108 protein-coding genes and 1 pseudogene (2 of these 109 only partly in view) are annotated in these 114,482 nt (G+C 66.9%); 60 read left to right on the forward strand and 49 right to left on the reverse strand.

The window, feature by feature from the left end:
• Both G6N16_RS13290 and G6N16_RS13295 read left to right on the forward strand, forming a co-directional pair.
• Window positions 1–780: the 3' portion of a sulfotransferase family protein gene (locus G6N16_RS13290; protein ID WP_083032812.1), read on the forward strand. Its footprint begins 366 nt before the window's first position; 780 of the gene's 1,146 nt are visible here — the last part of the coding sequence; its start codon lies beyond the left edge, outside the window; it ends in the stop codon at window positions 778–780.
• Window positions 764–1,441, forward strand: coding sequence for a TetR/AcrR family transcriptional regulator (locus G6N16_RS13295; protein ID WP_083032813.1), 678 nt, complete (start codon window positions 764–766; stop codon window positions 1,439–1,441). The genes G6N16_RS13290 and G6N16_RS13295 overlap by 17 nt, the downstream gene beginning before the upstream one ends.
• A gap of 75 nt (window positions 1,442–1,516) precedes the next feature.
• Here the strand turns inward: G6N16_RS13295 and G6N16_RS13300 are convergent, their stop codons facing one another.
• The 4 genes from G6N16_RS13300 to G6N16_RS13315 are packed head-to-tail and all read right to left on the reverse strand — an operon-like array spanning window position 1,517 to window position 6,360.
• On the reverse strand, window positions 1,517–2,632 hold the full coding sequence (locus G6N16_RS13300) for an acyl-CoA dehydrogenase family protein (protein ID WP_083032815.1): 1,116 nt from the start codon (window positions 2,630–2,632) through the stop codon (window positions 1,517–1,519).
• Between the two features lie 17 nt (window positions 2,633–2,649).
• The gene (locus G6N16_RS13305) at window positions 2,650–3,828 is read right to left on the reverse strand and encodes an acyl-CoA dehydrogenase family protein (RefSeq protein ID WP_083032816.1); all 1,179 of its coding nucleotides are present in this window, start codon (window positions 3,826–3,828) and stop codon (window positions 2,650–2,652) included.
• Between the two features lie 50 nt (window positions 3,829–3,878).
• Window positions 3,879–5,252 (reverse strand): lipocalin-like domain-containing protein, encoded by a 1,374-nt coding sequence (locus G6N16_RS13310; protein WP_083032818.1) that lies wholly within the window; start codon window positions 5,250–5,252, stop codon window positions 3,879–3,881.
• A gap of 16 nt (window positions 5,253–5,268) precedes the next feature.
• Window positions 5,269–6,360, reverse strand: a complete 1,092-nt coding sequence (locus tag G6N16_RS13315; RefSeq protein WP_083032819.1) for a Zn-dependent alcohol dehydrogenase — start codon at window positions 6,358–6,360, stop codon at window positions 5,269–5,271.
• Between the two features lie 268 nt (window positions 6,361–6,628).
• Between G6N16_RS13315 and G6N16_RS13320 the strand changes: the two genes are divergently transcribed.
• Window positions 6,629–7,828 (forward strand): cytochrome P450, encoded by a 1,200-nt coding sequence (locus tag G6N16_RS13320; protein WP_083032821.1) that lies wholly within the window; start codon window positions 6,629–6,631, stop codon window positions 7,826–7,828.
• 7 nt (window positions 7,829–7,835) lie between these two features.
• Here G6N16_RS13320 and G6N16_RS13325 read toward each other — a convergent pair whose 3' ends face one another.
• The gene (locus G6N16_RS13325; RefSeq protein WP_234805978.1) at window positions 7,836–8,570 is read right to left on the reverse strand and encodes a TetR family transcriptional regulator; all 735 of its coding nucleotides are present in this window, start codon (window positions 8,568–8,570) and stop codon (window positions 7,836–7,838) included.
• Window positions 8,571–8,757: 187 nt separating this feature from the next.
• On the opposite strand from G6N16_RS13325, the gene G6N16_RS13330 reads away from it, so the two are divergent.
• Both G6N16_RS13330 and G6N16_RS13335 read left to right on the forward strand, forming a co-directional pair.
• On the forward strand, window positions 8,758–9,579 hold the full coding sequence (locus G6N16_RS13330) for an enoyl-CoA hydratase-related protein (RefSeq protein ID WP_083032824.1): 822 nt from the start codon (window positions 8,758–8,760) through the stop codon (window positions 9,577–9,579).
• The gene (locus G6N16_RS13335) at window positions 9,576–11,054 is read left to right on the forward strand and encodes a TLP1 C-terminal extension domain-containing protein (protein ID WP_234805979.1); all 1,479 of its coding nucleotides are present in this window, start codon (window positions 9,576–9,578) and stop codon (window positions 11,052–11,054) included. Before G6N16_RS13330 ends, G6N16_RS13335 begins: the two co-directional genes overlap by 4 nt.
• Before the next feature lie 39 nt (window positions 11,055–11,093).
• Here G6N16_RS13335 and G6N16_RS13340 read toward each other — a convergent pair whose 3' ends face one another.
• Window positions 11,094–11,882 carry a hypothetical protein gene (locus G6N16_RS13340; RefSeq protein WP_083032827.1) on the reverse strand — a complete coding sequence of 263 codons (789 nt, stop codon included), beginning with the start codon at window positions 11,880–11,882 and terminating at the stop codon, window positions 11,094–11,096.
• Window positions 11,879–12,946 (reverse strand): phosphotransferase family protein, encoded by a 1,068-nt coding sequence (locus G6N16_RS13345; RefSeq protein ID WP_083032828.1) that lies wholly within the window; start codon window positions 12,944–12,946, stop codon window positions 11,879–11,881. Before G6N16_RS13345 ends, G6N16_RS13340 begins: the two co-directional genes overlap by 4 nt.
• A gap of 106 nt (window positions 12,947–13,052) precedes the next feature.
• On the opposite strand from G6N16_RS13345, the gene G6N16_RS13350 reads away from it, so the two are divergent.
• Window positions 13,053–13,895: an alpha/beta fold hydrolase gene (locus G6N16_RS13350; RefSeq protein WP_083032830.1), complete on the forward strand. Its 843-nt coding sequence runs from the start codon at window positions 13,053–13,055 to the stop codon at window positions 13,893–13,895.
• 20 nt (window positions 13,896–13,915) lie between these two features.
• Here the strand turns inward: G6N16_RS13350 and G6N16_RS13355 are convergent, their stop codons facing one another.
• Window positions 13,916–14,467, reverse strand: coding sequence for a TetR/AcrR family transcriptional regulator (locus tag G6N16_RS13355; RefSeq protein WP_083032847.1), 552 nt, complete (start codon window positions 14,465–14,467; stop codon window positions 13,916–13,918).
• Between the two features lie 168 nt (window positions 14,468–14,635).
• Here G6N16_RS13355 and G6N16_RS13360 point away from each other — a divergent pair, with 168 nt between their 5' ends.
• The 3 genes from G6N16_RS13360 (at window position 14,636) to G6N16_RS13370 (ending at window position 17,275) form a co-directional block, all read left to right on the forward strand.
• The gene (locus G6N16_RS13360; RefSeq protein ID WP_083032831.1) at window positions 14,636–15,595 is read left to right on the forward strand and encodes a metal-dependent hydrolase; all 960 of its coding nucleotides are present in this window, start codon (window positions 14,636–14,638) and stop codon (window positions 15,593–15,595) included.
• A 70-nt stretch (window positions 15,596–15,665) separates the two neighbouring features.
• Window positions 15,666–16,832: an Rv3169 family protein gene (locus G6N16_RS13365; protein WP_083032833.1), complete on the forward strand. Its 1,167-nt coding sequence runs from the start codon at window positions 15,666–15,668 to the stop codon at window positions 16,830–16,832.
• A complete protein-coding gene (locus tag G6N16_RS13370) occupies window positions 16,829–17,275 on the forward strand; it encodes a VOC family protein (RefSeq protein WP_083032834.1) in 447 nt (148 codons plus the stop codon). Before G6N16_RS13365 ends, G6N16_RS13370 begins: the two co-directional genes overlap by 4 nt.
• 18 nt (window positions 17,276–17,293) lie before the next feature.
• Here the strand turns inward: G6N16_RS13370 and G6N16_RS13375 are convergent, their stop codons facing one another.
• From G6N16_RS13375 to G6N16_RS13385, 3 genes are read right to left on the reverse strand one after another with little or no spacing between them, the layout of a single operon-like run.
• On the reverse strand, window positions 17,294–18,781 hold the full coding sequence (locus tag G6N16_RS13375) for a class I adenylate-forming enzyme family protein (protein WP_083032836.1): 1,488 nt from the start codon (window positions 18,779–18,781) through the stop codon (window positions 17,294–17,296).
• Between the two features lies 1 nt (window position 18,782).
• Window positions 18,783–19,520, reverse strand: a complete 738-nt coding sequence (locus G6N16_RS13380) for an SDR family oxidoreductase (protein WP_083032837.1) — start codon at window positions 19,518–19,520, stop codon at window positions 18,783–18,785.
• A 16-nt stretch (window positions 19,521–19,536) separates the two neighbouring features.
• Window positions 19,537–20,355 (reverse strand): FadR/GntR family transcriptional regulator, encoded by an 819-nt coding sequence (locus G6N16_RS13385; protein WP_083032849.1) that lies wholly within the window; start codon window positions 20,353–20,355, stop codon window positions 19,537–19,539.
• A 92-nt stretch (window positions 20,356–20,447) separates the two neighbouring features.
• Here G6N16_RS13385 and G6N16_RS13390 point away from each other — a divergent pair, with 92 nt between their 5' ends.
• Together G6N16_RS13390 and G6N16_RS13395 are read left to right on the forward strand one after the other, a co-directional pair.
• On the forward strand, window positions 20,448–21,413 hold the full coding sequence (locus G6N16_RS13390) for a Rieske 2Fe-2S domain-containing protein (protein ID WP_083032839.1): 966 nt from the start codon (window positions 20,448–20,450) through the stop codon (window positions 21,411–21,413).
• Window positions 21,413–22,882 carry an aldehyde dehydrogenase gene (locus tag G6N16_RS13395; protein ID WP_083032840.1) on the forward strand — a complete coding sequence of 490 codons (1,470 nt, stop codon included), beginning with the start codon at window positions 21,413–21,415 and terminating at the stop codon, window positions 22,880–22,882. The genes G6N16_RS13390 and G6N16_RS13395 overlap by 1 nt, the downstream gene beginning before the upstream one ends.
• On the opposite strand, the gene G6N16_RS13400 is transcribed toward G6N16_RS13395, so the two are convergent.
• From G6N16_RS13400 to G6N16_RS13410, 3 genes are all read right to left on the reverse strand, one after another.
• A complete protein-coding gene (locus G6N16_RS13400; RefSeq protein WP_163787880.1) occupies window positions 22,870–23,745 on the reverse strand; it encodes an amidohydrolase family protein in 876 nt (291 codons plus the stop codon). The genes G6N16_RS13395 and G6N16_RS13400 overlap by 13 nt on opposite strands.
• Window positions 23,746–23,815: 70 nt before the next feature.
• Entirely contained in the window at window positions 23,816–25,405 is a 1,590-nt protein-coding gene (locus G6N16_RS13405) for an SDR family NAD(P)-dependent oxidoreductase (RefSeq protein WP_133052982.1), read from the reverse strand.
• The gene (locus tag G6N16_RS13410) at window positions 25,402–27,186 is read right to left on the reverse strand and encodes a flavin-containing monooxygenase (protein WP_163787881.1); all 1,785 of its coding nucleotides are present in this window, start codon (window positions 27,184–27,186) and stop codon (window positions 25,402–25,404) included. The genes G6N16_RS13405 and G6N16_RS13410 overlap by 4 nt, the downstream gene beginning before the upstream one ends.
• A gap of 201 nt (window positions 27,187–27,387) precedes the next feature.
• On the opposite strand from G6N16_RS13410, the gene G6N16_RS13415 reads away from it, so the two are divergent.
• A complete protein-coding gene (locus G6N16_RS13415; protein ID WP_083032119.1) occupies window positions 27,388–28,605 on the forward strand; it encodes a cytochrome P450 in 1,218 nt (405 codons plus the stop codon).
• A 16-nt stretch (window positions 28,606–28,621) separates the two neighbouring features.
• Here G6N16_RS13415 and G6N16_RS13420 read toward each other — a convergent pair whose 3' ends face one another.
• On the reverse strand, window positions 28,622–29,995 hold the full coding sequence (locus G6N16_RS13420) for an MFS transporter (protein WP_083032121.1): 1,374 nt from the start codon (window positions 29,993–29,995) through the stop codon (window positions 28,622–28,624).
• A gap of 73 nt (window positions 29,996–30,068) precedes the next feature.
• On the opposite strand from G6N16_RS13420, the gene G6N16_RS13425 reads away from it, so the two are divergent.
• The 16 genes from G6N16_RS13425 (at window position 30,069) to G6N16_RS13500 (ending at window position 51,294) form a co-directional block, all read left to right on the forward strand.
• On the forward strand, window positions 30,069–30,899 hold the full coding sequence (locus G6N16_RS13425) for a lysophospholipid acyltransferase family protein (RefSeq protein ID WP_083032122.1): 831 nt from the start codon (window positions 30,069–30,071) through the stop codon (window positions 30,897–30,899).
• Window positions 30,900–30,993: 94 nt separating this feature from the next.
• Window positions 30,994–31,497, forward strand: coding sequence for a macro domain-containing protein (locus tag G6N16_RS13430; protein ID WP_083032124.1), 504 nt, complete (start codon window positions 30,994–30,996; stop codon window positions 31,495–31,497).
• 44 nt (window positions 31,498–31,541) lie between these two features.
• Complete coding sequence (locus G6N16_RS13435) at window positions 31,542–31,931, forward strand: hypothetical protein (RefSeq protein WP_083032125.1); 390 nt, start codon at window positions 31,542–31,544, stop codon at window positions 31,929–31,931.
• Window positions 31,932–32,864: 933 nt separating this feature from the next.
• A complete protein-coding gene (locus G6N16_RS13440; protein WP_083032127.1) occupies window positions 32,865–33,644 on the forward strand; it encodes a hypothetical protein in 780 nt (259 codons plus the stop codon).
• Window positions 33,631–34,785, forward strand: a complete 1,155-nt coding sequence (locus G6N16_RS13445; protein WP_197913105.1) for an XRE family transcriptional regulator — start codon at window positions 33,631–33,633, stop codon at window positions 34,783–34,785. The genes G6N16_RS13440 and G6N16_RS13445 overlap by 14 nt, the downstream gene beginning before the upstream one ends.
• A gap of 43 nt (window positions 34,786–34,828) precedes the next feature.
• The gene (locus tag G6N16_RS13450) at window positions 34,829–35,971 is read left to right on the forward strand and encodes an SIR2 family NAD-dependent protein deacylase (RefSeq protein ID WP_133052967.1); all 1,143 of its coding nucleotides are present in this window, start codon (window positions 34,829–34,831) and stop codon (window positions 35,969–35,971) included.
• Window positions 35,964–37,835 carry an ATP-binding protein gene (locus G6N16_RS13455; RefSeq protein ID WP_083032130.1) on the forward strand — a complete coding sequence of 624 codons (1,872 nt, stop codon included), beginning with the start codon at window positions 35,964–35,966 and terminating at the stop codon, window positions 37,833–37,835. Before G6N16_RS13450 ends, G6N16_RS13455 begins: the two co-directional genes overlap by 8 nt.
• 4 nt (window positions 37,836–37,839) lie before the next feature.
• Window positions 37,840–38,049, forward strand: coding sequence for a KTSC domain-containing protein (locus G6N16_RS13460; protein ID WP_083032131.1), 210 nt, complete (start codon window positions 37,840–37,842; stop codon window positions 38,047–38,049).
• Between the two features lie 224 nt (window positions 38,050–38,273).
• Window positions 38,274–38,855: a DUF488 domain-containing protein gene (locus G6N16_RS13465; protein ID WP_234805928.1), complete on the forward strand. Its 582-nt coding sequence runs from the start codon at window positions 38,274–38,276 to the stop codon at window positions 38,853–38,855.
• Between the two features lie 492 nt (window positions 38,856–39,347).
• Entirely contained in the window at window positions 39,348–40,457 is a 1,110-nt protein-coding gene (locus G6N16_RS13470) for a tyrosine-type recombinase/integrase (protein ID WP_083032133.1), read from the forward strand.
• Entirely contained in the window at window positions 40,454–40,789 is a 336-nt protein-coding gene (locus G6N16_RS13475; protein WP_083032134.1) for a helix-turn-helix domain-containing protein, read from the forward strand. The genes G6N16_RS13470 and G6N16_RS13475 overlap by 4 nt, the downstream gene beginning before the upstream one ends.
• Window positions 40,790–42,337: 1,548 nt before the next feature.
• Window positions 42,338–44,188, forward strand: a complete 1,851-nt coding sequence (locus tag G6N16_RS13480; protein WP_163787882.1) for an AAA family ATPase — start codon at window positions 42,338–42,340, stop codon at window positions 44,186–44,188.
• Window positions 44,178–45,077 carry a sensor histidine kinase gene (locus G6N16_RS13485; RefSeq protein ID WP_083032137.1) on the forward strand — a complete coding sequence of 300 codons (900 nt, stop codon included), beginning with the start codon at window positions 44,178–44,180 and terminating at the stop codon, window positions 45,075–45,077. Before G6N16_RS13480 ends, G6N16_RS13485 begins: the two co-directional genes overlap by 11 nt.
• On the forward strand, window positions 45,074–46,477 hold the full coding sequence (locus G6N16_RS13490) for a phosphotransferase (protein WP_083032139.1): 1,404 nt from the start codon (window positions 45,074–45,076) through the stop codon (window positions 46,475–46,477). Before G6N16_RS13485 ends, G6N16_RS13490 begins: the two co-directional genes overlap by 4 nt.
• A 64-nt stretch (window positions 46,478–46,541) precedes the next feature.
• Complete coding sequence (locus G6N16_RS13495; protein ID WP_133052968.1) at window positions 46,542–50,414, forward strand: P-loop domain-containing protein; 3,873 nt, start codon at window positions 46,542–46,544, stop codon at window positions 50,412–50,414.
• A gap of 328 nt (window positions 50,415–50,742) precedes the next feature.
• Window positions 50,743–51,294: a YaeQ family protein gene (locus G6N16_RS13500; RefSeq protein WP_083032145.1), complete on the forward strand. Its 552-nt coding sequence runs from the start codon at window positions 50,743–50,745 to the stop codon at window positions 51,292–51,294.
• Between the two features lie 116 nt (window positions 51,295–51,410).
• Here the strand turns inward: G6N16_RS13500 and G6N16_RS13505 are convergent, their stop codons facing one another.
• A complete protein-coding gene (locus tag G6N16_RS13505; RefSeq protein WP_234805929.1) occupies window positions 51,411–51,863 on the reverse strand; it encodes a type II toxin-antitoxin system VapC family toxin in 453 nt (150 codons plus the stop codon).
• Window positions 51,860–52,123, reverse strand: coding sequence for a hypothetical protein (locus tag G6N16_RS13510; protein ID WP_133052969.1), 264 nt, complete (start codon window positions 52,121–52,123; stop codon window positions 51,860–51,862). Before G6N16_RS13510 ends, G6N16_RS13505 begins: the two co-directional genes overlap by 4 nt.
• A 136-nt stretch (window positions 52,124–52,259) precedes the next feature.
• Between G6N16_RS13510 and G6N16_RS13515 the strand changes: the two genes are divergently transcribed.
• The gene (locus tag G6N16_RS13515) at window positions 52,260–53,945 is read left to right on the forward strand and encodes a GMC family oxidoreductase (protein WP_083032149.1); all 1,686 of its coding nucleotides are present in this window, start codon (window positions 52,260–52,262) and stop codon (window positions 53,943–53,945) included.
• Window positions 53,946–53,949: 4 nt separating this feature from the next.
• Here G6N16_RS13515 and G6N16_RS13520 read toward each other — a convergent pair whose 3' ends face one another.
• A complete protein-coding gene (locus tag G6N16_RS13520) occupies window positions 53,950–54,456 on the reverse strand; it encodes an SRPBCC family protein (protein ID WP_083032150.1) in 507 nt (168 codons plus the stop codon).
• An 85-nt stretch (window positions 54,457–54,541) separates the two neighbouring features.
• Here G6N16_RS13520 and G6N16_RS13525 point away from each other — a divergent pair, with 85 nt between their 5' ends.
• Window positions 54,542–54,772 (forward strand): antitoxin, encoded by a 231-nt coding sequence (locus G6N16_RS13525; protein WP_083032152.1) that lies wholly within the window; start codon window positions 54,542–54,544, stop codon window positions 54,770–54,772.
• Window positions 54,759–55,106 (forward strand): type II toxin-antitoxin system PemK/MazF family toxin, encoded by a 348-nt coding sequence (locus G6N16_RS13530; RefSeq protein ID WP_083032173.1) that lies wholly within the window; start codon window positions 54,759–54,761, stop codon window positions 55,104–55,106. Before G6N16_RS13525 ends, G6N16_RS13530 begins: the two co-directional genes overlap by 14 nt.
• Before the next feature lie 5 nt (window positions 55,107–55,111).
• On the opposite strand, the gene G6N16_RS13535 is transcribed toward G6N16_RS13530, so the two are convergent.
• Window positions 55,112–55,540, reverse strand: a complete 429-nt coding sequence (locus G6N16_RS13535) for a cellulose-binding domain-containing protein (protein WP_083032172.1) — start codon at window positions 55,538–55,540, stop codon at window positions 55,112–55,114.
• A gap of 140 nt (window positions 55,541–55,680) precedes the next feature.
• Window positions 55,681–56,313: an LGFP repeat-containing protein gene (locus G6N16_RS13540; RefSeq protein WP_083032154.1), complete on the reverse strand. Its 633-nt coding sequence runs from the start codon at window positions 56,311–56,313 to the stop codon at window positions 55,681–55,683.
• Window positions 56,314–56,529: 216 nt separating this feature from the next.
• Here G6N16_RS13540 and G6N16_RS13545 point away from each other — a divergent pair, with 216 nt between their 5' ends.
• The gene (locus tag G6N16_RS13545; RefSeq protein WP_083032155.1) at window positions 56,530–57,459 is read left to right on the forward strand and encodes an alpha/beta hydrolase; all 930 of its coding nucleotides are present in this window, start codon (window positions 56,530–56,532) and stop codon (window positions 57,457–57,459) included.
• Here G6N16_RS13545 and G6N16_RS13550 read toward each other — a convergent pair.
• A complete protein-coding gene (locus tag G6N16_RS13550) occupies window positions 57,416–58,246 on the reverse strand; it encodes a DUF6498-containing protein (protein ID WP_220096807.1) in 831 nt (276 codons plus the stop codon). The genes G6N16_RS13545 and G6N16_RS13550 overlap by 44 nt on opposite strands.
• A gap of 10 nt (window positions 58,247–58,256) precedes the next feature.
• Complete coding sequence (locus G6N16_RS13555) at window positions 58,257–58,427, reverse strand: hypothetical protein (protein ID WP_163787883.1); 171 nt, start codon at window positions 58,425–58,427, stop codon at window positions 58,257–58,259.
• Between the two features lie 104 nt (window positions 58,428–58,531).
• Between G6N16_RS13555 and G6N16_RS13560 the strand changes: the two genes are divergently transcribed.
• The 4 genes from G6N16_RS13560 to G6N16_RS13575 are packed head-to-tail and all read left to right on the forward strand — an operon-like array spanning window position 58,532 to window position 60,606.
• A complete protein-coding gene (locus G6N16_RS13560; RefSeq protein WP_083032157.1) occupies window positions 58,532–59,137 on the forward strand; it encodes a class I SAM-dependent methyltransferase in 606 nt (201 codons plus the stop codon).
• A 43-nt stretch (window positions 59,138–59,180) separates the two neighbouring features.
• A complete protein-coding gene (locus tag G6N16_RS13565; protein WP_407663648.1) occupies window positions 59,181–59,810 on the forward strand; it encodes an FKBP-type peptidyl-prolyl cis-trans isomerase in 630 nt (209 codons plus the stop codon).
• A 20-nt stretch (window positions 59,811–59,830) separates the two neighbouring features.
• The gene (locus tag G6N16_RS13570; RefSeq protein ID WP_083032160.1) at window positions 59,831–60,298 is read left to right on the forward strand and encodes a guanyl-specific ribonuclease; all 468 of its coding nucleotides are present in this window, start codon (window positions 59,831–59,833) and stop codon (window positions 60,296–60,298) included.
• Between the two features lie 2 nt (window positions 60,299–60,300).
• Complete coding sequence (locus G6N16_RS13575; RefSeq protein ID WP_083032161.1) at window positions 60,301–60,606, forward strand: barstar family protein; 306 nt, start codon at window positions 60,301–60,303, stop codon at window positions 60,604–60,606.
• Window positions 60,607–60,618: 12 nt separating this feature from the next.
• Here the strand turns inward: G6N16_RS13575 and G6N16_RS13580 are convergent, their stop codons facing one another.
• From G6N16_RS13580 to G6N16_RS13590, 3 genes and pseudogenes are all read right to left on the reverse strand, one after another.
• Window positions 60,619–60,858, reverse strand: coding sequence for a hypothetical protein (locus G6N16_RS13580; protein ID WP_083032163.1), 240 nt, complete (start codon window positions 60,856–60,858; stop codon window positions 60,619–60,621).
• Window positions 60,859–61,075: 217 nt separating this feature from the next.
• A pseudogene (locus G6N16_RS13585) lies at window positions 61,076–61,579 on the reverse strand (hypothetical protein); the annotation flags it as partial.
• A 39-nt stretch (window positions 61,580–61,618) separates the two neighbouring features.
• Window positions 61,619–62,026: a hypothetical protein gene (locus G6N16_RS13590; protein WP_083032164.1), complete on the reverse strand. Its 408-nt coding sequence runs from the start codon at window positions 62,024–62,026 to the stop codon at window positions 61,619–61,621.
• Between the two features lie 80 nt (window positions 62,027–62,106).
• On the opposite strand from G6N16_RS13590, the gene mgtE reads away from it, so the two are divergent.
• Both mgtE and G6N16_RS13600 read left to right on the forward strand, forming a co-directional pair.
• On the forward strand, window positions 62,107–63,489 hold the full coding sequence (gene mgtE, locus G6N16_RS13595) for a magnesium transporter (protein ID WP_083032166.1): 1,383 nt from the start codon (window positions 62,107–62,109) through the stop codon (window positions 63,487–63,489).
• A gap of 35 nt (window positions 63,490–63,524) precedes the next feature.
• The gene (locus G6N16_RS13600) at window positions 63,525–65,075 is read left to right on the forward strand and encodes a class I adenylate-forming enzyme family protein (protein ID WP_083032167.1); all 1,551 of its coding nucleotides are present in this window, start codon (window positions 63,525–63,527) and stop codon (window positions 65,073–65,075) included.
• Between the two features lie 8 nt (window positions 65,076–65,083).
• On the opposite strand, the gene G6N16_RS13605 is transcribed toward G6N16_RS13600, so the two are convergent.
• From G6N16_RS13605 to tpx, 3 genes are all read right to left on the reverse strand, one after another.
• The gene (locus tag G6N16_RS13605) at window positions 65,084–65,863 is read right to left on the reverse strand and encodes a hypothetical protein (RefSeq protein WP_163787884.1); all 780 of its coding nucleotides are present in this window, start codon (window positions 65,861–65,863) and stop codon (window positions 65,084–65,086) included.
• A 114-nt stretch (window positions 65,864–65,977) separates the two neighbouring features.
• Window positions 65,978–66,589: an NlpC/P60 family peptidoglycan-binding protein RipD gene (gene ripD / locus G6N16_RS13610; RefSeq protein ID WP_083033780.1), complete on the reverse strand. Its 612-nt coding sequence runs from the start codon at window positions 66,587–66,589 to the stop codon at window positions 65,978–65,980.
• A gap of 285 nt (window positions 66,590–66,874) precedes the next feature.
• Window positions 66,875–67,366 (reverse strand): thiol peroxidase, encoded by a 492-nt coding sequence (gene tpx, locus G6N16_RS13615; RefSeq protein WP_083033782.1) that lies wholly within the window; start codon window positions 67,364–67,366, stop codon window positions 66,875–66,877.
• Between the two features lie 172 nt (window positions 67,367–67,538).
• On the opposite strand from tpx, the gene G6N16_RS13620 reads away from it, so the two are divergent.
• Window positions 67,539–68,174, forward strand: a complete 636-nt coding sequence (locus G6N16_RS13620; protein ID WP_083033784.1) for a cutinase family protein — start codon at window positions 67,539–67,541, stop codon at window positions 68,172–68,174.
• A 26-nt stretch (window positions 68,175–68,200) separates the two neighbouring features.
• Here the strand turns inward: G6N16_RS13620 and G6N16_RS13625 are convergent, their stop codons facing one another.
• Entirely contained in the window at window positions 68,201–69,136 is a 936-nt protein-coding gene (locus G6N16_RS13625; protein WP_110810986.1) for an enolase C-terminal domain-like protein, read from the reverse strand.
• Between the two features lie 193 nt (window positions 69,137–69,329).
• Here G6N16_RS13625 and G6N16_RS13630 point away from each other — a divergent pair, with 193 nt between their 5' ends.
• A complete protein-coding gene (locus G6N16_RS13630; RefSeq protein ID WP_407663650.1) occupies window positions 69,330–69,791 on the forward strand; it encodes a Fur family transcriptional regulator in 462 nt (153 codons plus the stop codon).
• A gap of 90 nt (window positions 69,792–69,881) precedes the next feature.
• A complete protein-coding gene (katG, locus tag G6N16_RS13635; protein WP_110810987.1) occupies window positions 69,882–72,029 on the forward strand; it encodes a catalase/peroxidase HPI in 2,148 nt (715 codons plus the stop codon).
• 81 nt (window positions 72,030–72,110) lie between these two features.
• On the opposite strand, the gene G6N16_RS13640 is transcribed toward katG, so the two are convergent.
• A complete protein-coding gene (locus G6N16_RS13640; protein WP_163787885.1) occupies window positions 72,111–73,928 on the reverse strand; it encodes an AMP-binding protein in 1,818 nt (605 codons plus the stop codon).
• A 210-nt stretch (window positions 73,929–74,138) separates the two neighbouring features.
• Here G6N16_RS13640 and G6N16_RS13645 point away from each other — a divergent pair, with 210 nt between their 5' ends.
• Window positions 74,139–74,564, forward strand: coding sequence for an STAS domain-containing protein (locus G6N16_RS13645; protein WP_163787886.1), 426 nt, complete (start codon window positions 74,139–74,141; stop codon window positions 74,562–74,564).
• Window positions 74,565–74,579: 15 nt separating this feature from the next.
• Here G6N16_RS13645 and G6N16_RS13650 read toward each other — a convergent pair whose 3' ends face one another.
• Both G6N16_RS13650 and G6N16_RS13655 read right to left on the reverse strand, forming a co-directional pair.
• Window positions 74,580–75,428, reverse strand: coding sequence for a serine hydrolase (locus tag G6N16_RS13650; RefSeq protein ID WP_235674071.1), 849 nt, complete (start codon window positions 75,426–75,428; stop codon window positions 74,580–74,582).
• Window positions 75,429–75,835: 407 nt separating this feature from the next.
• The gene (locus G6N16_RS13655; RefSeq protein ID WP_163787887.1) at window positions 75,836–76,048 is read right to left on the reverse strand and encodes a hypothetical protein; all 213 of its coding nucleotides are present in this window, start codon (window positions 76,046–76,048) and stop codon (window positions 75,836–75,838) included.
• Window positions 76,049–76,077: 29 nt separating this feature from the next.
• On the opposite strand from G6N16_RS13655, the gene G6N16_RS13660 reads away from it, so the two are divergent.
• Window positions 76,078–76,413, forward strand: a complete 336-nt coding sequence (locus G6N16_RS13660) for a DUF732 domain-containing protein (RefSeq protein ID WP_083028934.1) — start codon at window positions 76,078–76,080, stop codon at window positions 76,411–76,413.
• 13 nt (window positions 76,414–76,426) lie between these two features.
• Window positions 76,427–76,897, forward strand: coding sequence for a DUF5078 domain-containing protein (locus tag G6N16_RS13665; RefSeq protein WP_110810684.1), 471 nt, complete (start codon window positions 76,427–76,429; stop codon window positions 76,895–76,897).
• 71 nt (window positions 76,898–76,968) lie between these two features.
• Here the strand turns inward: G6N16_RS13665 and G6N16_RS13670 are convergent, their stop codons facing one another.
• Together G6N16_RS13670 and G6N16_RS13675 are read right to left on the reverse strand one after the other, a co-directional pair.
• The gene (locus G6N16_RS13670; protein ID WP_083028936.1) at window positions 76,969–79,875 is read right to left on the reverse strand and encodes an MMPL/RND family transporter; all 2,907 of its coding nucleotides are present in this window, start codon (window positions 79,873–79,875) and stop codon (window positions 76,969–76,971) included.
• Window positions 79,872–80,300 (reverse strand): MmpS family transport accessory protein, encoded by a 429-nt coding sequence (locus tag G6N16_RS13675; protein WP_083028937.1) that lies wholly within the window; start codon window positions 80,298–80,300, stop codon window positions 79,872–79,874. The genes G6N16_RS13670 and G6N16_RS13675 overlap by 4 nt, the downstream gene beginning before the upstream one ends.
• Before the next feature lie 189 nt (window positions 80,301–80,489).
• Here G6N16_RS13675 and yaaA point away from each other — a divergent pair, with 189 nt between their 5' ends.
• Window positions 80,490–81,230, forward strand: coding sequence for a peroxide stress protein YaaA (yaaA, locus tag G6N16_RS13680; protein ID WP_083028938.1), 741 nt, complete (start codon window positions 80,490–80,492; stop codon window positions 81,228–81,230).
• Here yaaA and G6N16_RS13685 read toward each other — a convergent pair.
• Window positions 81,224–82,489: an amidohydrolase family protein gene (locus G6N16_RS13685; protein WP_083028939.1), complete on the reverse strand. Its 1,266-nt coding sequence runs from the start codon at window positions 82,487–82,489 to the stop codon at window positions 81,224–81,226. The two genes, yaaA and G6N16_RS13685, sit on opposite strands and share 7 nt — an antisense overlap.
• A gap of 48 nt (window positions 82,490–82,537) precedes the next feature.
• On the opposite strand from G6N16_RS13685, the gene G6N16_RS13690 reads away from it, so the two are divergent.
• Entirely contained in the window at window positions 82,538–83,374 is an 837-nt protein-coding gene (locus tag G6N16_RS13690) for an AraC family transcriptional regulator (RefSeq protein WP_083028940.1), read from the forward strand.
• Window position 83,375: 1 nt separating this feature from the next.
• Here G6N16_RS13690 and G6N16_RS13695 read toward each other — a convergent pair whose 3' ends face one another.
• Window positions 83,376–83,921, reverse strand: coding sequence for a hypothetical protein (locus tag G6N16_RS13695; RefSeq protein ID WP_133052851.1), 546 nt, complete (start codon window positions 83,919–83,921; stop codon window positions 83,376–83,378).
• A 100-nt stretch (window positions 83,922–84,021) separates the two neighbouring features.
• On the opposite strand from G6N16_RS13695, the gene G6N16_RS13700 reads away from it, so the two are divergent.
• From G6N16_RS13700 to G6N16_RS13710, 3 genes are all read left to right on the forward strand, one after another.
• The gene (locus G6N16_RS13700) at window positions 84,022–84,927 is read left to right on the forward strand and encodes an alpha/beta fold hydrolase (protein WP_083028942.1); all 906 of its coding nucleotides are present in this window, start codon (window positions 84,022–84,024) and stop codon (window positions 84,925–84,927) included.
• Between the two features lie 135 nt (window positions 84,928–85,062).
• A complete protein-coding gene (locus G6N16_RS13705; protein WP_083028943.1) occupies window positions 85,063–85,491 on the forward strand; it encodes a Zn-ribbon domain-containing OB-fold protein in 429 nt (142 codons plus the stop codon).
• A 13-nt stretch (window positions 85,492–85,504) separates the two neighbouring features.
• The gene (locus tag G6N16_RS13710) at window positions 85,505–86,650 is read left to right on the forward strand and encodes a thiolase family protein (protein ID WP_083028944.1); all 1,146 of its coding nucleotides are present in this window, start codon (window positions 85,505–85,507) and stop codon (window positions 86,648–86,650) included.
• Between the two features lie 8 nt (window positions 86,651–86,658).
• On the opposite strand, the gene G6N16_RS13715 is transcribed toward G6N16_RS13710, so the two are convergent.
• From G6N16_RS13715 to G6N16_RS13725, 3 genes are read right to left on the reverse strand one after another with little or no spacing between them, the layout of a single operon-like run.
• Window positions 86,659–87,948, reverse strand: coding sequence for a competence/damage-inducible protein A (locus tag G6N16_RS13715; RefSeq protein ID WP_083028945.1), 1,290 nt, complete (start codon window positions 87,946–87,948; stop codon window positions 86,659–86,661).
• A gap of 46 nt (window positions 87,949–87,994) precedes the next feature.
• Window positions 87,995–88,660 (reverse strand): GNAT family N-acetyltransferase, encoded by a 666-nt coding sequence (locus tag G6N16_RS13720; protein WP_083028946.1) that lies wholly within the window; start codon window positions 88,658–88,660, stop codon window positions 87,995–87,997.
• Window positions 88,661–88,682: 22 nt separating this feature from the next.
• Complete coding sequence (locus G6N16_RS13725; RefSeq protein WP_235674072.1) at window positions 88,683–91,424, reverse strand: glycoside hydrolase family 2 protein; 2,742 nt, start codon at window positions 91,422–91,424, stop codon at window positions 88,683–88,685.
• A gap of 210 nt (window positions 91,425–91,634) precedes the next feature.
• On the opposite strand from G6N16_RS13725, the gene G6N16_RS13730 reads away from it, so the two are divergent.
• Entirely contained in the window at window positions 91,635–92,759 is a 1,125-nt protein-coding gene (locus tag G6N16_RS13730; protein ID WP_083028948.1) for a nitronate monooxygenase, read from the forward strand.
• A gap of 118 nt (window positions 92,760–92,877) precedes the next feature.
• Window positions 92,878–93,435: a hypothetical protein gene (locus tag G6N16_RS13735; RefSeq protein ID WP_133052852.1), complete on the forward strand. Its 558-nt coding sequence runs from the start codon at window positions 92,878–92,880 to the stop codon at window positions 93,433–93,435.
• A 39-nt stretch (window positions 93,436–93,474) separates the two neighbouring features.
• Here the strand turns inward: G6N16_RS13735 and G6N16_RS13740 are convergent, their stop codons facing one another.
• Entirely contained in the window at window positions 93,475–93,987 is a 513-nt protein-coding gene (locus G6N16_RS13740) for a hypothetical protein (RefSeq protein ID WP_083028950.1), read from the reverse strand.
• An 80-nt stretch (window positions 93,988–94,067) separates the two neighbouring features.
• Here G6N16_RS13740 and G6N16_RS13745 point away from each other — a divergent pair, with 80 nt between their 5' ends.
• Window positions 94,068–95,303, forward strand: a complete 1,236-nt coding sequence (locus G6N16_RS13745) for a cytochrome P450 (protein ID WP_083029069.1) — start codon at window positions 94,068–94,070, stop codon at window positions 95,301–95,303.
• A gap of 1 nt (window position 95,304) precedes the next feature.
• Here the strand turns inward: G6N16_RS13745 and G6N16_RS13750 are convergent, their stop codons facing one another.
• Both G6N16_RS13750 and fdxA read right to left on the reverse strand, forming a co-directional pair.
• Window positions 95,305–95,913, reverse strand: coding sequence for a DUF7157 domain-containing protein (locus G6N16_RS13750; RefSeq protein WP_110810685.1), 609 nt, complete (start codon window positions 95,911–95,913; stop codon window positions 95,305–95,307).
• A 127-nt stretch (window positions 95,914–96,040) separates the two neighbouring features.
• Window positions 96,041–96,385, reverse strand: coding sequence for a ferredoxin (gene fdxA, locus G6N16_RS13755; protein ID WP_083029070.1), 345 nt, complete (start codon window positions 96,383–96,385; stop codon window positions 96,041–96,043).
• 209 nt (window positions 96,386–96,594) lie between these two features.
• On the opposite strand from fdxA, the gene G6N16_RS13760 reads away from it, so the two are divergent.
• Complete coding sequence (locus G6N16_RS13760; RefSeq protein WP_083028953.1) at window positions 96,595–97,026, forward strand: transglycosylase family protein; 432 nt, start codon at window positions 96,595–96,597, stop codon at window positions 97,024–97,026.
• A 13-nt stretch (window positions 97,027–97,039) separates the two neighbouring features.
• Here G6N16_RS13760 and G6N16_RS13765 read toward each other — a convergent pair whose 3' ends face one another.
• Window positions 97,040–97,933: an acyl-CoA thioesterase gene (locus G6N16_RS13765; RefSeq protein WP_083029071.1), complete on the reverse strand. Its 894-nt coding sequence runs from the start codon at window positions 97,931–97,933 to the stop codon at window positions 97,040–97,042.
• A 209-nt stretch (window positions 97,934–98,142) separates the two neighbouring features.
• Between G6N16_RS13765 and G6N16_RS13770 the strand changes: the two genes are divergently transcribed.
• Genes G6N16_RS13770 through G6N16_RS13780 form a run of 3 tightly spaced genes read left to right on the forward strand, consistent with a single transcriptional unit; the run spans window position 98,143 to window position 102,191 of the window.
• A complete protein-coding gene (locus G6N16_RS13770; protein WP_083028954.1) occupies window positions 98,143–99,930 on the forward strand; it encodes an N-acyl-D-amino-acid deacylase family protein in 1,788 nt (595 codons plus the stop codon).
• Window positions 99,920–100,372, forward strand: a complete 453-nt coding sequence (locus G6N16_RS13775) for a nuclear transport factor 2 family protein (RefSeq protein WP_083028955.1) — start codon at window positions 99,920–99,922, stop codon at window positions 100,370–100,372. The genes G6N16_RS13770 and G6N16_RS13775 overlap by 11 nt, the downstream gene beginning before the upstream one ends.
• 49 nt (window positions 100,373–100,421) lie before the next feature.
• Complete coding sequence (locus G6N16_RS13780; RefSeq protein ID WP_083028956.1) at window positions 100,422–102,191, forward strand: N-acyl-D-amino-acid deacylase family protein; 1,770 nt, start codon at window positions 100,422–100,424, stop codon at window positions 102,189–102,191.
• 34 nt (window positions 102,192–102,225) lie between these two features.
• On the opposite strand, the gene bfr is transcribed toward G6N16_RS13780, so the two are convergent.
• Window positions 102,226–102,705: a bacterioferritin gene (gene bfr, locus G6N16_RS13785; protein ID WP_083029072.1), complete on the reverse strand. Its 480-nt coding sequence runs from the start codon at window positions 102,703–102,705 to the stop codon at window positions 102,226–102,228.
• A gap of 257 nt (window positions 102,706–102,962) precedes the next feature.
• Here bfr and G6N16_RS13790 point away from each other — a divergent pair, with 257 nt between their 5' ends.
• Window positions 102,963–103,175, forward strand: a complete 213-nt coding sequence (locus G6N16_RS13790) for a (2Fe-2S)-binding protein (protein ID WP_083028957.1) — start codon at window positions 102,963–102,965, stop codon at window positions 103,173–103,175.
• On the opposite strand, the gene G6N16_RS13795 is transcribed toward G6N16_RS13790, so the two are convergent.
• Together G6N16_RS13795 and G6N16_RS13800 are read right to left on the reverse strand one after the other, a co-directional pair.
• Window positions 103,172–103,924, reverse strand: coding sequence for an enoyl-CoA hydratase/isomerase family protein (locus G6N16_RS13795; RefSeq protein WP_083028958.1), 753 nt, complete (start codon window positions 103,922–103,924; stop codon window positions 103,172–103,174). The two genes, G6N16_RS13790 and G6N16_RS13795, sit on opposite strands and share 4 nt — an antisense overlap.
• A gap of 74 nt (window positions 103,925–103,998) precedes the next feature.
• Entirely contained in the window at window positions 103,999–104,397 is a 399-nt protein-coding gene (locus G6N16_RS13800; protein ID WP_083028959.1) for a hypothetical protein, read from the reverse strand.
• Window positions 104,398–104,730: 333 nt separating this feature from the next.
• Between G6N16_RS13800 and G6N16_RS13805 the strand changes: the two genes are divergently transcribed.
• Complete coding sequence (locus tag G6N16_RS13805; RefSeq protein WP_083028960.1) at window positions 104,731–107,457, forward strand: helix-turn-helix transcriptional regulator; 2,727 nt, start codon at window positions 104,731–104,733, stop codon at window positions 107,455–107,457.
• 99 nt (window positions 107,458–107,556) lie between these two features.
• Window positions 107,557–109,500, forward strand: coding sequence for an FUSC family protein (locus tag G6N16_RS13810; RefSeq protein ID WP_083028961.1), 1,944 nt, complete (start codon window positions 107,557–107,559; stop codon window positions 109,498–109,500).
• 71 nt (window positions 109,501–109,571) lie between these two features.
• Here G6N16_RS13810 and G6N16_RS13815 read toward each other — a convergent pair whose 3' ends face one another.
• Complete coding sequence (locus G6N16_RS13815; RefSeq protein WP_083028962.1) at window positions 109,572–110,564, reverse strand: ABC transporter ATP-binding protein; 993 nt, start codon at window positions 110,562–110,564, stop codon at window positions 109,572–109,574.
• A gap of 2 nt (window positions 110,565–110,566) precedes the next feature.
• The gene (locus G6N16_RS13820; RefSeq protein WP_083028963.1) at window positions 110,567–111,616 is read right to left on the reverse strand and encodes an ABC transporter permease; all 1,050 of its coding nucleotides are present in this window, start codon (window positions 111,614–111,616) and stop codon (window positions 110,567–110,569) included.
• A 111-nt stretch (window positions 111,617–111,727) separates the two neighbouring features.
• Between G6N16_RS13820 and G6N16_RS13825 the strand changes: the two genes are divergently transcribed.
• Window positions 111,728–113,044 carry an alpha-amylase family protein gene (locus G6N16_RS13825; protein ID WP_083028964.1) on the forward strand — a complete coding sequence of 439 codons (1,317 nt, stop codon included), beginning with the start codon at window positions 111,728–111,730 and terminating at the stop codon, window positions 113,042–113,044.
• Between the two features lie 10 nt (window positions 113,045–113,054).
• Here G6N16_RS13825 and G6N16_RS13830 read toward each other — a convergent pair whose 3' ends face one another.
• Window positions 113,055–114,482: the 3' portion of a Rossmann-fold NAD(P)-binding domain-containing protein gene (locus G6N16_RS13830; RefSeq protein WP_083028965.1), read on the reverse strand. Its footprint extends 375 nt past the window's final position; 1,428 of the gene's 1,803 nt are visible here — the last part of the coding sequence; the start codon falls outside the window, past its right edge — the gene reads right to left on this strand; the stop codon is at window positions 113,055–113,057.

The following is a 114,482-nucleotide window of genomic DNA, read 5'->3' on the forward strand; positions in this document are numbered from 1 at the left end:
GAGGCCGAGACGCAGCACTGTGATCCGCGGATCGCCGATGCCGAGACCGGCCTCGCCATGCTCAACGACATGTTCCCGCTGATGAAGTCGTTGTACAACTCGGAGGCCACCGCCGCCACCGAGTGCCAGGACCTGATGGGAATGAGCTTCCGCACCTTCCACTTCGACGGTGCAGTGCGCGCGCCGAGCTATCTGGCCTGGCTCATGGACTGCGACATGGGGGAGACCTACGCGTATCACGCCCGGGTACTCAAACTCCTGCAATGGCACTGTAAGCCGAGTCTGTGGCATCTGAAGACACCTGTGCACGTGTTCGCACTCGACGCCCTCGTCGAGACCTATCCGAACGCCAGATTCATGTGGAGCCACCGCGATCCGGCGAAGGTGATGGGTTCGGTCTGCAGTCTCATCAAGTACGTGCGCAGCTGGAGCAGCGACCGCGACGACGCCCACGAACTAGGTGCCGAGCAGCTGGCCAGCTGGGTCGAGGGGATCCGGCGGGCAATGGACTTCCGTAGGCGGGTCGGAGACGAGCGATTCGCCGACGTGTCGTTCGCCGAACTGCAGTCGTCGCCGGTCAGCACCCTGGAACGGGCCTACCGCCAGCTGGGTCTGGAGTTCACCGAGACCAGCCGGCGCACCGCGGGGGACTGGGCACAGTCGCACCGGCCCGGTTCGCGAGGCGCGCACGACTACGACCTCGCCGACTACGGCCTGACACCGGAACAGGTACGGGCGAGCTTCGCCGAGTACCTTGCGACCTATGACGCAACCGGGTGATTCGGCTGGTGTCGGCGGGCCGGTGCGCCGCCGGCGGGAGAAACTCGCCCCCGACCCGGCCATTCGGCACCAGCTCGTCGCCGCCGGTGCCGAGCTGGTGCGCGAGAACGGCGTCCGGGGTCTGTCCGTCGCCGGGGTTCTCGAGCGCTGCGGCCTCGGGACCCGCGCCTTCTACCGGCATTTCGAAGGCAAGGACGCGCTGTTGGCGGCGGTATTCCTGGATGCCGCGCAGGCCGAGACGCGCCGTCTGCGCCGCCGCATGCGGGCCGCGCCAAGCGCCGCCGATGCCGTCGTCGCCTGGATCGACGGCCGGCTGGACCTGGCGTTCGACGCGACGGTGAAATCCGATCTGCGCCAGCTGTCCGAGGAGGCGCAATCGTTGATGATCAGTTCCCCGGCACTGGTGCAGGAGGCCTTTGGGGAAATGCTCACGCCACTGGTCGAACAGCTCCAACGCGGCCTCGACGACGGACTGTTCGACGGCATCGATCCCGCCACGGATGCGCAGCTGATCCAGGGCGCGGTATGGGCCTGCACCGAACGCCAGTGGGTCGCCGGTGACGCCACGCACTCCGATATCCGTGCCGCCGTGCTGCGGTCGACACTGCGCGGGCTCGGCGTGGCACCGCAAACCATCGCCGGAGTGCTCGCACAGAACTGAGCCACCCACCCACGCCGAACGTGGGCCGGAATCAACCGGGGGTGCCAGTAGGCCCCACTCTCGGCGGGAAGAAACCTAAGCCCCCGGGTAGGTGCTGCCGAGGCGGGCCAGCTGCGCGGTCGCCGCGCCCAGGGCAAGCTCGTTGTGCTTGGCCCACAGGAAATACCGGAACAGCGGATAGCTGGTGTCGATGCCGATGCCGCCGTGCACCTGCTGCGCCGTCGCGGCCACCCGCATGCCGGCCTCGGCGGCCCAGAACTTGGCGATCAGCGCGGCACGGCCGGCGGGCCGGGCTTCGTCGACCAGCCACGCGGCGTGCCATGTCGTCCACCGGATGGCCTCCACGTCGATGAACGCGTCCGCCATCCGCTGCTGAACCGCCTGGAAACTACCGATGGGCCGTCCGAACTGCTCCCGTTCTCCGGTGTAGGCCGCGGCGATCCGGAGCGCTCGCTCGGTAACGCCGATTTGCATCGCGCACAGGCCCACCAGGGCGCGATCGGTCATCTCGCCCAGAGTGGTTACGCCGTCGGGCAGGGGGATGCGGTCGGCCTCGGCGACCCCGACGCCCACCAACGTGAGGTCGCCGCAGGGTTGGCCGCTGCTGGTTTCCACCTCGGTGATGCTCACCCCGGGGGATTGCGTGTCGACGACGAACAGGGCGACCTCGGCGTCGTCGGTGACCGCCGGTATCACCACGGCGTCGGCGAGTTGGGCTGCGGGCACCAGGTCCTTGGCGCCGTCGAGGCGCCAACCGCTGCCGTCGCGGCGGGCTGCGGTCTTCGGCACCGCGACGTCGGAGCGGCCGGGTTCGGTGAGACCGGCGGTCAGTATCCGGCTTCCGTTCACCACGTCGCTCAGATGCCGAGCCTGCTGATCGGGTGATCCGAATCGGGCGATGTTGTCGGCGCCGAGCAGCAGCGTCGCATACGCCGGCACCGGAGCGACGCTTGCGCCCACCTCGGCGAGCAACAGGCAGAGCTCCAGAAAGCCCCGGCCGCTGCCGCCGACGGCCTCCGGCAGGGCGATGCCCAACAGGTCGGCGTCGGCGAGGCGCCGCCACAGCTGCGCGTCGTGTCGGGTTCCGGTTGCCTCGATCTCGGTGAGGCGGTCCGGGGCGGCCCATCGCTCGAACAGGGTCCGGGCAACCTGGGCGAGTGCCCGCTGATCCTCGGAGAAGGTGAAGTCCACGGTGTCGTCCCTCCGGGTCAGGCCTGGGTCGGGCGGGGTTCGCGGGGCATGCCCAGCCCGGCCATGGCGATGATGGTGCGCTGGATCTCGTTGGCGCCGCCACCGAAGGTGTTGAGCACCGCGGTCCGCACCGCCGACTCGAGCGCGCCGCGCAGCGGGGCCTGGTGTCCGGAACGGCAACCGCTGCGATCCAGGATCTCGATGAGTTCACCCGCGACGCGCTGGGTAAGCTCGGTGCCGAAAACCTTTGCCGCCGAGGCCTCACCCATTTCCAGGGCGCCCTTGGACATCGCGGCGTTGATCCGCAGGTTCACCAACCGGTAGGCGGCGACCTGGGCCTCGACCCGGGCCAGCGCCAGCTGCACCCACGGCTTGTCGATCACCCGCTCGTCGTCGACGACGGTCTCGGTCGCCCACCGCAGGGTCTTCTCGAACAACGGCTCCAGCGCACCGAGGGTGCCTAGGGCGGCGCGTTCGAAGTTCAGCTGCGTGGTGATCAGCTTCCAGCCCTGGTTCTGGGCGCCGACCAGTGCGCTGGCCGGGATCCGGACGTCGTCGTAGAAGGTGTAATACGTCGAGATTCCGGGCATGGTGTGCAGCGGTTGACAGGAGAATCCCGGCGCCGAGGTCGGCACGATGAACAGTGAGATCCCCTTGTGCCGCTTGGCCTCCGGATCGGTCCGGGCAGCCAGCCAGATGTAATCGGCGTTGCCGGCGCCGCTGGTGAACATCTTCTGGCCGTTGATCACGTACTCGTCGCCGTCGCGGACCGCGGTGGTCTGCAGCGCGGCGAGGTCGCTGCCCGCCGACGGCTCGGAGTAGCCGATGGCGAACTCCACGGTGCCGGCCAGGATGGCGGGCAGGAACGTCTGTTTCTGTTCCTCGGTGCCGAACTGCATGAGGGTGGGCCCGACGGTGTTCAGCGTCACCAACGGGATCGGGGCGTTCACCCGTTTGGCCTCTTCGAAGAAGATGTGCTGCTCGATCGCGGAGAATCCCTGCCCGCCATATTCTTTCGGCCATCCGACGCCGAGCAGTCCGGCGGTGGCCAGTGCGCGCACGCACTCCTTGATCGCCGGGCTGCCCTCGCCGCGGCGGCTGATCGCGGCAGACCGCTCCGGTGTCATGACGGCTTCCAGATCGGCCCGGATCGATGCCCTCAGCTGCTCCTGCTCAGGGGTGTAGTCCAGATGCACAACTCACCTTCTTCGGGTCGGGATGATCGCGTGGGGGCGTGGCCGCCGACTCATCGCAGGTCGGCACGCACGGCGTGCGCCAGGGCGTCGAGGATCTCCAGCGTCTCGGCGCCGTCGGGACGGTCGGCCAGCAGCGGTCGTAGCCGATCCAGCTGACTCAGGGTTGCCTCGTTGTCACGCCGGGCAATTCGAGCGCGGGTGTCCTCCAGTGCCGCGGCCAGAGCGGGGGAGTCGGCGGCATCGAGCGCGAGTTGGGTTTCGAGCACCTGCAGCAGTTCCCAGTCGCGGTACATGGCATTGGTCGCCTCCGACAGCGACACTCCGGTGACAGGTCGCCCACCCATGGAGCCGACCCAGCGGTACGGGCCCTCCTGGTACTCGATCGGCAAAGCGTGTGCCGCTGCGGGTACCAGTGGCTCGCCGACGAGTTCGAGGTCGAGTGCGGCCGACCGCAGGACCTGTCGCTCGGGCAGGTACCGGGGCTTCGAGGGTGGACGCATCAGGCTGCGCACCTCGTCGGGCCAGCGCACGTAGCTGCACGTGGTGACCTGGAGATCCTCGACGCAGTCGACGGTGCCGTCGGGGTGCACCGCGGTGATCCCGGTGAACGGCACCTCTGCGTTGCCGGCGCGGCGGTCGAACTGTCGCCACACGCTGAGGTCGACGCCGTTGTCCAGGCCGATGGTGTGCCATTCGTGCGCCTGGCCGCGGGGATCGCCGCCGGTGCCACCGCCGCCGGCGTAGTTGGGAAACCACTGCCGGTCGATATGTCCGCCGGTTCCACTGACGTCTTCGGACGTCTCACCCCAGCGCAGGGTTCCGGTCATCGCCACACCGGTCTGGAAATAGGAGTAGGTGTCGTCCTGCATGCAGGCCACGATCCGGCCCCGGTGAACCGCGCCGCCGACCGGTACCGGGGCCCGCGTCGTCCTCAGCTGCAGCTGCAGTTCCATTGCCGCGCCGGTGCTGTCGCAGCCGAGGGCGCAGAAGTCATAGCTGAACGGGACGAGTTGGCCGCCGTCGTCCCGGCGGGTGGTCCAGGTCGACGTCCCGGCGCTGCTCTCATAGCGCAGGTCGAGGTGCCCGTCGGCGCTGGTCAGTTTCTGGATCGAGCCCGGCGTCATGTTCTTCGGCGGCATGTCGTAGTCGGTGAACGTGCCGTAACTGCCATGGTCGATGTCGAACAGGGCGAAGGTGTGGAAGTCGGCGACGATATCGCCGCCCGGGCGGTTCCGGTTGTAGATCGCGATGAAGGCGAACCTGCGCCCGGTGGAGGTGCCCGCCAGATGCCCGGCCAGATACCAGGTGTCGGATTGATAGCCGGGATGGGTTCCCTCGGCGGCGGGGAACTCGAGTTCGGGATCGCCGGGGACCAGCCGGTAGGGATAGTGTCGCCAGTCGGCGTGGGTCGAGGATTGCGTCATCGCGTGTGGCCCGGTGTCATCCGTTGACGATGACCGAGCGGATACCGGAGCCCGAGCGCAGGTCGTCGAACGCGACGTTGACATCGTCGAGCGGGATGCGTTCGCTGATCAGTTTGTCCAGCGGCAGCCGACCGGTGCGCCAGAGGTTCAGCAACATGGGAAAGTCCCGGTTGGGAACGATCGACCCGTACTGGCACCCCACCAGGGTCTTGGCGTGCATGTAGAGGTCGTAGGCCGACAGTGACACCATCGCGTCTGGCGCGGCCGCGCCGACGATGCACGTGGTGCCGCCGCGCCGGGTTGCCTTGACGGCGAATTCGATGGTGGCCGGGCGGCCGACGGCTTCGAAGACGAAGTCGGCGCCGCGGCTCCCGGTGGCAGAACGGATCGCTGCGATGGCGTCGTCGTCACCCGGGTCGACGGCATGGGTGGCGCCGAGGTCGATCGCGGCTGCCCGGCGGGACTCGACCGGGTCGATCGCGATGATCTCGGCGGCACCGCGCACCTTGGCGGCCATCAGCGCGGCCAGCCCGACGCCACCGAGCCCGATGACGGCCACCGAACTGCCGTGCTCGACGGGCGCTGTGTTCAGCGCGGCCCCGGCACCGGTGGACACCCCGCAGCCGATCAGCGAGGCGATCTCCAACGGGATGTCGGGATCGATCGGGACCACCGCACGGGCCAGGCAGTTGGTGGCCGTGGCGAAGCTCGACACCCCCATGGAGGTGAACAATGCCGCGCCGGCCGAGTCGGTGGCGTACGGCATCGTGTAGACGTCGCGAATCGCATTGCGACACAGGTGGACTTCACCCTGTCGGCAGAACCAGCAGTTGCCGCAGGCGGCCACCCAGGCGATCACCACGTGATCACCCGGCTTGACGTGGTGTACCTCGGACCCGACGGCCTCGATGACGCCCGCTCCTTCGTGACCGAGCACGCATGGCGTGCCGACGGGCAGCCCGCCGGTCGCCTGGGAGAGGTCGGAGTGGCAGACCCCGCTGGCCGCGATCCGTACCCGGACCTGGTCGGGCGCCAGGGGAGCCAGGGTGATCTCTTCGATCCGCAGCGGCTCGTCCACCGCCCGCAGAATGGCTGCCCGCTCAGTCATCGGTCACCTCGAACCTTCCACGGAGAAAATGCTGTCAGAACCGGCCGCAGGACGAGGTGATGTTGGGCGGTGAATCTGAGCCAACACCATCGATGCGCCGATCGGTCCGGGAATCGGCAGGGCCGAACATTCCCCTTTTCCAAATCAACCGTATGTCTTACCGTAATGTTGTGTCAACGGCTGCGGCCGGTTGACGCACGGTCTGAGATCGAGACTCCGGTGGGCGACACCGAACCTCGTTCTACCGGTCACCACCAGGAGGAATACGTTGACCACCTCGAAAGTCTCGTTCGACCCGTTCTCGGATGATTTCTTCAACGCCCCGTTCGCGACGTACCGCCGGATGCGCGATGAGGCGCCGGTCTACTACAACGAGATCTACGACTTCTATGCGCTGACCCGACACGAGGACGTCACCGAGGCGCTCAAGGATCACCAGACCTACTCGTCGTCGCGCGGCATCGATCTGGCGATGGTGCAGTCCGGCCAGCCGGTACCGCCGCTGATCATCATGATGGACCCGCCCGCACACCGCCGGATGCGCAGCCTGGTCAACAAGGTGTTCACCCCGCGGGCCATCGAACGCCAGCGGCAGACCGTCATCGACACCATCGACCACTACCTGGATGCCGCCGACCCGGAGCACTTCGACGTCGTCCAGGACTTCTCGGCACTGTTTCCCGTCGAAGTCATCACCGAGATGCTCGGTGTGCCGAAAGAGCAGCGCCAGGACGTGCGGTTGCTGCTCGACAAGCAGCTGGCCCGGGAGTACGGCAACATCGAGATGCCCGAGGAGGGCATCCAGGCCGGTATCCAGACCGGGCTGATGTACTACAACATCATCCAGGAACACCGCGCCCATCCTCAGGACGACATGATCAGCGACCTGATCGACGTCGAGATAGAGCGCGACGGCGAGATGACCAAGCTCGACGACATCGAGATCACCGGGTTCGCCTCATTGCTCGGCGGTGCCGGCGCGGAGACGGTGACCAAACTGGTCGGCAACGCCGTGGTCACCTTCGCCGATTATCCCGAGCAGTGGCAGGAGCTGATCGAGGACCGCAGCAAGATCCCGGCGGCTGTCGAGGAACTGCTTCGCTGGGAGGCCCCGGCGCAGTACCTGGTCCGGTACAGCATGAGAGACATCGAGCTGCACGGAACCACGATTCCGGCCGGCAAGCCGGTGCTGTTGTGTCTGGGCTCGGCGAATCGGGACGAGCGCGCATTCACCGCGGCCGACAGCTTCGACATCGACCGGGATCGCGCCGAGGCGCAGAACGTCGGCCTCGGATACGGCATCCACAGCTGCCTGGGCGCTGCGCTGGCCCGGATGGAATGCGCGATCGCGCTGGACAAGCTGCTCGACTGGATGCCCCGCTACGAACTGGTGCGCTCCGGTCTCAAGCGCGTCGCGATGACCAACGTGGTCGGCTGGTACAACGTTCCGGTCCGGGTACTGCGCTGAGCGAAGGCTACTTCCGGTTCGCCGGGCGCTTCCGGGACGGTTTGGCCAGCAGGGTCTCCGCGCGGGTGATGATCGCCTCCAGGGTGAACTCGAATTCCAGGTCGAGAATCGAATGTCCCTGGTATTCCAACTCGTACAGATGCGGGTGCGCGGCGGTCACGCCGGTGGGCCGCCTAGCGTCGGCGTAACGCCCGGTGTTGTTCTGGTGCTCGATCATCGCGGTGCCGCGACTGTGCGCCGACAACGCGAGGTAAACGGTGAGTGCGTCACCGGGTTTGAAACCCGCGTCGACCATCACCGCGATGACGGCCTCCAGGTTGTCCACCGAGGTTTGAGTGGCTTCCTGGCTGAGTTCGCCGGTGCGCATCAGGATGAGCTCGCAGAGCACCGGGTTCTCCGCGAAGACCAGCTTCATCTTGCGGAAGTGGTTGCGCAGCGCATCCTGCCAGCTGCCACCGTCGCTGAACGGGTTGGTGAAATGGTATTGGCGGGTGGCGCGTTCGGTCATCGCATCCAGCAGCTGTTCCTTTTTCCGGAAGTGCCAGTAGATGCTGGTGACGGGGACGTCGAGGTGCTTGGCCAGCACCGGCATACTCAACCCGGCGATGGACACCTCGTCGGCGAGTTCGAATGCACCGGTGATGACTTCCTCGAGGTCCAGCGAACCGCGGGGCCGGCGTTTCGGCTTCGGGCGCACCTCCGGCGACGATGTGGACCGCACCGAGGTGCCCGTACCGGCCATCATTCCTCCGCGGTGTCCGCACCATATCGGCGCTGCCAATGACTCACTGGCCCGAATGATACATGCCCTTCCCGAATGCAACCGTATGTCTTACCGTAACCTGATTACGTAGTACCCCGATTGTGCGGCGCAGCGGAGTTCCCGCGGCGCAGCGAATGTCATCGAGACCGGCAAGGACGGACCACAGATGCCCGTGCACTACGAACTCGGCGCGCGACCCGACGCCGAACACGTCGTACTCATCACCCTGGACCGTCCCGAAGCCAGGAACGCCTGCGATCTGGAACATTTTCACCAGTTGGCGCAGGCCTGGAAACGGTTCGGCGACGACGACGACGCCTGGGTGGCCATCTTCACCGGCGTCGGGCGGTCCTACATGTCCGGCGCCGATCTGAAGACCTACGTCCCCGAGATCACCGCCCTGGCCAAGGAACTCAAGGACGGGACCGTCACCTCGGTGAAGGGCTACTCGCTGTCCGACGGGACCGACGCCGTGCTGCGCGGCAGCAAGATCTACAAGCCGATCATCGCTGCGATCAACGGTCCGTGCGTCGCCGGGGGCATGGAGATGCTCGGTGGGGTGGACATCCGGATCGCCGCCGAGCATGCGACTTTCGGCGTACTGGAACCCGCGCGCGGCCTGTTCGCCGGCGGCGGGACCACGGTCCGGCTGCCGCGCCAGATTCCGTTTGCCCACGCGATGGAGTTCCTGCTGTGTGCGGACCTCATCGATGCGCCCCAGGCGCATGCCATGGGACTGCTCAACGCCGTGGTTCCGGAAGGCGACCTGCTCGACACCGCCTTCGCGTACGCCCGGCGCATCACCCGCAACGCCCCCCTGGCGGTTCAAGCCACCAAGCGCAGCGTGCTGGAGGGACTCAAGGTCGATATGCGTGAGGCCTATCGCAACGAGGCCCGGATCTCCCGCGAGGTGTTCGCCACCGAGGACGCCAAGGAAGGGCCGCGGGCATTCGCCGAGAAGCGCGAGCCGCGCTGGTCGGGCTCATGACAACCGCTATGGAGGATGCACGCCAGCTCTGCGTGATCGGGGCCGCCCAGCACACCGACCGTGACGGCGACGCGCCGGAACCGCTGATCAGCTGGGAACGACGGGCACACGAGGCCGCCGCCGGCCTGGAGTCGGTTCTGCCGCAGATCGATTCACTGCAGGTGGTGTACTGCCACAGCTGGCCCTACGACGATCCGACCGGCCGGCTGGCAACCGCCCTGGGTGCTCAACCGCGGCACCAGGTGTACTCCGGGATCGGTGGCACCACCCCGCAGGAGCTGGTCAACGCCACCGCCGAGTCGATGCTCCGCGGCGAGCTGGAGCTGGCTCTGATCTGCAGCGCGGAGGGACTCGCCACGCTGCGCAACGCCAAGCGCGACGGCCGCCGGTTGCCGTGGAGTCACCGCAAATCCTCACCATTCCCCTGGGACCCTCCGCACCAGTCTGAACTCGCCCACAATGTGCTGCAGGCCTGGGAGACGTTCCCGCTCTGGGACACCGCCCGGCGGGCGCGACTGGGTGCCTCGCTGACCGCCGACGCGGCCGAGGCTGCGACGATGATGGCGGCGATGAGCCAGGTGGCCGCCAGCAATCCACACGCCTGGCGACGCACGGCCTACGACGCCGCCGCGGTGGGCGCACCGACCGCCGACAACAGGTATGTCGGCTGGCCGTACACCAAGCGGGAAGTGGCGGTCATGGACGTCGACATGTCGGCCGCCCTGCTGCTGGCGACGCGCGAGAAGGCCGACGCTCTCGGCGTTCCCGAGGATCGACGGCTTTACCTGCGCGGCTGGGCCTACGCCGAGGACCCGGCGAGCATCGCCGAGCGCGACGACATGTCCCGGTCGGCGGCGATGGCGGTGGCCGGCCGTCGGGCACTGGCCAATGCCGGTGTCGGGCTGGATGATCTCGGTGCGTTCGACCTCTACTCGTGCTTCCCGTCATCGGTTCGGCTGGAGTGCGATGCGCTCGGTCTCGCGCTCGACGACCCCCGCGGACTCACCATCACCGGCGGCCTGCCGTTCGCCGGGGGACCGGCCAGCGCCTATCTGATGCACGTCATCGCAACGGCTTTCGACCGATTGTCCACGGCCTCCGGTGACGTGCTGGTGACCGGCGTGGGCATGCATCTGGCAAAGCATGTCGCCGCCGTCTGGTCGGGGAGACCCGGCTGCGCAACTCTCCCGGCTCCCGGCGAGGCGCAGGCGCTGCAGGCCGAGGTGGAGGCGCAGCAGCCCCGGCGTCACGTACTGACGACCTGGAGTGGGCCCGCGTCGGTCTGCGCCTACACCGTGGCGCACGGACGCGACGGTGCACCGGTGCAAGGCCTGCTGGTGCTCGATACCGCGCAGGGCCGGGCGCTGGCCCGGGTGCACGATGCCGACCTGCTGGCCGAGGCTGAGTCGACCGAGCTGGTGGACCGGGACGTGGTGGTCACCACCGACGGGGAGCGCAACGTTGCACGCTGGTAGTTCGGCCAGTCTGGTGGTTCGGCCACGCCGGTAGTCCGACTACGCGTCGGCGGAGCGTACCTCGCGGGCCAGCGAGATGATCGCGCTGTTGAAGCGCTGAGCGCTGTCGATCTCGTCCGCGATGACTCCGAGCAGGCAAGCCAGGGTGTTCTCCAGGTTCTCGAACACCGGATGCTCGATGTCGCCGAGCCGGTCGACGGCATCGAGCAGATCGTGCAGGTGGCAGGTCAGCAGATAGAGCGGGTCCCCGGCGATGCTGGTCGGGTCGATCTGCAGGGTGCCGTATCGGCCGAGCAATGCGTTGGAATCGAGAAAATCCGGGTCCGGCAGCGCAATCCGGTGAAGCAGCAGCCAATCGGCGGTGGCGGCGTTGGTCCGCCGGATCCGCTCGAGCAGCGCCTCGGCCTCGACGCGTGCCGGATATGCCGGATGGCCGGCACACTCGGAGCCGAGCTCGTCGGACCCGAAAAGCGCTGCGCCGTCGAGAGCTTCCAGAAGCGCGGGCAGCTCGACCAGTCGTCGGATCCGGCCACCGGTGAGCACGTAGTCGGCGAGCAGCCAGCGCAGATCGTCCAACCGGACGAAGGCCACCTCGGCGACCTCCGATTCATAGGGCTCCAGTGCCTGCATCCCGTACAGGTGGTCCGCCAGCGTCGCCAGCTCACGCACTTCGCGGTGGATCAGCGACGGCCAGTCGACGGCTTCGACCGACGCGCCGCCGACGGCGCACTCTGCTCGACGCCGCGGTTGCGGGACCGGCGGTGCGGTCTGTGGGGCGCGGTCCCGCCGGATCTGCGCGGCCAGCACCGCCGCGGCGAACGCGCTCACGCCGGTGATCCTTCGCGAATCGTCGCCGTCGCCCAGGACGGCAGGATCGGCGCCCGCAGGAAACCGTGGTCGGTCTGGCCGAGGTTGCGCAGCAACACCTGCGTCCGCAGGATGCAGCACGCCATCCGGACCATCGAGAACATCTCGTAGAAGTCCAGGCCGATCAGTTTGCGTCCCAACAAGTCCTGGTAGCGGCCGATCACCTGCTCTCGGCTGTCGAAGCCGGGCAGCTCCGGGTCCGCACGCACACCCTGGACCTCCATCGTCTGCCGGCGCGTGGCCAGCCACCAGCCGAAGTCGGCTTCGGCGGGACAGATGCACGCCTGCTCCCAGTCGATGGCCGCCATGATGACACCGGCGTCGTCGCAGATGGTGTTGGAAAGGCGCGCATCGCCCCAGCTGAGCGCCAGCGGTGTTTCCTCGGGCGGTTGGTGCCGGTCCAACCAGGAGAAGGCGTCGACCATCAGCTCGGGAACGTCGTTGTCGGTGGCCCAGCTGAGGTACTCCCGCCACCAGGCCAGTTCCCCCCGGACGCCGGGACCTTCGGGCCGGACCAGCCACGAGGCCTGTTGGATCGGTACCCGCTGAATGGCGATGAGCAGGTCCAGGAATGAATCGTGCAGCCGCCGTTGCACTTCCGGTCCGGCATCGTGCAGCCAGCCCCGGGTCGCGTAGCTGGTGTCCGACGGGGTGTGACCGATGATGCGGGGCATCACCATGAACGGCGAACCGATCCATGCCAGGTCCGGCTCGTAGTAGACCGGGGAAGGGGTGGCGATCCCGTGCCGGTGCAGCAGTTCCTGGGTTCGGGTCTGCCCCTCCAGGTCGTAGTGCTCGAACATCCCGCCGCCGGCCGGGGGAATCCGGATGACGTATTGCTGTGCGTCGCCGGGGGATTGTTCGGTGACGGTGAACGCCAGCGTCTCGCTGGACCAGCCGGCCGCGCGATTGGCCACCGAGAGCTCGGACACCTGCACGCCGGCGCCGAGGCGGTGCTGCGCCCACCCCTGCAGCCGTTCACGGGCATCGGCGAAATCGCGCCGGGTAAGGGTGATACCAGCCATACGCCACACTGTTACACAGAAGGTAGTCCATGTAAAGCAATTTCTGCTGACGCACAGCGGGTCAGATGTAACATGCGATGACCGGAACCGGCACCGAGGAGAACACGTGACAGCGACTGCGGACCAACCGACGTTCGGCGAGATCGAGGACCGGTCGCTGCCGCTGGCGGTGCTGGTACACGGGTTCCCGGATACCCCGCACACCTGGCGCCACCTCGGCCCCCAACTCGCCGCGGCCGGCTACCGGGTGGTCGCACCGTGGCTGCCCGGCTACCGGACGGCGGGGCAGCGCCCGATCACCGTCGGCAGCTACGTCCGCCACATCCTCGACGTCCGCACCCAATACCACGGTGACGAGCGGACCCTGCTCGTCGGACACGACTGGGGAGCCAACGCCGGCTACGGCGCCGTCGCTCTGGAGCCCGACGGGTTCGACAGGTTCGTCGCGCTGGCGGTGCCACCGGTGGCGGCCCTCGGCGGCGGCATCCTCAGCTACCGGCAACTGAAGCGTTCGTTCTACGTGTACTTCATCCAACGGGTCGGGCTGGCCGAAGCCGTACTGCTGGGCGACGGCTTCTGGGAGTCCCTGTGGGCGGACTGGTCACCGGGTTACGACCCGACCGGTGACCTCGCGGAACTGCGCCGCCACGTCACCGTCGACACGATCGCGAGCGTCGTCAATCCCTACCGGGCCTCGTTCGACCCCGCGTTCGCCGATCCCGCCGTCGAGTCCGAGGCTCTCGCGGCCGTCGGACTGCCGCCGGTTCCGACCCTCTACCTGCACGGACAGCGGGACGGCGCAATCGGTGCGGACCTGCTCGGCGACGTCGGCCAGTTCCTGCCGGCGCCCGGGTCGGGCTTCGAGATCCTCGACGGCGTCGGGCACTTCCTGCATCTGGAAGAGCCGCAGACGGTGTGGGAGCGGATCGGCGGTTGGCTGGCCGGCTGACTAACCGGGCCTGCTGCGACCTAGCCGGCGACGCTGCGGGGCAGCCGCCCGCGGCGCGGGTCGAGGCCCGCGGCGAGCCGAAGTTCGGCCAGGAACTCCTCGGGCGTGCCGCCGGCCACGAGGTAGTGGCAGACCGCGATCCGGACCACCGCCGATGCCGCGACGTCGGCGTGCTCCCCGGTGATCACCTGCCGGATCCGATCCCGGATCACCGGCAGCGACCGGCGCATGTGGTCCAGGACGTGGTCGGGCTCGATGTCGACGACCGACCGGGCCGAGTGCGCATCCTGGAAGTCGACGATGAAACGCAGCGCGGCATCCAGGCGGTCGGCGCCTCGCAGTCCGGCCACCGCCGCCGCGATGCCGGCGTCGAAATTGTCCTGCTCGTACACCGAGAATGCGTCCAGCAGACCCTGCCGGGAGCCGAAATAGCGATAGAGGGTGGGCCGTGAGACGCCCGCTACTGCGGCGACGTCGGACAGCTGCAGATTCTTGTGGCCGCTTCGGGACAGCACCACGTGGGTGGCGTCGAGTATCCGCCGCCGGATCGACGGCCCCGCTTCCACAGTCATCGCCTCGGCACCGTCCATCCTTTACATAGAGCACTCATCATGTCACACTGATCCCCGCCAGGTGGTGCGCTCGGTCGCATCAGTGGAGATACGTAGGGACCGTACCCGGTAACAGGGTGGCGACACCAGCCTGGGAGCTCCGCCCGTGCGGCCGGCAGGAGGGTGGCGATGACAGACCTGGTTATCCGCAAGATCCCGTGGGAATTCGACGAGCACGTCCCGTTCCTGTGGCAACCGGAGAATCCGAACTTCGGAATCTTCTGCAACGCCTTCACCTTCATCGCGGTGCCGTTCGAGAAATACATCATCAACGCGCTCCGCCAGGTGCAGGACAGCCTGGCCGAGGATCCCGAGGTCGCCGCCGAAGCCGAGGCGTTCCTGCGCCAGGAGGCGCAGCACGCGGCGGCGCACCGCAAACACATGCTGGCACTGATCCGCCGGTATCCGGACCTCGAGGACGCCTACCAGATCGCGGTGCAGTCCTACGACGACCTGATCGACCGCTATCCGGTCGAATACCACGCCGCCTACATCGCGAACCTCGAAGCCACCTTCACCCCGCTGTTCAAGGTGTTCCTGGACAACCGCGACACCCTGTTCGCCGGCGGCGACCGCCGGGTGGCGTCGTTGATGGTGTGGCACTTCGTCGAGGAAGTCGAACACCGAAGCTCGGGACTGCTGCTCTATCAACATCTGGTCGCGGATCCGTGGTACCGGGTCAAGCACATCAAGGCGACCTTCGATCACGTCAGCGCGGTGATGGCCGACATCGCCCGGGCATTCGACCGGATCGTGCCGTTCGAGGACCGGGGCGCCTCAGCCGAGCAGCTGATGTCACCGGCCCTGCTGGTCAACGAGTTCAAGTTCCGGGTTCCCGGCGGCCGGCGACGCCGCGCCCGCCAGGCCGGTGCGCCGACGTTGTTCAGCTCCGTGCCCACCGGCGACCTCGCCAAAATGGCCTGGCGCCTGGCGCTTTCCCAGACACCCAACCACGACCCGGCCGATCAGCCCCTGCCGGACTGGGCCGACACATGGATGCGCGAATACGACCGGGGCACCGACATGACGGTCTTCTACGGCACCGACACGTCCTCCAGCCCCGACATGTCCTCCGGATCCGAGCCGTAACCCACCGGGCGGCCAACCGCCACCACCTCATCCCCGAACCGGCCGCAGAGCCACGAAGGAGCCCAATCGCATGCTGTCGACGAACTACGGCGACCTCGTCCCCGAAGACGAGTTGCTGACCCATCAGATTGTCGACACCTTCGCCACGGTCGGGCAGTCCGATCCGTCCTGGACCGAGAAGATCTGGAGCATGGCCCACGCCCGGGACAATTCCCTGCAGATCGTCCTCGGCGTCGGCAAGTACACCAACCGGGGCGTCTTCGACGGCGCGGCCGGGGTGTGCCGGGGCACCGAGCAGTGGACGGTGCGCGCCGGGCGGCGACTCGCGTCCGATCCGTCGGGGACCGACGTCGGTCCCATCCACTATCGGGTCGTCGAACCACTGAAATCGGTGCGACTGACCCTGGATCGCAACGACGAATCACCGATCGCCTTCGACGTGGTGCTGGAGGGCGACTTCCCGCCCGCGCTGGAGGATCCCTGGCCGGACCGTAGCCCGGACAACTTCCGGGTGACGCACAACGTGTTGCGCTACCACCAGGTCGGGGTGGCTTCGGGCTGGGTGGAGATCGACGGTGAGCGCACCGAATTCGGCCGAGACGACTGGATCTCGATCCGCGACCACTCCTGGGGGTTGCGCCCAGGCGTCGGCAAACCGATCCCCGGACTGCCGCGGCGGGGACGCCACCGCATCGACCAGATGTTCATGACCTGGTCGCCGATGACGCTGACCCGCCCGGACGGCTCGAAGTACTCGCTGTTCCTGTTCGTGCAGGACGAGCGCGGTGAGGGCTACTCCCAAATGCGTTGCCAGGCCGAACAACAGAACGACGACGGGACCTCGTTCCGGTTCCGCTCCGCCGAGCAGGAGTTCCACTTCGACGACGGGAATCGACGGTTCACCCACGGCACCCTCACCCTGGTCGAGCCGGACGGCACCCGGCGGCCCATCACGGTGACCGCCGCGGGCCCCACCGGATACCATCTCGGGCCGGCCGGCTACTACGGCTGGAACGACTGGGTGTACGGCGAATGGGTCGGGGAGCTGCGGGTGGAGGGCAACCACGTCACCGACTGCGACAAGCCCGAGGTCGCCCGCAAGGTCCACCAGTTGCGGGACCTGTTGGTGCGCGTCGAGGATCCCGTCGGCGGCGGGGTCGGGCTCGGCGACCTGGAAACCTTCGCCCTGGGTGAGTTCCCGGAATTCGGTCTCACGGCAAAGAATTCGTTCCTGTGACCAAACTTCACCACGCCGGAATCTGTGTCCGGGACATGGCGGTGTCGCTGCGGTTCTACTGCGACGGCATCGGGCTGGCGGTACTGGCCGACAAGGTGCTGCCCGTCGACCTGGCCCCGCTGCTGGGGGTACCTACCCGCGCGGTTCGCACGGTCTTCCTGGGGGAGCCGGGGCAGACGGACTCCGGCATCGTGGAGCTGCTCGACCTCGGTGAGCCGGAATCCGTTGCGGGCGCGGCTCAGGCCGGCCTGCCGGCGCGCGGGGTGTTTCTGCTTTCGGTGCAGGTCGACGTGGACGCGGTGTTGAGCCGGCTGAACGATCTCGGACTGGGTGGACAGCCGCGCACCATGCCGACCCCGGGCGGCTACGCCGCCACCGTCGTCGACCCCGACGGCGTGATGGTCGAACTGCTGCCCCACGGTGAGCTTGCCGTCATGAAATAGCACCTCTCGGTGGGTGATTCAGCCGCCGCGCGCCTCGACCATCGCCGAGCGGTTGACCTTGGTGGCGGCGGTCCGGGTGATCTCCGCGACGATCTCGACGGTCTTGGGCACCTTGTAGCCGGCGAGACGGTCCTTGGCGAATCGGATCACCGACTCCTCGGTCGGTGGCGTCGCCTGATCGCGCGGCTGGATGACGGCGTGCACCCGGCGGCCCCACCGCGGATCGGCGAGGCCGATCACCACCACGTCGGAGACCTCGGGGTGATCGATGAGAGCGGCTTCCACCTCGGCGGGAAAAACGTTGGCACCGCCGGTGACGATCATGTCGGTGCGCCGATCGGCGATGTAGAGGTAGCCGTCGTCGTCGAGGTATCCTAGGTCCCCGGCCGAGGCGAACCCGTCGGCGGTCCGCGGCAGCGGCGGCGCGCCGCCGATGTAGCGGTACTGGTCGTTCATCGGTGCGCGCAGGTAGATCTCGCCCAGCACGCCGGGGCCGACGAGCTGCCCGGCGTCGTCGACGATACGGATCTCGGTGTCGCGGAAGCCCCGTCCGACACTGCCGGGATGCTCCAGCCATTCGTCTCCGCGCAGCGCGGTGAGGCCGAGGTTCTCGGTCATGCCGTAGGCCATCACCACGCGTTCCGGACCCAGCAGGCTGAACCACCGGCGCAGCAGATTCTGCGGCATGACCGCGGCGCCCTGCAGGATCCAGTCGATGCTCGACAGGTCGCGATCGGCGACACCGGGAACGTCGGCGATACGGGCCAGCATGGTCGGCGTCGCGGTGAAGGTGGTGATTCGGTGGCGTTCGATCACGTCGAGAACCACTGCGGCGTCAAACTTTTCCAGCACCACCAGCTGGTCGCCGCCCAGCAGATAGTTCAGCGTGTTGAACCCGTTGGTGTGGTACATCGGGGCGGGAACCAGGATCTTCTGTGGGCCGTCGAACGCCGCCCAGTTCGCGATGAAGGGGGTGGCGTGCTCGGGGGTCCACACCGCTGGTGCGGTGTTGAGGATGATCTTGGGCAGTCCGGTCGATCCGGAACTGCAGATACCGTTGACGGCGGTCGCGAGGGCGTCGGGCAGGGCGCTGTCATCGGCGGCCAGCGCCAGCGCGCCCAGCGCCGCGAGGTTCGCCGGACTGATCTCCAGTGCCGGTTCGATAACCTCCAGGAGCCGCTGGTGTTCCCAGTCGGGCAGGTCCCAGCGCATCGGTATCGGTGTGGCACCGATCTTCCACGCCGCCAGGGCGGCGACGACCAGCTCCACCGAGTTCGGGATGGAGAGGGCGACCAGCTCGCCCTGGCCCACGGGTGCGTCGCGCAGGGTTCGCGCCCACCGGTTCGCGGCGGCTTCCAACTCCGCCCAGGTCATGGTGGTCTCCGCACCGTCGAGCGCGACGACGGTCAATGCGGGCCCGTCCGGGTCGGCCGATGCCAAGTCGGTGAGCCGGCGCCCGTAGGGGATCCCGGCGGTGGTGGCAGAAGGCGGTTGCGGTCGGGTCATGTCAGCTCCGCGCGGCTCGCCGCTGAGCCTCCGGCGGTACCACCGGTGGCCGGGCCGTCGGCCCGCGGGTGAGGGCACCGAGCCGAATCTCGGGCACATCCACCGAACCGGGTACCGAATCCAGCCAGAGCACCGCCTCGGCGACGTCGTCGGTGGTGATCGCATACATCTCGAACGGCACGTCGGTGAGCATCTCGGTCTCCACGGGGCCGGGCGTGACGATGTTGACGTTGATCCCGTCCCGGTCGACCTCCAGGGCCAGGGCGCGCGCGAACCCGTTCATGCCGGCCTTGGTCGCCGTGTACGCGGTGCGCCCGGGCATCGGCTCGTGCGCCGCGGACGAGGAGATGAAGATGAATCGCGACCCGGCAACCATTTTCGGCAGCGCCGCTGCGGTGACCACGAAGCACGAATCCAGGTTCGCCGCCATGATGGTCCGCCACTGCTCGAAGGTCTGCTTGCGCGCATAGGTGCCGCCGAGCACACCGGCGGCGTGCACCAGGAGCCCGACGGTGGGTAGTTCGGCCAGTGCCGCGGCAAATCCGGCGGGTTCGGAGGCGTCGGCGACCACCCAGCGGGCGCCGATCTGTTCGGCGGCCTCGCGCAACGGGCCTTCCCGTCGGGCGGTGAGCACCACGTCGTACCCGTGCTCGGCGAGGCGGCGGCCGCAGGCCTTGCCGATACCACCGCTGCCGCCGGTGACCAGCGCGACCCGGGCCCCGGATGCCGGTGTGATCATCTGTCCTCCGTCGTGATCAGGGCACACGCCAGTCTCCGAGCTGCGCCGCGGCGGAAGCCGAGGTTGCGACGATCCGCTCGGCCGAGTCGGCGGAGAACGCCCGGGTCTGGGCGTCGGCGAGGTGCCGGGAGGCGATCCGCCGCGCCAGTTCGGGATCGCCGAGCTCGATCGCGTCGGTCAGCGCGCTGTGCGTTTTCAACACGGCCCGGCGCTCGCCGGCCGAGGGGTAGCCCACCTCGGCGGTGTCGCGCACCCGGTGCTGTTCGTGGCTGCTCCACAGGGCTTCCAGGCTGCCGACCACCGCAGCGATGGTCGCATTGCCGCATTCGCCCACCAGGGCGCGGTGGAACTGCCGGCCGAGCTCGCCGAACCGGGAGCCGTCGTCGAGTTCGGCGCCCATCGCGGCGTTGATCCGCTGCAGTTCCGGCACGATCGTGGTGATCCGGTCCGCGCGCTGCGCCGCCAGCGCCGCGCAGGTCGATTCCAGTTCCCGGACCGCGGTGGACAGATCGCCCAGCGGAACGTGCTGGCTCTGCAACACCAGCCCCAGCATGTAGGCCGCACTGGTCTTGGTGGGCAGGTGCACCACCGCGCCGCCTTGGTTGCCGCGCCGTACCGAGATCAACCCCTCGGTCTGCAGGATGCGCAGCGCCTCGCGCAGCGAGACCAGGCTGACGTTGAATCGCTCGACCAGAACCTGCTGCGGCGGCAGCAGATCGCCGTCGGCCAGGTCGCCGTCGACGATCTGCCGGCGCAGTTCGTCGGCCACCATCTCGGCGATGCGCGGCGACGTCAGGCGACGACGCGCTTCCCGGCTCACCCCAACTGTTGTCATCGCGACATCCATCCTGACGGTTCCGCTAAATCCCTATCTTTACTAAGATAACCATCATAGACTCTGCGCCAAGCACATTGAAAGGTGGTGCAATGCCGGAACTGGAGCGGCGCTTTCCCTTCGCGAGTTATCCCAAGGGATGGTTCCAGGTCGGCTACAGCCGTGACGTGGCCGTCGGGGAGGTCATCTCACTGCACTACTTCGGCACCCGGCTGATCTGCTACCGCGGAGAGTCCGGAACCGCTCACGTCCTCGACGCCTATTGCCCGCACCTCGGTGCCGACATCGCCGTCGGCGGTACCGTGCGCGAGGACTGCGTGGTCTGCCCGTTTCACGGGTGGAGGTTCAACGCGGCCGGCGCCAACGTCGAGATCCCTTACGCCAAGAGCCCCAACCGGGTGGCCCGGCTGCGGGCCTGGCCCACCGAGGAACGCGCCGGGATCATCTTCGTCTGGCATTGCCCCGACGGTGGCGCGCCCGAATGGGAACTCCCGAAGATCCCCGAGGCCACCGACGCCGCGTTCAGCTTCTACGCCCCGGACGAGGCCCGATGGGTGTTCCGCTCCCACCCCCAGGAGGTCTTCGAGAACACGGTGGACATCGCGCATTTCGCGACGGTGCACGGCGTCTCGGCCTTCGGCAACCTCGACGTCGAATCCGACGGTCACCGGTTTCACGCCGTCGCCGAGGTCAACTTCGAAACGCCGCGCGGGCCGGTGGCCGGTGCGGTGGATTCCGAGCTTTTCGGGATGGGGATCGACGTGGTCCGGCACCGGGGCCTGGGCAGATCGTGCACGATTCTCACGGTGACCCCGATCGACGGTGAGTTGGTCGAGGCCCGCTACACCTTCTTCGTCTCCCTCGATCCGGAAACCGGGGAGAAGACCCGGATGGGCATGGGGTTCGCGCGGGACTTCTGCAAACAGATCGAGCAGGACATTCCCATCTGGGAGGCGAAGATCTACCGGACGCGGCCGGCGCTGGCGCCCGGGGAGTCGGCGATCGGCACGTTCCGCAACTGGGCCGAACTGTCCTATACCGAATCCGGGGTGCTGTGATGACCATCCGCTCCTACGACCAGGTATTCATCGGCGGGTCCTGGCAGGACAGCAGCGGTGGACGCATCGAGGTGATCTCGCCGCATACCGAGGAGGTCATCGCCCACGCCGCCGCCGGTTCCGAGCATGACGTCGATCTCGCGGTCGGGGCCGCGCGCACGGCGTTCGACGAGGGGCCGTGGCCGCGGCTGTCGCTGGAGGAACGCATCGCCGCGGTCGAGCGGCTCGCGGCGCTCTACGGCGCGAACATCGACCCGATGGCCGATCTGATCACCGCGGAGATGGGTTCACCGGCCAGTTTCAGCCGGCTCGGCCAGGCGGCCGGGGCGGCGACCATGATACAGCTGGCCGTGCAGAACGCCCGGACGTTCCCGTGGGTGCAACGCCGCCCCGGCCTGTTCGGCGAGGTACATCTGCGCCGCCAGCCCGTCGGCACCGTGGGCATCATCATCCCGTGGAATGTGCCGCAGAACCTGTTGATGCCCAAGCTCATTCCCGCGCTCATCGCCGGATGCACCGTCGTGGTCAAACCCGCACCCGAGACCCCGCTGGACACCCTGTGGGTGGCCGAGATGATCGAGCAGGTCGGTCTGCCCGAGGGTGTGGTGTCGGTGGTGCCGGGTGGACGTGAGGTGGGGGAGGCGCTCGTGCGCCACCCGGGTATCGACAAGATCGCCTTCACCGGCAGCTCGGCCTCCGGCCGGCACATCGCCTCGGTGTGCGGGGAGCAGCTCAAGCGCTACAGCCTCGAACTCGGCGGCAAATCGGCCGCCATCGTTCTCGACGACGCGCACATCGGAAAGACCGTGTCCGGGCTGAAGATGGCCAGCCTGATGAACAACGGCCAGGCGTGCGTCGCACAGACCCGCCTCCTGGTCAGTGAACGCCGGCACGACGAGTTCGTCGACGCGCTGGCGGACATGATGGCGGATCTGGTGATCGGGGATCCCGCGGACCCGGCCACCGACATCGGACCGCTGGTGTCGCAGCGTCAGCAGCAGAGGGTGCAGAACTACATCCGCACCGGCAGTGCCGAGGGCGCGAAAATCGTTCTGGGTGGCGATGATTCACCGCGGGATCGCGGCTGGTACGTCCGGCCCACCCTGTTCGTCGACGCGACCAACGACATGACCATCGCGCGCCAGGAGATCTTCGGCCCGGTGCTCACCGTCATCAAGTACCGCGACGAACAGGACGCGGTGCGCATCGCCAACGACAGCGACTACGGGCTGGCCGGCTCGGTGTGGACCAAGGACGTGGCGCACGGCCTGGAAATCTCCGGGCAGATCCGCACCGGCACCTACGGGATCAACATGTACATGCTCGACATCTCCAGCCCGTTCGGCGGATTCAAGCAATCCGGCATCGGTCGGGAGTTCGCCGAGGAGGGCCTGGCCGAGTACACCGAACTGCAGACCGTGGTCAGCGCCGGCCGACTGCCCGCGCTGGGCGAGGATCAGCAGCGGTAGACCCGCATCGCGTTGGCGGCGAACAGCTTGTCGCGTGCGGTGTCGTCGAGGCCGGCGGTGATGGCCGAGTAGCAGCCGAAGAGCTCGTCGAGGGACCCGTGGATCCCGTCCACCGGGAAATTGCTCGCGAACATGGCGCGGTCGACGCCGAAGCAGTCGATGGCGTGCTCCACCCACGGCGCCAGCACGCCGGGGTCCATGGTGCCCAGCGGTCCGGCCAACCCGGAGATCTTGCAGACCACGTTGTCACCGAGGTCACCGAGCGCGCGGAGGCCCTCGGCCCACAGCGCACGCTCCTGTTCGGATCGGTCGCGGGGCCACCCGGTGTGCTCCAGGACCACGAGCGGGGCCGCGACGTTCTCCAGCGCCCGCGCGCTGGCCAGCAGCAGATCGGGATGGATCATCAGCTCGACCACCAGATCCCGCTCGGCCAGTGCGGTGAGCATCTCGGTCCCGGGCAACGGTCCTTCCGCGCCCCCCATCGGGCGCACGCCGCGGAACCGGGTGGCGGTCAGCTGGCGATCGAGGGCGGCCACCTGTTCGGCCACCGAGTCCGCCGGCGGCAGGCCGCCGATGATCGCCGCGGGCTGGCCGTCGGCGTCGGCCCGCCGGTCGAGCTCCAGGGTCTCCTCGACCGAGTGCTCGCCGGTGGCGGCGGCGACGTTGACCAGCTTCTCCACGTTCCACCCGGTCGACTCCGCGAAGTAGGTGGCGGCGTCGAATCGCCGGCACATCGTGGACACGTCACCCATGTCGAGCTCCTGGCGACCCGAGAGATAGGGGTACCAGTCGACGCGGGCCGGATCCCACAGGTGTACGTGCGCATCGACGATGCGCTTGGGTCGCGAGTCCGTGGACGTCACCGTCGCCTCCTGGTCTTCATCGCCATCCCTGTTCGCCCGTCGTCTCGGTTCGCCCGTTGTCCCCGTGTGTTCACCGGGGCTGGGTGATCTCGCCCAGCGCGTCGTCGAACCAGCCGGGCAGCGCCGGGCCGCCGAAGCTGATACTGCCGATCGGGCGGGGGTGGCTGCGGATGCCGAACCATCCGGCGCCCGCTGCGAGTTCGGCACCGGAGAGTTTGTCGGCGTCCGGGCTGCACACCAGATGCGCGACGAACTCGGCGGGTCCGCAACGGAATTCGGCGGGATCGGCCTCGACGGCGACGGCGAACGCCAGCACCGAACCACCGGTCGCGGGACGCCCCGCGCGGGCAAGTTGGGCACTCGCCTGGGCGCGGCTACGGCCCCCGGCGGTGGTGGCATTGGTGACGGTCACCAGCCGGATCGGGTGCCCGGCGCCCCGTGTGAGCTCCGCCACCGCCCGCGGCCACCGCGCATCGGCCAGCACCCGCTCGACGATGCCGTCGTGTTCGGCCAGGATCCGTTCCCACTGCGCACCGTGATCGGCGGCGGGGGTGCCCGTCGGTGCGATCACCACCGCGTCGAGGTCGGTGATCTCCGCCAGTTCTGACGGACCCGCGATCGGGTGGCAGGTCACTCCCCGCTCGGCAAGGGCCTGCGACAGCGCCGCCGCGACCTCGGAGTCGTCGGCCACCAACGCGCACGAACGTATCGAGGTCGCAGCGGGTTCGCCCGGTTCGACGTGGTCGAACAGCGCACCGAAGCGGGCGTTGCTGCCGCCTCCGCTGACCTGATTCGCCTCGGCGGGCACCAGGGCGGTCGTCGTCGCGGCTTTGAGCAGGGGAGCGGGAACGTCGTCGCCACGCACGACTTCGATCAGGCGGGGTTCGTCGATCACGGCGACCTCGGATCCGCCGGCGAAGATGACGCGACCGCGGCAGGCGGTGAATTCCTCTGCCACCAGGTGGGCGCCGAGCGGGCCGAGGTGCTCGGGTTCGGGCATCGCGGCGAGCGACAGGCCGCCGGTGGCGCGCGGATTGGCCGCCTGTGCGCGGCTGAGCGCCTCGGTCACCATGCGGGTCGCGGCGATCGGGGAGACCGCGTTGACCACGACGCCCTCGGGTGCGTGGCGCCCGAGCTGCCAGGTGAGGGCCGCGACCGCGCGTTTGGCGCAGCCGTAGGCGCCGGCATCGGCGGCGCGCCAACCGGATCCGGAGGTGACGCCGAGAATGTGCCCGCGGCCGGCGGCGGCCATCAGCGGTAGCGCGGCACCGAGAATGTTGCGATAGCCGTCCAGGTGCACCGAGAGCACATCGCGCCAGTCGGCGTCGCTGCCGGTGGCGAACCCGGTGGGCCGGCTGATCCCGGCGACATTGACGACCGCGTCCAGGGCACCGAATTCATCGGCCAGTGCAGTGAACAGCGCCCGGATCCCGGTCTCGTCGGTCACCGAGAGGGCGGATGCTCGCGCGTGGCCACCGGCGGCCACGATCCGGTCCGCGGTGGTCTCGGCGGGTGCCGGGAGCGCGGTGGATCCGTCGACGGACAGAAGGGGATCGACGGTGACCACGAAAGCGCCGGTGCGGGATATGGATTGGGCGATCGCGGCGCCGATTCCTGCGCCACCGCCGGTGACGACGACGACGCGCTGCCGCGCACTCACCTCAGGTCCAGGCCGTCGAATTCACCTGCGGCGAGCCAGCCTTCGAGCAGATCCCGGTAGGCGAAGAAGTCGCCGAACCGCGGGCCGTAGTTGGTGTCTCGCGCTCGGATCCCGCCCGGGTCGCCCTCGTTGTTCAGCCGCGACGGCGTGCACGCTGACATCACGGCGCTCGCATCGCGGTGGGTGTCGACGATCTGCTGGATCCAGTCGGCCTCGGCGTCGGCGTTGACGTCGAAGACCCGGATGCCGCGCTGCTCCAGCAGTGCCACGGCACCCGCGACGAATTCGGCGCCGACCTCGGCCAGCTGGGTGTAGTTGACGGTGACGACGGCCTGCTGGCCGGGTGCCGGCAGCACGAACATGTTCGGGAAGCCGTGGCTCATCATGCCGTAGAGGGTGGCGGAGCCGTCTGCCCACTTCTGTTCCAGGGTGATGCCGCCGCGGCCGACGATCTCGTGGCCGATTCGGCGGGGCAGGGGTGTGACCTCGGCTTCGAACCCGGTGCCGTACACGATGCCGTCGACGTCGTACTGCTGTCCGTCGACGACCGGGCCCCGGTCGGTGATCCGGTCGATGCCGGCGGGGGAGTCGACCAGGGTGACGTTGTCGCGGTTGTAGGCGTCGAAGTACTCGTCGTGGAAGCACGGCCGCTTGCACATGTACCGGTAGTACGGCTTGAGCATCGCGGCGACGTCTGGTTTGTGCACCAGCTCGTCGATGCGCCGGCGGTGTTCCTCCATGATCGCGAAGTCGACTTCTTCTGCGTTGCGGATGAACTCGTCGATGGTCATGCCCTCGCGCCGCTGCGGGTTCTGGATGAGCGCATAGTGGTGCGTCCAGCCGTCGTCGGTGAGGTCCACCTCCACCGGGCGGCCCAGCATGATCGACTGAAAGTTGTCCATCCGCGCCTTCTGCCAGCCGGGCGCCAGATTCTCGGCGAAGGACGGATCGGTGGGCCGGTTGCCGCGGACGCCGATCGCCGACGGAGTGCGCTGGAAGACGTAGACGTGCTTGGCGGCCTCGGCGAGCCCGGGCAGGCACTGCAGCCCGCTGGCTCCGGTGCCGACCAGCGCCACCGACTGGTCGGCCAGACCGGTGAGCGGCTGCCCCGGTGCGCCTCCGGTCTTGCTGTAGTCCCAGCGGGCGGTGTGGAACGCCCATCCGTCGAAATCGTCCATGCCCGGGATGTCGGGCAGCTTCACCAGGTTGAGGATGCCCACCGCCAGCACGTAGTAGCGGCAGGAGATCTCATCGCCTCGGTCGGTGTGTACGGTCCATCGGCCCGCGTCCTCGTCCCAGACCGTCCGGGTGACGCGGGTGTGGAACAGCGCGTCGCGCTCCAGGTCGAAGCGCTCGGCGACCGCCTGAAGGTGGAGCCGGATCTCCTCACCGTAGGCGTAGCGGCGGCTGGGGATGTAGTCGAGCTCCTCGAGCAGCGGCAGGTACTGGTAGCTCTCGATGTCGCACATGACCCCGGGGTAGCGATTCCAGTACCAGGTGCCGCCGACACCGCCGGCGGTATCGATGATCCTGATCCGCTCGATGCCCGCCTTGCGCAGGTGAGCGCCGGTGAGCAGGCCTGCGATCCCGCCGCCGAGGATGACCACCTCGGGATCGTCGGTGATGGGCGCACGCGCGAGGTACGGGGTGAAGGGGTCGGCGAGGTAGTCGGTCGCCCCGGTGTCGGCGCGCATATCACGCAGGGCCGCGCGTTGGGGAACGAGCCGCTTGTCTCGTTCTTCCCGGTACTTCGCGTGTACGACGTCGGGGTCGAAGGCCATGGGACTCCTTTTCGCCGGTGATCCGGGGCTATTCTACTAACTATATAAAGATTGCAGAACAGTCATCGGTCATTGGGTCCGTCAATTTCCGCCCGCGTCCACCTCGGGCCGGGTTTTACTGACTATGGTCAGTGAATATGTGCTCGCGGCCCACGTGGTCGCCCATCGAAGCCCTCTACATGAGTAAGGATCGGCCTGCCGGTGCCCAAGTCGCTCGAAGAACACGCCGACAACTGGGATCTTCGCCACGAGGATTTCAACGACAACGACCGGCTGTATGCCGTCTACGAGGTCATGCGGGAGCGCTCGCCCTTCGCCCAGACCGACACCCCATTCCTGAGCGCCCTACCGGGTGGATCGTGGGTCGCCGTGGGATATGACGAGTGCTACAAGATCCTCCAGGACTGGGAACACTTCTCCAGCAACCCGACTCCCGAGGGGGCCGAGCAACTCGCCGGCGATCTGGTGATCACCCTCGACCCGCCGCGGCAGCAGAAGTTCCGCAAGGTGCTCAACCCGTACTTCTCGCCGGCCCGGATGAAGGCGCTGCGGCCGCACATCGAGACCGAAACCGACCTACTGATCGACGCATTCGTCGAATCGGGATCCGGAGACCTGGCCCACGTTGCCTGGCGCCAGCCCGGAATCGTGTTCTTCAAGTACGTCCTGGGCATGCCCATCGACGATGTCCCGCTGTGTGTGGGGTTGACCGACACCGCGCTCAACGGTGCGACCGAGGAGGAACGGATGGGGGCCTGGGGAGGCCTCTATCAGCATCTGCACGACGCGGTCACCGCCCGCACCCAGGAGCCGCCGCGCGACGACATGATCGACGTGCTGATCAACGCCGAGATCGACGGTGAGAGACTGCCGTTCAACGACGTTGTCGCCAACGCGATGTTGCTGGTGCAGGCCGGGCTGGAGACCACCGCCAGCGCGATGTCGGTGGCCTTCCACTATCTCGCCACGCATCCCGGCGAGCGGGACCGCCTGATCCGGGAACCGGAGATCATTCCGCGGGCGGTGGAGGAGTTCATCCGGTTCGGCGGGTCCATCCACGGCATCCCGCGCACGGTGGTCGGCGAGGTCGAGGTCGGCGGCCAGGCGTTCTGCCCCGGGGAATCCGTTCAGGTCAACTATGCCGCCGCCAACCGGGACCCGGCCGAGTTCCCCGAACCGAATCGCTGCATCCTGGACCGTCAGGCCAACCGCCACCTGGGTTTCGGCGCGGGAGTGCACCGTTGCCTGGGATCCAATTTGGCCCGCCTGGAGTTTCAGGTCGGGGTCGAGCAGGTCCTCTCGAGACTGCCGGACTTCACCCTGGCGCCCGACGAGACCCCGGAGTTCCACGGCAACTCGGTGACCCGCGCGTTCCGATACCTCCCGGTGGTCTTCACCCCGGGACCGCGCTCGGCGTAAGACGCCCGCGCGCCTGCTACGGCGGGGTAGCGGCCCACGGTGTGCGTTCAGGATCCGGCCCGATGAACGAGGCGCCCAGACCGACGAGCGCCATCGCGGCCGCCACCCAGAACACCGTCGGCAGCGTGGCGACGTCCAGCGCCACCGCCACCCATGCCGAGCCAGCTGCCGAACCGGTGAATCTCACCAGGTTGAACAGGCCCAGGCCGGTGCCCTGCTGACCGGCCGGTGACTTCGTCGCGCCGCTTGCCGCCGGAGTCTGCACCAGCCCGACCCCGACGCCCACCGACGCCAGCACCACCAGCAACAGCGGCGTCGAGACGGTGGGCCGGCCCAGCAGCACCGCCAGCGACACCTCGGCGAGGACCAGCACGATCAACCCGGTGCGCAGCACCCGGCGCGGGCGCAGCCGGTCCATGTAGCGGCCGACGGGCGGGCCGAGCAGCACCATGACGGCCGGCACCGCGAACAGCGTCAGCCCGGCCGTCGACTGGGAGGCGCCTTCGGCAACCAGGTACAGCGGTATCGCGACCAGCGTGGTGCCGAGGGCGAACATCTGGGTGAAAGCCGCCAGTGTGCTGCGCAGGAAACGTGATTCGGCGGCCAGTCGTAGGTCGATGAACGGCTCGGCGACCCGCAGGCTGTGCGCCACGAACCAGGCCAGACCGAGGGTGCCGACCACCAGCGACGCCATCGCGCCCGGGGTTGGGTTGGCGATCTGTGCCAGCCCGGACACCAGCGCCGCCGACCCGAGGGTCAGCGTCGCCGCGCCGATCACATCGAGCCGTTTCCGGATTCCGGGTGAGGCGGGGATGTAACGCAGCGTGCCGATGAGACCGATCGCGGCGACCGGGATCAACGGTGCGAACACCCAGCGCCAGCCCCAGCCGTCGGCGACCAGGCCGCCCATCGTCGGGCCGATGGCCTGGCCCAGGCCGTTGACCGACGCCCACGCGCCGATCGCGCGGCTGCGTTTCTCTCCGGTGAACAGCCACTGGATCAGCCCCATGACCACCGGTGCAAACGGGGCGGCCGCCACCCCGCCGAGGGTGCGCCAGATGATCAGCACCCCCAGTGAACCCGCGGTGGCCGCGCCCAGCGCACAGATCATCGTGGCGATCAGCGCCACGATGTAGACGCGGCGACGGCCGAACCGGTCGCCGACCCAGCCGGCCAGTGGCATCGACGCGGCGAACGCCAGCAGGAATCCGACGACGACGAAGACGCCGTCGGTCAGCGGGGCGTCGAACTCGGCGAGGATGGAACTCAACGGCACGTTGACGACGTTGTTGCCGACCGTGCCGACCAGGGTGCCGGCCAGTAACGCCGCCAGGGCGAGCGGGGTGCCGGCCGGCGTCACCGCGGAACCGGTGCTGATGTCGGCTGACATCCGGCGAGGCTATAGCAACCTGAGAGTTTGTCGCAGATTCCCGACCGGTGCGCGGGTCGCACGCCGATACTCGATGCACAGCCATCGAGGAGGACACGTGAGCGCAGACGACGCCGACTTCGAGGAGATCGCCAAATGGGATCCGGGCTTCATCGAGGGCTTCTACAACCTGATCGCACCGGTGGTCCGGAGCTACTTCCGGTCGGAGGTGCGCGGACTGGAATCGATTCCGTCGACCGGCGGAGCGCTGGTGGTGTCCAATCATTCCGGCGGGAATCTGACCCCGGATCCGCTCATCCTGCAGCCCGCCTTCTACCGACACTTCGGGTATGACCGGCCGCTGTACCTCTTGGCGCACTACGGCGTCTTCTACACGCCGCTGCGCGACTACATCAAGAGGCTCGGTGCCATCCACGCCAGCCGGCCAAATGCGCGCGAAGTGTTGAACTCCGGTGCCGTGGTGCTGGTTTTTCCCGGCGGTGACTATGACGCCTACCGGCCGACGTTCTCGCAGAACGTCATCGACTTCGAGGGCCGGGTGGGTTATGTCAGGACCGCGATCGAAACCGGGGTGCCGATCGTGCCCACCGTGTCCATCGGCGGCCAGGAGACGCAGCTGTTCGCCGCCCGTAACAGCTGGCTCGCGAAACGCTTAGGGCTGCACCGCATTCGGATGGATATCCTGCCGGTGAGCTTCGGGATCCCGTTCGGCATGAGCATGGTCTTTCCGGCGAACATTCCGCTGCCGTCGAAGATCGTGTTCCAGGTCCTCGACCCGATCCACGTCACCGATCGATTCGGTAAAGACCCCGACGTCCACGAGGTGGATGCACACGTGCGCTCGGTCATGCAGACCGCGCTCGACGGCCTCGCCCGCGAGCGCCGCTTTCCCGTGCTGGGGTGACATGTCGGCAGCGGCGCCGCGGCCCGAGTGGACGCCGAGCAACTGGTGTCGGGTTCACCCGGTTGATCGGCGTCCTCGTCGCATACTGGGCAGCATGCCTGTTATCACCGCCGTGCATGGGGACGTCACCGAGCAGTCCGTCGACGCGATCGTCAACGCCGCCAACAATGCCATGCGCGGGGGCGGCGGAGTGGACGGCGCCATCCACCGCGGCGGCGGTCCCGCAATCCTGCGCGACTGCGTTGATAGATTCCCCGACGGACTGGCCACCGGTGACGCCGGTTGGACGACGGCGGGGGATCTGCCGGCACGGTGGGTGATCCACACCGTCGGTCCGAACTACACCGCCGGCCAGCGGGATCGGTCGCTACTGGTGTCGTGCTATCGCCGCGTCTTGGAGGTGGCCGACGAACTCGGTGCGAAATCCATTGCGGTTCCGCTGATCAGCGCCGGCATCTACGGTTGGCCGCGCCACGACGCCATCGCGGTCGCACTCGAAACCCTCGGCTCTGCCGACACCGGCGTTGAGGAGGCTCGTGTGGTCGCGTTCGACGCCGAGACGCACGGGCACGTTCTCGCCCAACTGGGCGCGAAATAATTGGCGTCGGAATCCCGCTCTGGGTGAACCTAGGCTCAACTCTCATGGGTGACTACGCGCAAACGCTGTGCGATGTGGATGTCACCGACGCCGAAGCGGACGAGCTCAAGCATCGCCTCCTGACGTGGCTGGTCGACAAGCGGGTCATCCGCCCGGAGCTCACCGACTGCGGGATGAGCAGCGCGGGTGGCCATGCTCCCGGGGAGAACTACGGCTACGCGATCTATGGGCGGGAGGACGCGACGTTGGACCCACCGCGGCTGTGGGCCAATGGGATGGAGATCGACACCGGGCGGCGGGTCTATTGGGGGCGGGACCTGGAGAGAAGCCGGCGGGACGGAAATCGTCACAGTGAGAAAATGATCGAATGGGGCCCTTGGGCTTTGCGTCGGGGAGGGTGTTCGTACTCCGCGCGTCGGACGTTGTCTCGCTAGGTTTTCCAATTGCGGATCCGTTCGCCGGGTGACACGCAGCGCCGCCCGATGGCCAAGCGTCGACCCGATCGGCGACTAGCCACGGCGATCGCCGAACAGAGCTCGACCAAGATATTTCGTCACAGTGACGTATCCGCCACGTTCAACCGATGCGGGCGACAGGGGAGGGCCGGCGCGGCTCGGCCGGTGTCGGGCGTTCCAAGCCATACCGCGGCGGGCAACGGAACGCCGCGTGACCGCCAACAGGCACTGGGCCCGAACGCCGGCGGTCATCAATCAGATGCACATAAGGGCAGCGAAGTTCTCCGGGTCGGCGCGACAGAGGGGCAACGAAAAGCGGGACTGTCCGATCCGGGACATCTTGAGAGTGCGAGGGAGGGCTGACCAGCTCACTCTCAATTGATTGCGGAACGGCCCAGCCGGATGTGTCCGGCGAAGGCCTGACAGTGGCGGATAGTTTCCAGGGGAGCATGACAGTGCCGGATCGCGCTATCTCGTCCGGGCCCAACTGCGGGATTGACATCATCGCCGGCCGCAGAGTCCTCCCACTCGATTGCCCGACCTCGGTTGAGGTGAAGCCTGGCGGGCGGCCGGTGCGCCGGTGGCATCGCAAGCGCTACTGGCCAGCATGGGGTGGCATCTGTAAGGCGCTGAAGTCGAACGAGTTGCGTTTGACGCATAGCATGACGCCGATGTCGTCGATGCCGTTCTCGAACTACGACCGTCTCGATGGCGACATCCGCAGTCATCTACAGCTGAGCGCCCAGATCTCCCCGCGACGGCAGACCGCGGACGACATTTCGAGTCGCCTCACTGTTGACGGTCGAGATGCGCGCGAGACACGACACTCGCGAAAGCGAAAATGATCGATCTGCGTCATTAACTAAAGTTTGAATGTTAGGTTTAGGGCGTCGCCTAGCGTAAGGATCGTCTATGAACGAGCTGCCCGAACCCTCACGGTGGTTCACGGATCACTTCGGCGAGCACAGCCAGAACGTGATACTCGCCCTCGCGAAGGCTGGTCGCACAGCTCATGAGCGCGCCCTCGACGCCAAAGCCGGAAGTCAACTCACCTCGAACGAGGCCTATGGGGCGTTTTGGGTGATCTTGCCGGAGGAGGTTGCAGCACACTTGGCGTTCCTGCCCGGGCGCGAGGTCATACGGCCCACCGGCAGCCGTTATGACCTCGTCGTCTTCGATGGCACTCTGGTGTTCCCTGCGAAGTGCGGTCGAGGATCGTCGGGGGCTGATCGGATCAAGTTGGGACACTCAGACTTCCGCCGTCGAGTCTTCTCGCTCGAAAGCGGAACTGACTCCGGCGTGCAGGAGCACCTGGAGTTCGACTACTGCTTGGCCGGCGACTTAAATGCCGCGGTCAAGGACGGTTCCTTCGCCTCGGCCACTCAAGTAGCGCTGGTGGCCTACGACGTGTCCGCCCGCGGCGGTCTTCAGCATGTCTATGCAGGTGAGGCAACTCTTGATTCGTCCGGGCTTGTTACGTGGCACTACCGCGAGGAACTGCAGCTACACCTTCTCGATGGTGAGGGAGTCGCGCTGACAGGCCTCAACGAGGCAGCCGGGCGATTTGATGACGCGCCGCTTCCCGATAGCGACCTGACCTTGCGCGCACCCGGCGAGCCGTCGACCCAGGATGCCGACGCCGAAACTGCAGCTAGCACGGGAACTGAAGGTGCTGTGGATGACCTTCAGTGACAGGGGTCAGCAGTCGGCGTCCATCAGTGATCACGACATCGCCAAAACATTCGACGGTGACCGCTTGCGGCAAGCTCGGCAGCTCGCGCTGCGTACGAAGCAAAGTCTTTCAGAACCACTAGGCGTATCTGCCGCCGCCGTCGGGCAATACGAGTCCGGTGCCACCCCACCCAGAGCTGACCTAATACCGATCCTTGCGCGCGAGCTTGATGTTCCTCGTGAGTTCTTCGCAGCGGGCCGGCCGCTCGCTCGACTAGAAGCCGCAGATGCGTTCTTCCGAAGCCTTCGCGCGACGACGGCAAAGCAACGAGCCAAGGCCATTTCCTACACCGAACAACTATGGGAACTGATGCATGCCGTTGAGAAACATGTTCGACTACCCCCAGTCAACCTTCCTGGTTTCGGCGGCGGTGAAATTGAACCTGGCGCGTTCCCCAGCGACCCGGTGGCGGCAGCAAGAGCGTTGCGAAAAGCATGGCGGCTGGGCACGGAACCGATCGCGCATCTCGTACGCACTATCGAGAACCAGGGCATCGTTACTGTACTGGTGCCTTTCGCCGAGAACGAGGTCGCGCGCATCGATGCCTTCTCCACTCTGTCGCTGTCGCGACCGATCATCGTCCTGTCACCCGACCGCGCAAACGACATCTATCGGCACCGATTTACCGCTGCGCACGAGCTCGGTCATCTCGTCTTGCACGGAGAACTCGCTGGTGGAGATCCTGCACTAGAGAGGGAAGCGGATCGATTCGCCGCCGAGTTCCTAACTCCCAGCTTGGTCATCCATGACCTTCTCCCTCGACGGATCGACTTCCGCAAGTTGAACCGCCTGAGCGAACAGTGGGGCGTATCAATCAAGTCACTGATCTACAGGTGCAGAGAGGTCGGTCTACTGTCTGACGCCACAGCTCGCCGAGCGTACATCCGCCTCAACTACCTCTCGGAGCAGGGCGTGATCGCAACCCAGCCCGTGTATCAGTTCCCGGGCGAGGTACCTGCCCTTCTTCGCCGGGCCGTCGAACTGGCAGAGGTGAACGGCGTCACCATTACCTCATTAGCTCAAGAGCTTGCCTGGAAACCATCGCAGGTTCGTCGCATGCTCGGCGACGCAGACGAACGTCCGGCTCTCCGCTTGATTTAGCCAGCACTCCCGTCCACCAATCCCGAATTCGGAGACTCAAATCTTGACCAAAACTCACCCGCTAGCGCAACAAGTCGACTACCTGCGAGCAGCCCTTGAACAAGAGAAGAAACCTATCGGGATACTTCTTGGTGCGGGCGCTCCGATGTCGATTCGGATAGGCGAACAACCTCTCGTTCCTGGACTGGAAGCGCTTACAGCCTTTGTGCTCAGCGATGTGAGCGAGGATTACCGCACCGCTATAGAAGCTCTCGTCAGCCACCTCGACGAGAGTGAGCGCAGAAACCTCGAAGCGATCCTCAATTACGTCCGCGCAATCGCGACCCTGCCTGGAGCACTGCCCGTTCGAGGAATCGAGAAGGCCACGTTAGAAGCCCTCGACTCCGCAATATGCCGAGTAGTAAGAGAGCGTGTCAACGTTGACTTGCCGCAGAACGATAATCCGTACTTATCTCTGGCTCTATGGATCCGCGCTGTCCGAAGGCTGACGCCGACTCAGGTGTTCACAACCAACTATGACCTGTTGATGGAGCAAGCATTTGAACGTCACAGGGTCGCCTACTTCGATGGGTTCATGGGCTCGCATGAACCCATCTTCGATCTTGAAGCGATCGAAGAAGACGACTTGCCCTCCCGTTGGACTCTCCTTTGGAAACTGCATGGCTCCATCAACTGGTCTCAAGATGAGTCTGGAAATGTAATTCGACGCCCCGCAAAAATAGACGACAAATATTCCGCTCTGGTCTACCCGAGTCATTTAAAGTATGATCAGAGTCGACGTCTTCCATATCTCGCGATGATGGACAGATTGAAGGTATTCTTGCGTAAACCCGGCGCGATTCTAGTGAGCTGCGGTTTCTCTTATCGGGACCAACATATTAATGAGGTCATAGATCAATCTCTACGCGCGAATCCCACTGCAAGCGTTCACGCCATGCTCTACGGCCCCTTGGATGACTACCCTGAGGCGGCTAAAATGGCGTCAGGCCTCCATAACTTAGTGCTTCTTGCGCAAGATTCAGCGATTATCGGCGGGAGCCGAGGGGCTTGGGCTGCACGCGATGACGAAGCCGGCGAGGAAGCTCGGACCTGTGATCTCGGAGATTTCGTAGCATTTGGCGCCTTCCTCCAAGGCCTGACCGGGGATTCTGCGCACATCGAAGTTGAGGTGCAGGATCATGGTTGATCCGACTCACATCGCTGATGTTACGAATGTCCAAGGCGACACGATTACCGCCGCGGTACGTCCTGAAGCAGCACCCGGACTCACATTCTCGAAAGGCCATGCCTACTTTGTTGGACAAGTCGGAGCGTACGTCAGAATCCCTTTGGGGCTAGTCGACCTCTTCGCGATCGTTGTTCAAGTCGGATCGACCGCACACGACGAGGAAGCGATCAGTGGTGCCGTCCCCGGGCGCCCGTGGCTACGCCTTGAGCTGCTCGGCGAAGCACACCGCGACGGCTCCTTTGAGCGCGGAGTTGCGCGCTACCCATCAATAGGGGACCGAGTCGTTCTCGTGACTGCCAATGACCTGAGCCTTCTGTACCGCGTGGAGGACGAAGCCAAGTCTCTGCGTATCGGCCACGTGGCTAACGCGCCCCACTTACCAGCCCTCGTAGATGTAACAAAGCTCGTAAACAGGCATACCGCAGTCGTCGGCAGCACAGGTAGCGGAAAATCAACAACGGTATCGGCCATACTCCACGGACTCACTGCCTCCGACAGATTCCCCTCATCTCGGGTTCTTGTGATTGACGTGCATGGCGAGTATGGCCATGCCTTCGGAGGGTCTGCACTTTGTTTGCAGGTGGATGCCGATGAACTCGCGATCACCGAAGGTAATAAGCACCGGCAGCAACTTTGCCTGCCTTACTGGGCCTTACCCTTCGAGGACTTCTTGTACCTTTCACTCGGCACGGTGGATGATAACTCTGCAACGACAATCCAGCAGATGGTTATCGAGTCCAAGAGAACCTACGTCAGGAACCATCCTGAACTGGGATTGAACCCAAACGGGGTGACAGCAGACACTCCGGTTCCGTTTAGCGTGCGCCAGCTATGGCTCACGCTTCATGAGATGCACTTCGCTACTCACACAGTTCAATCGAACGCACAAACGGACGCAACCCGCGCATACGCAACAGATAAGTCCGGAGTTCCGCTGATAGGCGATGCGGAATCCGTGTCGCCCCCCACCTTTGAGCCGACAGTCCCGAGCAAAATATTTTTGAGTGGAGCAGCTATCAACGTGCGGCGCCAAACCAACTCTCTTGGAGCAAGACTGCGCGATCCTCGATATAATTTCTTGTTCCGACCGGGCAAGTGGGATGTCGACGACTCGACAGGTGAAGTGTCGAGCGACCTTGGCGACTTCCTGGAGACTTGGCTCGGAGCCAAGGAGTCGGTAGTAATCGCTGATCTCTCCGGCGTTCCCAACCAAGTGCTTCAGAGAATCGTCAGCGTCTTGTTGCGCCTGCTCTACGAAGCACTAATTTGGGCAAGGAAGCTCTCGGAAGGTGGTCGAGAGCGTCCACTTCTCATCGTGCTCGAAGAAGCCCACCGTTACCTCAACGACAGCAAGGACGCCGCCGGAGAAATCGTGGAGAGAATCGTCAAGGAAGGGCGGAAGTTCGGCGTCGGAACAATGATAGTGAGCCAACGGCCGAGTGAAATCAGGGCGACCGTTTTGTCGCAGATCGGATCTTTCGTTGTCCTCCGGCTCAGCAATACCTCGGATCGGACTTTAGTCCGTTCCAGTCTTCCGGACAACCTCTCCGGACTCTTCGACGCCGTTCCGGTTCTCCGCACAGGCGAAGCAATTATAACGGGTGACATTGTGAAGCTTCCTACACGAGTAGTCATCGAGTCTTCGAACCTGACCCGCCCCGACAGCTCCGATCCAGATGTGGTCGGCCGGAGGCTTCCGGGTGGCTGGGATGCGCCGCGACTTCCACAGGATTACGCAGATGTTGCTTGGGCGTGGCGGCATTTAACACCTCATAGTCGTCGAGTAATCCGCACAATCGCTAATAACACAGGAGAGAAATAGCCACATGGAACGCACTTTCGTTTCGAGCTCAAACTTGAACTCGGTCGGGTACGATGAGGCAAGCATGACGCTTGAAGTTGAGTTCAAAGACGGCTCCCTGTATCAGTACTTTGACGTTCCAGGCTCCATGCATCAAGGGCTGATGGGAGCGAGCAGCGTGGGGCAGTACTTCACGCAGAACATTCGCAATGCTTTCAGGTACTCCCGACTGTGACGCGCGATAACACGTCAACAAGGTCATACATGACGGACCGATTGATGACCTTGATCACTTCTGCCGCGTCACGCTCATGCAGGGGATCGTAGAGCCGCGGTAGGACACGGCGTCCCACATCCGCTCCATCGCCCGGGACAGGGTCGCCACCACGATCACGGTTTTATCGCACACCCGCGGGGTTACTGCCCCAGGCTTTGGGCTGTGGTGCACCATTAGGAACCATGGGCACCGCTGACACCGCCATGCATATCGCCGCCACCGGCACCCTAGTGAGCATCGGCTACGAGGGGAAGACAGTCGATGATCTGGTCGCCCAGCTGCTCGAACGGAGCGTTCGCGTTCTCGTCGACGTACGGCTGACTCCGCTCAGCCGCAAGCCTGGTCTGTCCAAGACAAAGCTCGCTGAGGCCCTTCGTGCCGCCGGTATCGACTACGTTCACCACCGCGCCCTGGGCAACCCGAGGGACAACCGCGCCGGGTTCCGAGCTGGTGAGCCCGAGTCCCTGATGAGATACCGCGAGGTCCTCGACACCACCGACGCGACGGACGCTCTTGCACACGTCTGCGAACTCTTGGATGGTGGTGTGGTTGCCTTGCTCTGCTTCGAGCAAGACCACGCCGAGTGCCACCGGAACGTCGTCGAGACCACGAGGGAGTATCGTCACTGTGACGTATCTACCGCAGCCATCCGGGTGGCGGCGGACGGTGCTAGGCGCGGCTCGATAGCGGCACGGTCCGGCGCTCTCATGTATTTGCAGATCGCGCCTAGGGGAACATTTCGCCAGTCCGGCACTGTCATCTAATCCTGGAATACGGTCGGCACAGGCGGAGCTCGGTCGCCGTCTACGGCGCATCCGCGAGCGGCGACCTGCGTCAACGGGGCACTGTCAGGTTTTCGCGGAATCAGGGGCCGAATCGGACAGCTCGCAGGTAATCGCGGATCACTATCAACAAGTCCTGGAACGGACAGGGACATCCATGCTGCTTGACCTGGGTGGATCCAAACCTGCTGGTCGGTAAAGTACCGATAAGCCACATTATGTCAGATAAACCACTGCATATTGCATCAGGTGAATCAGCATCCCCCTCCTTGCTGACCGCCGCTCCTTCCATCGTTTTCGGTTGGTGCGCAGGACTTTCCGCAGTCAGGACCTAGGCGCGGTCCGCGCCGGCTCCAACAGTGTGGACCCATCCGCGGCCGGTGGGAGCGACACGCTGACCTGGGGTCTTGACTTGATGATGCAACAGATGAATCATTGATTCATCTGTTGATACCAGATGAGCGGGGGCTTCGGGTGGCAGTCGATGACGTCGGACGCGCGTATCTGGTCAGCTCAGTCAGGCCTCTGCACCCTGAAGAACAAACGGTCACGGAGATGCTCCAGGGCTGGCGCAACCAGCAGCTCAGCCGCAATCTGCAGTTCGGGACTATCGACCGCCGCATCAAGCAGGTGCAGCGCTTCATCGAGCACTCGAACGAGTTCCCCTGGACCTGGACCGTCGCGATGGTCGACGAGTTCTTCGGTGACCTTCGCGGTATCCATAAGCTAGCCCAGTCGTCGATCCGTTCGTATCAGGTCGGCCTGCGACTGTTCTGCTCCTACGTCAGTAATCCGGACTACGGATGGGATCGCGTATGCGAGGAACTGTTCGGGACCCACCCGTCCCAGGTCTTCTTCGACTGGAACACCGCTCGACACGTCCAGGAGAACGAGGCTCAACCCGAGAAGCGCGCATTCACCAAGCGGGAACTTCAAGACTTCTTCGACCATGCCGATGAGCAGGTATCTGCCGTCGTAGCTTCGGGCAGAAAGGGTTGGCTGCCCGCCTACCGCGACGCCGTGATGTTCAAGTTCGCCTACGCGTATGGTTTGCGATTCAACGAACTGTCCCATCTGCAGACGGTCGATTTCGCGAGGAACCCCCACGCGAAGGAATTTGGAAAGTTTGGGCTCGTTCATGTGCGATACGGCAAAGCGAAGAAGGGCTCCCCGCCGAAGCAGCGCAGTGTCCTGACAGTCTTCGACTGGACACCAGAGGTACTGGTCGACTGGCTGGAGAATGGCCAGCACCATATGGACGACGGGATCGACCTGTTCCCGAGTGAACGCGGAAACCTAGTTTCGGAGACCACACTCATCAGGCGATTCCGACGCTACTGCCACGATCTGGACCTCTCGCCCGGGCTCGACCTCCATTCGTTCCGCCGGTCCTACGCAACCCACCTGCTCGAAGCGGGCTGGGACGCGATGTTCGTCCAACACCAAATGGGTCATGAACACGCATCCACCACAGCGATCTATAGCTGTGTTAGCAGCGACTACCGCACTAGGACACTGCGAAACGCCCTCGATGCCACCATCGCCGCTGCGCTACAACCGAACCAGAACGGCGACGCCGGATGAAACGCGATGTCGACTACCAATGGCGCCTCGCCGAACTCATGGCGGGCAACCAGATGCACAACAGCACCGACCTCATCCCACGATTGAATGAACGCGGCATCACGCTGTCACGGCCCCAGGTTTACCGGCTCGTCCACCAACGCCCCGAACGAGTCTCTCTTAAACTCATCGCTGCGCTCTGCGACATCTTCGACTGCGGCCCAGAAGATCTCGTCACGGTCACCGCTGCCGACGCCCGCAAGAAAGCCGCTAGCGCCGGCCGAGAAAACGTCGTCGAACTCAACAAGGCCATCCGCCCCAAACGTGCTCGGATCCTCAGCGATGACGATTGAACCGCAGCGCCGTAACACCGTCCGCGGACGACCCAAAGTCACCGACGGATCAATGGAATGCGCTCGCTGCCACCGCGAGATACGGCGCACGGCAGCAACATGGCGAGACGGCCGCATCTGCAATTCCTGCTACTACGAAGCAACCAGCCTCTACGGCGACTGCCCCAGCTGCGGATTTCACCGCCTCCTGCCCGGCCGGCTGGACATCGGCGAGCAACCCGTGTGTCGAGACTGTGCGCGTATCCGCCAGAACTTCTATTGCAGGTCGTGCAACGAGGAACGCCGACCCTACCGCGGCAACGTATGCGCACGTTGCAGCCTCCGCGAAGACCTTGAGCGGGCGTTCCTCCACCCGGACTCCCCCGCGAGCTTCACACAACTCATCGACGCCCTGTGCGCAGCCAATCGCGCCGAGAGCATCATCACGTGGAAAAGATCGGACAAGGTTCAAGGACTCCTACGCTCCCTCGGAGATGGCACCACTCCCCTCACCCACGACGGCCTGGACCAGTACGAGCCCGCGGGCCGGCACGTCGACCACCTACGGGCCATCCTGCAGCACCATGACGTAATTCCCGCACGTGACAGGTATCTCGCCTACTTCGAGCGGTGGATCGAAGACAAGCTCCACCCAGTCTCAGATCCCGAGATCGCCACGCCAATCAGGCAATTCGCCACCTGGCACCACCTCAGGCGAATCAACGACTTAGCACTTTCTGGGGTTTCAACCCGAGGGCCCGTTCACGCCTCGAAGCAGGACATCACAGAAGCACTGAAGTTCCTCGAGTGGCTTCGCGCCCAACACGGACGAACGACAGCCAACTGCACACAGCAAGATGTGGACCTCTGCGTCACCACAGGTCCAACAACGCGGCACCTCATCCGGACGTCCATCATTTGGTGCAAAAGGATGCGGGTGAACCGATCAATCACGCTCGGACACCGTCAGGCCAAAACGGTCCGAGTCTTCACACAAGACCAGCGGCGTGAGTGGATTCGCGAACTTCTGTCCGGCTACAACGAATCGCTCCCCTACCGCATCGCTGGAACGCTGCTACTCCTCTACGCCCAGCCACTCGTGAAGGTCGCAGCCATTCCGATGAGCAAGGTGCTTGTCGCGCCGGATGGACTGTCCCTCGAACTTGGGGTGACACCATCGCCCGTGCCCGAGCCATTCGCCGAGATGCTTAGGCGTCACATCAGCGGCAGACCGAATCTTCGTACAGGCGGGGCCAATAACAACCCGTGGCTGTTTCCTGGATACCGACCCGGCGAGCACCTGCACCCGAACACCTTGATGGATCGGCTTAGGGAGCTGGGGATTGATCTTCTAGGGGCGCGGAACACCGCCTTACGAGAACTAGTGACGCAGTTCCCGCTCCTGTGGTGGCCGAGATGCTCGGCTATAGCGACCAAGTCCTGCATAGGCACGCGACTCTGGCAGCGCAACCCTGGGGTCGCTACGCGCGACCTGCAGGCTAAGGCAACGCAAACCCAAAGGGGCCCATACAGGTTGAGAGGCTGGATGATTACGTGTATATAGAACGATTGCAGGTCGAGTCAGAGGGCTTCCTGGCGGGATTGGATCTCCGATTCGACACCGGACTCAACGTGATCATCGGTGCGCGTGGTACCGGAAAGACCTCGATAATCGAGTTGATCAGGTATTGCACGAATGCAGAGGCGTTCACTGAAGATGCAGCTGCCCGTGGATCTCAGCAAGCAATTGCGATCTTGGATGGCGGCGCGGTAACACTCACTGTGCGCGACCAAGACAGCCGCTTTGAGATAACCCGATCTGCAGCAGGGCACTTCAGTCGGACTCAATCCACCAAGATCTCCTGCACAGTGCTTGCTCAGAATGAAGTGGAAGCGATCGGCGCCCAAGCCTCTGGTCGACTACGCCTATTGGATAGGTTCCGCAAGACTAACGAGATGGATCAGCGGAAGCTCGATTCACTCCAATCGCAGCTTCGTAGCCAGACCGTTGAGATCGCAGCGATCATCGCGGAGGGCAGTTCGATTGCGGACGAAATCGAATCGCTGGGCGCCGTTGAAGCGGAACTCGCCTTGGCACAGGAGGCTCAGCAAGCGGTGTTGGGGGCTTCTGACGCTACCGACGTCCAACAAACTGACCTCAAACGCCTGCAAGAAACTAGCCGCTTGATCGCGAACCGCGAGCAGATCCTTCTAGCGGAGGAATCCCGGGTCACCGACTTCCGGCAAGCTCTCGAGGAGTTGTCCGGCATGACCAGAACGCTGCTGCGCGATTGGCCATCCGATGCTGGAAACGACCCGATTTCCCAACGCCGTTCGTTCGTGAGCGATGTGTCCCGGGCGCTCAACTCAGCGGCCGAAGCTGTCGCCCGATTGGCCGAAGGCATCGACGACGCAAACCGAGCGACGCTATCCCTGAAAAGCAGCGTTGATGTTCAGAGTCGCGAGCTGCGTCAGCGGTTGGAAGCGGTTCAGAAGGGCATCGGTCAGGCATCGAGGCTAGTGGCATCGCTAGAGGAGAAGCGTGGGCGGCTCCAAGCGCTCCGGAATGTCCTGGAGGAACGTCGCACCCACTATCTCGACCTAGTCGAACAGCGGGATGCTGTTTACAGGAGTCTTGATCGCAGACGAAGCGAGATCTACGAACAGCGGACATCGATTGCATCGGATCTCAGCCACGCACTTGCTCCGACGATTCAAATCAGGCTTACCCGATCTGAGAACGTAGATGACTACCGCTCGGCAATTGCCGCGGCGTTACGCGGCAGCGGAATCCACTACAACACGTTAGCCCCGCAACTCGCGCGAGAAGTCAGTCCGTTAGAGCTCGCTCACTGGGTGGAATCATCCGACGTCGAAGCGCTCGCATCAACTCTCTCCATCAGACGAGATCGCGCGCAATCTGTAATCGAGAATCTGTCGGGACCAGGCCTGGGAAGGATTATTAGTGCCACCATCGAGGACGGTGTGTCGCTGTATCTACTGGATGGACCGGAATACAAGTCTAGTGATCAGCTGTCAATTGGGCAGCGCTGCACCGTTGTTCTACCGATCTTGCTAGGCACGCACGGCGATCCACTAGTAGTGGACCAGCCGGAGGATCATTTGGACAATGCCTTTATTGCGTCCACCTTGGTGAACTCATTGCGTCGCAGAAACCCAGTCGATCAGATTATTTTTTCCTCCCACAACGCAAACATTCCCGTTCTAGGCGAAGCGGACCAAGTCATAGTCATGGAGTCCGATGGAAGACACGGCTACGCGGTGCACCAAGGGACGCTAGACGAGGCTGAGACCGTACGACATATCACCCGCGTAATGGAGGGCGGGATAGAAGCATTCGAAGCCCGTTCCGCTTTCTACGGGACAGCTGGCGCGGCGTCGTGGCCTAATGACCGCTGACCCGATGTCCGGCCTTCGGTCCGACAACCCGTCTATCCGTTTGGCTGCGGCGCGCGAACTAGTTGGTAGTGACCTCTCCGAGAGCATCGGAACGATCCGGCGGATTCGAAGAACAGAATCGGATTCCTGGGTGCGTGCTGCGCTCGACCGGGCGATCGCAAAATGGGAATCCGATGCGGGCGCAGCAAGTACAGGCGAGGGTTGGATTACGGTGCCAGCTGCAGGCGATTTGGAGGACATTCGTGCTGACGCCATCCAGGACGTCACTCGTACTCTGCTGCACGAGATACGACCGCTCGTCGGAGCGGTCGATTCAGCGGCGCGGTACGAAGTCGGTGGCGACTACCAGCAATCCGACACGGGACGTGGTCTGGCCCGGCTGCGCGAATTGCTCGGTGCAATCCAGACGCTTCATGACGCCGCAGCTGCTCCGAGAATAAGGGAGTTTGATCTTGCCGACCTGGTTGTCGAAGAGATTGCAGTACAAGGCTTTTCCGGCAAGCAGGTACTTCCAACGCGTACTGATCCGGTGGTGGTCGGTGGCGATCCAGATTTGCTGAAACTGGCATTGGGCAACGCACTTAGAAATGCTGTGGAGGCTAGCGAGACAACTCAAACGAAGGTTGTTGTCAATTGCGGGGCGACTTCGCAAGATGCTTGGGTGGCCGTCTTGGATGACGGCGTCGGCCTACCTGAAGCGAGTGACCGCGTATGGGAACCAGGTATCACGAAGAAGTCGAAACAGAAACACTTTGGATGGGGGTTGCCGATCGCTCAACGGGCTGTACATTCGTTCGGCGGATCAATCAGGCTGCAGCCACGCGAGCATGGAGGAACAGTGTGTGAAATTCGTTGGAGCCTGCACCCAAAGGAGGTGACGACTGCATGAGCATGCAGATCCTGTTAGTGGAGGACGAAGATACCAGTGCGGAACTAGCTATCACTTCTATTCGGAGAGTGGATGAATCAGTAGAGGTAGTAGTGATGGGTGACCGCGACTCTGCTATCAATGAAATTCGTCAGCATGACCATGATCTAATCATTTGCGATATTCGCATACCACCGAATTCCCAAAGCGTGGATATTGACGAAAGCCACGGTCTAGCGGTCCACGCTGTCGCTCGCGATGTTTGTCCTGGTACTCCTTTGGTGTTCCTTACCGGATTCAGAACTTCAGACGCAACTCGCCGGCGCCTATCGGCAGGTGGAGTTAGTGACATCTTTGGCCTGCGCGCTCATCCAATGGTGCAGCTAGTGGATAAAGACGACCCCCTCCGCCTAGAGGACGTCGTGAGGGAGTTCGTAGAAGCTCTGGCGACGCTGGATATCGCTTGCGTGGTCCATAACGACAACGACGTGAACCCCGCGTTCGTGCGGGCGGTGCAGACATACGCTTCATACACGAACCACAGTGCAGCCAACGTCCAATCCAGTTCGGGCCTGTCGGGAGCCACGGTTGGCCGCGTACGCCTAGAATCACAAAGTCAAGCTGCAGCAAACTTTATCTTGAAGGTTCTCCCATTCGAGGACGCCGCTGATGAATTCGAGCGCTACAGAAATTTTGTTGCCAGCCGGCTAGCCCCTGGCGTCTTCGCGCCCACGGTGATGTCTATTTCCGCGGGCCTCCGTAAGCAATCTGGCCTTATTTCTACGTTAGCTGGTGATGGTTATCAATCAGTTTTTCGATTGCTCCGAGAGAATCCGTCGGAGGCCGCACGCGTAGTTTCACATCTCCGCGACAAGTTGGCTCCTTGGTACGATAACCCCGCGACGAATATGATCACTCTGCGAGAGTTGCGGCGCGAGAAGGCCTCGGACGACGTGACATCCAGGCCCGAACCACTTGGCGACCGACTTGACGTCATCGAGGAACTCGAGATCGAGATGCCGAGAGTAATCACTCACGGCGACATGCATGGGGAAAACATCCTCGTAGACAGGCGAGGCCAGCCATTACTGATCGATTTTGGTGATGTTGGTTTCGGGCACGCGCCCGTAGACCCTGTGACCTTGGAACTGAGTTTGATCTACCACGTCGAGGGTCCAGCTCGCGATAACGCAATTGGCTCATCGATCGACTGGCAGTCCTGGCCCGACATTTCTCAATGCTACGGGTCGAGTCCACTGTCAGCGTTTGCCAGTGAATGCCGTTCTTGGGCAGATGAAGTCGGGTCCCCTCGCGCAACACTAGCGTTCGGGTATGCGCACTCACTAAGGCAACTGAAGTACCCAGATGTCGCTGCGCAGATCGCTATCGCGATCGCTCAGGCCTGCGCCGGGGCTATTTGAATGCGCAACAAAGACTGTTCGGCACTAGCTCGACACCCTTTTGTCGGCACAAAGAGGAGGCGACGTGATGTTGCGGGAGCCAGAGCTTCTCTTCCGCCGATTTGAAGAGGATGCAGAGACAAAGAGCGGAGCGCGTCACAAGTTTCAATTGCTCGTGACCGATCTGGTCAAGCTTGACCATCCCAATGCCTCTACGGTCGAGGGACCAGGCGGCAGAGACTGGGGCGTCGACACTTTTGTCGGTGATTTCAACGGAGCCCTGAGTGTGTGGCAGTCAAAGTTCGTGCTGAAGTGGAACACCCCAGATCCACAGGCTCAGGTCCGTTCGTCATTCAATCGCATTGTGGAAGACGCTGGTCAGCGCGGGTTTGTCATCGAGAGGTGGACGCTGTGCGTCCCATGCATCCTGTCCCCCGATCAACAAAAGTGGTTCGACGGGTGGGCAAAGCGAATGGGACAACGCCACGCGATCGACGTAGCGCTATGGAATGGCTCAGAAATCCGGCATCGGCTACTCCAACAGAACGCCAGGGACATCGCAGTCGCCTACTTCCCCGAACTTGTGGGGAGACAGCCGATCAACAGACGTTTCCCGCGCAGATCGGCATATATCGAACAAGTGCGCGATATGGAGGCGAAACAACTACAGAAACGTGACGTCGAGTTGGCCGAGCTTGAGGCCTTCTGTCGCGGTGATGAAACGTATGTGTGGTGGCGTGGCGCTCCATGGTCAGGAAAATCGGCTCTTATGGCCACGTTCGTCTTGCATCCGCCGCCTGGCATGGAGGTGGTTTCGTTCTTTATCACCCGGCGCCTCGAAGGTCAGGCCAGCGGTGCAGCCTTTACGAAGGCGATGTCGGAGCAGCTAGCGGACCTTGTCGGTGAGACAACTTCGCCGGTCATGGGTTGGGAGGAGGTTCATTTCCGACAACTACTGCGTGACGCCGCCGATGTCTGCGTGGCAGGAGATCGAAAGTTGGTCTTCGTCGTCGACGGTCTTGATGAGGCTCAGGGAAAAGGCATCGCAGCGCAGCTCCCCAAGCGGCCTCCGCCTGGAGTAAAGGTGATCGTCACTAGCCGTGAACATCCCAAGCTGCCACCTGACTATCTCGATGATGATCACCCACTTCTCCGGTGTCGCATACGGAACCTTGAGCCATCCGAAGAGGCGCTGGAAGTCCAACGCCGGGCTGAATGGGAACTCAGGGAAGGGATTCTCAAAGACGGATCGGAGTCGATCCGTCACCTGCTGGGTTTGGTAGTCACTGCAAGAGGCCTTACTGCGACCGATCTCCACGATCTCACCGGCCTAGAGCCCTACAAGGTCGAGGAGTTGGCGATCGGCCAATATGCGCGCACATTCGAGAACCGTTCTAATCCCGGCTACGCAGACGATCGAGTTATCTTGCTAGCACATGATGAACTTCAAACGCAGGCTGCGAACGCGCTCGGCGAGGCAAAACTGGCTGAGTACCGTCAAGAACTTCACGACTGGGCGGCTTGGTACCGAGAACTTGGCTGGCCGAAGAACACACCTATGTACCTGCTGCACGGCTATCCTCGGCTGCTGCTATCTCGTAAGGATTCGGAGAGGCTCGGCGCCCTCGCTGCCGACGAGAGCCGGCATCGTTGCCTTCGCATTGTCACCGGCGCCGATGCGGGCGCCATCTCCGAACTCCAGGCGGCACTCCGCCTCGCTCGTCAGCAACGCAGGCCCGACCTGCTTTTGATGGCGAGGCTCGCGTTGCACCTCGGACAATTATCTGATCGAAATGCTGACACTCCTTCCGATCTCCCTGCCGCGTGGGCGCGGATTGGTGCCCGAGGCCGTGCGATCGGACAAGCTCAGTCGATCGCAGACGACACCAGTCGGAATCAAGCTCAGAGACTTCTCGTTACGACCTTCCTTGAACTGGGCGAGCTGAAATGGGCCGCCATCGTAGTGGATTCGATGACCGACTTCATCATGAGCAGAGCGAGCCGCATCGAAGTCGCATCGGCAATTGCTGCGGTCGACCCAGCTCGCGCACTTGAGTTCGCTGATGAGGAAGAGCCGCGACGAGCCCGACTGCTCGCCCTAGCAGCTCGCGCACGAGCATCGGTAGGCGAGACCGACCACGCTCGCACGCTGGCCGAACAAGCCGAATCGGCCTGCCGCGCTTCGTTCGCTCAAGCTGACGGGGAAGAGGACTTCGGATACGTTGCGCAAGCGTGGATGGCCATAGACGAATCGCGGGCGCGGGAGTTTTCTGAGTGGGCTTATGAGCGAGCGCTAACGAAGGAGCGGTCGTTGCTTTACCGCACCAATTTACTTCGCGACGCGGCCGAGGCGTTGGCAGCAGCTGGTGAAGTTACTCGTGCCCTTCAAGCCGCGAACGATGCCTTTGCATGTCTCGAAGAGCTTTCCCATCCGGTGCGGCGACATGCAGCAATGCTGGAAGCCGGCGCGGCCTATGTCGCCGCCGGTGCATGGGACGACGCGGCTCAGCTAGCCCAAACTAATATCGATGCCGTAGGACAAGATGTCCTTGTCGGCGTCATGGCGGGATTGGCGGCGATCGACGCTGCGGATAGGGCTGTCTTGCTTGCATCGTCCATACGCTGGGACGGTGTACGTGCAAGGGAGCTTTCGTCCGCTGCAGTCATAGCCGGTGCCGGTGGCCACACAAACGCTGCCGGTTCGCTCGTCGCGGCTGCCGACAATGCGGTCCGTGGGGCTCTGTCGGAAGGCCTGGCAGAAGGTTTCGCTCACGACGGTCTCCCACTCCAAGCCGTTGTCAGCGGATGGCTAGCAGTGGCGGATGCCGAACGGGCAACCTCGCTCCTGATCGATGCTGAGGCGCAAGCCAAGCGATTCATAGCTCAGCGACCAAAGATTCTGGCGTCGGTTGCGCTGGGATGGACCGTGATGGGCGACATGGACCGTGCTCGCCAGCTACTGCTTGAGGCTGAGGACATCGGGCGCGCACGATCAGACATCACTTGGTGGGTGGCAGGTCTCGGCGCAATCGCGAAAGGATGCGCCGCCGTTGGCGCCTCAGCACGTGCTCTTAAGGCCGCCGAGGCGGCGGAGGAGTTGTCCGTCGTACTGCCGACTAACCGCAGTAGCTCGCGCCATCGAGCCACCGTCGACGTCGCGCGCGCTTTCGCCGCAGCGGGCAAGGCAAAGCGCGCGATAAAATTGGCGGAATCGATAAGCGACACATACCTTTCCGCCCTCGCGATCGCGGTGACCGCGGAGGAACTCGCAGCAACTGCGGACCAGGAAACGGTGCGACGCTTGGCTATCCGTGCTGAAACGATCTCGGCTGAATTTCCCCTGATACCGCGCATTCGGGTTTATGCCCAAGCCATGGCCGCGTTCGCGGCAATCGGCGATACCGATCGGTGTTCGGCCTTGGCGATGCAGGTCGACGTGCACCACGAGATCATCTCAGATCCGGGCTATTCGGAAATACTGCTGTGTCTCATCCGCGGCTGGGCATACCTGGGAAAGATTGACCTCGCGCTCGTCGCCATGCACAGCCTGAACAATGTCGACTTCGACTCAAGAACTTTGGCATTGGCAATAGTTGCAGAGGGCGCAGCTCGGGATCCGGAAGAGCAAAGGCGCCGCGTCAATCTCCTCAGGCAGGCCGAGATGCAACTCGAGCTGTTCCTCGATCAGCCCCTCGCCCGCAGTCGGGCCTGGGCTGCAGTAGCCGGCGCATATATAGCTGCGGGTCAGCGTCACGAAGCCGAGGAGGCTGTGGCCAGCGCGCTCGCGGAGGGAGACTGGTCGGCGACACCGGTCGGATTTGCGAACATAGCTCAACAAGCGTTCAGAGAGTTCGCCCAAGACGTGTTGGAAGCCGCGACAGGCGTACTAGGAAGATTACTACTGCGCAACATCGCCCATCGTCCTAAACCTGAAGTACACGCGACGAAGTTGGATTGAACCGGTAATCGGCAGGAGGGCTTTGATTTGTGGGCGATACAAACGCTATCTGCGGTTGCGCGCTCAGCCAACGGCTTATGTTCACCCGCTCGCGTATTTGCGTCATGACCAGCATTCATCGGCTCCCTGTCGCGCGTCCTGAATTGGCGGCGTTTTGATGGGGCACGGCGTTTTCGTCGCGGAGGCCGACGACGGATCTGATGCCATGAATATGCAGCAATCGAATATGCAGGGTTACCAGTAATGCGGATGCTGTGCCCCTATCGCTCTGGCACCACTCAAAGCGGCCCGGCTGCTCGGGAGGCGCCGCCCGGGTGGACACTAGGACGTGGCCCTTTCTGCAACAGTGTTCAAAGTCGAACTCAGCGTCTCCGATGTCGATCACGGTTACTACGCCGATCACGCGCTGACCGTGGCCCGGCACCCCAGTGAGACCGATGAGCGGATGGTGGCGCGGTTGTTGGCTTTTGGGCTTCGCGCCCACCGACTCGGCGACGTCGACGGTGAGTTGACGTTCGGCGCGGGCCTGTCCACCCCGGGTGTACCGGATTTGCAGCTCGCCGACTACACCGGCCGGATCCTCGAGTGGATCAACGTCGGGCAGCCCGACGAACGCGCATTGGGCAAGGCGGCCAGCCAGGCCGACCAGGTACTGCTCTTCCCCTTCGCGGCCGGCGTGGCCACCTGGTGGCGCACTGTCGGCCCCAAAGTGGCAGGACTACCCAACCTTTCGGTGGTGCGGATACCGCACGCATCCGTGCAGGAACTGGCCCGGACTGTTGAGCGACGAATCTCGGCGCAGGTGATGGTGATCGAGGGTCAGGTAACGATGACTGTGGGCGGAGTCGACGTCACCTTTGCGCCCGAGCCGCTGGAATGAACATCTGATCCCGAGGAACTCCTGCCGTTCCGTTGCAGCGTAAACGGTCAACCGAGCACCCCCGCATCCCACGGATTGATGAGTTCGATACCGGTGTCAACAAAGTGCCACGCCACTCACAACGACGGGTCGATCACCTCGTCGATATCGCGGCGTGATCCCGCGGGGTCAACATTCGGAACAGCCTTGTGTGCCAAGGAAACTCCGCGCTTCTGCGCAACGTCTGCGAGTGCTCGGTCAAAGGTGGCAAGCTGCGCTTGGTGGCGAATAGCGACATCAAGCACGCAACAGTCCGGCAGCTTCAATCCCGTACCGGCACGAAGCTCGGCGAGCCGCAACGGCTCGCCATCATCGTATGGAGCAACCACGACACCTGCCGCATCGAGATCGTCACGCATCGCCACTCCCCGACCAACTCGGACGCCGCCGACCAGAACCTCGGCCATTGTGATGGTGTGCACGACCATTCTGCCGGGTGTTCCCGCCAGCAAGATCTCAGTGGCCCTCGAGTGGTGCGCGTCCTTCGGGTTCAAGTGCGCGATGAGCACACTGGCGTCAATGACGATCACGTCGGCCAGTCCGCCCGCAATTCGTCCAGATAGTCCGCATCGAAAGCTTCTCCGTAGCGCCCCGCACTGGCCAGCACCGCTGACCTATGGTCCGCATTCTGCGTGCGGGCGTCCTCGTCAATCGCGTTGGCACCCGCTTCGACCAGATGAATGAGCAGTTTTGAGCGAGGCTCCCCGGGCCACCGCTTAGCGGCGCGATCCAGGGCTCGCGCCACTTGCTCGGTTTCCGTAACTTGATAGCGAGGACGCGCCGTCGGCATCGCCTCAGTGTACCACCATAGAAAATGGTGGTACACCTACTGTAACCGCCCCACCGTCACGTCGATCCGACGAACCTCATGACGCACCACATCCGGGTCGAGGTCCTTCTCGCGGCTGCCGGGTAATACTGAAGCAATGGGCCCCGCCGCTGAGTTCGACTACATCATCGTGGGTGCAGGCAGCGCGGGGTGCCTGCTGGCCAACCGGCTCAGCGCCAACCCGGATCACCGCGTGCTCCTGATCGAGGCCGGCGGCAAGGATGACTGGTTCTGGATCAAGATCCCGGTCGGCTACCTGTACACCATCGCCAATCCCCGCACCGACTGGTGTTTCACCACCGAACCCGACCCGGGACTGGCCGGCCGCAGCATTCTCTACGCGCGAGGACGGGTCATCGGCGGGTGCTCGTCGATCAACGCGATGATCCACATGCGCGGGCAGGCCAGCGACTACGAACTGTGGGCGAAGGCCACCGGTGACCAGCGGTGGCTCTGGGGCGGCCCGGACAGTCCCGGCGAGACACTGGAGATCTACAAGGAGCTGGAGGACTACTTCGGCGGCGTCGACGAGTGGCACGGCACCGGCGGCGAAATCCGCGTCGAGCGCCCACGTGTGCGTTGGAAGGTTCTGGACGCCTGGCAGGCCGCGGCCGCTCAGGAAGGCATCGCCCCGATCGAGGAATTCAATCGGGGTGACAACGCCGGCAGCGCGTATTTCCATGTGAACCAACGCCGCGGCCGTCGTTGGTCGATGGCCGATGCCTTCCTGCATCCGGTCACCCGTCGGCCCAATCTCACCGTCTACACCCAAACCCGGGCCGTGCGGCTTCTGATGGACGACCAGGTCCGCGACGATCAGCGCCGCGGCGCCTGGACGACGGCACAGCATCGCGCCACCGGCGTGCGGCTGCTCAAAGACGGCCACACCCTCGACGTCGCGGCCCGCCGGGAGGTGATCCTGAGCGCCGGGGCGATCGGCTCACCACACCTGATGCAACTCTCCGGCCTGGGCCCGGCCGGGCTGCTGACCGAGCACCAGGTGCCGGTGACCGTCGATCTGCCCGGAGTCGGCGAAAACCTGCAGGACCACCTGCAGATTCGCACGGTCTACCGGGTCCGCGGCGTCCCGACGGTCAACACGCTGTACCGGAACTGGATCACTCGCGCGGGCATGGGGCTTCAGTACGCGGCATTGCGATCGGGGCCGATGACGATGCCGCCGTCCACCCTTGGAGCTTTCGCCAAGAGCGACCCGGCGCTGGCCAGCCCCGATCTGGAGTGGCATGTGCAGCCGTTGTCGTTGCCGAAGTTCGGTGAACCTCTGCACCCGTTTGCGGCGATCACTCCCTCGGTCTGCAATCTGCGACCCAGCTCCCGCGGCCACGTGCGCATGTCGAGTGCCGATCCCCTGGCCAACCCGAGGATCTGCTGCAACTACCTGTCGACGGAGGCCGATCGCCGAACCGCGGTGATCGGCGTGCGGATGACCCGGCAGATCATGGCGGCGCCGGCCCTGACCCGCTACCACCCGCAGGAGCTGCTGCCCGGAACGCAATTGGTGAGCGACGACGATCTGCAGACGGCGGCCGGCGAACTCGGTACCACGATCTTTCACCCGGTGGGCACCTGCGCGATGGGATCCTTTGACGCACAAGGTCGTCCGCATTCGGCCGGTACGGTGCTCGACACCGACTGTCGGGTGTATCGCGTTGCCGGCCTGCGCGTGGTCGATGCCTCGGCCATGCCCGCGATCACCTCCGGCAACACCAACGCGCCGGTCATGCTGATCGCGGAGCGCGCCGCACGCGCGATCGTGGGATAGAGCGCTAGGCCGAATCCGACTCTGCGGCACAGATTTCGGCGATGGCACGCAGGTTCGCCCTCATCCCCTCGCGCCAGCCGGCAAGACGGCGATCGATGATCCGCGCTTCCTTCTCGGGCCTCTGGTCGATGACCTCGCTGAGGCCCGAACGACCCGGCCCCATTCGTCCCCACTGCCGCACCAGCGTTCCGCCCCGGTCCGGTTCAACCTCGAAACCCCAGGACGCCATGGGTTGACCGCCGTCTCCCTGCACGTCCCAGACCCAGCGTCGGCCTTCCTCTACCTCCACGACGAGGGACTCGGTGGTCCACTGTCCACGAGCTGGGTTGCTGTTGTGGCCGCGGAAGCGGTTCCCCACCGTCACCGTGTCGCCGTGAATCCACTCGACGGCGGTCAACTCGGTGGAGAACTTGGCGGGCAGGGTCACGTCGGTCACCAGCTCCCACACCCGCTGCGGATCGGCCGCAATGACCACGGACTCCTGAACCGTGGGCGAATCCCGGTATCTCATTGCATCCCTTCCAGGGCGGGGTATCGAGCCGTTATGGGGTCCAACGGTATCTTGACCTTGATGGCTACCGGGGTAGCATTAGGGTATGAAACTCAGTGTCAGCCTTTCCGACGACGATGTTTCGACGTTGGATGCCTATGTCGCGCGCATCGGCCTGCCGTCCAGGTCGGCGGGCGTACAAAGGGCGATCCAGATGCTGCGCCACCCGGACCTCGAAAAGGACTATGCCGAGGCGTGGGGCGAATGGGACGCCGGCGAGGACTCCGAATCCTGGGACAACGTCATCGGGGATGGACTCGCCGATGCTCCGCGGTGAGATCTGGCGGGTTGATCTCGATCCAGTCCGCGGCAGCGAAGCGAACAAACAGCGTCCCGCAATTATCGTCAGCAATGACCGGGCCAATGCCACCGCGACCCAGTTGGGCCGGGGCGTGGTGACCGTCGTGCCTGTGACCAGCAACACCGAGAAGGTGTATCCCTTCCAGTTTTTGATCTCACGCGGACCCAGCGGTCTCGACGTCGACTCCAAGGCCCAGGCTGAGCAAGTCAGATCGGTTGCGGTACAACGCCTGACCCGGCTGATCGGGCGCGTGTCCCCCGCAGAACTTCGCGGACTCGACGACGCCCTCAGACTTCACCTGTCGCTGTAAGCCACTTAGCTACAAAGGTATTGCCGGTTGAGCACGCAGTTCAACGGCGGTGTGTAGGTGCCGGACAGCACGCCTCGCATGCCACCCTTGGCGGTCCCGCCGGGCGGAATGATGCGATTCCAGTTCACCGGCGTGAGCACGTAGTGCGTGCCGCTTTGAGCGATGTTGCTGCTCCAGGTGTGCGACACCGATTGCCCCACCGGCATGTCGAATTCAATCGTCCAATCGGTCAGCGGCACCGTGCTGTAGTTGACGATGGTGAAGTGGCCGATGAACCCGGTCTGCCACGTCGACGAGACCGACAACGTCGCCACCGGCGCCGCCGCATGCGCTGCCGGAGCGAGCGGAAGCCCGACCGTCGCGAGGATCACTGCGGACACAACAAGGTGAAGCGCTGCCCGCCAGCGCATCACACGATTGCCCAGTCTCGCCACGGCATCCAACACTAGGGGCAAAGCAGTGCTACCGGCCCTCGCGCAGCGGCTAAGCTGCCGTACCTTTGCCCAACCGACACCGTCGCGAAATCTGGCGGCGCACTCCCCTGCCCGGCTGCGCGGACAAAATCATCCGCGGGTTACAGCCCGGACGGCACGACCTTGCCGTTGACGGTCACCTCGACCGCTTCGGTCGTCGTGTTGAAGGTGATCTTGCCGTGCTCGAACGTCGTCGTCCGCAGATCGCCCTCGGTGGTCTCATCACTGGTGGGCGCGCCCAGGGGGCCCACCGAGCCATTCTCACCGTTGACCGACGGCGTGCCGTCCGGGTCGCGCTGGACATTCCAGGCCTCCCGGATCTTGCCCCAGGTGATGAAGGCGGGGGTGCCCGGCTCGTCGTTCTTGGCGGTGATCACGCCACCCTCGAACTGCTGGAACAGCAGGCCGCTCTCCCGCGCCCCGGCGTTGTGGTCGCCGGTCAGCGGCTTACCGAGGGCTTCCTTCTCCTGCTCGGTCGCGGCCGAGTATTTGGCCGCGATCGGGCCGGTCAGGGTCACCTCGACGTCCCGCTCCCCGGTGAGCTTCACCTCGGTGGGTACCGGGTTCTCCGAGGCCGTCACAGACTGCGTTGCAGCCTCGACGCTGGAGCTGGCCGACGTCGACGCATCGTGTTCGTGGTCGTGGCTTTCGCTCTTGCTGCAGCCTGTCGCGATCAATGCGACGGCGGCCAGGCCGGCGGCGGCTGCCGTGCAACGGTGTGCGGTCGTCCTCATGAGCGTCCTCTCGGGTTGTCCGGTGGGGAGTTCGAGTTGCGACTGAACCAGTCCCGCTCGGCCGGACTATATCGGAATCCCCGTTGCGGCAACCGGCGTTCGCGGCGGTCGTTACCGTCGGCCGGCCCTGCTGATGGCATCCGAAGGTGGACCGGCCTTTAGCGGGTACAGGTTGTCCCCTTGTTGACGGTCGGAGCGGCTGCCAACCTGGAACGTATGAAACAAAGTGTCACCTTCTGCAGCCAAGGACTCAACGTCGCCGGAGTGCTCTTCACCCCGAAGACCGGTGAGCCCCACCCGGCGATCGTCATCGGGCACCCGGTGACCAGCGTCAAAGAGCAGTCGCCCTCCATCTACGCACGCAGCCTCGTGGAGAAGGGGTTCGTGGTGCTGGTCTTCGACGCCACCTACCAGGGGGAAAGCGAAGGCGAGCCCCGCCTTCTGGAGGACCCGATCGCCCGCAGCGAGAACATCAAAGACGCGGTCTCGTTCCTGACCACCCGCGACGACGTCGACCCCGAGCGGATCGGCGCGCTGGGCATCTGCGGCTCGGGTGCCTATGTCCCGTTCGCCGCGCAGACGGATCGGCGGATCAAGGCGGTGGCGACCATCAGCGCCGTCAACTTCGGTGACATGCTGCGCGAGGGCGCGGACCTCGGGGGTCAGGACCCGGCGATCCTGGCCGGTCAGGTCGCGCTGTCCAACCAGGCGCGTACCGACGCAGCGAACGGGAGGACCGTCGAGCCGCTCCCCCTGCTCCCGATGTCCGAAGAGGAGGCCGAGCAGACTCCCGGACGCAGCATGATGCGCGAGGCCTACGACTTCTACCGGACACCGCGCTGCATGCATCCCAACGCTCCCAGCAAGATCGCGGTGCAGAGCTTTGACCTGCTCGCGCAGTGGGACGGCTGGGAGTTCATCACCGACATCTCGCCGCGCCCATTGCTGATGATCGCGGGTACCGCGGCCGAGACTGGGGTGCATTCCGAGCGAGCCATCGAACGGGCAGCCGAGCCCAAGGAACTGTTCTGGGTGGAAGGCGCCAGCCACGTCGACCTGTACGGGGACCGGGAGCAGTTCCGTCCGATCGTGGTCGACAAACTCACCGAGTTCTTCGATCAGTATCTCGGCGCTCCGGCGCGCTGATCCTGCGCGGCTGCTCGCCGGCGATCGCCCACGGTTCTTCGTTTCGTTCCCGGCGATCCTGTTCTCGGCCCTGGTCGGCCGCCCAGGCGTCTTCGAATCGAATACCCGGTCCTGCGCCGGGCAATCGGTTCATCAATCGGGCCAGACGGCGGGGCGGTGCAGTCGGTTCCCATTGCGGAAACGCGCCACCGAGTGCCGCAAGGGTTTTGAGAATGACGAAGACGCCGAAGATCGCGTCCGGGATATCGGTGAGCGCGATCGCGGCGAGCCCGAGAATGAGAGTCAGGTGCACGACGGCCATCCGACTCAGACCGCGTTGGGCACTCAGCTCGACCTGCCGGAACGACCAGCGGCGCAACGTCGGCAGTTCCACCAGGAAGTCGATCGCCAGCAATGCCGCGATGGACAGGCAGCCGATTCCCACGTCGCGCCAATCGACCTCGGCGATGTCAGGATGCCCGCTGCGGGCCAGCACCAGTAGCGCCGCGACCAGGAACACCCCGTGACCGATGCTGAACGCCACGGCTCGGGTCAGGAAACCAGTGGCGAACGAACCGGTCTGCGCGCCCGCGGGGCTCTCCGGCGGGACGTACCGAAAGTGGCCGTACCGCGGTGCCCTTCGCTGGTGCAGGCGAATACGCGCCCAGGCGAACAGGCAGATCAGCATCGTCTCCACCCAGTAAACGACGAGGGTGGATGCGCCCGACCAGTCGCCGAAGAACCAGCCGGACAACGGCACCAACGCCGCCGCGAACAGGACCAGCGACGGTAGGAGGCGGGCCCTCATCGGCGCGGCCTCACTCCTCGGGTGTGACGGCCTCCGACTGGGGTGCGGCGGGCTTCTTGCGCTCGTCGAGCTTGTACTTCACCAGGGCGACGAGTGCCTTCGGATTTCGGGCCAGTGCGACGGCCCCCTGGACGCCGAATTTGACCTTCTGCCCGAACGTCAGTTCCTGGCCTGATTCCATGATCTGTCTCCCTCGGAATGTGAGTTCCCGGAACTTTACATCCGGGCAGCCAACTGTTGCGCACCCGACCTCGGCCGGCGGAAACGGCCTGGGACAATCACGGCATGGTCGAGAAGAGCCTGTGGATGCAAAAGGTCGCCGAGGATCCCACCCATTCCCAGTGGTACATCGAACGGTTCCGATCCATGGCGCGCGACGGTATGGACCTCGACGGCGAGGCCCGGATGATCGACGCGATGGCCCCCCGTAATGCGCACATCCTGGACGCGGGGTGCGGGCCCGGCCGGGTCGGCGGCCATCTGGCGCGAGCCGGTCACCGGGTGGTCGGGGTGGACGTCGATCCCGAACTCATCGAGGCGGCCGGTGCCGATCATCCGGGCCCGCAGTGGCTGGTCGCCGACCTCGCCGAACTCGACCTGCCGGCCCGCGGCGTCGACGAACCGTTCGACCTGATCGTCTCGGCCGGCAATGTGATGGCGTTTCTGGCTCCGAGCACCCGGGCCACGGTGCTCGCCCGGCTGCAAGCGCACCTGAAGCCGGACGGCCGCGCCGTGATCGGCTTCGGCGCGGGCCGCGACTACTCGTTTACCGAGTTCTTCGACCATGCCGCAAACAGCGGACTGGTGCCCGACCTGCTGTTGTCGACCTGGGACCTGCGCCCCTTCACCGAGGACTCGGATTTCCTCGTCGCTGTCCTGCGCCCGGCGTAGTCGATCGCCACGCCCGGCGGCCCCCGTCGGTGGACGCGGTAGCGTGAGGGACGTGAATCTCTCCTCCCGTGCCGTCGGCGTCGCGCTCGCGGCCTGCTCCGCAGCCCTCGCGGTGACCCTGACCGGCTGCAGCCACGACTCCGACCGCGCCGCCCCGGCCACCTCCTCGCTCTCGGTGAACCCGGTGAGCACCGAAGAGGCCACCCCCGCGACCGGGTGCCCGATGACTGCCCCGACCGGTACCGGGACGCCGGAGTGGACGTTCGCCGGGGCCACCGGAAAGGTGGCGGTCACCGGATCGACCGATACCACCTCGCCGCTGGTCGAGATCACCACGCCCTTCTCGGTCAACGAGACCCAGGTGCACACGCTGCGCGCCGGTGACGGCCCGGTCGTTCCCAACAACGCGACCGTTTCGGTCTGCTACGTCGGGGTCAACGGGCGCGACGGCAAGGTGTTCGACAGCGCCTACGAGCGCGGCGAGCCCGCCGAGTTCCCGCTCGCCGGTGTCGTGCCCGGGTTCCAGAAGGCGATTGCCGCCCAGCACGTCGGGTCCACCGTCGCGGTGGCGATGACCTCGGCCGACGGCTACCCCAACGGCCAGCCGCAGGCCGGCATCAAGCCCGGTGACACCCTGGTGTTCGCCATCAAGATCCTCGCCATCACCGGCTGACCCGCACCTAGGCACCGCCGATGAATCGGGGCCGCGCCGTCGTCGTCGCGCTGTGCGCGTTGGCGGTGCTCGGCGTTGTCGCGCTGCTGTGGTGGCCGGGCCGCGAGTCGGTACCGCCATCCCACCCGGCACCGAGCTCCGCGACGACGGCAACCCACGGGTCGACCGCCGCGCGCGGTGCGCTGCCGGACTGCGCCCTGTCCGAGCTGCCGCGGGAGGCCACCGACACCGTCGAGGTGATTCACCGCGGCGGGCCGTTCCGTTATCCCCGCAACGACGGGGTGGTCTTCGGCAACTACGAGCACCGGCTGCCGAACCGGGGCAAGGGCTACTACCACGAGTACACGGTGGTCACCCCGGGCGCCAAGAACCGGTCCACCCGGCGGGTGGTGACCGGGGGCACCCCGGTCACCGATCCGCCCGAGTACTACTACACCGGTGATCACTACAACTCGTTCTGCCTGATCACCGACGCGAAGGGGCGATGAGGATGCCGATCCGAAACTCCCCCGTCGCGTTCCGGCTGGACGGCCGAAAAATCAAGTCGCGCAACGATTTCTATGCTGAGATCGGGAGGGCGGTGAACGGCGCGGGCGGCTACTTCGGGAGCAATCTCGATGCGCTCGCCGACTGCCTGCGCGGCGGCTTCGGCACGCCTGAGGACCGCCCGTTCCGATTCGTCTGGGCCCACAGCGCGGCGTCGCGCCGCGCGCTGACCGAGGCCGGTCAGCCCGGGTTCGTGGACTCCGTGCGCCAAGTCTTCGACGACACCGGCGTCGATCTCAAACTGCGCTGACGCGGTGCGGGATCACCCGCCGAAAATCGGTCGGCAGACGGTCCCGAACGGATCCCAGTAGTTGCCGGCACCGCAATCGGGCGGGCTGTTGAAGTTGCTCCAGGCGCGACACACGCCCACGTTGGGATCCCACCAGCCGTCGCCGCAGTCCGGGACGGCGTTGCTCACCGCGGGGTTGAGGCCGACGGCCACCGCCGCCGGCGCCATCGCGATGGCCGTCGCGGCCGCCAGGCGAAGAACCGTTTTCTTCATCAGCGCATCTCCATACAGTGAGTCTGATCGCCCATCGAATCCCAGGCTACGGCCCGAGCCATCACTGCGCGGCGGGGGTATCCGGTGCGGCAGTCCCCGATGCGGGGGCAGTTCCCGTCGTGCTCGCCGCGGGCTCCCCGGGTTGGATCGCGGGTGGTTCCGGCTTCCCCTCGGCTCCGCGGCCACTCGCTTCGCTCGCGTCCACTCCGCCGAGCTTCGCCGAACCACCCGGTTGGCGGTACTCATATCCCGGCGGCGGCGGGCCGTCGAGCGAGTAGTAACCGGGGGGCAGCGCCGGTCCCCCGGTCGTGGATGCGGTCGACGCGGTCTCGGAACCGGGTGCGTTGATCGACACGTAGCCGGGCGGCAGGGCTGGGGCGGGCCCGGCCCCGGCCGGCGGGGCGGCCGCGCCGACGGTGGCCTCGGATTGGTTCATCCCGTATGGGTCGTGGGCCTGGTGCCACAGATCCCGCAGCGTGCCCAGCGGGCCGGAACCGTACTGACCCGACCCGTACACCGGGTTGGCGATCTCGGGCACCTTCTGCGGTACGACGGCCGCCGCCGGAGCGGGGTCGGCGTCGGTGGCCGCCGGGGCCGGATCACCCGGCGGGGTCATGGCGTCGCCCGGATCGGCGCCGGCGAGCGCGGCCAGACCCAGCCATGCTCCGGTCAGCACCGCGACCGCCGGATAGGCGGTCAGGAGGCACCGTCGAACCGTCATCGCGCGGGAGGCCATGGGATCAGGCTAGCGTCCCGCCTGCTACAGGGTCGCCTGGACCGGTCCGAGCAGCTGGCACTCCGGGGACGCCTCGGCGAACCCGACGTAGGCGCCGCAACCGCGGCCGGTGCCGACGTACACCGCTCCGGGCCGCAGCGGCACCAGCACCCGGGCCGTCGCCGCACCGTCGGCCGGCACGCAGGTCGTCGGCGACCCGGCACCCAGCTCCTGCAGACAGGCGATCGACCGCCGGGACTCCGCCGGCCAGCCACACGACACCGGTTCCACCGACACGCTGACCTGCGCCGCCCCGTCGACCTGCACCACCTCCGGGCCGGAAATGGCGTAATCGCACGGCGCATTCAGCCCGGCATGCGCGACCGCCGCGCCCGGCACACCGACCAGCCCCAAAACGAGCGTTGCCGCCCACGTGATCACCCATCGCCGCATCCTCGGATGCTAACTCTGCGCGGGCGCGCGCACGGCCTTATGCTCGTCGCGTCGTAAGGGGCCTACCTCCAGAAGGACGCATGGATCCGATAATCAAGCTTGTCCTGGTACCCGACCTGTCGACCGTCGTCGGCACCGCAGACCCAGAGCGGGTGACGTACTGGCTGCGGGAGGTGGCGCTGCCCGGCGACCGGTCCCGCGCACTGGCGCGACTGTCCGCCGACGAGCTCACCGCGCTGGCCCGGTTCGCCGCCACCGACGACGCGGTGGAGCTGCTGGACTCCGTCGACGACGAACTCGCCGCACGCTTCCTGCGCGCCGCCGAGGCCGACGATGCCGTGCGTCTCCTCGACGCCCTCGACAGCGACCGGGTCGCCGATATTCTGCGCGAACTGAAAGGCGCTCCCCGCCAGCGCATCCTGGATCTGTTGCCCGCGCAGCGCGCCGACCGGATCCGCGGGCTGCTGAGCTGGCCGCAGGACAGCGCCGCCGCGCACATGGTGCCGGAGATGTTGACCGTCTCCCCCGGTGTCACCGTCGCCGAAGCCATCGCCATGGTGCGCGCCGAGGCCAATGCGCTGCGGACCGACGCCCGTACCGGGGCTTACGTCTTCATCGTCGACGACGACGCCCGGCTGGGCGGCGTCGTCGGGTTCCGCGATCTGGTGCTGGCCGAACCCGAGACACCGGTCGACGCGTTGGCGGACACCGATGTGCGTACGGTGAACGCTCTCGACGACGCCGAGGATGCCGCCCGCGCGCTGGACGCCTATGACCTGGTGGCGGTGCCGGTCATCGACGAGCACGGTCGGCTGCTGGGCATCGTCACCGAGGACGACGCCGCCGACATCGCCGAGGAGGAGGCCACCGAGGATGCCGAACGCCAGGGTGGTTCGTCGCCGCTGGACGTGCCCTACCTGCGGGCGTCGCCGCTTCTGTTGTGGCGCAAGCGAATCGTCTGGCTGCTGCTGCTGTTCGTCGCCGAGGCCTACACCGGCACCGTGCTGCGGGCGTTCGAGGATGAGATGGAGGCCGTCGTCGCACTGGCGTTCTTCATCCCCCTGCTGATCGGCACCGGCGGCAACACCGGCACCCAGATCACCACCACCCTGGTGCGTGCGATGGCCACCGGTCAGGTGCGGTTGCGCGACGTGCCGGCGGTGCTGGTCAAGGAGCTCTCGACCGGGTCGATGGTGGCGCTGACCATGGCGCTGGCCGCCGTCATCCGGGCCTGGACGCTCGGTGTGGGCCCGGAGATCACCCTGACGGTCGCGCTGACGGTGGCGGCGATCGTGATGTGGTCGTCGTTGATCTCCTCGATCCTGCCGCCGCTGCTGAAGAAGATCCGTATCGATCCCGCTTTGGTGTCCGCGCCGTTGATCGCGACCATCGTCGACGGCACCGGGCTGATCATCTATTTCCTGATCGCCCACGCCACGTTGTCTCAGCTGCAGGGCCTGTGACGACGGCCCGGACGGTGTTCGGCAGTATCGGGTAGGTGAGCACACCGCTGACCATCCCGGCCCTGCTGCACCGCAGCGCCGCCCAGTTCGGCTCGGCGAGCTATGTCGTCACGCCCAGCCACCAGTTGACCTACGCCGAGGCCGAGCGGATTTCCGCCGAGGCGGCCCGGCGCCTGCTGGCGATCGGGGTCGGCAAGGGCACCCGGGTCGGACTGTTCTTCCCCAACGGCACCGACTGGATCGTGTGGTGGCTGGCGGCCTCGCGGATCGGCGCCGTCGTGGTGCCGCTGAGCACCATGTACCGACCGGCCGAACTGGCGAAGGTGCTGCGCCTGGCTGATGTTGCGGTCCTGGTCGCGCCACCCCGGGTGCTCGACTTCGACGTCGCCGAGCGGCTGGAGTCCGCGCTGCCGGAACTGGCCGGTCAGTCCGGGGGCCGGCTGCACCTGGTCGCCGCACCGTATCTGCGCAGCATCCTGCTGACCGGGCCGACGGACCGGGCGTGGATGGGCACCCCGGACGATGCGGGCACGGTGCCCGTCGAGGTGCTGGCCGCCGTCGAGGCCGAGGTGACGGCGGCCGACCTGGCCATCATGGTGCACACCTCCGGGTCGACGGCCGATCCCAAGGGCGTCCTGCACACCCACGGCGCCCTGGTGCGGCAGACCTCAACCTGGCCGGCCGCCGCCCGGTTCGTCACCGGGTCCGGCACCGAGGCCCGGGTGCTGTGCGCAATGCCGTTCTTCTGGATCGGCGGCGTGCTGGCCGCCACCGGGGCCCTGCACGCGTCCACCACGGTGCTCACGCTGCCCCGGTTGGACCCCGGGGCCGCGCTGGAGCTCATCGAATCCGAGCGGGCGACCGGATTGATCGGCTGGCCGGCGTTCACCCAGAAGCTGCGTGAGCACCCGTCGTTCGCCTCCCGCGACCTGTCGGCGGCGCCGCTGCTGCGTAACGGGCCGCTGGACATCGCGATGGTCGATGTGCCCGACGGATTTCCGGTGCACCGCACCATGTCCGAGACCGCCGGTGGTTTCGTGCACACCGACATCGCGGTGGTCGACGAGCACGGTCAAGCGGTTCCCAACGGAACCGTCGGCGAACTGCTGGTCCGCGGAATCGGGGTGATGGCCGGCTACAACAAACGCGAACGGCACGACACCTTCGACGCCGACGGCTGGTATCACACCGGCGACCGGGTGTACCGGCGCAGCGGTGACCCGCGGCTGTTCTACGTCGGCCGGGACACCGACCTGATCAAATCGGCCGGCGCCAACGTCTCCCCGCTCGAGGTCGAGGCGGTGCTTCAGTCCTGCACCGGGGTCGCGTCGGCCTTCGCGATCGGGCTCGACGATCCCGAGCGTGGTGAGGTGGTGTGCGCGGTCGTGGTGCCCGCCGGCGAAGACCTGGAACTGGCCGCGCTGGCCGAGCACGCCCGCACGCAGCTGTCGTCATACAAGGTGCCGACGGTCTGGGCGCTGGCCACCTCGGAGCAGATCCCGGTGCTGGCCAGCGGCAAGCTCGACCGGAAAGGGTTGCGGAATCTGGTCGTCGACGGCACCTTGGCGCCGCTGCAGGCCCGCTGACCACCGGCTCAGTGCGCGGCGCGCACCTTGTAGGTCATCGGCCAGGACTTGCGGGACTCGTCGCCGGTCAGCGGGATACCCATCGACCCGAGCTTGATGTCGTAGGCCTCCTGGCCGTCGCGCACCTCACGTCCGGCACGCTCCCGGGCCAGGAAGTAGAGCTCGTCGATGGCAGCCTCGCTGTAGGCGACGAAGGTGGTCTTGCGCTCCTCGTCGTCGAGTCCGACGAGCATCCGCTCCGGTAGCTCCTTGGCGACCATCGCCCCGCCCGCCAGCAGCAGCACCGGGATGACCCAGTAGCAGACGAACGAGAGCGGCTTATCAGAGTCAACGATTGAGGCCTGGCCGGAAACGACCGGAGGGATCAGAGCCGACACCGTCATCGCCGCAAACACCCCGACCCAGACCCAGGTGATCCGGGTGGCGACCCGGGCGAACAGATCGCTGTCGGTGATCTCCGGCGGCAGCCCGGGCTCGACGAACTCCCGGACGAAGGGCCGGCCGGTCAGCGCACCGATCAGGGCGACCAGCAGCAGGCCCGCGATGCTCAGCGGCAGCAGCCAACGCTGCCGCACGTCGTCGCCCAGCACCGAAGTCAGCACCGTCAGCACCGTGAAGGTCAGCGTCGCGCCGATCTGCAGCGTGTGCCCGGAGCCGCCGCGCCGCCAGTCGATGACCAGGGCGACGACGGCAACCGCGAGCGCGCACAGCACCGACGTGGAGAACGGGACATTCCCGACGAGCACCCAATACACCAGCCAGGGAGCGAAGCCGAACAGACTAGTCATGCCTGGAGTCTATGAAGGACCGAATCAGGCGGTTCGGCGAGGCTCGGCAGAGTGGACGCGAGCGAAGCGAGTGGCCGCGGAGCCGAGGGGAAGCCGGGACCGCCTGCGACCGGATCAGGCGATGATGCGGACCAGATACGGCGTCATATTGGCGGTACGCACCGGAGACAGCGCGACTCCCTGTTCGGTGGTCTCCACCATCTGGCCGTTGCCGGTGAACAGCGCCACGCTCTGGGTGCCGTCGGGGCCGTAGAACAGCAGGTCACCCGGCAGCGCCTGCTGCGGTAGCACCTTCTGGCCGACCTTGTACTGCTCCCCGGAAGACCGCGGCATCTTGATACCGGCTCCGGCGAACGCATAGACGATCAGGCCCGAGGCGTCGAATCCGACGACGTCGGACGTCGGTGCGGTCTGGGTCAGACTGCCCAGCAGCGACGGCGTGGTGGTGACGGCACCGAGCGCCTGTCCGGGACTGGACTGGCCGGGGCCGTTCTGCGGTGGCTGGACGGTCGGTGCCGTCGCGAGCCCCTGGGAGACACCCTTGGTCGGACCGTTGATGTCGCCGCCGCCGTAGGTATATGGCACGCCGCGCTGAGACAGGGCGCGCTGGATCACCGTGTTGACGGCCTGTTGGTTGATCGGCGAGCGAGCGGTGTCCGCTGATGCCGCACCGGGGACCACCAGCAACAGTGCTGCCGCAATAGTCAGGGCAAATGCGCGCTTCATTTGAATCGACCTTCTCTCCACACCGCGCATGTCGGTTATCAGTAGCCACAACAGCCACTTCATTCACTTTTACAACACGCAGCGCGGACTGGCGAATCGATGAGGGTGCATCGGCCGGGAGATTCTTCGACTGTGACGCAACGGTGACGGTGTCGTGATTCCCAGGCGGTGCGCAGGCCCGTCGGGCCTCGGCGCACGACGCCCCGCGGCCGGCGGCCAGGCGGGGTGAATCGGGTTCAGCCCACCCGGCCGCGGCCGGTGACACCGATCAGTGATCCGAAAGGATCAGATCGCGGCGAGTGCGGCGTCGTAATCGGGTTCCTGGGCGATCTCGGGAACCAGCTCGGTGTAGACGACGTTTCCGTCGGCACCGATGACGACGACAGCACGCCCCAGCAGGCCGGCCAGCGGGCCGTCGGTCATGGTGAGGCCGTAGTCCGAGCCGAAGTCGGAGCGGAAGGTCGAACCGGTGCTGACGTTCTCGATGCCCTCGGCGCCGCAGAACCGGCCCTGCGCGAACGGCAGATCCGCCGATACGCACAGCACGGTGACTCCGTCGGAGCCGACCCGCTGGTTGAAGGTGCGCACGCTGGTGGCACACACGCCGGTGTCGATGGACGGGAAGATGTTCAGCACCACCGGTTTCCCGGCGAACGATGCGGAGGTCACCTCACCGAGATCGCTGCCGACGAGCGTGAACGCCGGTGCGCTGCTGCCGACCGCGGGCAGCTCACCGACCGTGTGGATGGGATTTCCTTTGAATGTGATCTGTGCCATGCATCCCAGTGTGCCAAGGACGATTCTGGTGTCGATGGCCGGGTTGAAGATCCCGCGACCGAGGGGTCCGCGGACTACCATGGGATTCGGGCCGAGGGTCGGGATGACGCGAGGCGGTGGATACATGCGACCCAGCACACTAGTTCGACACGCAGTGCGCGGCGCCGCAGCCATGGCGTTGGCGGCGGCCGGACTGGTGCCGGTGGGGATGAATGTCGCAGTGGCCGATGGCTGCCCGCACGCGGAGGTGATTTTCGCCCGCGGCACCGGCGAACCTCCGGGTCCCGGTCAGGCCGGGCAGAGCTTCTACGACGCACTGGTGGCCCGCGGGGGCGAGAAGACCGTCGACCTCTATTCCGTCGACTACCCGGCCAGCATGGACTTCCCCACCGCCTCCCGCGGGATCGTCGACGCGCGAAACCGGGTGGAGGACATGGCAGCCCGATGCCCGGATACCAAACTCGTACTGGGCGGATACTCGCAGGGCGCGGCGGTGATCGGCTACCTGACCGCCGACCACATCCCGCCCGGAGTCGATCTGCCCCCGGACATCACCGGACCGATGCCGGCCGCCATTGCCGATCATGTTGCGGCCGTGGTGCTTTTCGGTGAGCCGTCATCCGGGTTTCTTCAGATGATCAGTGCCCCGCCGATCATCATCGGTCCGCTGTATCGACCCAAGACCATCAACCTGTGCGCCGACGGCGACTTCGTCTGCGGTGACGGCAGTTCCGGTGCAGCGCACGAGAGCTACCCGTTCAACGGGTTGACCGACCGTGCCGCGGATTTCGCCGCCGCGCGGATCTGAACGGGCGAATCCTGCGCCGGCGCAGACTAGTCCGGCCCGCCGCGGGCGACCCGCACCAGCAGCTCGTGCCAACGCGCGGGATCGCTGACCGCGAACCGGTCCAGCTGCCGGGGATCGGGTGCCGGCGGCATCGGGGCGACGGGAAGGTGGCCGTCGACCGGCGCCAGCATGCGCACCCGTTCGACGAGGTCACCCGCCAGACGCCCCAGGTCACCCAGCCCGCAGTCGAAGGGCAGTTCGGCAAGAGCACCGGCCAGCGCCAGGCCCGCGGCGATGCCCAGGCTGCTCTCTCCCGGCGAATTCACCACCGCGGGAAGTCCGGTCAGCTCCGCCAGCCGCAGGGCACGCCGGACGCCGCCCAGCGCCGCGACGGAGAGCACCGCGATGTCGGCGTAGTCGGCCAGCCGCCTGGGGTCCGCGTCGGGCGCGGGGGCGGCCACCGGCACACCGGCCTGCCCGCGCAGTCGGGCGATGGCCTCGGGGTGACCGTCGGTAACCTCCACGAACTGCACCCCGCCCGCGTCGTCGATCAGCGCCGCCAGTCCCGCCGCGGTGTCCCATCCGGGTTCCAGTACCGGCCGGAGGCAACCGGCGTCGCCGAGAGCGCTGCGCGCGGCCCGTAGCCGAGCGCGGTCCTGCCCGTCGGTATGCGGCCGGGCTCCGATCGGCACCCGCAGGGTGCGAACCCCGGTGGCCGCGACGATCTCGCCGGCGACGGCCGGGTCGGCGGTGCCGACGGTGGCCGCGACCGGGATGCGTCCGCGGACCGGGTCGGGCCAGCCCACCGTGCCCGCCTCGGTGGCCGCGACGAACGCGCGGGACGCTTCGGCTTCACACCGCGGGCTGAACTCTCCCCACCCCTGCGGCCCCTCGATCAGCATGCCTTCGACCCCGGCGGTGCCCGGTACGCGGCCGGGCACCGCGAAAGCACGCGCGCCGCTCACATCGATCAGTGCCCTCACCGTCGCAGACACTAACCCCCGGCACACACCGTCCGGTCGATTCCCGATACGAATGCGCCGTTTCCTCTCTACGGTTCTTGTCATGGCGGCGGTGTGCGCAACACGGGTGCGCCACACCCCCCGAAGCCAACTCTTGACTCAATCCAAAAAAGCGCGTATTTGTGGGGTGGTGAGGCATTCCTCGGGATCGCCGGTGGGGCCGCAGTCGTCCAGCGAGCAGATCGCGGACTACGGTGATCAGCTGCGCAGCGCCGCGCTGCGGGTGACCCGGCCGCGCGTCGCCGTACTCCAGGCCGTCCACGCCAATCCCCATGCCGACACCGAGACCATCCTCACCGCCGTGCGCGACCTGGTCCCCGACGTGTCCCGCCAGGCGGTCTACGACGTGCTCAACGCGCTGACGGCCGTCGGGCTGCTGCGCCGCATCCAGCCGTCGGGATCGCTGGCGCGCTACGAAGCCCGGATCGGCGACAACCACCACCACGTTGTGTGCCGCCGTTGCGGTGCGATCGCCGACGTCGACTGTGCCGTCGGCGAGGTTCCCTGCCTCACCGCCGCCGATGACCTCGGCTACGCCATCGATGAAGCCGAGGTCATCTACTGGGGCTACTGCCCCACCTGCAGAACCAGCCAGATTTCGGGATCACACACGTGATCACAGCCCGATCCACCACTCCCGAAAGGAAATATCGTGCCAGAGGAAACACCCCCCGTTGGGGCTGCTCAGACCAGTAGCGGTTGTCCGATGCGGCTGCGGCCGCCGGTAGAAGGCGGCAGCAACCGCGACTGGTGGCCCGACACCATCAACCTGAAAATGCTGCAGAAGAATCCCGACATCATCGATCCCGAGGATCCGGGCTACAACTACCGCGAGGTGGTCAAGACGCTGGACTTCGAGGAGTTCGAACGCGACTTCGACGCCCTGCTCACCGATTCGCAGGATTGGTGGCCGGCCGACTTCGGGCACTATGGACCGCTGTTCGTCCGAATGTCCTGGCACGCCGCCGGCACCTACCGGGTCACCGACGGTCGTGGCGGCGCGGGTCGGGGCATGCAACGCTTCGCCCCGCTCAACAGCTGGCCCGACAACGTCCTGCTGGATCAGGCCCGCCGGCTGCTGTGGCCGCTGAAGAAGAAGTACGGCAAGAAGATTTCCTGGTCCGACCTGATCGCCTACGCCGGCAACCGCGCGATGGAGCACATGGGCTTCAAGACCGCCGGGTTCGCCTTCGGACGCCCGGACTTCTGGGAGCCCGAGGAGGACGTCAACTGGGGCGCAGAAGCCGAGTGGCTGGGCGCCCAGGACCGCTACCAGGGCAGTGACCGCACCAAGTTGGACAAGCCGCTGGCCGCCACCATGATGGGTCTGATCTACGTCAACCCCGAAGGCCCGGACGGAAATCCGGATCCGCTGGCCGCCGCCATCGACATCCGCGAGACGTTCGGCCGGATGGCGATGAACGACATCGAGACCGCGGCCCTGATCGTCGGCGGGCACACCTTCGGCAAGACCCATGGCAACGGAGACGCCGAGGCCCTGGGCCCGGCGCCGGCGGCCGCTCCGCTGCAGGAGATGGGCCTGGGCTGGAAGAATCCGCATGAGACCGGCAATCCCAACGACCGCGTCGGCAGTGGGCTCGAGGTGATCTGGACGCACACCCCCACCAAGTGGGACAACAGCTTCCTGGAGATCCTCTACAGCAACGAATGGGAGTTGTTCAAGAGCCCGGCGGGTGCCCAGCAGTGGCGGCCGAAGGACAACGGGTGGGCCAACTCGGTCCCGACCCCAGATCTGAAGGGCCGGACCCACCCGTCCATGCTCACCACCGACCTCTCGATGCGGATGGACCCGATCTACGGCAAGATCACCCGCCGCTGGTTGGATCATCCCGAGGAGCTTGCCGAGGAATTCGCCAAGGCCTGGTTCAAGCTGATGCACCGGGACATGGGGCCCGTCGTCCGCTACCTCGGCCCGTTCGTGCCGAAGGACACCTGGCTGTGGCAGGATCTCATCCCCGCCGGGGACGCCAACCTTTCCGATGCCGACATCGACGCGCTGCGCGCTGCGATCGCACAATCGGAGCTCACGGTGTCGCAGCTGGTGTCGACGGCGTGGAAGGCCGCCTCGTCATATCGCAACAGTGATATGCGCGGTGGCGCCAACGGCGGCCGGATCCGGCTGCAGCCGCAACTGGGCTGGGAGGTCAACGAGCCCGATGAGCTTGCCCCGGTGATCCGCAAGCTCGAGGAGATTCAGGCCGCGTCGGGGACGCGGGTGTCGTTCGCCGATCTGGTGGTTCTGGCCGGCAACGCCGGCGTCGAGAAGGCCCTGCGGGCAGCCGGTCTGGATGTCACGGTGCCCTTCACCCCGGGCCGCGGCGATGCCACGCAGGAGATGACCGACGTCGAGTCGTTCTCCTACCTGGAGCCCAAGGCTGACGGTTTCCGCAACTACCCGGGCAAGGGCTTCACGCTGCCGGCGGAATACCAATTGATCGACCGGGCGAATCAGCTGAACCTGTCGGCCCCCGAGATGACGGTGCTGATCGGGGGTCTCCGCGTGCTGGACACCAACTTCGGCGGGAGCAGCCTCGGCGTACTGACCGACAACCCGGGCGCGTTGACGACGGACTTCTTCGTCAATCTCTGCGACATGGGCATCAAGTGGGAGCCCGCGCCGGCCGACGACGGCACGTACATCGGCCGGGACCGGGCCACCGGCGAACAGCGGTTCACTGCCAGCCGGGTGGATCTGCTGTTCGGGTCGAACGCCCAGCTGCGTGCCGTCGCCGAGGTCTACGCCAGCGACGACGCCAAGGAGAAGTTCGCCAAGGACTTCGTCGCAGCCTGGACGAAGGTGATGGACGCCGACCGCTTCGATGTGACCGGCTAGGTCGTATCCAGCACAGGATCAGATCGATCGGACGACGGCGCCCCGCAGGCCACGGCCTGCGGGGCGCCGTTGGCTCGCCGGTCAGTTCTTCTTGCCCAGGGACCCGTCGAGGTAGCCGGCGCGGCAGGCGCGGCGGCGCAGCTTGCCGCTGGTGGTGCGCGGGATCGACCCGCCGGGCAGCACTTGGATGTCGGCGACGGCGAGCCCGTGCCGGCTCCGCACCGCGTTGCGTACCGCGTCGATCTCTGGCTCGGTGTCCATCCGCGCGGTGCCCGCGGCCCGCTCGCAGACGATGACCACGTCTTCGCCCCCGGCGCCGTCGGGAACCGGGAAAGCGACAACGTAACCGCGGCGCAGCAGCGGGGACGCGTCCGCCGCGGTCAGCTCGATATCGTCGGGATAGTGCGCGACGCCGTCGATCTCGATGAGGTCGACCAACCGGCCCGGCACGAACAGCGCGCCGTCCACGAAGAACCCGAGATCCCCGGTGCGCAGCCAGTACGCATCGGCGGGAACCTCGCGGGCCCGGCTGCGAGCGCGCAGGCGGGCCGACAGCCGCGCCCGGAACACCGTCTCGGTCTCGGCCCAGCGCCGCCAGTAGCCGCGGCCGACGTTGGCACCGTGCAGCCAGATCTCCCCGACCGAGCCGTCCGCCAACTCCGCACCCGTGCGCGGATCGACGATCACCGCGTGCAGGTTGTTGGCGAGCCGTCCGCAGGAGACGTGCGGAACCGCCGCGGGGTCGTCGGCGTCGACCGGGACCGCGAATCCCCGGCCCAGCTCGACCCGGTCGAAGTGCCGAACCGAGGCGGGTTCCCCGGGCCCGGTGGTCGACACCATCAGGGTGGCCTCGGCGATCCCGTAGGAAGGTTTGATCGCGCTCGCCGGAAGCCCATGCGGCGCAAAAGCTTCGGTGAACAACTCGACCACGGAGAAGTTCACCGGCTCGGAGCCGATGATCATCGTCGCGAGGCTCAGGTCCACGACCTCGTCGCCGTCGGGCAGCCCGCGCTGCGCGGCCCATTCGTAGCCGAGATTGGGTGCCGCGGTGACCACCGGCCGGCCCAACCGGATCTCGTCGGACATCGCCTTGATCCAGCGCTTCGGCCGGCGGATGAACGCCGTCGGTGACATCAGCGTGGTGTGGCCGCCGTAGACGGTCGGAAAGCCGATCATCGACAGGCCCATGTCGTGATACAGCGGTAGCCAGCTGACCCCGTGGGTGTTGGTGTCGCTGAGGTCGATGGCCAGGATCATCTGGACCAGGTTGGTCACCATCGCGCGATGGGTGATCTCGATGCCGACCGGGGCGCGGGTTGCGCCGCCGCTGTACTGCAGGTGGCAGATATCGCCCATGTCGATGCTCACCGGGTTGAACTGCCGGGCAGCACTGTCGGGGAGCTCGTCGAGCAGCACGACCTGCGGGCGCGGCACCCCGGTGAGCCGGTCCAGGAAGCCCTCGATCAATTCCAGGGCCGGCCTGGTGGTCAGCACCACGGACGGGCGTGCGTCGCGCATCGCGGTGTCCAGGCGTTCCGCCTGCCCCGCCAGTTCGGGGGCGAACAGCGGGACAGCCACCATGCCCGCCTTGATCGCCCCGAAGAATCCGGTGATGTAGTCCAGCCCCTGCGGAGCCAGAACGGCCACCCGCTCACCGCGATGGGCGTGGCGCTGCACCGCCGCGGCGACCGCGGCCGCGCGCACCCCCACCTGGTTCCAGGTGATCTCGGAGACCACCCCGTCGGTGGTCCGGGAGAAGTCGATGTACCGGTAGGCCGTCTGGTTGCCGACGCTGTAGATGCACCGCTCGATCAGCATGTCGAGTGTCAGGGACGGCGGAACGACCACCAGCCCGTCGCCGTCGAGGCAGACGTCGACCTGCAGCAAACCGGGATACATGCCGGGAAGTCTATGGGCCGCCGGATTCGGTCCTCGATTCGGCCGCCGCCATCGTTACGCTCCGGTAGCTGCGCAAACGCAGGAATTCTTTCTTAGCAAAGCGTTAGTTGCTGCTCCCCAAGACCTTAAATTCGCCGCCTACCGTTCATGGAACAAGAGGTCAACGCACGGTAGACCTGTCGGCACACGGCTTCGAGAGCGAGGGCGGTTATGACTGGTTACGGAAATCCCGCAATTATCTGTGGTGGTGCCCAGATTCGGGTCCAGTGCCGCCACCTGGCGACGGTGGTCACCATTGCCGGTGTCCTCGATGCCAGCAATGCCGAACAGGCCATGAGCGCCACCCGGCGGTTCGTCATCGCCGAGAAGCCCGTCGTGCTGGATCTGACTGCGGTGGTCTCACCCGCTGATGACTACCTGCCGCTGCTGGAGTTCCTCGACGACACCTGCCACGCGGCCGGTGTCGAGTGGTTGCTGGTCACCTCCCCCGCCGTTGCTTCCCAGGTTCGGATCGGTGAAGACACCGCGGCCGGGGTCGGCATCGCCAATTCGGTCCCCGAGGCGCTGCAGTGGCTCGCCGACGGGGTTACGTTGCGCCGGAGGCTGCTGCTGTCGGTCCTGCACCGCACCGCATAACCACACTCAACGCGACTACGGAGCCAGCAGAATTCTGCTGAGCTCCGTAGTCGTTTTCACCCCGTCGTCATAGCCGCCATGGCCGCCGAGGGCGTTCATGATCGCCAGCGTGTAGCGCTGTCCGGGCCCGGCGAAGCCGACCGAATTGACCACCCAGCCGCCCTCTTCTGTCGACCAGCCGTTCTTGTTGCCCGGGGCCATCGCCGAGCCGGCTCCCCACACACCCCATTGCTGTTCCGGCCCGACCCGCTGCATCTCCGCCACGATCGCCGATGAATCAGCCGAATTCATCTGGGAAAGAATGTAATTCATCAGGTTGTCGAAGTCGTCGGCGGTGCCCTTCTGAAATCCCCAGTAGGGGTACATGGAGCCGAAGCCGGGCTGCGGAGCGACACCGGTCATGCCGAACACCGGGAAATCCGCGTTGAACACGGTGTGGTCGGGACCGCCGTACCGGGTCCACAGGGTGTCGGCCGCGTCGTTGTCGGAGTTGCGCAGCATCAACTGCATGAGCTTGCGGTCGTCGGCCGACAGGTGCAGTTTCCCGGCGCGTTCGCGGGCGAGCAGGTCGGCCACCATCGCGAGCTTGATCGTCGAGGCCGTCCAGATCGCCGTCCCCGCGTTGGAATTGCGGTAACGCGTACCGGTGGTCCGGTCGCGCAGCACGTAGCCGACGGTGCCGGGCCGGGTGGCCAGGTAGGCGTCCGCGGCGGAGATCCGTGACCGCAGGTCGCAGCCCGCACCCGTGGCGCGGACGCACTCGGCGCGGACCGGTGCCGCGGTGCCGGCCGCGATCACCGCACCGGTTCCCGACAGCGCCAGCGCGAGCACGGCGGTCAATGCCGCTCTGCTCACCCGACTCATGGCCGAATCGTAGAGGCGGCGTTCCCCCGCCCCGGGCACTGACACGCCCGGGTTGTGCGCGGAATCACCGACTCGGCTTTCGCCAGCACGGGCATGTAACCGGCGGGTCACGGTACCCTGGCGGGTATGGGGATTGACCGCGCGATTGTCCTGGGGGTGTCCGCGCTGTTCGCCGGTGCCGTGATCGCGACCGTACCCGCGTCGGCCGACCCGGACCCCTCACCGGGCCCCTCCCCGTCGCCGACCCCCGCGGCCACCCCGGCCGCCTCACCCTCGCCCAGCCCGTCGCCGTCGGGCAACCCGGGCGCCCCCAAGACCGTCATGGAGGCCGACGGGGTGTACAAGGTCGGCACCGACATCGTGCCGGGCAACTACAAGTCCGAGGGTCCCAAGGACGGCAAGCCCTGCTACTGGAAGCGCATCGGCGGCGACGACGGCGCGCAGATCCTGGACAACGCGCTGACCAAGAAGGCGCAGATCGTCACCATCGAGGCCACCGACAAGCAGTTCAAGACCAGTTCGTGCCAGACCTGGCAGTTGACCGACGAATCACCCCGCCGCAACCGGGGGCCGGCGGCATCCTCGTCGGGCTGGCGGGAATTATCGGGTCGAATCCACAACCACCGCGCTAGAAGGATATACTTAGCCCGTGAAAGTACTCGGTATCGCAGCGGTAGCAATTGCAGCGACGACGATCGGTTTCGCCGCCCCGGCACACGCCGAGGTGGACACCGACTTCGCGAACACACTGCACACCTACGGCATCTACGGTCAGCGGGATTACAACGCCTGGATCGCCAAGATCGCCTGCAAGCGCCTGAACAACGGCCAGGATCACGACGCCTACCAGTCGGCCGCCTTCGTCGGCAAGCAGCTCGACCGCAAGCTCAGTACCGAGCAGGTGTGGAAATTCCTGGGCCTGACGATCAGCACCTACTGCCCCGAACAGCAGCCGGTGCTCGACGCCGTCGCCGGACAGCACTGACCAAGGAGAACCGATGGCACGCAATCGCATGAAGACCTCGCTGCGCGTCGGCGCGGCTGCCGTGATGCTCGGCGCCGGTCTGGCGACCTCGGCCGCAGCCTCGGCCGACGCGACCGACGACTACCCGATCCCGAACCGGGTCCTCAAGACCCCGTGCACCGCTCAGCAGTACCTCGCAGCCGTCCGGGATACCCGGCCGATCTACTACGAGCGCTACATGATCGACTACAACAACAAGCCGGCCGCCGACCAGGACGCCGCCCGCGACCGCATCAACTGGTTCTTCTCGATGGACTACGCCGGTCGCCGGCAGTACTCGGAATCCACCGCCACCGACGCCTTCTTCGAGTCGATGGCGTGGCGCTGGCCGAACTGGGCGAAGCCGTTCTTCAACAACAAGGGTGTCGCCGCCGCGGCCACCGACGTCTGCCAGAACTACCCCGACGACTACTCGGTGTGGAACTGGGACACCGTCCCGCACTGATCGAAGCGCCAAAAAATCCCTGCCCCGTCGAGGGCAGGGATTTTTTTGGCTGTGCACCCGGTGCCGGGCCGTCAGGCCGAGGGCACCGGGTCGCGTTCGGGCTCCGCCGCGGCCGGCGGCTCGGGCCACGGCGACGGGAGCGGACGCTGCCGGACCCGTTGCGGCCACCAGAACCACTTGCCGAGCAGGGCCGCGATGGACGGCGTCATGAACGACCGGATCACCAGGGTGTCGAACAACAAACCCAGGCCGATGGTGGTACCCACCTGGCCGATCACGTGCAGCTCGCTGACCGCCATCGACGCCATGGTGAATGCGAACACCAGACCCGCCGAGGTGACCACCGACCCGGTGCCGCCCATCGCGCGGATGATGCCGGTGTTCAGCCCGGCGTGTATCTCTTCTTTGAATCTGGCTACCAGCAGCAGGTTGTAGTCCGCGCCCACGGCCAACAGGATGATCACCGCCATGGCCAGCACCATCCAGTGCAGCTCCAGACCGATGATGTGCTGCCAGATCAGCACCGACAGACCGAACGAGGCGCCCAGCGACAGCACCACGGTGCCGACGATGACGGCGGCCGCGACGATCGAGCGGGTGATGATCAACATGATGATGAAGATCAGGCCCAGGGCGGCGATGCCCGCGATGATCAGGTCGTAGTTCGCGCCGGCCTGCAGGTCGTGGAACGTCGCCGCGGTACCGCCGAGGTAGATCTTGGAGCCCTCCAGCGGAGTGCCCTTGATCGCTTCGCGCGCGGCCTGTTTGATCGACGCGATCTTGGCGATGCCTTCGGGGGTCATCGGGTCGCCGTCGTGGGAGATGATGAACCGGACGGCATGCCCGTCGGGCGAGAGGAACATCTTCACGCCGCGCTTGAAGTCGGGGTTGTCGAAGGTTTCCGGCGGCAGGTAGAAGCTGTCGTCGTTCTTGGACTCGTCGAACGCCTTGCCCATGGCGGTCGAGTTCTCCTGCATGGCCGACATCTGATCCTGCATGCCCTTTTGGGTCTGGTACATGGTCAGCATGTAGGACTTCATCCGCGTCATGGTCGAGATCATCGACGGCATCAGCGCCACCATCTGCGGCATCAGCGCGTCCAGGCGCTCCATGTCCGGGATGATCTGCTGAATGTCGTCGGTCATGGTGTCGACGCCGTCGAGGGTGTCGAAGATCGACCGGATAGACCAGCACACCGGGATGTTGAAGCAGTGCGGCTCCCAGTACAGGTAGTTGCGCAGCGGCCGGAAGAAGTCGTCGAAATCGGAGATGTGGTCGCGCATGTCGGCCACGTCCATCGTCATGTTCTTCATCTTCACGACCATGGAATGGGTGACCGCGGCCATCTGCTCGGTGATCGACTGCATCTTGGTCATCGTGTCGATGGTCGTCTGCATGTCGTTGGCCTGCTTGAGCATGTTGGCCATCATGTCCTGCTGGTACTTCTCGTTCATCTTCTGCGACACACCGTTCATCGAGATCTGGAACGGGATCGACGTGTGCTCGATGGGGGTGCCCTGCGGCCGGGTGATGGCCTGGACCCGACCCACCCCGGGCACCCGGAACAGTGACTTGGCGACCTTGTCGATCACCAGGAAGTCCGAGGAGTTGCGCAGGTCGTGATCGGATTCGATCAGCAGCAGTTCCGGATTCATCCGGGCCTGTGAGAAGTGCCGGTCCGCGGCGGAGTACCCGGCGTTGGCCGGCAGGTCCGCCGGCAGGTAGTTGCGGTCGTTGTAGTTGGTGCGGTAACCCGGCAGGGCCAGCAACCCGATCAGCGACAACGCAATCGTCGCCACCAGGATCGGTCCCGGCCACCGGACGACGGCCGCACCGACTTTGCGCCACCCCCTGGTACGCATGGCGCGCTTGGGCTCCAGGACGTTGCCGAACTTCGTCGCGACGGTGATGATCGCCGACCCCAGGGTCAGCGCACAGAACACCACGACCACCATGCCGACGCACAGCGGGATGCCGAGGCTCTTGAAGTACGGCAGGTTGGTGAAGTGCAGGCACAACGTCGCACCGGCAATGGTCAGGCCCGAGCCCACGATCACATGTCCCGTGCCGTGGAACATGTCGTAGTAGGCGTCCTCCTTGCTCATCCCCCGGGTGCGGGCCTCCTGATATCGGCCTATCAGGAAGATGGCGTAGTCGGTCGAGGCCGCGATGGCGAGGGTGACCAGCAGGTTCGTCGCGAAGGTGGAGAGCCCGATGACGTCGTGGTAGCCGAGGAAGGCGACCACGCCGCGTGCGGCGGTCAGCGACAGCACCACCAGCAACAGGCTGAGGATCACCGTGACGATCGAGCGGTAGACCAGCAGCAGCATCACGATGATGACGGTGAAGGTCAGCGCCTCGATCAGCGCCATGCTGCGGTCCCCGGCGACGTGCTGGTCGGCCGACAGCGCCGCCGGGCCGGTCACGTAGGCGTGGACTCCCTCGGGCGCCGGGATGTCATTCACGATCTGCTGGACGGCTTCGACCGACTCGTTGGCCAGCGCCTCGCCCTGGTTGCCAGCGGTGTAGACCTGCACGTAGGCGGCCTTGCCGTCGGGACTCTGGGACCCGGCCGCGGTGAGCGGGTCGCTCCAGAAGTCCTGGACGTGCTCGACGTGACCGGTGTCGGCGCGCAGCTTGGCGATCATCTGGTCGTAGTACTGGTGCGCGGCGGCGTCGAGTTCGTGGTCGCCCTCGAGCACGATCATCACCGAGCTGTTGGACTTGAACTCCTGGAAGACCAGGCCGACTTCCTTCATCGCGATCGTCGACGGGGCCTTGTCGGGCGACAGCGACACCGACTGCATCGCCCCGACCACCTCGAGCTGCGGTGCCGCGACGTTGAGGCCGACGATGATCAGGATCCAGCCGATGATGATCGGGACCGACATGGTCCGGATCCACTTGGCGATGCCGGTGTGCTTTTCCGGCGGCACGGTCGAGATGGCCTCGGTGGGCGCGTCGTAGGGAGTCGTCATGCGGATTTCACCAAGCAGTAGGTGTGGGCGCTGGCGCCGGTGGTGGTTCGTTCGTCCTTGACCTCGTCGTCGACGGTGATGCGGCAGGTGAGCGTGCTGCCGTCACCCTGGGCGACGATGTTCGGGAAGACCGACGGGGCGGTCGACTCCAGGGTCAGCGTCCACGGGAGGCTCGCGCCGTCGACGCGTTGCGGTTCGGCGTCGAGGTCCAGGTAGTTGATGTCGGCATAGCTGCCGTTGCCCCAGATCTCGTACTTCACCCGCTTGGGGTTGAAGGGCTTGGTGTCCTCGAATCGGGTGCTGCCGGCGCCGGCGGCACCGTCGGCGCCGAAGAAACCGCGGACGCGGTAGACGGCCGCGCCGGCGATGATCACCACGATCACGATCACCATCGGCAGCCAGGTCTTCTTAACGAGCTTCAGCATGCGGTGTCATCCCAAGTCGGTACGGGGGTTCGGCCCAGGGCGATGCAACCCATCAACAACATCCTCATATCAAGGTCTTTAGGTCAGCTTAGACAATTTAACTTATCTGGCCCGCACTCCCCCCTGTCGGAATACGTGTCGGTCATCACGGTTGCTCCGGGCGGGCGCTCAGACGCTAGCGTGTAGCCGGTGATCGTGGTGTTGCCCCCGTCGGAAACCAAGCGTGACGGTGGCGACGGCCCGCCGGTCGACGTCGAAGCGCTCAGCTTCACCGAGCTGAACCCGGTGCGGATCGCCCTGGTCGACGAGCTGGTGGCCCTGGCGGCCGACCGGCCGGCGAGCCGGGCGGCCCTGGGCATCTCGGCCAAACAGGACGCCGAGATCGACCGCAACGCCGCGCTGCGAACCTCACCGACCATGGCCGCGATCGACCGGTACACCGGCGTGCTGTACGACGCGCTCGACATCGCCTCGCTCAGCGGCGCGGCCGGCGACCGGGCGCACGCCCGGCTGGCGGTGGGTTCGGCACTGTTCGGCCTGCTGCGCGCCGACGACCCGGTGCCCGCCTATCGCCTCTCGGCGGGATCCAAGCTGCCCGGTCCGACGCTGGCCGCGCGCTGGCGTCCCGCCCTGGAGCCGCTGCTGGCCCGCCTGGCCGACGGCGAACTGGTCGTCGACCTGCGTTCGGGCTCCTACGCCGCGCTCGGCCGGCTGCCCGGCGCGGTCACCGTCGACGTGGTCTCTGAACGTCCCGACGGCAGCCGCGCGGTGGTCAGTCATTTCAACAAGGCGCACAAGGGCCGGCTGGCCCGCGTCCTGGCCGCCGGACACGCCGAGCCGGATTCGGCGGCGAAAGTCGCCGCGGCGGCGCGCCGCGCCGGGATGACAGTCGAGCGCGACGGGAACCGGCTCACCGTCGTCACTCAGTGAGCGTGCTGGAACTTCTTCTCGTCGTAGAGCCGGGCCCATTCCGCACGCGGCCGGATCGAGGTGTCGACGTCGGTGGCCAGCGCGCGCAGCGCACCGGCGGTGGCCTGTTCCTTCGGCGTGTGGGCGAACGGATCCCAGCTGAAGAACCGGCAGGAGTTCTCCCAGGTGATCTTGTTGATGTCGGAATCACTGGCGCCGGCGGCGTTGAGTTCGGCCAGCACCTGCTCGGGGGCGTCGGGCCAGAAGCAGTCCGAATGCGGGTAGTCGCACTCCCAGGCGATGATGTCGATGCCGATCTCGTGGCGCAGTTTCAGTGAGGTCTTGTCGGTGACGTAGCAGGCCAGCGAGTGCTCGCGGAACACGTCCGAGGGCAGCTTGTCGCCGAAGTCGCGGCGCAGCCACTTCTGGTTGGTGTAGTGCCGGTCGGAGCGGTCCAGGTAGAACGGGATCCAGCCGATGCCGCCCTCGGAGAAGGCGAACTTCAGGTCCGGGTAGTTGCGCATGGCCGGGCCCCAGAGCAGATCCTGGGCGCACATCGCCGACACCTGGGTGGCCAGGATGATCAGGTTGTCGATGGGGGCGTCCTTGGCCATCGAGATGGCGCCGAATCCGGTGCCGATGTGCAGGCACATCACCACGTTCTCCTCCGACAGGGTGCGGAACACCGGGCCCCAGTAGTTCTCGTCGAAGTAGCTGGGCAGGCCCTCCAGGTGCGGCAGCTCCGGCATGGTCACCGCGCGGCAGCCCTTGGCGGCCACCCGGCGGATCTCGGTGCACATGGCCTCGGGGTTCCAGGTGGGCAGGATGGCGATCGGGATGAACCGCCCGGGAGCCGACCCGGCCCACTCATCGATGTGCCAGTCGTTGTACGCCGACACCATCACCAGCGTCGCCTCCTCGCGGTGCATGTTGAGGTGGCGCGCGGAGAAGCCGGTGAACGTCGGGAAACACATCGAGGCCAGGATGCCGTTGCGGTTCATGTCGCGGACGCGTTCGTGCGCGTCGTAGACCCCGGGGCGCATCTCGGCGAAGCCGGCCGGGTCGCGGCCCCACTCCTCGGCCGGCCAGGACACCACCGCATTCAGACCGCTGACGCCTTGCGGGCGGCCCTGATACATCCACTGATCGACGCCCTTGGCGTCGGTGACGACGATCGGGGCCTCGGGCTTGTACTTCTCCGGGACGTGGCGCAGGAACATGTCCGGCGGTTCCACGACGTGGTCGTCAATGCTCACCAGAATCAGGTCGTCGACGTTCATCAAGCTCCTCGAGGCCGGGGTGTGATTCCACTAGTACCCTGAAACACCGTGACCGTCTCTGCGCTATCGGACAGACACCATGCGGATTCGGCCAACCCGGTTCCGCGGATCGAATTACGCCGCGGTGGCCGGGCCCGGGCGGGCAGCTATCTGTACGAGGGCGACAAACTACTCACCGGGTGGCATTCGCACGACATGCACCAGATCGAGTACGCGATCGGCGGCGTCGTCGAAGTCCAGACCCCGGCCGGGCACTACCTGCTGCCGCCGCAGCAGGCGGCCTGGTTGCCGATCGGCCTCGAACACTCGGCGACGATGAATCCCGACGTCAAAACGGTGGCGGTGATGTTCGACCCGGAGCTGGTGCCGAACCCCGGCGACCGGGCCCGCATCCTGGCGGTCTCCCCGCTGATTCGCGAAATGATGATCTACGCATTGCGCTGGCCCATCGACCGGGCCGACGGCCCAGCCCCCGACGAGGAGGTCGCCGACGGGTTCTTCCGGACGCTGGCCCACCTGGTGTCGGATGCGCTCGATCACGAGGCACCGTTGAGCCTGCCGACCACGGGCCATCCGATCGTGGCGGCAGCCGTCGAGTTCACCAAGGAGCACCTGCAGTCGGTGACCGCCGACGAGGTCAGCCGCGCCGTGGCGGTCTCCGAACGCACGCTGCGGCGGCTGTTCGCCGATACGCTGGGCATCTCCTGGCGGACCTATCTGCTGCACGCACGCATGCTGCGGGCGATGGCCCTGCTGGCGGCCCCCGGCCAATCGGTGCAGGAGGTATCGCGGGCGGTGGGATTCGAGAGCCTGAGCTCGTTCACCCGGTCGTTCGCCCAGTTCTGCGGGGAAACCCCCTCGGCCTACCGCGGCCGGGTGAAGTGAATCAGCACGAATACAGCGTTCCGTACATGGAGTAGCTGACCTTTTTCCACAGCTCGAACCAGCCGACGTCGACATTGCTGACGATGTGGTGCGTTCGCGGGTGCCGGATCCACCCGCAGTCCACCCGCAGGCCGTCGTACGGGAAACCCCAGGCCCACATCGTGCCGCCGTCGCGATTCAGGAAGGACAACCCGTGCAGCACACCGGCCGCCTCCGGGCCCAGGCCCGATCCGGTTCGCCAACCGCGTGAGGTCACCGAGTAGTTGAAGAAGATCTGCAGGTACGGCTGCCCCGACGTCGGATAGAACATCTTGGTCACGGTGACCGCCATATCGGTCAGCGTGCAGCCGATGTCACCGTCGTCGAACACGAAGTCGCGGTCATGCATGCGGATGGTCTTGGAGCTCGCATCCGAGCCGACGTGCGCGGCCGCGGGCCCCAGCAGAGCCGTCATCTCCGGCGTGATCTTGTACTGCGCGGCTTCCACGCCGTCGTCGGACCTGTCGGCGATGCTCACGGTACGGCCCTGTTCAAGCCGTGTTTTCATGGATTCAGCGTAGACCTCGCCGACCGGTCACGGCACCGAATGACCGAGCCGGTAAGCGATGCGGCGTTGCACCGAGTGCGCGTCGTGTAACACTTTGCGCATGGTTCCACCAATCGAACGCCCCAAACTCGAGGGCAAGATCGCGGTCGCCCCGGACCGCAACATCAGCTTCGCGGAGTTCGGCGCACCGCAGGGCAAAGCGGTGTTCTGGCTGCACGGCACCCCCGGCGCCCGCCGGCAGATCCCGCCCGAGGCCCGCGCCTGGGCCGCCCTCAACGGCATCCGGCTGGTCGGCATCGACCGGCCCGGCATCGGCGTGTCCACCCCGCACCGCTATCAGCAGGTGCTCGAGTTCGCCAACGACCTCGAAGTGGTCGCCGACACCCTGGGCATCGACAAGATGGCCGTCATCGGACTGTCCGGGGGCGGGCCGTATGCCCTGTCCAGCGCGGCGGCCATGCCCGACCGGGTGGTCGCCGTCGGCGTCCTCGGCGGCGTCGCACCGACGGTCGGCCCGGAGGCCATCGGCGGCGGGCTGATGGCGCTGGGGTCGCTGGTCGCCCCGGCCCTGGAAGTCGCCGCCGCCCCGATCGGGTTCGTGGCCACCCAGGCCGTGCGGCTGATCCGCCCGTTCGGCAACACCGCGGTGGAGCTCTACGCCCGCGTCTCGCCCGAGGGTGACCGCCGGCTGCTGCTGCGCCCCGAGTTCAAGGCGATGTTCCTCGACGACCTGCTCAACGGCAGCCGCAAGCAGCTGGCCGCGCCGTTCGCCGACGTCATCGTCTTCGCCCGCGACTGGGGCTTCCGGATGGCCGACATCGAGACGCCGGTGCGCTGGTGGCACGGCGACCGCGACCACATCATCCCCTACAGCCACGGCGAGCATTCGGTGGCGTTGCTGCCCAACGCCGAGCTGATCCCGATCCCCGGCGAAAGCCACCTGGCCGGCCTCGGCCGGGCCGAGGAGATCCTGGTCTCCATGACCGAGATGCTCGACGAGCGGTAGCCCGCAGCGCCAGACCGGCCCCTTCCGTTCTCGGAGGGGGCCGGTTTTGCATCCGGCCGTGCACGACACTTTCATATGGTGATATAGGTATGTTCAAATAAGAGAACGTGATTTCCACTGCGACGAGGATGGTCGATGGCACCCAAGGCACTGGCACCCGAGATTTCCACCTGGCCGGAAGATAACCCGCAGCTGATCGGCTGCCGGTGCGGCGACTGCGGCGCGACGGTGTTCCCGGCGCAGGACCACTGCCCGCGGTGTTCGGGCCCGAACATGGGCGAGGTGCTGCTGCCCCGGCGCGGCACCGTCATCGCCTGGACCACCCAGGGCTTCCCGCCCGGGGCGCCATACGTCGGGCCCACCGGCAAGGACTTCGTACCGTTCGGCATGGGGCTGGTGCAGCTGGGCCTGGGCGATGAAGCGGTGATCCGGGTCGAGGGCCGGTTGACCGAAAACGACCCCGCCAAGCTGGAATTCGGCCAGGAGGTCGAGTTGACCATGATCCCGTTCGCCACCGACACCAACGGTGACGAGATCATCACCTTCGCGTTCAAGCCGGTCTAGGAGCACAGTTTTCATGAGCAACGACGTCGCGATCATCGGAGTCGGCCTGCACCCGTTCGGCCGATTCGACAAGCCCGCGGTGCAGATGGGCGCCGAGGCCATCCGTCTCGCCCTGGCCGACGCCGGAGTGGAATGGAAGGACATCCAGTTCGGCTTCGGCGGCAGCTACGAGGTGTCCAACCCCGATTCGGTGACCCGGCTGGTCGGCCTCACCGGCATCACGTTCACCAACGTGTTCAACGCCTGTGCGACCTCGGCCAGTGCGATCCAGCAGACCGCCGACACCATCCGGCTGGGCAAGTACGACATCGGTGTGGCCGTCGGGCTGGACAAGCACCCCCGCGGCGCCTTCACCGACGACCCAGCCAAGCTGGCACTGCCGCAGTGGTACGCCGAGAACGGCCAGTTCGTCACCACCAAGTTCTTCGGCATGAAGGCCAACAAGTACCTGCACGACCACAACATCAGCGAGGAGACGCTGGCCCGGGTGGCCAACAAGAACTTTCGCAACGGCGAGCTGAACCCGAATGCGTTCCGCCGCAAGGAGATCGCCGTCGACGAGATCATGGCCTCGCCGGTACTGAACTACCCGCTGCGCCAGTACATGTTCTGCGCCCCGGATGAGGGGGCGGCGGCGGTGATCATGTGCCGCGGGGACATCGCCCACCGCTTCACCGACAAGCCGGTGTTCGTGCGCGCCAGCGAGATCCGGACCCGGACGTTCGGCGCCTACGAGGTGCACGCCACCTCCGCACCGATCGAGTCCGATGTCGCGCCGACGGTGTACGCCGCGCGCGCCGCCTACGAGATCGCCGGTATCGGCCCGGAGGACGTCGACATCGCGCAGTTGCAGGACACCGACGCCGGCGCCGAGGTGATTCACATGGCCGAGACCGGTCTGTGCGCCGACGGCGACCAGGAGAAGCTGGTCGCCGAGGGCGCCACCGAGATCGGCGGGTCCATCCCGGTCAACACCGACGGCGGGTTGATCGCCAACGGCGAGCCGATCGGTGCGTCGGGCCTGCGTCAGGTGCACGAACTGGTCCGGCAGTTGCGCGGCGAGGCCGGTGAGCGCCAGGTTCCGAGCAGCCCCCGGGTGGGGCTGGCCCAGGTCTACGGCGCGCCGGGTACCGCCTCGGCCACCATCCTGAGTCTGTAACAGCCGGCCTACCCAGGCTGGTTCGCGTCGAGTAGTGTCCGGCGCAGCAGGTGCAGGGCAATCGTAGTCGAGCGTTCCCGGACGTCGGTGCGGTTACCGGGCAGCCGCACGGTGCGCAACACCGGCGGTCGGCCGGTCATCGCCACGCCGAAACACACGGTGCCGACCGGTTTTTCGGCCGACCCGCCGCCGGGGCCGGCGATGCCGGTGGTGGACACCGCGATGTCGGCGCCGAACCGGCGCAGCGCACCGGCGGCCATCGCCTCGGCCACCTGCTCCGACACCGCACCGTGGGTTTCGATCAGTGCGGGATCGACGCCGAGCAGCTCACTCTTGGCGGCGTTGGAGTAGGACACCACTCCCCCGGCCAGATACGCCGACGAGCCTGCCAGGTCGGTGAGCCGGCCGGCGACCAGCCCCCCGGTGCAGGATTCGGCGGTGGCGGCCCAATGGCCGGCCAGCAGCGCGGCGACCTGCTGGTCGACGGTGGTGCCGTCGGTGGAGTAGACGGCGTCGCCGAAGCGCTCGCGCAGGTGCGCCAGCAGCGCGGCGTAGGCGTCGGCCGCGCCGGGTTCATAGCGGGTGACGATCTCCAGCTCGGCGCGGCGCAGGCAGGTGGTGATCTCCAGTCCGCCGAAACCCGTGATGTCGCGTTCGGCCACCCGCAGGGCTTCGGCCAGTGCGGATTCGGCCGGCCCGAACATCCGGATGGTGTCCTGTCGGTAATGCACACGTCCTGAGATCGCGGCCTGCAGCGCCTCGGTGGACAGCGCCGCCGGCCACATCGCCTGCAGCTCGCGCGGTGGTCCGGGCAGCACCACCACGGTGGGACCGCCGCCGGTCACCGGGGTGACGACGACACCGGGTGCGGTGCCGATGGGCTCGAGCACCGTCGCGCCCTCCGGGACGATGGCCTGTTTGCGGTTGGCCGTGCGCACGTCGTCGAAGTCGATGTCGGGCATCCGGGATACCAGCTTGCGCAGGATGTCGGCGATGCGCTCCTCAAGCGCGGTGTCCAGCACCATCTTTCGGCCGCAGAACCCGGCGACCGTGTCTACGGTGAGGTCGTCGGCCGTCGGGCCCAGCCCGCCGCTGGTGATGATCAGGTCCACGCCCTCGGTGGCCAGGAACGCCAGCTGCGCGGCGATGTCGGCCGGCCGGTCGCCGCAGATGGTGATGTGCGCCAACTCGATGCCCAGCTCCAGCAGCCGGTCGGCCAGCCAAGGCCCATTCTTGTCGGCCACCCGGCCGGTCAGTACCTCGGTCCCGGTGACGACGATCCCCGCGCGCGTGCTCACCTCGCCGACCTTACGCGTCGGGTATCGGCACCAAAGCCGCGGCAGACTACGCCGACCCGGCGCCGGGGGCGCGGACCACCATCGGGACGGCCGGGAAGTACGACGCCATTTCGCTGCGCGACTTGCGCAGTGCGGCTGTGCCGTAACCCTTCTTGCGGTGTTCCGGGCGGATCCAGATCCGGACGTTGACCTCGCCGCCGACCAGGTCGCCGAAGACCAGGCCGATCTTCGCCTCGTCCTCGACCGCGACGAACAGCACCGCGTCCTCGTCGTCCACGCGCTTGATGGCGCCGCGGATCTCGTCGTCGATACCGGCGGCCGGCGCTCCGGAGCCGTCACCCGCGGTGAGCTGGTCATCGGTGCGGGCGGTGAAGATGTCGCGGTCCTGCTCGGCCGAGAACGGCCGCAGCCACAGGCTTTCCCCGGTGCTGGCCGGCCGCTGCTCGACGGTGAAGGTCAGCTGGGAGTCCAGGTCTTCCAGCTCGGCGGCGATGCGCTCCCGGCTGGCCTTGGTGGCGTGATCGAACGACAGGCCCATGACGGCCTCGGCGCCGGCCCGGGAGATGCCCAGCAGCGCGATCAGCGCGTCGACCGCGGCGGTGTGATCATCGGCGTCCACGATCGCGTCGAGCACCTCGTGACGACGGTCCAGTGCTTTGAGCATGGCGACGGAGATTTCGCGGCGGGCGGCGGCAATGTCATGAGCGGGCATACGCCGCAGCCTAGTCCAGGATTCAGCGATTGGCGTCGGCAATCGGGACGACGCCCGCGTCGGTGTTGTAACCGGTGACCCGGACCCAGCCCGGTGCCGAACCGGCCGGCACATCGGCTTGCAGCTGCACCGACTCGCCGGGATAGACGGTCACGTAGTTGTCGGAGTATTCGACCGGCAGGATCTCGTCGCCGTCGGGTGAATCGAGCACCTCCGCGCGCTCGAAGAACGCGATCTTCTCGCTCGGATTGTTCAGCGTGATCGTGACGTCGGTGCCACCGTCGTCGCGGGCAGTGCGCACCGCCCGCACCCGCAGCGGGGTGCGCGCCATCGAGGCCAGAGGGGTCAGGTCGGCCCAGCTGGACTGCTGCAACTGGAACGCGTTGTCCTTGGCCGGATCACCGGTGTCGTCGGGCACCTGGGATTGCCAGTAGGTGTTCTCGGTGACCACACCGCCGGTGTGGTCGAGCAGCTGCGCGCGGACGAAGAACACCTTGGCGGCCGCCGGTGGCCGGGCCAGCGTGAGCGCGGCCGCGGTGCCGTTGGCCGGCACGGTCAGCCCCTCGGTGCGCCGGTCGTCCAGCACCCGCCCGGACAGGTCGTAGGTGCGGACCCGGGCCCACAGCCCGGTCGCGTCGTACGGGCTCTGGTTGACGATGGTGACGTTGGCGGTGGAGCGGTTGCCGGTGGCGAACGAGTCGAACACCACCGACAGCGGGCGCAGCCCCTTCTTGGCGCCGTAGTAGGCGCCGCCGGGCCGCAGGTAGTAGTCGAAGAGATTGCCGAAGAACGACGGCCACGGGGTGTTGAGCATCCAGTAGATCGTCATCTTGTGGGTGTCCCAGCCGCCCGCGGCGAACGCCTCGAACTGGGCCCGGGTCGATTCGTAGTGCGCGAGTTGGGCCTTGGTGGCGAACTCCTCGGCGTTGCGCGAGGGCCCGTAGCGGCGCATCACCGCGGTGCGGGTGCTGTCGAGCAGCACGTTGTTCTCGTCGGACCCGGCGTGCAGGTACCAGGTCGGGTTGATCGGCCAGAGCTGATCCGGCGGGATGAACCGGGTCAGGCTGGCGTACGGCGGGATGTGCTCGTTGTCGCCCTGTTCGGCCGAAGATCCCTCCGCGGCGGCATAACGTCCGTCGAACCAGTAGCTGGGCGGGCGCCAGCTGTACGGGCCGACCATCCGGATGCCGTCCCAGGCGAGGTTGCCCTGCTCGTCCTTGTTGATGGTCGAGACGGTGTCGACCGTCGCCCCGGACCAGTGCGCCTCGGCCAGAATCCGGTGGTACCAGTCGCGCACCTCGGTCGGCGGGCGGCCGTCGGAGCCGTTGGCCCACAGGAACGCCGATGCGTGCGGGCCGAACGCGGCGATCTGCGACCGCAGGCTGTCCTGGGAAACCTGGCGGTCCTCGGCGTCCCACTGCCCCCACTTCTCCCACTGGTTGCAGCACATCCAGCCGTACATCATCGGGATGCCGAGTTCGTCGGCCTCCTGCAGCAGGTGGTCGCCGGGGAACTTGCCCTCCAGTCGGAGCATGTTCAGGCCCAGGTCGCGGACGTAGCGCAGGATGGCGGTTTCCCGCGCCGGGTCCCAGCGGTACAGCAGGTCCGGCGAGTAGGTGGCCCCGCGGACCAGGAAGTCGCGGCCGTTGACCTGCAGGTAGAAGTTGCCGCCCGCACCCGGGGGCCGGAACGCGTCGTCGTCGTCGCGGTGCTGGGTGACGGTGCGGATGCCGAACCGCTGGGTGAGGGTGTCGATGGGCTGTTCGTTGACCCGGTACTCCAGCCGCAGGTCATAGAGGTTCGGGCTGCCCATCGTGTACGGCCACCACAGGTCGGGCTGCTCGATCCGCAGCCCCGGGTAGTCATCGGGAGTGAAGGTCACCTCCCGCTGTTCGCGGGGTCCCAGGGTGACCGACTGGTCGAGGTTCACGGTGGGCTTGCCGGGACGGCTGATCGTCGCGTGCATTACCCCGCGCACCGGGTGGTCGGCGTCGTTGCGCACGGTGGAGTGCACGGTCAGCCGCGCGGAGTCGGTGCGCGGCAGCGGCAGTTCGGTGCTGACGCTGGCCGGGCCGAGCGTCGCGTCTCCGGAGGCGTGCAACAGCACCGGTTTCCAGATCCCGGCGTTGCGATCGGGTACGAACGACGGCATCTTGGGCACGCCGTCGGCTGTGCGGTAGCCGATGTCGCGCCAGTTGATCCAGTCCCACCAGCTGTCGGCCAGCTCGACGCCGTCGATGTCCTGCACCGCCTGCTCGGGGGTGATCCGGATGGCCAGCGCGTTGGCGGCTCCCGGGTGGATCCACGGCGTGACGTCGAGGTCGTGGCTGACGTACATGCCGACCACCTCATCGTCACCGGCCACCAGGTGACCGTTGAGCCAGACCTGGGCGCGGTAGTTGATGCCGGGCAGTTCCAGCGCGTAGAACGGCCGGCCGGCCGGCGCGGTGAAGGTGGTGCGGTACCACCAGTCCTGCCGGTAGAGGTCCTGCGGGATCGCATCGCGCATGTTGGAGCCGTAGTAGGGGTCCGGATAGACCCCGGCGTCGGTCAGCGCGCCGAGCACGGTGGACGGCATCCGACGGATCGGATGCCACGACTCGCTCGCGTAGTCCAGCCGGGAGATCGCGGCGCCGTCGTCCTCGACGTAGCGGGCCGACGCGAGCCGCCAACCGTCGGCGAGCTCGACGGTGACCGGGGCCGATACCGGCCGAAAGAACCAGGGCGCGTCGGCGCCCGCACCCGCACCCACCACGACCAGCACCAGGACGACGGCGACCAGCCGGGATCCGATGCGGCGCAGCGTTCGACGGGGGATGGGGGTTCTCCTGACCTGATCCGGCCGACCGCCGGGAGGGACGCCGTGAGCTTACGAGATCGAAGCGGGTGATGACGCTCACGCCGCCCACCCGCTAAGGTGGAACACGTTCTAGTTTTAACCCGTTTTCGTCGAAAAGCCCACCAGGAGCGGACTATGCATACTCCCCTGTGCGACCGGCTCGGGATCGAGTTCCCGATCTTCGCCTTCACCCACTGCCGCGACGTCGTGGTGGCGGTGAGCAAGGCCGGGGGCTTCGGCGTGCTCGGCGCGGTCGGGTTCACCCCCGAGCAGCTGGAGATCGAGCTGAACTGGATCGACGAGAACATCGGCGACCACCCGTACGGCGTCGACATCGTCATCCCCAACAAGTACGAGGGGATGGAGGCGGTAGACCTGGATCCCGAGGTGCTCAAGAAGCAGCTCAACGCGCTGGTGCCCGAGGAGCACCTGGAGTTCGCCAAGAAGATCCTGGCCGACCACGGGGTGCCGGTCGAGCACAGCGACGAGGATGCGCTGCAGTTGCTGGGCTGGACCGAGGCGACCGCCACCCCGCAGGTCGAGGTGGCGCTGCGGCACCCGAAGGTCACCATGATCGCCAACGCGCTGGGCACTCCGCCGGCGCACATGATCGACCACATCCACGAACAGGGCCGGGTGGTCGCCGCACTGTGCGGGTCGCCGTCGCAGGCCCGCAAGCACGCCGACGCGGGCGTGGACATCATCATCGCCCAGGGCGGGGAGGCCGGTGGGCACGCCGGAGAGGTCGGGTCGATCGTGCTGTGGCCGCAGGTGGTCGCCGCCGTCGCACCGGTTCCGGTGCTGGCCGCCGGTGGTATCGGCAGTGGCCAGCAGATCGCGGCGGCGCTGGCGCTCGGCGCCCAGGGCGCCTGGACCGGGTCGCAGTGGTTGATGGTCGAGGAGGCCGAGAACACCCCGGTCCAACAGGCCGCCTACATCAGCGCGACCAGCCGTGACACCGTGCGCAGCCGGTCGTTCACCGGCAAGCCGGCCCGGATGCTGCGCAATGACTGGACCGAGGCGTGGGAGCAGCCGGAGAACCCCAAGCCGCTGGGCATGCCGCTGCAGTACATGGTCTCCGGGATGGCGGTGGCCGCCACCCACAAGTATCCGAACGAGAGCGTCGCCGTCGCGTTCAACCCGGTCGGGCAGGTGGTCGGGCAGTTCACCAAGGTGGAGAAGACCTCCGCGGTGATCGCCCGCTGGGTGGCGGAGTACCTCGACGCCACCGCCACCCTCGACGCGTTCAACGAGGCCTGACCCCCTACCCCGTCGACCCGGGGAAACCCGCCGGCGAAACGCGGGCGGCGGCACCGCCGATATCCCTGTCACCAATGGTGTGATTGTTCGTAGAACCTGGGTCGGGGAGGGAGTGTCCATGTCGGTGCAGCGTCTCGGTACGACGACGGGTCGCGCGGCGGCGGTGTTCGCGATCGCCGCCGCGGCCGTCGTCGCGGTTCTCAGCGGTCCGAGCGACGGCCACGCCGGTCTGTCCGTCGCCGCGGCCGCGCCGACCACCAGCACCTCCGGCAAGCCGTCGTTCCGCAGTGACGCCGACGGCTACCTGGACACCGAGGCGCACTGCGTTGCCGGGCAGTCCGGCGTCGCCTACGGCCGCACCGCCCGTTCGCTGGTGGTGATCTGCGCGGACCGGGCCGGGGCGCTGGAGTACCGCGGGCTGCGGATCTCCGACGGCGCGCTGCTGACCGCGCCGGCCGAGGCCGGCGACGCCGGTAGCTACCAGGCCGTCAACGACGGCGTGGTGTACACCGTGTCGCCGACCGAGTTGCGGGTCACCGCCGAGGACAAGGTCGTCTACCGGGATACCTGGATCGAATACATCACGCCGCGGTTCGCCGCGGAGGCGGGTGCGCCGTCATCGAGCAAAACCGCGGCGTCACCGACCCCGAGTTCGGGCGTCGCCAAGCCCCGCTGAATCACACGGCGATCCCGCGCGCTATTCGTGCTCGGGTGTTTATTCGTGCTCGGGTGCGGCCGGCTGGGTCACCGGCTCCACCGGTGCGGGTTCGGCGGCCGGCTGATCGGCCGCCGGGGCCTGCGGCCCACTCGACATCGGGGACCGCGCCGACGTGCCGGGACTCATCGGCCGCTGGCTGAGCAGCAGCAGCACATCCGAACCGCTGACCTCCTGGGTCTGGTAGGCGTGCCAGAGTTCGCGCAGATAAGTCACGCCATGACTGCGCGGCCCGTCGTCGGCGGCGCTCGTCGTTCCGGGCGGCAGATTGTCCGGGCTGCTCAGGTGCGGCACCGGGGCGGGCGCCGCCTCGGTGACGGCGGCCGCCGGCACGTCACCGGCACCGGTGGCCTCGGTCACCGGTACCGCGGCCGGGGCGGAGTCGGCGGCGACGACGACGGCCGGGCCGGGGCCCGCCGCCGGGCCGTCGGGATCGGCGGCCGCGGGACCGGCCAGCAGCAGGGCCCAGCAGCCGGCGGCGCCGAGGGCACCGACCAGGATCTTCGCGTGCATGCCCGGTCCTTCCGTTCCGCTGAGGATTTCGTTACACATTCCGGGCACCGAAGCTCGGTTCCGGGTGTCCAATGCACTATATGGCCTCCCCCGCGATCCCCGCAGGCTTCGATCTGACCGACCCGGACATGAACCGCCGCGGCCTGCCGGTGGCCGAGCTGGCCGAATTGCGCCGCGCCGCCCCGATCTGGTGGAACGCCCAGCCGACCTGCGAGGCGTTCGGCGACACCGGTCACTGGGTGGTGACCCGGCATCACGACGTCAAAGAGGTGTCCCGGCGCAGCGACGTGTTCTCCAGCTGGCAGCACACCGCACTTCCCCGGTATCCCGCCGGCACCCAGCGCCCCCAGGTGGAGGCCGCCCGGCTGGTGATGCTCAATATGGACGCGCCGCACCACACGCAGCTGCGCAAGATCATCTCCCGCGGGTTCACCCCGCGGGCGGTGGAGCGGCTGCGCGAGGATCTGGCCGAGCGCGCCCGGCAGATCGTCGCGACCGCGGCCGCCGAGGGCTCCGGCGACTTCGTCGAGCAGGTGGCCTGCGAGCTGCCGCTGCAGGCCATCGCGGGGCTGCTCGGGGTGCCGCTGGAGGACCGCAAGAAGCTCTTCGACTGGTCCAATCAGATGATCAGCGACGACGATCCCGAGTTCGCCCACCACGACGGGCTGACGGCCTCGACTGAGCTGATCATGTACGCGATGGGGCTGGCGGCGCTGCGCGCACGCGAACCCGGTCCCGACATCGTCACCAAGCTGATCGAGGCGGACGTCGAGGGCGCACACCTGTCCGACGACGAGTTCGGGTTCTTCATGGTTCTGCTGGCCGTCGCCGGCAACGAGACGACCCGCAACTCGATCACCCACGGCATGATCGCCTTCACCGAACACCCGGACCAGTGGGAGTTGTTCAAGCGGGAGCGACCCGCGACCACCGCCGACGAGCTGGTCCGCTGGGCGACGCCGGTCAGCTCCTTTCAGCGCACGGCGCGCCACGACGTGGAGTTGTCCGGGGTGAGGATCCGCGCCGGTGACCGGGTGGTGCTGTCCTACCGGTCGGCGAATTTCGACGAGGAAGCGTTCCAGGACCCCGACCGGTTCGACATCCTGCGCGATCCGAATCCGCACGTCGGGTTCGGAGGGACCGGCGCGCACTACTGCATCGGGGCGAACCTGGCCCGGATGACCATCAACCTGATCTTCAACGCGATCGCCGACGGGATGCCCGACCTGCGGGCGGCCGGGGTGCCGGAGCGCCTGCGCTCGGGCTGGCTCAACGGCATCAAGCACTGGCCGGTCCAGTACCGGCCGGCCGGCTGAATCAGCCGCGCGGCAGACGATTCAGGCCGGGGATCCGGTCCAGGATCTTGTCGCGGATCCGCGGCGGCGGGGCGACCGGCGCCTGTTGCACCGGTTGCTGCACGGCGGCCGGACGCGGAGCGGGCTGCTCCGGGGCGGCGGGAGCCAGGGGCGCCGCCGGAGCGACGGGAGCCGGCAGTGCCATCGGCGCGATGGTCTCCACCGCGGTGCTGAACACCTCCGCGGGGGCGGCCTCGGCGTGTTCGACGGGCGGGGCTGCCTCGGGCGCCGGCGCGGCCGGCTCGGGGACGGCCTCGGCCGGAGTGGCCGGAGCGGCAGCCGGCGGGCTCGGGGCCGCCTGAGGCGCGGTGGCGGCCGGGGCCTCGGCCTGGGTGACCGCCTGCGGCCCCGGCGAGGAGTTCAGACCCACGGCCACCGCGGTCGCGGCGACCAAGGCGATGGCGGCACCGGCGACGGCGACCAAGGGCCCACGGACCGATGGCCAGGCCTCCTCGGCCTCGAACAGCACCCGGACGACGGGAGCATCCGGGCACACCGCGGTGGGCAATACCACGGGCACGCTCGCGGCGTTGCCATCGGTCGGGATCAACCGGCCGGGGGCGGTATCCAAAACGGGACTCTCCGATGCGGTCGGGATGCGGCCCGGGGACGGACCGCCACGGGAGAGGGTACCGTGATCGATTCGTGACCCGAAACCCCTCTGTGCGGCGGCGGTCCGACGCGATGCCGAGGCCGGGTCAGCCCACGCGGTGCGGCAGGGCGGCGACGTAGGGGGTGTCGACGCCGATTTCGCCGATGTCCATCGCCCCGCCCGGATTCCCCAGCGGTTCGGATCGCCCGGGCAGGGTTTCGGAGAAGAAGGCCGCGTTGTCGGCCAGGTGCGCGAGTTCGGACTCGGGCAGGTCCGTCTCGTAGAAGATGGCCTCCATCTTGCAGGCCAACTTGCACGCGCCACAGTCGACGCATTCGTCGGGGTTGATGTATACCGAGCGCTCGCCGACATAGATGCAGTCGGCCGGGCACTCCTGCTGGCACGCCTTCTCAACCACGTCCACACAGGGGGAAGCGATTACATATGTCATGGTCGTCATGGTATTTGCCCGCGTTCCGCGTCGGGTGCGCCGAAAGTCATCGTTAATGGGACTTCCGTACCGTCCCCGTGGCCGCTACCCGCTTTGCCGGGCGTCCGAACCAGGTGTTCGCCCGCTGCGCAACCGACACGCCGGGATGTTGCAAAAAAGTTTTGTGTGATTTGTGTAACGGTTGGATTTAGGCAGGCGAACTAACCTGCATGACTCACGTTCGCACGTATCTCGCCGCGGCACTGCTGAGCATCGCCGGGGCCACCGCAGGTTTGAGTACCGGAATGGGTACTGCTGCCGCCGAACCGGTGAACTGGGACGCAGTCGCCCAGTGCGAGTCCGGGGGCAATTGGGCGATCAACACCGGCAACGGGCACTACGGCGGACTGCAGTTCAAGCAGGCGACGTGGAATGCCAACGGCGGGGTCGGCAACCCGGCGCAGGCCAGTCGTGAGGAGCAGATCCGGGTCGCCGAGAACGTGCGGGCCAGCCAGGGCATGCGCGCGTGGCCGAAGTGCGGTGCTCGCGGCGGCGACCTGTTCTCGGCGCCGTTGTCGGCACCGACCGGGCCGACCGCGGGCCAGTACGTGAAAAACACCATCCGGGAGGTCATCGGCCTGATCCCGGGGCTGGGCCGGTAACCCGCGCCGCAGGTCAGACCCTGCGCGGCGGCACCGGCGGGAAGTACTGTTCCTGGCCGGCAGTGGCGACCAGCTCGCCGTCCCGGTTGTACACCCGGCCGAGGGCCAGCGCCCGAGCGCCGACGGCGCTGTCGCTGCGCTGATCGAGCAGCAGCCAGTCGGCCAGGCGGGCGGGTCGATGAAACCAGACCGCGATGTCGCGCTGGGCGGTGTTGTCCGCCCGGCTTCGGTGGGCCGCCCGGGCCGCCACCGCCGACTCCACCAGGCTCGCCGCGCTCAGATAGACGACCAGGGCCGCCGCGGTGAGGGAATCGTCACCGGCCGGGCCGTCGGGCCGCCACCAGGTCAGCAGGTGGCCCGGGTCCCGTGCGCCGGCCTCGACCGGTCTGCGCTGGAACCACTGGAGGCTGGTCCAGCTGCCGCCCCCGGCCCCGGCGAGCTGCGCCGGATGCGGTTGCGACGAGAGCTTCTCGGGGTCGGGTATCCCGAGGACTTCCGGATGGTATTCGGGCCCGTCGGCGGCCTCGATGCAGAATGACGCGACGCCCGCCATCAGGACCGCGCCGGACTGGCGCGCGGTGACCTGCCGCGCGGAGAAGTTGCGGCCCTGCTGCAGGTCGACGACCTCGAATTCGACCGGGTACCGCGCGTCACCGGCGCGCAGGAAGTAGCCGTGCAGGCTGTGCGGCGTCCGCTCGGGCCCGACGGTGCGCCCGGCCGCCACCAGGGCCTGCGCCGCGATGTGGCCGCCCAGGATGTGGTGAAACGGCGCGTCGAACTGCGCGCCGGTGAAGACCGTGGCGCCCTCGATCACCGCACCGGGCGACAGGTTCAGGGCGTCGAGCACCTGCGGCAGGCTGGACTTGTACGGTGCGGCGTCGTCGGTGCCCGCGGCGTGTTCGGTCATGGTGTTCCGCATCATGCCTGACGCGGCTCGGCCGCCGCGCTGTCTCACCGCAGGTGCGCGTCGAACCAGCCGATGAGCCGTGCCGCCGGGGAGTCCTGTGCGGCCGGGGAATTCGATGTGAATCCGCTGGTCACCGCCGCAGTAAACAATTTTCAGGATCTGTCTACTAAATCGTTGACACGGACCTCGGGAACGGGTTCTACTGAGGTGTGAGCTACGACACCATCATCACCCGAGGCCGCTGGTTCGACGGCGCCGGCAGCCCCTCGGCGATCCGCGATATCGGCCTGCGCAACGGCCACGTGGTGGCGGTGTCGGCCGACGGGCTGGACACCGCCGGCTGCCCCGAGGTGATCGACGCGGCGGGCAAGTGGGTGCTGCCCGGCATGATCGACATCCACACGCACTACGACGTGGAGGTGCTCGACGGTCCGGGCCTGGCCGAGTCGCTGCGCCACGGTGTCACCACCGTCATGCTGGGCTCCTGCTCGCTGTCCACGGTGCACGTCAGCCCGGTGGAGGCCGGCGACCTGTTCGGCCGGGTGGAGGCTATCCCGCGGGAGTACGTCATCGACGCGCTGGCGCGACACCAGACCTGGGACGACGCCGCCGGCTACGTCGACGCGCTGCAGCGACTGCCGCTGGGCCCGAACGTCGCGGCGTTCATCGGCCATTCCGATATTCGCACCGCGGCAATGGGATTGGATCGGGCGACCCGCCACGACGTGCGACCGACCGCCGCCGAGCAGGCGCGGATGGAGAGCTGGCTGCGCGACGCGCTGGCCGCCGGGTTCGTCGGAATGTCTTCGCAGCAGCTGCTTTTCGACAAGCTCGACGGCGACACCTGCCGGTCCCGCACGCTGCCGTCGACCTACGCCAAGCCCCGGGAACTGCGCCGGCTCAAATCCCTGCTGCGGCGCAGCGGCCGGGTGCTGCAGTCCGGGCCCGACATCGCCAATCCACTGAATTTGCTGTCCCAGCTGGCCCAGTCGCTGGGCCTGTTCCGCCGCAATCTCAAGACCAGCTTGCTCTCGGCGGCCGATGTGAAATCCAACCCGCTGGCGATCAAGATGATGGGCCCGTCCGCGCGGCTGGTGGCGGCCCTCGGCGGCGACTTCCGCTGGCAGCACCTGCCGGTGCCGTTCGAGGTGTACGCCGACGGCATCGACCTGGTGGTCTTCGAGGAGTTCGGGTCCGGGGCGGCCGCACTGCACCTGCGCGACGACGTGGAGCGCAACGACCTGCTGCGCGACCAGGACTACCGGCGCCGGTTCCGCAAGGACTACGAGAACAAGTTCGGGGTGCGGGTCTGGCACCGCGACTTCTTCGACGCCGAGATCGTCGACTGCCCGGACGAATCGGTGATCGGCCGCTCCTTCGGACAGGTCGGCCTGGATCGCGGTGGGCTGCATCCGGTCGACGCGTTCCTGGATCTCGTCGTCGAGCACGGCCGGGCGCTGCGCTGGCGCACCACCATCTCCAATCACCGCCCGCAGGTGCTCAAACGCCTCGCGGTCGACCCGGGCATTCAGATGGGCTTCTCCGACGCGGGTGCGCATCTGCGCAACATGGCCTTCTACAACAGCGGGCTGCGGCTGCTGCGGCACGTTCGCGACGCCGAGGCGGCGGGCAGCGGGTTCATGTCCGTCGAACATGCGGTGCACCGGATGACCGGGGAGCTCGCCGACTGGTACGGCGTGGACGCCGGGCACCTGCGGGTCGGCGACCGGGCCGACCTGGCGATCATCGACCCGGCGGCCCTCGACGAGCGGCTGGACGCCTACGCCGAGGACACCGTCGCCGGCTACGGCGGCATGTCGCGGATGGTCAACCGCAACGACGAGGCGGTGACCGCGGTATTCGTCGGCGGCCGCGCGGTGGTGCGCGACGGGGTGCCGACCGGCCTGGTCGGCGCCGAACGCACCGGCAGTTTCCTGGCCCACGGACGGCTGTGCCCGGCACCGAACCGCACGGAGGCACTCGCCGATGTCCGATGATGCTGTGACGCAGGTGGTTTCCGGTATGTGGCAGGCGCTTTCGGAGCGCGATTGGGAGGCGGTCATGAGCTACCTGGCCCCCGACTGCATCTATTTGGACATGCCGGTGGGTCCGACGGCCGCCGCCCGCGGGCCCGAGGACATCGTCAAACGACTCAAGATCGGACTGGCACCGCTGGCCGGCTACGCGAACTTCCCCGGCCTGATGCTCGACAACGGTACCGACGTCATGTACGAGCACCACGAGGAATGGCATTGGGCCAGCGGCGAATCCGCGGTCCTGAAGTTCGTCTCGGTACACCGGGTGGTCGACGGCCGGATCACCCTGTGGAAGGACTACTGGGACATGGGCGCGCTGAGCAATCACGCACCCGGGAGTTGGTTGGCGGATTTCGCGACCGCCGACATGTCCTGGGTCTTCGACGCCACCGGGCTGGTCTGAGCCGGCCACGCGGTGACCAAAGCCATCCGGTGAACCCCGAGGAGTCCCCATGTTCGATCTGACCATCACCGGTGGCACCGTCGTCGACGGCACCGGCGCCGACCGCTACCGCGCCGACATCGGGATCACCGGCGGCCGGATCACCGAGATCCGGCGCTGCCACGGCGACGACGTCGGGCTGCGTGAGGCACCCACCGCGGAGAACATCGACGCCACCGGACGGGTGGTCACACCGGGATTCGTCGACGTGCACACCCACTACGACGGCCAGGTCAGCTGGGACGCCACCTTGGAGCCGTCCAGCCTGCACGGGGTGACCACCGTGGTCAGCGGCAACTGCGGGGTGGGCTTCGCCCCGGTGCGCCCGGGCCGGGAGCAATGGCTGATCGAGCTGATGGAAGGCGTCGAGGACATCCCGGGCTCGGCCCTGGCCGAGGGCATCACCTGGGGCTGGGAATCGTTCCCCGAGTACCTCGACGCCATCGAGAAGCGGGAACTGGCCGTCGATTACGGCACCCAGATCGCCCACGGCGCGGTCCGCGGCTACGCGATGGGTGAGCGCGGCGCCAACAACGAGGAAGCCACCGCCGACGACATCGCCGTGATGGCGCGGATCGTCCAGGAGGGCATCGAGGCCGGCGCGCTGGGCTTTTCGACGTCGCGGACCGAGGCGCACCGAGCGATGGACGGCCAGGCGGTACCGGGCACCTACGCCGCAGAGATGGAACTGTTCGGGCTGGGCAAGGCCATGGCCGCCGGCGGTCGGGCGGTCTTCGAGGTCGCGCCGCAGGGCACCGCCGGAGAGAGCCCCGCCGAGGCGTGTATGCACGAACTCGATTGGATGACCAGGCTTTCCGACGAGATGGACCGCCCGGTGTCATTCACCCTGATTCAGGCCAGTCACGCACCGGACCTGTGGCGACGCCAGCTGGAACGGGCCGGCAAAGCCCAGGAGAACGGGATCGCGGTCTACGCCCAGTTCGCCGCGCGGCCGTTCGGCATGCTGCTGGGTTTCCCCGGCTATCACGCGTTCACCCACCGACCGACCTTCCGCCGGCTGCAGGAGAGCCTGGATCGCGACGAGCTCGCCGCCCGGCTGGCCGATCCCGCCGTGAAGGCGGCGATCCTGGCGGAGACCGATCTGCCGCCGACCCCCGGGGTGCTGCTGGACGGCCTGTTCGCCCTCGCCCAGTACAGCGCCGACCGGATCTATGCGATCGGCGATCCCCCGGACTACGAGCCGACGCCGGACATGACGGTCGCCGCGATCGCGGCCGCCCGCGGGCAGGATCCGCTGTCGACGATGTACGACCTGATGCTGGAGTCCGATGCCGGCGCGATGCTGATGCTGCCGTTCTTCAACTATGCCGAGGGCGATCACAGCGCGATCTACGAGATGATGGGTCACCCGGCCGCGGTGTCGGGGCTGTCCGACGGCGGCGCGCACTGCGGGCTGATCTGCGACGCGTCCTACCCGACGTTCCTGCTGACGCACTGGGCGCGGGACCGCCACCGGGGCCCGAGATTCTCCCTGGAGTACGTCGTGCGGAAGCAGACACTGGATACCGCAACGCTTTTCGGCCTCGACGACCGCGGTGTCATCCGGGTCGGCAAGAAGGCCGACCTGAACGTCATCGACATGACGGCGTTGCAGCTGGGGGTGCCGCGAATGGCCTACGACCTGCCCGCGGGTGGGCGCCGGCTGCTGCAGGACGCGTCCGGTTACGACGCCACCGTGGTCAGCGGCGTGGTGACGCGGCGACACGGCCGCGATACCGGCGCCCGGCCCGGGCGCCTGGTGCGCGGCGCACAGGCCTGAGCGGTACCGGGCCCGGGACGGGTGCGACGGCCGGTCAACTCGGCGGGCGGGACACGCACTGCGCGGAGTACAGCTGCTCGCCGAGCTTCTCCATCAGCTCCAACTGGGTCTCCAGGTAGTCGATGTGGGATTCCTCGTCGGCGCAGATGCCCTCGAGCAGGCTGGCACTGGTGCTGTCCTGCTTCTCCCGGCACATGATGATGCCGGGTTTGAGCCGTGCCACCACCTCGTATTCGATCGCGAGATCGGCCTCGAACTGTTCGCGCAGGGTCTGCCCGACCCGCAGCGAGAACAGCCGCTGGTAGTTGGGCAGGCCGTCGAGCAGCAGGATGCGGTCGGTGATGGCCTCGGCGTGGCGCATCTCGTCGAAGGATTCTTCGCGGGTTTTCGAGGCCAGTTCGGTGAAGCCCCAGTTGTCCTGCATCTTCGAGTGCAGGAAGTACTGGTTGATGGCGGTGAGTTCGCTGGTGAGTTGCTCGTTGAGCAATTTGAGGACGTCGGGGTCGCCTTGCATGAACACTCCTTGGCTGGGTCGTTCGAGCTGGCAGCGCGAGCCGGGCTGTGGCGCCGCTGCATACCCGAATCTAGTCCCTTTTCGGCCCGTTGGCCTGCAGAAATGCCCACCAATTCGAACATAGGTACGCCTTACTAAGGGCAGTCTTGGCTGGTCCGGCAAACATGAAGAAAGATATTAGGTGTCCCTAACAAAGGGCGGCTATACTTAGGTTAGACTCTGCTAAAGCACTCCCCCGGGGAAGGAAGTCGGCCACCATGTTCGTGTGCCTGTGCACCGGCGTCACCAGCCACGTTGTGGCCGACGTCGTGGCCAATGGCGCGTGCACGTCCAAACAGGTGGCAGAGGCATGCGGCGCGGGATCGGACTGCGGGCGGTGCCGGCACACGGTGCGCGGCATGATCGAGGCGTATTTCCGCGAACAAGACGGCTGCGGCGAACAGCATGCCGTCACCGCGGCTGCCGTCTAAGAACTGCCCGAGTTGAAGGCGGTCAGCGCCGCAGCGTTGTCGGCCGACCCGAGCAGGGTGGCAAAAAATCCGTTCTCCCGGGCCCGGGCGGCCGCGACGGCCTCCTCGGTCGGAGCCGTCATGGTCGCCTTGACCGCCATCAGGCTGGCGATCGGGCGCGAGGCGAGTACCTCGGCATGCCGACGGGCCTCGGCCAGTAGCTCCCCGGGCGGGCACACCTTCCAGACCAGCCCCATCCGCAGGGCCTCGTCGGCAGGCACCCACTCCGAGGACAACAGCAGCCAGGCGGCGTTCTGCCGGCCGATCAGCCGGGGCAGCAGGTACGACGACGCCGCCTCCGGTGCGACGCCGAGGCTGGTGAACGGGCACTTCAGCCGGGCGTCGGCGGACATGAAGGCCAGATCGGCGAACCCCAGGATGGTGGTACCGATGCCCAGCCCGATCCCGTTGATCGCGACGATCAGCGGTTTCGGAAAACTGCTCAGCGCGTCGATCAATCCGTTGAAGCCGAATTCGCCGGGTATGAAGTCGGGGTCGGTGGCCATGGCCTGCAGGTCACCGAGGTCGGTACCGGCGGAGAAGGCACGCCCGGCGCCGGTCAGCAGAACCACCGCGACCTCGGGGTCGGCGGCGGCCTCCCGCAGCGCGACGGTGGTTGCGTCGTAGAGCGCCTCGTTGAACGCGTTGAGGGCCTCCGGTCGGTCCAGTGTCAGTGTCCGAACACGGTTCTCATCGGCGATCTCCAGCATTGCCGGAGTGTAGCCTCGGCCAGCGGAGTTCATCGCCGACCCCTCGGCACCGGTGAACTCCGGTGGCTCAGGCCTCAGCGCGCGCAGTCGCCGTCGAGGGTGTAGACGTCGTGGCCGAGGTTCGGGCAGGGCAGCCAGTTGTCGGGCCCCGGCGGCACCGCCGGGCAGATCTTGCCGAGCTTCATCTCCTTGCCCCAGCAGTTGAACGTGTACACCTGGTTCGGGTCCGGCGGCGCCGGGCACATCGTGTCGTCCAGCACGAACAGCACTGGGTTCGAACCACAGGCCTTCCACCGGCTGCCCCACGGCGGGATATCGGGGCACTTCTGGTAGTTGGGCACCAGGTGCGACCAACACCAGTAGGTGCCTGGCGGCAGCCCAGCCTGGGCCTCCGGTGCCTTGACCAGCACACCGGCACCGAGGCCCACGCCGATTCCGAGCACGGTGGCCGCCGCGATGTTGAGCGTCTTCATGATCGTTTCCCCCTTGCCGCCGCGCCGAGAGACGCAGCTTCTGATCTGATACCTCGACTCTGCGATGGGCACGGCCCCAGAACATCGGCCAAACCGCGTAGAAAACGCAGACCAAGAATCGGCGGATCGCATCACCGCCGGTGACCGCCGCGCCGGGATGGCATCGGAGTGAACTCCCGGAATCTGTCGTGCATCCGGCCTATATTCGTCAACTGAACGGTCTGTCTGTGCAGGTGAGAGGGGTGGGAACCGGTGGCCGATCGCCTGCCCTCCGACGCGTGGTCGAGCGGTCAGGGGCATCGTCCGCGCGGATCCCACCCGCACCGGCAGCCGGTGACCCGGCTGTTCCCTGGCGTCCCGGTCGACGATCTCCCCCGCGTGATGCTCGGTGAGCACGGCTTCTCGGCACCGCTGACCAGATTTATCGGGCGTCGCACCGAACTGGCCGATCTGCGCCGGCTGATCGCCGACCACCGGTTGATGACCCTCACCGGGCCAGGTGGGGTGGGCAAGACCCGCCTGGCGGTGCAGCTGGCCGGTTCGGTCGCAACCGAATTCGACGCCGGAGCGTGGTACGTCGATCTCGCCTCGATCTCCGATCCCACGCTGGTGCCGGTCACTGTGGCACGCACGTTCGGGCTGCCCGACTGGCCGGTGCAGACCGACGAGACGCTCACCCGGTTCATCGGGGACCGCACGCTGCTGGTGGTGCTGGACAACTGCGAACACCTCGTCGAGGCCTGCGCGGACCTGGTGACGGTCCTACTGAGGGCGTGTCCCGGTCTGACAATCCTGGCGACCAGCCGCGAGCCGATCCGGATGGACGGCGAACTGATCTGGCCGACGCCACCGCTGTCCCCGGCCGACGAGGCTGTCCAGCTGTTCGCCGACCGCGCCCGGCTGGCCCGGCCGGAGTTCACCGTCGGTGAGGACAACGCCGGGACCGTGACCCAGTTGTGCCGGGGTCTCGACGGGATTCCCCTGGCGGTCGAGCTGGCCGCCGCGCGGGTGCGGGCGATGTCGCTCACCGAGATCCTCGACGGTCTGCACGACCGTTTCGGGTTGCTGTCGGGCACCGCGCGCACCGCGGCGTCGCGGCATCAGACGCTGCGCGCGTCGATGGATTGGTCGCACGCCCTGCTGTCCGAACCCGAGCAGGTGGTGTTCCGCCGGCTGGCGGTGTTCCTCGGCGGGTTCGAACTGGATGCCGCGCACGCCGTGGCCGGGGATCCCGGGGCGCCACGTCACCAGATCCTCGACGAGCTCGCCCTGCTGGTGGACAAGTCGCTGGTGGTCGCCGACGACCGTGGGCACCGGACCCGGTACCAACTGCTGGAGACGGTCCGCCAGTACGCACTGGACAAACTCCGCGAGGCCGGCGACGCTGACACCGTCTGGGCCCGGCACCGAGACCACTACACCCGTTGGTTCGCCGCCCCGGTGTCGTTCGACCTGCAGGCGCATGTCGAACGCGCCGAGATCGAGATCGACAACCTCCGTGCGGCTTTCACCTGGAGCCAGGAGCACGGCGATCACGAACTCGCAGCGCGGCTGGCGTCGTCGCTGCAACCGCTGTGGCTCACCGGCGGTCGGATATCGGAGGGGCTGGCCTGGTTCGGCGCCGTCCTGGCCCACGGTAGCGTCCTGGCTCCGGCGGTACGAGCGCGGGTCCTTGCCGACCGGGTCACCCTGGAGACGTTGACCGGTTCCCTCTACCGCGTCGAGGAGGCCCAGGAGGCGTTGACGATCGCCCGCGACCTGGGCGACCCGGCACTGCTTGCGCAAGCACTGGCCGCCTACGGGTTGACCTGTGGTTACAGCCCGGGGCTCGCCGCGCCGTATTTCGCGGAAGCGCTGGAACTGGCCACCGCGTTGGGTGATGACTGGCAGCTGAGCAGAATCCTGAGTTGGCAGGCGTTTTCGGCCTACGCGGTCGGCGACCCGGTCGGCACGCTCGCCGCCGCGAGCCGGGGGCTCGAGCTCGCCGACGCGGTCGGCGACGGTTCGGCCGCCCGGCTGTGCCGCTGGTGTATCGGGTTGGTGCAGTTGTTGAAAGCGGATGTGACGGGGGCGGCCGAACTGTTCCGGGACGTCGCGGCTGACGCCGGGGCTGCTCATGACCTGATGTCGTCGGCGTCCGGCCTGATGGCCCTGGGCATCGCGCTGGCGCATCGGGGCGACACCGACGACGCCCGCGCCGTCGCACACGCGGCCATCGAGGCCGCTGCCGATCTGCCGGGCTTCCAACAGGGTGCGGGTTTCGGCGCGCTGGTGGACGTGGAGCTGAGCGCCGGCGATGTGACGGCGGCGGTTTCGGCCGCCGAGGCGGCTGTGCGCGCGTGTCCGCTGACCGAGCTGCTGGCCACCAACGGCAACCCGGTCGCCAAGACGGCGTTGGTGTCCGGCGATGTCGACGGGGCACGGCGCAGCGCCGACGAAGCCGTGGCGGTGGCGGCCGGCACCCACCAGATCCCGTTGTTGTCGACCAGTATTCGGATTGCCATCGCCGCGGGCGACACCTGCCGGGCCCAGCGCGATGCTCGGGACGCGCTGGCGATCGCCGCGGCGACCGGAGCCCATCTGGCGCTCCCCGACATCGTGGAGTGCGTCGCGACACTGACCGCCCGGGCCGGCAACGCGCCGACGGCGGTGCGGTTGCTCGGTGCCGCGGCGGGCCTGCGAACGCGCGCCGGCCAGGTCCGCTTCCGAGTCTACGACGCCGATCAGGCCGCGCAGGTGACCGCCCTGCGCAACGAGCTGGGCAACAGCGGCTTTCAGGCGGCGTGGGACGCGGGCGCCGAACTGTCCGCCGAGGAGACGATCGCCTACACACTGCGCGGCCGCGGTGAACGCAAGCGGCCGGCCAGCGGCTGGGCGTCGCTCACCCCGACGGAGATCGAAGTGGCCGGGCTGGTCAGCGCTGGATTGGGGAACAAGGAAATCGGGACGCGGCTTTTCATCTCGCCGCGCACCGTGCAGACCCATCTGACCCACATCTACGCGAAGTTGGGCGTGGCCTCACGGGTGCAGCTCGTCCAGGAGGTGTCCAGACACAGCTGATCCCGTGACGCGATACCACGCGGTTGGTGTCGTCGAGCGGTCCATAATGGGAATCATGAGTGCGCCCGCAGCAACCACCGCAGCGCATGAAGGCACGGCGTGAAGTCCACCCCGGAGGTACGGCGGTCACTGCCCTACGTGAGCGAGGTTGGGGCGGTACTGCTCGGTCTGCTGGCGGTGGTGGCCGTCGTCCTGCAGTTCGGCCCGCCCGGATCAGCGATGGTGGCCGGCGGCAGCGCGGCAATCGTCGGTGCGATCGCGCTGAAGGACACTCCCCAGGGCCGGTTGCGGCTGACGCTCGGCGCGTCGCTGGCCACCGGCGGCGCCGCCCTGCTCGGGTGGTCGACCGCGCCGCACGACCTGGCCTTCATCGCGGCCGTCGCGGTGTGGGCCTTCGGCGCCGGGATGGCGTGGGCGCTGGGCGGTAACGCGGGGCTGGTGGCGGCGGCCGCCAGCGCGTTGATGCTGACCGGCCCGGCCTGGGCGTCGTTTCCGGATGCGCTGATCGCCGCGGGTGTGGCGACGGCGGCGGGCATCGTGCAGGCGGGACTGGTGGCGATCGCGCCGCGCCCGCACCGGCAGGTCCGCAGCGGTGCCCTGGCCGGCGGCTACCGGCTGGTGCTGACCGACGCCCGCCGGCTGACCAACGATCCCGAGGTGGTGTTCAACCACGGGCCGTTGATCACGCTGCGGCAGACGTTCACCCCGACCGACCACGAGGCCCGCCGGCGGCCGACGGCGTTCCGCGGCATGTACGCGCTGCCCGAGCGGCTGGGAATGACACTGAACGTGTTGCGCCCGGTCGCCTCGACGCCCGCGGGCACGGCCACCCTGTACGCCGCCGCCGACGTTCTGGAGGCCATCGCCGACGATCCGCCGGGGGCGAAGGAACAGGCGCGCGGCGCGTTGCACGTGCTCGACGACGCGGTCGGCGAGCTGCCCGGGTCGGCCGCCGCGGCCGGCCGCCGCCTGCGCCGCCAGGTCAGCGAGGCGGCGATCTTGCACTTCGTCGGCAGCACCCGGCTGCGCCGCCCGCCCATGGCGGTGATCCGCGAGCAGCTCAACACCGATTCGCCGATCCTGCGGCACGCGGTGCGGCTGGCCGCGGCGGTGACCGCGGGCGTGGTGACGGCGCGGGTCACCGGCGTGCCCGACGCGGTGTGGATCTCGCTGACGGTGCTGCTGGTTCAGCGACCCGAGACCGCCCACACCTATACCCGCTGCCTGGCGCGGCTGGCCGCGGTGTTCGTCGGCGTCGGCCTCGCCACCACACTGACCCTGCTGGTGCATCCGGTCGGCCTGTCGGCCGGACTGCTGGCCGTGCTGTTCATCGCCGTCACCTACGCGGTGTCGGGGCTCAGCTATGTGTTGATGACCGCGACCGTCGCGGTGTCCATCGTGTTCCTCGTCGACATCGACGGGGCCGCCGCCGACCCCGCGCTGGCCACCCGGCTGATCGCGGTGCTGCTCGGCGGTGTGCTTGCGGTGGCCAGCCATGTGCTGTTGCCGGACCGCTCGCTGGTCCGCCTGCGCCAGCGCGCCGGGGAGCTGTTGAAGGCCGAAATCGACTACGCGGCCACCGTGATCCGGGCGTTCGCGCACCACCTCGACGATCGCGAGGAGGTGCTGGGCGCGATGTGGAACCGCGCGGTGCGGGCGCGCACGGCGTTCGAGGCCGCGGGCGGCGGGATTCGCGCCGACTCCGCGGAAGTCCGGCACTGGCTGACCGCGTACCGGCTGGCGCTGAACACCGTGACCGGCGTGTGCGCGACGCTGGAGGCCCAGGTGCCGACGGCCCGGGTCGAGACCCTCGATCTGCGATTCGTGGTGGCCGTCGATGACTACGTCGACGCGCTGCGCGGCGAGGCGCCCAGCGCGGGCCAGCCGTGGCGGGTCGACAGTCGCCACCTCGCCGAGGCCGACCAGCAGCTGCGCGAATGCGCGGCGTACCTGAATCGCCAAGACGGCGCCCAGCGGGTACTGGTGAGTGAGGTCGAGGCCATCACTCGCACCCTGCTCGCCGTCTCGCTGACCGGATCGTAAGAGCGAAGCGCGTATCAACCCCGCAGCCTGGCCCCGCGCAGGGACAGTCTCGCTGACCGGATGGTAAGCCGTCAGGGCAGGTTGACCGGTTTGCGTTCGATCAGATCGCGAACCCCGGTGGCGCCCAGACGCTTTCGGAACGCCTGCACGGTGTAGCCAACGAGGACACCATCGGTGCGGGCGCGCACCGAGGCCGAGCGAGGCAGCCCGAACAGCGGGCCGATCTCACCGAAGTACTCTCCCGGGCCGGCCGTGGAGAGCAGCTCGGCGGCTCCCCCGCCCAGCTCCCGCATGATGTCGAACTTGCCCTCGCGGACGACGTAGATGAGATCGCCCATGGTGTTCTGCTCGAACACCGTCGTGCCGGCGGGCACCGTGAGGGTCTCCGGCTCCCGGTCGACGCTGGCCACGGTGGGTACCAGCTCGATCACCTCGTCGGCCAGCGGCAGGATGCGGCTGTCGTGGGTGGCCACCACCACCACCCGATCCCCCGACGCCAACCCGCGGATCAGCCGCAGCACCTCCTCGACCTGGATGAAGTCCAGGTGCGCGGTCGGTTCGTCGGCCAGGATGAGCGGCGGATCCAGCGCGATGGCACGGGCGACGGCCACCCGCTGCTGTTGCCCGCCGCTGAGGTCGCCGGGCCGGTGGTTCACCCGCTCGCCCAGGCCCACCCGGTCGAGCAGCTCCACCGCCTTCTTGTGCGACTGGCGCCGGCCCATCCCGGCCGCACGCATGGGCACCATGACGTTCTCGATAGCGGTGAGGCTGGGCACCAGATTGAACGCCTGGAACACGATCCCGACGGTGTTGCGTCGGTATTCGCTGAGTTCCTTCGGCGCCAGGCCGGTGACCTCCACGTCGCCGAAGGCGATGCTGCCCGACGTCGGGCTCAGGATGCCGCCCAGACATGACAGTAGCGTGGTCTTCCCACAACCGCTGGGCCCCAGCAGGATTGCCAGCGATCCGGCCGGCAGGTCCAGGTCGAAATGGTCGATCGGGCGGATGGTGTCGGCGGAGTTGCGGTATTCCACCGTCAGGTCGCGGATGCTCAGATCGCCCATGGTCAGGGACCTCCGAACGCCAGCGCGGGGTCGACGCTGATCGCGCGGCGCAAGCCGGCCACGCTGGCCAGCAGCCCGATGCCCACCGCGACGGCCGGCAGCAGCAGATAGGCGCCCTCGGGGACGTCGACGCGCATGGGGAACATCGGCCCGAGCAGCGCCGAGAGGGCTACGCCGAATACCGCAGAGACCAGCGCGATGATGACGGCTTGGAGCACCAGGCCCGCCAGTACCGAGCGCGACGGCACCCCGATCGCCTTGAACACGGCGAAGTCGCGGGTGCGCTCCAGCGCCGACATGTAGATGATCGAGCCGACGATCAGCGCGGCGACCAGCCAGAGTAGGCCGGCCATGATCGAGATGGCGTTCACCGCGACCTTCAGCGGGCGCATCATGTCCGCGATCGCGCCGGCGCGGTCCACCGCGTGGAAGCCAGGCAGGATCTGCTGCGGGTTGCCGCGGATGCCGATCGAGGAGATGACCGGCTTGCCGTCGAATGCCATCCGCTGTGCACCGGCGACGGTGAGGAACAGGTTGGGCTGGCGGGCCAGGACCGTGGAATTCGCCACGATGCCGACGACGGTGACCTGGTGCGGGCCGATGGTCAGCGTGTCACCGAGGTGGTGGTCAAGCGTCGAGGAGACCGCGACCTCGTCGACCTTGACCGGCGCCCGGCCCTCGGTCATCGTCGGCATGCCGGGCCCGTCGGTGGGCGCCCCGAACAGGTTCATGGTCTTGAAGGTGCCGTTGTCGCGCGCGGTGGCACCGATGTAGACCAGCGGTGCGGCGGCCTGCACACCGGGCAGCTTCGCGGCGGCGGCCACCTTGCTCTGATCGAACGGCGTCGACCCCAGGAACGGACCGGCGACGTCGTCCTGGATGAGGAAGTAGTCGACGCCGAACGAGTCCACCGTGCGGGTGGCCTCCACCCGAAATCCGTTGGCCAGCCCGGTCAGGACGAGTGTCATGGCGAACACGAAGGCGGTGCCGACGACGGCGATCAGGAACCTGCGTTTGCGCCACTGCAGATCACGGATAGCGGCGATCAGCATGGACTGCGTCCACGGCGCCGGCGGTTCACCCCGCAAACTTAGCCGCACCTACCGGGCGCGAGAGGTGTTTTCGACACGCCCGGGCGCCACCGCCCGGCTTAGACTGCCCGCATGGCCGAGCCGCAGTGGGTGCAGTACGCCGTGTGGTGGCAGGTGTATCCGCTGGGATTCGTCGGTGCCTTCCCGTCGTCGTCACCACCGGCGCCCGACGAGCACCGGCTGCGCCGCGTCGCCGACTGGCTCGACCACGCGCAGGCGCTGGGGGCCTCCGGGATCGCGCTGGGGCCGGTGTTCGCCTCCCGCAGCCACGGCTACGACACCACCGACCATTTCCGCATCGATCCGCGCCTGGGCGACGACGACGACTTCGACGACCTGGTCGCCCGGGCCCGGGACCGGGGTCTGCGGGTGCTGCTCGACGGCGTGTTCAACCACGTCGGAACCGATTTCGGCCGCTACCGCGCAGCGCTCGACGGTGACGCCGAGGCCGCCGGGTGGTTCCGCGGGCGGCCGGGCCGGTTCGCCACCTTCGAGGGCCACGGCGACCTGATCGCGCTGCGCCACGACAACCCGGCGGTCGCCGACTACGTCGTCGAGGTCATGTGCCACTGGCTCGACCGCGGCGCCGACGGCTGGCGGCTCGACGCGGCGTACGCGGTCCCCGCCGAGTTCTGGGACCGGGTACTGCCGCGCGTGCGGGCCCGCCACCCGCAGGCATGGTTCGTCGGCGAGGTGATCCACGGCGACTACGCACAGATCGTGGCGAGCACCGGATTCGACGCCGTCACCCAGTACGAATTGTGGAAGGCGATCTGGAGTTCGCTCAACGACGGCAACTTCCACGAGTTGGACTGGGCACTGACCCGGCATGCCGAGTTCCTGGATTCCTTTGTGCCACAGACATTCATCGGCAACCACGACGTGACCCGGATCGCCAGCCGACTGGACAATCCCGAGCATGTGGCGCTGGCGCTGGTGCTGCTGATGACCACCGGCGGAGTGCCGACGATCTACGCCGGCGACGAGTTCGGCTTCCGCGGGGTCAAGGAGGAACGCGCCGGCGGCGACGACGCCGTGCGCCCGGAGTTCGGCGCCCCGCCGCTGCCGGTCGACGAGGCCGGCCGACAGATGTTCGCGTTGCACCAGTACCTGATTGGGTTGCGCCGACGGCACCCGTGGCTGCACACCGCACGAACCGGCGCCGTGGCGCTGGACAACCGTCAGTACCTGTACCGCAGCGCCGGGGGCAACGGCGAGCAGCTGTTCGTCGCGCTCAACATCGCCGACGAGCCGATGCGGATCCGGGCGGCCGACGCCGGGGTCGCGGCGCTGCGGGTGATCGCCGGGGCGGGTGCCCCGCCGGCGGCCGACTGCACAGAGACCGCCCTCGCCCCGAACGGCTGGCTGATCCTGGCGCCGGCCGGCTGAGGCGTCCGGCTCAGCTGATCGCCTTGTTCTCGGTGGGCTCCCAGTGCCCGTCGATCAACGTCGGCATGGTCAGCGCGGCCAGCCGGTCCCAGTCGGCGCGGCGGCGCTTGACCCGCAGCCGGGTGTCCACCGGCTGCGCGGTCAGCTCGTCGCAGAGCAGGAAGTGCACGTCGGCCGGGTCGGCGAGGGCGCGCACGGCGGCCATCCGGCGCCCGACCTCGTCGGCGGTCTCGGCCAGCCGCTGCAACTGGCCTACGGTGCTCTGCCAGGCCGCGGTGCGTCCCGACCGCGCGGTGTCGAGCAGCCGGCTGACGATCGGGGTGCGCCCGGTGCTGCCGCCGTCGAGGTCACCGGGCACCACTTCCTCGGGCAGCGCGGACAGTTCCAGCATCGACGCGGCGGCGGCGAGTCCCCGGCTCCACTGCGCCAGATGGCGCCGGCCGGGAGCAGCGCCGAGGGTGTCCTCGATCAGCAGCCCCAGGGCCGTCGTCGTCCACGCCTGGGCGATGCGGTCCCGCAGCAACAGGATCCGTACCTGCAGCCGGGCGTCCGACAGGCCGGCCGGGGCGACGTCGTCATCGGCATCGGTGGCCACATCGGCGGCCAGCGCATCGCATTCGGTTCCGTAGCGCCCGGCTAGGGCCAGCAGCCGGGTGTTGACCGCGGCGAGCGCGATGCGCCCGTGCGGCGCGACGGCGGGACCGGGCAACAGCACGATGTCGGGGCCGCCGGCTGGGGCCTGCGACAGTGCGTCGGCGGATCGCCCGGGCAGCACGGTGCTGGCCGCGGCGGCCACCGATAGCCCGGCGTAGAGCCGTTGGCCGAACACCGCGGTGGCCCGGTGGGTCCATTCCGCACCGAGTGCGCCGGACAGTCCGACAACCTCGGCGACGGCGCGCTGCGCACAGCCCAGTCCCCCGCTGTGCACATCCAGCGACAACGGTCGCAGCGGCACCGCCAGGGGCCCGTCGTCGGGGGCGATGAACACCGGGAAATCCGGGGAGATGGCGTCGTCGAACTCACCGACCGGCTCGGCGGCCGACGGATCGGTGACGCGGGTCGGCGGTTCGACGCAGCGATGCGACCGGGTGCACAGCCCGCGGGCGGTGTCGACGACCGCGGCAGTCGCCGTCCACCCGCATTCGAAATCCCAATCCCGTTGCAGCGGAAGAAGCCGGTAGCCCTGGTCCACCCCGGTCCAGCCGGCGCGGTGACGGAAGCCGATATCGGTAGCGGCCAGCAACCGTCGGGCGTGCAGCGCCGAGATCGGCTCGTCGGCGGCGAGATCGACCGTTCCGGTGCGATGCGAGCCGACGGCACGGGTCAGAAACCGCACCAGGTCGTCGGTGTGCAGCACCCGCACCGACGCGGTGGCGCCGCGCCGGCGCAGCGAGGAAACCGTTCGACACACCATGGACTCGGGGTTGCGTCCCAGCAG

It is taken from the genome of Mycolicibacterium insubricum, from assembly GCF_010731615.1.
GTDB classification, from domain to species: domain Bacteria; phylum Actinomycetota; class Actinomycetes; order Mycobacteriales; family Mycobacteriaceae; genus Mycobacterium; species Mycobacterium insubricum.

Coding starts and splice junctions, on each gene's coding strand:
- G6N16_RS13295 (WP_083032813.1), top strand. CDS start 764: ATGACGCAACCGGGTGATTCGGCTGGTGTCGGCGGGCCGGTGCGCCGC.
- G6N16_RS13310 (WP_083032818.1), bottom strand. CDS start 5,252: ATGACGCAATCCTCGACCCACGCCGACTGGCGACACTATCCCTACCGG.
- G6N16_RS13315 (WP_083032819.1), bottom strand. CDS start 6,360: ATGACTGAGCGGGCAGCCATTCTGCGGGCGGTGGACGAGCCGCTGCGG.
- G6N16_RS13325 (WP_234805978.1), bottom strand. CDS start 8,570: ATGGCCGGTACGGGCACCTCGGTGCGGTCCACATCGTCGCCGGAGGTG.
- G6N16_RS13330 (WP_083032824.1), top strand. CDS start 8,758: ATGCCCGTGCACTACGAACTCGGCGCGCGACCCGACGCCGAACACGTC.
- G6N16_RS13335 (WP_234805979.1), top strand. CDS start 9,576: ATGACAACCGCTATGGAGGATGCACGCCAGCTCTGCGTGATCGGGGCC.
- G6N16_RS13345 (WP_083032828.1), bottom strand. CDS start 12,946: ATGGCTGGTATCACCCTTACCCGGCGCGATTTCGCCGATGCCCGTGAA.
- G6N16_RS13355 (WP_083032847.1), bottom strand. CDS start 14,467: ATGACTGTGGAAGCGGGGCCGTCGATCCGGCGGCGGATACTCGACGCC.
- G6N16_RS13360 (WP_083032831.1), top strand. CDS start 14,636: ATGACAGACCTGGTTATCCGCAAGATCCCGTGGGAATTCGACGAGCAC.
- G6N16_RS13365 (WP_083032833.1), top strand. CDS start 15,666: ATGCTGTCGACGAACTACGGCGACCTCGTCCCCGAAGACGAGTTGCTG.
- G6N16_RS13375 (WP_083032836.1), bottom strand. CDS start 18,781: ATGACCCGACCGCAACCGCCTTCTGCCACCACCGCCGGGATCCCCTAC.
- G6N16_RS13380 (WP_083032837.1), bottom strand. CDS start 19,520: ATGATCACACCGGCATCCGGGGCCCGGGTCGCGCTGGTCACCGGCGGC.
- G6N16_RS13385 (WP_083032849.1), bottom strand. CDS start 20,355: ATGACAACAGTTGGGGTGAGCCGGGAAGCGCGTCGTCGCCTGACGTCG.
- G6N16_RS13390 (WP_083032839.1), top strand. CDS start 20,448: ATGCCGGAACTGGAGCGGCGCTTTCCCTTCGCGAGTTATCCCAAGGGA.
- G6N16_RS13395 (WP_083032840.1), top strand. CDS start 21,413: ATGACCATCCGCTCCTACGACCAGGTATTCATCGGCGGGTCCTGGCAG.
- G6N16_RS13410 (WP_163787881.1), bottom strand. CDS start 27,186: ATGGCCTTCGACCCCGACGTCGTACACGCGAAGTACCGGGAAGAACGA.
- G6N16_RS13420 (WP_083032121.1), bottom strand. CDS start 29,995: ATGTCAGCCGACATCAGCACCGGTTCCGCGGTGACGCCGGCCGGCACC.
- G6N16_RS13425 (WP_083032122.1), top strand. CDS start 30,069: ATGCACAGCCATCGAGGAGGACACGTGAGCGCAGACGACGCCGACTTC.
- G6N16_RS13430 (WP_083032124.1), top strand. CDS start 30,994: ATGCCTGTTATCACCGCCGTGCATGGGGACGTCACCGAGCAGTCCGTC.
- G6N16_RS13435 (WP_083032125.1), top strand. CDS start 31,542: ATGGGTGACTACGCGCAAACGCTGTGCGATGTGGATGTCACCGACGCC.
- G6N16_RS13440 (WP_083032127.1), top strand. CDS start 32,865: ATGAACGAGCTGCCCGAACCCTCACGGTGGTTCACGGATCACTTCGGC.
- G6N16_RS13445 (WP_197913105.1), top strand. CDS start 33,631: ATGACCTTCAGTGACAGGGGTCAGCAGTCGGCGTCCATCAGTGATCAC.
- G6N16_RS13455 (WP_083032130.1), top strand. CDS start 35,964: ATGGTTGATCCGACTCACATCGCTGATGTTACGAATGTCCAAGGCGAC.
- G6N16_RS13460 (WP_083032131.1), top strand. CDS start 37,840: ATGGAACGCACTTTCGTTTCGAGCTCAAACTTGAACTCGGTCGGGTAC.
- G6N16_RS13465 (WP_234805928.1), top strand. CDS start 38,274: ATGGGCACCGCTGACACCGCCATGCATATCGCCGCCACCGGCACCCTA.
- G6N16_RS13475 (WP_083032134.1), top strand. CDS start 40,454: ATGAAACGCGATGTCGACTACCAATGGCGCCTCGCCGAACTCATGGCG.
- G6N16_RS13485 (WP_083032137.1), top strand. CDS start 44,178: ATGACCGCTGACCCGATGTCCGGCCTTCGGTCCGACAACCCGTCTATC.
- G6N16_RS13490 (WP_083032139.1), top strand. CDS start 45,074: ATGAGCATGCAGATCCTGTTAGTGGAGGACGAAGATACCAGTGCGGAA.
- G6N16_RS13510 (WP_133052969.1), bottom strand. CDS start 52,123: ATGCCGACGGCGCGTCCTCGCTATCAAGTTACGGAAACCGAGCAAGTG.
- G6N16_RS13515 (WP_083032149.1), top strand. CDS start 52,260: ATGGGCCCCGCCGCTGAGTTCGACTACATCATCGTGGGTGCAGGCAGC.
- G6N16_RS13520 (WP_083032150.1), bottom strand. CDS start 54,456: ATGAGATACCGGGATTCGCCCACGGTTCAGGAGTCCGTGGTCATTGCG.
- G6N16_RS13525 (WP_083032152.1), top strand. CDS start 54,542: ATGAAACTCAGTGTCAGCCTTTCCGACGACGATGTTTCGACGTTGGAT.
- G6N16_RS13530 (WP_083032173.1), top strand. CDS start 54,759: ATGCTCCGCGGTGAGATCTGGCGGGTTGATCTCGATCCAGTCCGCGGC.
- G6N16_RS13540 (WP_083032154.1), bottom strand. CDS start 56,313: ATGAGGACGACCGCACACCGTTGCACGGCAGCCGCCGCCGGCCTGGCC.
- G6N16_RS13545 (WP_083032155.1), top strand. CDS start 56,530: ATGAAACAAAGTGTCACCTTCTGCAGCCAAGGACTCAACGTCGCCGGA.
- G6N16_RS13550 (WP_220096807.1), bottom strand. CDS start 58,246: ATGAGGGCCCGCCTCCTACCGTCGCTGGTCCTGTTCGCGGCGGCGTTG.
- G6N16_RS13555 (WP_163787883.1), bottom strand. CDS start 58,427: ATGGAATCAGGCCAGGAACTGACGTTCGGGCAGAAGGTCAAATTCGGC.
- G6N16_RS13560 (WP_083032157.1), top strand. CDS start 58,532: ATGGTCGAGAAGAGCCTGTGGATGCAAAAGGTCGCCGAGGATCCCACC.
- G6N16_RS13570 (WP_083032160.1), top strand. CDS start 59,831: ATGAATCGGGGCCGCGCCGTCGTCGTCGCGCTGTGCGCGTTGGCGGTG.
- G6N16_RS13575 (WP_083032161.1), top strand. CDS start 60,301: ATGCCGATCCGAAACTCCCCCGTCGCGTTCCGGCTGGACGGCCGAAAA.
- G6N16_RS13580 (WP_083032163.1), bottom strand. CDS start 60,858: ATGAAGAAAACGGTTCTTCGCCTGGCGGCCGCGACGGCCATCGCGATG.
- G6N16_RS13590 (WP_083032164.1), bottom strand. CDS start 62,026: ATGCGGCGATGGGTGATCACGTGGGCGGCAACGCTCGTTTTGGGGCTG.
- mgtE (WP_083032166.1), top strand. CDS start 62,107: ATGGATCCGATAATCAAGCTTGTCCTGGTACCCGACCTGTCGACCGTC.
- G6N16_RS13605 (WP_163787884.1), bottom strand. CDS start 65,863: ATGACTAGTCTGTTCGGCTTCGCTCCCTGGCTGGTGTATTGGGTGCTC.
- ripD (WP_083033780.1), bottom strand. CDS start 66,589: ATGAAGCGCGCATTTGCCCTGACTATTGCGGCAGCACTGTTGCTGGTG.
- tpx (WP_083033782.1), bottom strand. CDS start 67,366: ATGGCACAGATCACATTCAAAGGAAATCCCATCCACACGGTCGGTGAG.
- G6N16_RS13620 (WP_083033784.1), top strand. CDS start 67,539: ATGGCGTTGGCGGCGGCCGGACTGGTGCCGGTGGGGATGAATGTCGCA.
- katG (WP_110810987.1), top strand. CDS start 69,882: ATGCGGCTGCGGCCGCCGGTAGAAGGCGGCAGCAACCGCGACTGGTGG.
- G6N16_RS13640 (WP_163787885.1), bottom strand. CDS start 73,928: ATGTATCCCGGTTTGCTGCAGGTCGACGTCTGCCTCGACGGCGACGGG.
- G6N16_RS13645 (WP_163787886.1), top strand. CDS start 74,139: ATGACTGGTTACGGAAATCCCGCAATTATCTGTGGTGGTGCCCAGATT.
- G6N16_RS13650 (WP_235674071.1), bottom strand. CDS start 75,428: ATGAGTCGGGTGAGCAGAGCGGCATTGACCGCCGTGCTCGCGCTGGCG.
- G6N16_RS13665 (WP_110810684.1), top strand. CDS start 76,427: ATGGCACGCAATCGCATGAAGACCTCGCTGCGCGTCGGCGCGGCTGCC.
- G6N16_RS13670 (WP_083028936.1), bottom strand. CDS start 79,875: ATGACGACTCCCTACGACGCGCCCACCGAGGCCATCTCGACCGTGCCG.
- G6N16_RS13675 (WP_083028937.1), bottom strand. CDS start 80,300: ATGCTGAAGCTCGTTAAGAAGACCTGGCTGCCGATGGTGATCGTGATC.
- G6N16_RS13685 (WP_083028939.1), bottom strand. CDS start 82,489: ATGAACGTCGACGACCTGATTCTGGTGAGCATTGACGACCACGTCGTG.
- G6N16_RS13695 (WP_133052851.1), bottom strand. CDS start 83,921: ATGAAAACACGGCTTGAACAGGGCCGTACCGTGAGCATCGCCGACAGG.
- G6N16_RS13700 (WP_083028942.1), top strand. CDS start 84,022: ATGGTTCCACCAATCGAACGCCCCAAACTCGAGGGCAAGATCGCGGTC.
- G6N16_RS13705 (WP_083028943.1), top strand. CDS start 85,063: ATGGCACCCAAGGCACTGGCACCCGAGATTTCCACCTGGCCGGAAGAT.
- G6N16_RS13710 (WP_083028944.1), top strand. CDS start 85,505: ATGAGCAACGACGTCGCGATCATCGGAGTCGGCCTGCACCCGTTCGGC.
- G6N16_RS13720 (WP_083028946.1), bottom strand. CDS start 88,660: ATGCCCGCTCATGACATTGCCGCCGCCCGCCGCGAAATCTCCGTCGCC.
- G6N16_RS13730 (WP_083028948.1), top strand. CDS start 91,635: ATGCATACTCCCCTGTGCGACCGGCTCGGGATCGAGTTCCCGATCTTC.
- G6N16_RS13735 (WP_133052852.1), top strand. CDS start 92,878: ATGTCGGTGCAGCGTCTCGGTACGACGACGGGTCGCGCGGCGGCGGTG.
- G6N16_RS13740 (WP_083028950.1), bottom strand. CDS start 93,987: ATGCACGCGAAGATCCTGGTCGGTGCCCTCGGCGCCGCCGGCTGCTGG.
- G6N16_RS13745 (WP_083029069.1), top strand. CDS start 94,068: ATGGCCTCCCCCGCGATCCCCGCAGGCTTCGATCTGACCGACCCGGAC.
- fdxA (WP_083029070.1), bottom strand. CDS start 96,385: ATGACATATGTAATCGCTTCCCCCTGTGTGGACGTGGTTGAGAAGGCG.
- G6N16_RS13760 (WP_083028953.1), top strand. CDS start 96,595: ATGACTCACGTTCGCACGTATCTCGCCGCGGCACTGCTGAGCATCGCC.
- G6N16_RS13765 (WP_083029071.1), bottom strand. CDS start 97,933: ATGACCGAACACGCCGCGGGCACCGACGACGCCGCACCGTACAAGTCC.
- G6N16_RS13775 (WP_083028955.1), top strand. CDS start 99,920: ATGTCCGATGATGCTGTGACGCAGGTGGTTTCCGGTATGTGGCAGGCG.
- G6N16_RS13780 (WP_083028956.1), top strand. CDS start 100,422: ATGTTCGATCTGACCATCACCGGTGGCACCGTCGTCGACGGCACCGGC.
- bfr (WP_083029072.1), bottom strand. CDS start 102,705: ATGCAAGGCGACCCCGACGTCCTCAAATTGCTCAACGAGCAACTCACC.
- G6N16_RS13790 (WP_083028957.1), top strand. CDS start 102,963: ATGTTCGTGTGCCTGTGCACCGGCGTCACCAGCCACGTTGTGGCCGAC.
- G6N16_RS13795 (WP_083028958.1), bottom strand. CDS start 103,924: ATGCTGGAGATCGCCGATGAGAACCGTGTTCGGACACTGACACTGGAC.
- G6N16_RS13800 (WP_083028959.1), bottom strand. CDS start 104,397: ATGAAGACGCTCAACATCGCGGCGGCCACCGTGCTCGGAATCGGCGTG.
- G6N16_RS13815 (WP_083028962.1), bottom strand. CDS start 110,564: ATGGGCGATCTGAGCATCCGCGACCTGACGGTGGAATACCGCAACTCC.
- G6N16_RS13820 (WP_083028963.1), bottom strand. CDS start 111,616: ATGCTGATCGCCGCTATCCGTGATCTGCAGTGGCGCAAACGCAGGTTC.
- G6N16_RS13825 (WP_083028964.1), top strand. CDS start 111,728: ATGGCCGAGCCGCAGTGGGTGCAGTACGCCGTGTGGTGGCAGGTGTAT.